General features: G+C 57.1%; 91 protein-coding genes (1 of these 91 only partly in view). 43 read left to right on the top strand and 48 right to left on the bottom strand.

Features of this window, described 5'->3' with window-relative positions; genetic code table 11:
* Positions 1-348: 348 nt before the first annotated feature.
* On the bottom strand, positions 349-1,686 hold the full coding sequence (locus QWJ34_RS21915) for an aldehyde dehydrogenase (RefSeq protein WP_302731158.1): 1,338 nt from the start codon (positions 1,684-1,686) through the stop codon (positions 349-351).
* Between the two features lie 164 nt (positions 1,687-1,850).
* Here QWJ34_RS21915 and QWJ34_RS21910 point away from each other — a divergent pair, with 164 nt between their 5' ends.
* A complete protein-coding gene (locus QWJ34_RS21910) occupies positions 1,851-2,534 on the top strand; it encodes a TetR/AcrR family transcriptional regulator (RefSeq protein WP_302731157.1) in 684 nt (227 codons plus the stop codon).
* A gap of 82 nt (positions 2,535-2,616) precedes the next feature.
* Here the strand turns inward: QWJ34_RS21910 and hcp are convergent, their stop codons facing one another.
* Positions 2,617-4,257 carry a hydroxylamine reductase gene (hcp, locus tag QWJ34_RS21905; protein ID WP_302731173.1) on the bottom strand — a complete coding sequence of 547 codons (1,641 nt, stop codon included), beginning with the start codon at positions 4,255-4,257 and terminating at the stop codon, positions 2,617-2,619.
* 315 nt (positions 4,258-4,572) lie between these two features.
* Here hcp and QWJ34_RS21900 point away from each other — a divergent pair, with 315 nt between their 5' ends.
* On the top strand, positions 4,573-4,821 hold the full coding sequence (locus tag QWJ34_RS21900; RefSeq protein ID WP_302731155.1) for a ferredoxin: 249 nt from the start codon (positions 4,573-4,575) through the stop codon (positions 4,819-4,821).
* A complete protein-coding gene (locus QWJ34_RS21895) occupies positions 4,814-5,248 on the top strand; it encodes a DUF488 domain-containing protein (RefSeq protein ID WP_302731153.1) in 435 nt (144 codons plus the stop codon). The genes QWJ34_RS21900 and QWJ34_RS21895 overlap by 8 nt, the downstream gene beginning before the upstream one ends.
* 117 nt (positions 5,249-5,365) lie before the next feature.
* Here QWJ34_RS21895 and QWJ34_RS21890 read toward each other — a convergent pair whose 3' ends face one another.
* The gene (locus QWJ34_RS21890) at positions 5,366-6,763 is read right to left on the bottom strand and encodes an MFS transporter (protein WP_302731151.1); all 1,398 of its coding nucleotides are present in this window, start codon (positions 6,761-6,763) and stop codon (positions 5,366-5,368) included.
* A 165-nt stretch (positions 6,764-6,928) separates the two neighbouring features.
* Between QWJ34_RS21890 and QWJ34_RS21885 the strand changes: the two genes are divergently transcribed.
* A complete protein-coding gene (locus QWJ34_RS21885; RefSeq protein ID WP_302731149.1) occupies positions 6,929-7,285 on the top strand; it encodes an ArsR/SmtB family transcription factor in 357 nt (118 codons plus the stop codon).
* A gap of 91 nt (positions 7,286-7,376) precedes the next feature.
* Here the strand turns inward: QWJ34_RS21885 and QWJ34_RS21880 are convergent, their stop codons facing one another.
* Positions 7,377-7,718 (bottom strand): cupin domain-containing protein, encoded by a 342-nt coding sequence (locus tag QWJ34_RS21880; protein ID WP_302731147.1) that lies wholly within the window; start codon positions 7,716-7,718, stop codon positions 7,377-7,379.
* A 231-nt stretch (positions 7,719-7,949) separates the two neighbouring features.
* Between QWJ34_RS21880 and hfq the strand changes: the two genes are divergently transcribed.
* The 19 genes from hfq to QWJ34_RS21785 all read left to right on the top strand — a co-directional run bounded on the left by hfq (position 7,950) and on the right by QWJ34_RS21785 (position 27,876).
* Positions 7,950-8,168 (top strand): RNA chaperone Hfq, encoded by a 219-nt coding sequence (gene hfq, locus QWJ34_RS21875; RefSeq protein ID WP_302731145.1) that lies wholly within the window; start codon positions 7,950-7,952, stop codon positions 8,166-8,168.
* A 276-nt stretch (positions 8,169-8,444) separates the two neighbouring features.
* Positions 8,445-10,652: a type 1 glutamine amidotransferase family protein gene (locus QWJ34_RS21870; RefSeq protein WP_302731143.1), complete on the top strand. Its 2,208-nt coding sequence runs from the start codon at positions 8,445-8,447 to the stop codon at positions 10,650-10,652.
* A gap of 47 nt (positions 10,653-10,699) precedes the next feature.
* Positions 10,700-11,659, top strand: coding sequence for an ABC transporter permease (locus QWJ34_RS21865; protein ID WP_302731141.1), 960 nt, complete (start codon positions 10,700-10,702; stop codon positions 11,657-11,659).
* A gap of 12 nt (positions 11,660-11,671) precedes the next feature.
* On the top strand, positions 11,672-12,568 hold the full coding sequence (locus QWJ34_RS21860) for a carbohydrate ABC transporter permease (RefSeq protein WP_302731139.1): 897 nt from the start codon (positions 11,672-11,674) through the stop codon (positions 12,566-12,568).
* A gap of 49 nt (positions 12,569-12,617) precedes the next feature.
* Positions 12,618-14,255: a type 2 periplasmic-binding domain-containing protein gene (locus tag QWJ34_RS21855; protein ID WP_302731138.1), complete on the top strand. Its 1,638-nt coding sequence runs from the start codon at positions 12,618-12,620 to the stop codon at positions 14,253-14,255.
* A 227-nt stretch (positions 14,256-14,482) separates the two neighbouring features.
* Positions 14,483-15,310, top strand: coding sequence for an SDR family oxidoreductase (locus QWJ34_RS21850; protein ID WP_302731136.1), 828 nt, complete (start codon positions 14,483-14,485; stop codon positions 15,308-15,310).
* Positions 15,311-15,382: 72 nt separating this feature from the next.
* Positions 15,383-15,787 carry a MerR family transcriptional regulator gene (locus QWJ34_RS21845; RefSeq protein WP_302731134.1) on the top strand — a complete coding sequence of 135 codons (405 nt, stop codon included), beginning with the start codon at positions 15,383-15,385 and terminating at the stop codon, positions 15,785-15,787.
* 317 nt (positions 15,788-16,104) lie between these two features.
* Positions 16,105-17,157, top strand: coding sequence for a M14 family metallopeptidase (locus QWJ34_RS21840; protein WP_302731133.1), 1,053 nt, complete (start codon positions 16,105-16,107; stop codon positions 17,155-17,157).
* A 27-nt stretch (positions 17,158-17,184) separates the two neighbouring features.
* Positions 17,185-18,759: an ABC transporter substrate-binding protein gene (locus QWJ34_RS21835; protein ID WP_302731132.1), complete on the top strand. Its 1,575-nt coding sequence runs from the start codon at positions 17,185-17,187 to the stop codon at positions 18,757-18,759.
* 106 nt (positions 18,760-18,865) lie between these two features.
* Positions 18,866-19,783 (top strand): ABC transporter permease, encoded by a 918-nt coding sequence (locus QWJ34_RS21830; RefSeq protein ID WP_302731130.1) that lies wholly within the window; start codon positions 18,866-18,868, stop codon positions 19,781-19,783.
* A gap of 33 nt (positions 19,784-19,816) precedes the next feature.
* On the top strand, positions 19,817-20,656 hold the full coding sequence (locus QWJ34_RS21825) for an ABC transporter permease (protein WP_302731128.1): 840 nt from the start codon (positions 19,817-19,819) through the stop codon (positions 20,654-20,656).
* 67 nt (positions 20,657-20,723) lie between these two features.
* Positions 20,724-21,758, top strand: coding sequence for a hypothetical protein (locus QWJ34_RS21820; RefSeq protein ID WP_302731127.1), 1,035 nt, complete (start codon positions 20,724-20,726; stop codon positions 21,756-21,758).
* Positions 21,759-21,812: 54 nt separating this feature from the next.
* Complete coding sequence (locus QWJ34_RS21815; protein ID WP_302731126.1) at positions 21,813-22,634, top strand: ABC transporter ATP-binding protein; 822 nt, start codon at positions 21,813-21,815, stop codon at positions 22,632-22,634.
* Entirely contained in the window at positions 22,631-23,413 is a 783-nt protein-coding gene (locus QWJ34_RS21810; protein ID WP_302731124.1) for an ABC transporter ATP-binding protein, read from the top strand. The genes QWJ34_RS21815 and QWJ34_RS21810 overlap by 4 nt, the downstream gene beginning before the upstream one ends.
* 42 nt (positions 23,414-23,455) lie before the next feature.
* The gene (locus tag QWJ34_RS21805; RefSeq protein ID WP_302731122.1) at positions 23,456-24,016 is read left to right on the top strand and encodes a carboxymuconolactone decarboxylase family protein; all 561 of its coding nucleotides are present in this window, start codon (positions 23,456-23,458) and stop codon (positions 24,014-24,016) included.
* Positions 24,017-24,528: 512 nt separating this feature from the next.
* Positions 24,529-25,110 carry a TetR/AcrR family transcriptional regulator gene (locus tag QWJ34_RS21800; RefSeq protein WP_302731120.1) on the top strand — a complete coding sequence of 194 codons (582 nt, stop codon included), beginning with the start codon at positions 24,529-24,531 and terminating at the stop codon, positions 25,108-25,110.
* Positions 25,111-25,505: 395 nt separating this feature from the next.
* Positions 25,506-26,546, top strand: coding sequence for an NADH:flavin oxidoreductase (locus QWJ34_RS21795; RefSeq protein ID WP_302731119.1), 1,041 nt, complete (start codon positions 25,506-25,508; stop codon positions 26,544-26,546).
* A 117-nt stretch (positions 26,547-26,663) separates the two neighbouring features.
* Entirely contained in the window at positions 26,664-27,242 is a 579-nt protein-coding gene (locus QWJ34_RS21790; RefSeq protein WP_302731118.1) for a hypothetical protein, read from the top strand.
* Between the two features lie 37 nt (positions 27,243-27,279).
* Complete coding sequence (locus QWJ34_RS21785) at positions 27,280-27,876, top strand: hypothetical protein (RefSeq protein WP_302731117.1); 597 nt, start codon at positions 27,280-27,282, stop codon at positions 27,874-27,876.
* Between the two features lie 180 nt (positions 27,877-28,056).
* On the opposite strand, the gene QWJ34_RS21780 is transcribed toward QWJ34_RS21785, so the two are convergent.
* Positions 28,057-29,457, bottom strand: coding sequence for an MFS transporter (locus QWJ34_RS21780; protein ID WP_302731116.1), 1,401 nt, complete (start codon positions 29,455-29,457; stop codon positions 28,057-28,059).
* Between the two features lie 135 nt (positions 29,458-29,592).
* Here QWJ34_RS21780 and QWJ34_RS21775 point away from each other — a divergent pair, with 135 nt between their 5' ends.
* From QWJ34_RS21775 to QWJ34_RS21745, 7 genes are all read left to right on the top strand, one after another.
* On the top strand, positions 29,593-30,477 hold the full coding sequence (locus tag QWJ34_RS21775) for a LysR family transcriptional regulator (protein WP_302731115.1): 885 nt from the start codon (positions 29,593-29,595) through the stop codon (positions 30,475-30,477).
* Between the two features lie 112 nt (positions 30,478-30,589).
* Complete coding sequence (locus tag QWJ34_RS21770) at positions 30,590-30,916, top strand: hypothetical protein (RefSeq protein WP_302731114.1); 327 nt, start codon at positions 30,590-30,592, stop codon at positions 30,914-30,916.
* A 48-nt stretch (positions 30,917-30,964) separates the two neighbouring features.
* On the top strand, positions 30,965-32,143 hold the full coding sequence (locus QWJ34_RS21765) for a hypothetical protein (protein ID WP_302731113.1): 1,179 nt from the start codon (positions 30,965-30,967) through the stop codon (positions 32,141-32,143).
* Between the two features lie 174 nt (positions 32,144-32,317).
* Positions 32,318-34,321 (top strand): TerD family protein, encoded by a 2,004-nt coding sequence (locus QWJ34_RS21760; protein ID WP_302731112.1) that lies wholly within the window; start codon positions 32,318-32,320, stop codon positions 34,319-34,321.
* 83 nt (positions 34,322-34,404) lie between these two features.
* Positions 34,405-34,680: a hypothetical protein gene (locus QWJ34_RS21755; protein ID WP_302731111.1), complete on the top strand. Its 276-nt coding sequence runs from the start codon at positions 34,405-34,407 to the stop codon at positions 34,678-34,680.
* A gap of 121 nt (positions 34,681-34,801) precedes the next feature.
* Positions 34,802-36,127, top strand: coding sequence for an MFS transporter (locus QWJ34_RS21750; RefSeq protein ID WP_302731110.1), 1,326 nt, complete (start codon positions 34,802-34,804; stop codon positions 36,125-36,127).
* A gap of 103 nt (positions 36,128-36,230) precedes the next feature.
* Positions 36,231-36,470 carry a DUF896 domain-containing protein gene (locus QWJ34_RS21745; protein ID WP_302731109.1) on the top strand — a complete coding sequence of 80 codons (240 nt, stop codon included), beginning with the start codon at positions 36,231-36,233 and terminating at the stop codon, positions 36,468-36,470.
* A gap of 239 nt (positions 36,471-36,709) precedes the next feature.
* On the opposite strand, the gene QWJ34_RS21740 is transcribed toward QWJ34_RS21745, so the two are convergent.
* Positions 36,710-37,264: a TetR/AcrR family transcriptional regulator gene (locus QWJ34_RS21740; RefSeq protein ID WP_302731108.1), complete on the bottom strand. Its 555-nt coding sequence runs from the start codon at positions 37,262-37,264 to the stop codon at positions 36,710-36,712.
* Between the two features lie 241 nt (positions 37,265-37,505).
* Here QWJ34_RS21740 and QWJ34_RS21735 point away from each other — a divergent pair, with 241 nt between their 5' ends.
* Positions 37,506-38,249, top strand: coding sequence for an SDR family NAD(P)-dependent oxidoreductase (locus QWJ34_RS21735; protein WP_302731107.1), 744 nt, complete (start codon positions 37,506-37,508; stop codon positions 38,247-38,249).
* A 138-nt stretch (positions 38,250-38,387) separates the two neighbouring features.
* Here QWJ34_RS21735 and QWJ34_RS21730 read toward each other — a convergent pair whose 3' ends face one another.
* Entirely contained in the window at positions 38,388-38,951 is a 564-nt protein-coding gene (locus tag QWJ34_RS21730) for a TetR/AcrR family transcriptional regulator (RefSeq protein ID WP_302731105.1), read from the bottom strand.
* 116 nt (positions 38,952-39,067) lie between these two features.
* Between QWJ34_RS21730 and QWJ34_RS21725 the strand changes: the two genes are divergently transcribed.
* Positions 39,068-39,925, top strand: coding sequence for an SDR family NAD(P)-dependent oxidoreductase (locus tag QWJ34_RS21725; RefSeq protein WP_302731103.1), 858 nt, complete (start codon positions 39,068-39,070; stop codon positions 39,923-39,925).
* Between the two features lie 41 nt (positions 39,926-39,966).
* Positions 39,967-40,692 (top strand): aldo/keto reductase, encoded by a 726-nt coding sequence (locus QWJ34_RS21720; protein WP_302731102.1) that lies wholly within the window; start codon positions 39,967-39,969, stop codon positions 40,690-40,692.
* A gap of 5 nt (positions 40,693-40,697) precedes the next feature.
* On the opposite strand, the gene QWJ34_RS21715 is transcribed toward QWJ34_RS21720, so the two are convergent.
* The 5 genes from QWJ34_RS21715 to QWJ34_RS21695 form a co-directional block, all read right to left on the bottom strand.
* Positions 40,698-41,279, bottom strand: coding sequence for a TetR/AcrR family transcriptional regulator (locus tag QWJ34_RS21715; protein WP_302731101.1), 582 nt, complete (start codon positions 41,277-41,279; stop codon positions 40,698-40,700).
* On the bottom strand, positions 41,276-41,737 hold the full coding sequence (locus QWJ34_RS21710; RefSeq protein WP_302731100.1) for a nuclear transport factor 2 family protein: 462 nt from the start codon (positions 41,735-41,737) through the stop codon (positions 41,276-41,278). Before QWJ34_RS21710 ends, QWJ34_RS21715 begins: the two co-directional genes overlap by 4 nt.
* Before the next feature lie 625 nt (positions 41,738-42,362).
* The gene (locus QWJ34_RS21705) at positions 42,363-42,710 is read right to left on the bottom strand and encodes a GNAT family N-acetyltransferase (protein ID WP_302731098.1); all 348 of its coding nucleotides are present in this window, start codon (positions 42,708-42,710) and stop codon (positions 42,363-42,365) included.
* A 98-nt stretch (positions 42,711-42,808) separates the two neighbouring features.
* Complete coding sequence (locus QWJ34_RS21700; protein ID WP_302731096.1) at positions 42,809-44,680, bottom strand: beta propeller repeat protein; 1,872 nt, start codon at positions 44,678-44,680, stop codon at positions 42,809-42,811.
* Positions 44,681-44,880: 200 nt separating this feature from the next.
* Positions 44,881-45,900 (bottom strand): Gfo/Idh/MocA family oxidoreductase, encoded by a 1,020-nt coding sequence (locus tag QWJ34_RS21695; RefSeq protein ID WP_302731094.1) that lies wholly within the window; start codon positions 45,898-45,900, stop codon positions 44,881-44,883.
* Positions 45,901-46,074: 174 nt separating this feature from the next.
* Here QWJ34_RS21695 and QWJ34_RS21690 point away from each other — a divergent pair, with 174 nt between their 5' ends.
* From QWJ34_RS21690 to QWJ34_RS21680, 3 genes are all read left to right on the top strand, one after another.
* Positions 46,075-46,932, top strand: coding sequence for a MurR/RpiR family transcriptional regulator (locus QWJ34_RS21690; RefSeq protein WP_302731092.1), 858 nt, complete (start codon positions 46,075-46,077; stop codon positions 46,930-46,932).
* A 150-nt stretch (positions 46,933-47,082) separates the two neighbouring features.
* Positions 47,083-47,709, top strand: coding sequence for a TetR family transcriptional regulator (locus QWJ34_RS21685; RefSeq protein ID WP_302731090.1), 627 nt, complete (start codon positions 47,083-47,085; stop codon positions 47,707-47,709).
* Positions 47,706-48,953, top strand: coding sequence for an MFS transporter (locus QWJ34_RS21680; RefSeq protein WP_302731088.1), 1,248 nt, complete (start codon positions 47,706-47,708; stop codon positions 48,951-48,953). Before QWJ34_RS21685 ends, QWJ34_RS21680 begins: the two co-directional genes overlap by 4 nt.
* A gap of 63 nt (positions 48,954-49,016) precedes the next feature.
* Here the strand turns inward: QWJ34_RS21680 and QWJ34_RS21675 are convergent, their stop codons facing one another.
* From QWJ34_RS21675 to QWJ34_RS21640, 8 genes are all read right to left on the bottom strand, one after another.
* Positions 49,017-49,262 carry a hypothetical protein gene (locus tag QWJ34_RS21675; RefSeq protein WP_302731086.1) on the bottom strand — a complete coding sequence of 82 codons (246 nt, stop codon included), beginning with the start codon at positions 49,260-49,262 and terminating at the stop codon, positions 49,017-49,019.
* Positions 49,263-49,281: 19 nt separating this feature from the next.
* Positions 49,282-49,536 carry a hypothetical protein gene (locus tag QWJ34_RS21670; protein WP_302731085.1) on the bottom strand — a complete coding sequence of 85 codons (255 nt, stop codon included), beginning with the start codon at positions 49,534-49,536 and terminating at the stop codon, positions 49,282-49,284.
* A gap of 33 nt (positions 49,537-49,569) precedes the next feature.
* Complete coding sequence (locus QWJ34_RS21665) at positions 49,570-50,001, bottom strand: hypothetical protein (RefSeq protein ID WP_302731084.1); 432 nt, start codon at positions 49,999-50,001, stop codon at positions 49,570-49,572.
* A 5-nt stretch (positions 50,002-50,006) separates the two neighbouring features.
* On the bottom strand, positions 50,007-50,636 hold the full coding sequence (locus QWJ34_RS21660; RefSeq protein ID WP_302731083.1) for a DUF1906 domain-containing protein: 630 nt from the start codon (positions 50,634-50,636) through the stop codon (positions 50,007-50,009).
* A gap of 234 nt (positions 50,637-50,870) precedes the next feature.
* Positions 50,871-52,223: an MATE family efflux transporter gene (locus QWJ34_RS21655; protein WP_302731082.1), complete on the bottom strand. Its 1,353-nt coding sequence runs from the start codon at positions 52,221-52,223 to the stop codon at positions 50,871-50,873.
* A gap of 130 nt (positions 52,224-52,353) precedes the next feature.
* Complete coding sequence (locus QWJ34_RS21650; RefSeq protein ID WP_302731081.1) at positions 52,354-53,013, bottom strand: MarR family winged helix-turn-helix transcriptional regulator; 660 nt, start codon at positions 53,011-53,013, stop codon at positions 52,354-52,356.
* A gap of 283 nt (positions 53,014-53,296) precedes the next feature.
* The gene (locus tag QWJ34_RS21645; RefSeq protein ID WP_483314297.1) at positions 53,297-54,406 is read right to left on the bottom strand and encodes a glycoside hydrolase family 88/105 protein; all 1,110 of its coding nucleotides are present in this window, start codon (positions 54,404-54,406) and stop codon (positions 53,297-53,299) included.
* A 56-nt stretch (positions 54,407-54,462) separates the two neighbouring features.
* Entirely contained in the window at positions 54,463-55,545 is a 1,083-nt protein-coding gene (locus tag QWJ34_RS21640; protein ID WP_302731079.1) for a dienelactone hydrolase family protein, read from the bottom strand.
* A 213-nt stretch (positions 55,546-55,758) separates the two neighbouring features.
* Between QWJ34_RS21640 and QWJ34_RS21635 the strand changes: the two genes are divergently transcribed.
* Complete coding sequence (locus QWJ34_RS21635; RefSeq protein ID WP_302731077.1) at positions 55,759-56,670, top strand: helix-turn-helix transcriptional regulator; 912 nt, start codon at positions 55,759-55,761, stop codon at positions 56,668-56,670.
* Here the strand turns inward: QWJ34_RS21635 and QWJ34_RS21630 are convergent.
* Positions 56,667-58,151 carry a glycoside hydrolase family 28 protein gene (locus tag QWJ34_RS21630; protein WP_302731075.1) on the bottom strand — a complete coding sequence of 495 codons (1,485 nt, stop codon included), beginning with the start codon at positions 58,149-58,151 and terminating at the stop codon, positions 56,667-56,669. The two genes, QWJ34_RS21635 and QWJ34_RS21630, sit on opposite strands and share 4 nt — an antisense overlap.
* A gap of 18 nt (positions 58,152-58,169) precedes the next feature.
* Positions 58,170-59,732, bottom strand: coding sequence for a glycoside hydrolase family 43 protein (locus QWJ34_RS21625; RefSeq protein WP_302731073.1), 1,563 nt, complete (start codon positions 59,730-59,732; stop codon positions 58,170-58,172).
* 463 nt (positions 59,733-60,195) lie between these two features.
* Between QWJ34_RS21625 and QWJ34_RS21620 the strand changes: the two genes are divergently transcribed.
* Together QWJ34_RS21620 and QWJ34_RS21615 are read left to right on the top strand one after the other, a co-directional pair.
* Positions 60,196-61,089 carry a dihydrodipicolinate synthase family protein gene (locus tag QWJ34_RS21620; protein WP_302731071.1) on the top strand — a complete coding sequence of 298 codons (894 nt, stop codon included), beginning with the start codon at positions 60,196-60,198 and terminating at the stop codon, positions 61,087-61,089.
* Between the two features lie 12 nt (positions 61,090-61,101).
* On the top strand, positions 61,102-62,043 hold the full coding sequence (locus QWJ34_RS21615) for an EamA family transporter (RefSeq protein WP_302731069.1): 942 nt from the start codon (positions 61,102-61,104) through the stop codon (positions 62,041-62,043).
* A 471-nt stretch (positions 62,044-62,514) separates the two neighbouring features.
* Here QWJ34_RS21615 and QWJ34_RS21610 read toward each other — a convergent pair whose 3' ends face one another.
* The 9 genes from QWJ34_RS21610 to QWJ34_RS21570 form a co-directional block, all read right to left on the bottom strand.
* The gene (locus tag QWJ34_RS21610; protein WP_302731068.1) at positions 62,515-63,414 is read right to left on the bottom strand and encodes a Vgb family protein; all 900 of its coding nucleotides are present in this window, start codon (positions 63,412-63,414) and stop codon (positions 62,515-62,517) included.
* A 338-nt stretch (positions 63,415-63,752) separates the two neighbouring features.
* Entirely contained in the window at positions 63,753-64,598 is an 846-nt protein-coding gene (locus tag QWJ34_RS21605; RefSeq protein ID WP_302731067.1) for an energy-coupling factor transporter transmembrane component T family protein, read from the bottom strand.
* Positions 64,588-65,475 carry an ATP-binding cassette domain-containing protein gene (locus QWJ34_RS21600; protein ID WP_302731171.1) on the bottom strand — a complete coding sequence of 296 codons (888 nt, stop codon included), beginning with the start codon at positions 65,473-65,475 and terminating at the stop codon, positions 64,588-64,590. The genes QWJ34_RS21605 and QWJ34_RS21600 overlap by 11 nt, the downstream gene beginning before the upstream one ends.
* Complete coding sequence (locus tag QWJ34_RS21595) at positions 65,472-66,269, bottom strand: ATP-binding cassette domain-containing protein (RefSeq protein WP_302731169.1); 798 nt, start codon at positions 66,267-66,269, stop codon at positions 65,472-65,474. Before QWJ34_RS21595 ends, QWJ34_RS21600 begins: the two co-directional genes overlap by 4 nt.
* 1 nt (position 66,270) lies before the next feature.
* Positions 66,271-66,825, bottom strand: coding sequence for a biotin transporter BioY (locus tag QWJ34_RS21590; RefSeq protein ID WP_302731066.1), 555 nt, complete (start codon positions 66,823-66,825; stop codon positions 66,271-66,273).
* Between the two features lie 235 nt (positions 66,826-67,060).
* Complete coding sequence (locus QWJ34_RS21585; RefSeq protein ID WP_302731064.1) at positions 67,061-68,164, bottom strand: ABC transporter substrate-binding protein; 1,104 nt, start codon at positions 68,162-68,164, stop codon at positions 67,061-67,063.
* 40 nt (positions 68,165-68,204) lie between these two features.
* Positions 68,205-68,966, bottom strand: coding sequence for an ABC transporter ATP-binding protein (locus QWJ34_RS21580; protein ID WP_302731062.1), 762 nt, complete (start codon positions 68,964-68,966; stop codon positions 68,205-68,207).
* A gap of 3 nt (positions 68,967-68,969) precedes the next feature.
* Complete coding sequence (locus QWJ34_RS21575; RefSeq protein ID WP_483314296.1) at positions 68,970-69,971, bottom strand: FecCD family ABC transporter permease; 1,002 nt, start codon at positions 69,969-69,971, stop codon at positions 68,970-68,972.
* A 296-nt stretch (positions 69,972-70,267) separates the two neighbouring features.
* Positions 70,268-72,748, bottom strand: a complete 2,481-nt coding sequence (locus tag QWJ34_RS21570) for an excinuclease ABC subunit UvrA (RefSeq protein WP_302731060.1) — start codon at positions 72,746-72,748, stop codon at positions 70,268-70,270.
* A 188-nt stretch (positions 72,749-72,936) separates the two neighbouring features.
* Here QWJ34_RS21570 and QWJ34_RS21565 point away from each other — a divergent pair, with 188 nt between their 5' ends.
* A complete protein-coding gene (locus QWJ34_RS21565; protein ID WP_302731058.1) occupies positions 72,937-73,662 on the top strand; it encodes a MerR family DNA-binding transcriptional regulator in 726 nt (241 codons plus the stop codon).
* Between the two features lie 78 nt (positions 73,663-73,740).
* On the opposite strand, the gene QWJ34_RS21560 is transcribed toward QWJ34_RS21565, so the two are convergent.
* Complete coding sequence (locus QWJ34_RS21560; RefSeq protein ID WP_302731056.1) at positions 73,741-74,400, bottom strand: TetR/AcrR family transcriptional regulator; 660 nt, start codon at positions 74,398-74,400, stop codon at positions 73,741-73,743.
* A 37-nt stretch (positions 74,401-74,437) separates the two neighbouring features.
* Here QWJ34_RS21560 and QWJ34_RS21555 point away from each other — a divergent pair, with 37 nt between their 5' ends.
* Together QWJ34_RS21555 and QWJ34_RS21550 are read left to right on the top strand one after the other, a co-directional pair.
* A complete protein-coding gene (locus tag QWJ34_RS21555; protein ID WP_302731054.1) occupies positions 74,438-76,000 on the top strand; it encodes an MDR family MFS transporter in 1,563 nt (520 codons plus the stop codon).
* A 128-nt stretch (positions 76,001-76,128) separates the two neighbouring features.
* Entirely contained in the window at positions 76,129-76,377 is a 249-nt protein-coding gene (locus tag QWJ34_RS21550) for a hypothetical protein (protein WP_302731052.1), read from the top strand.
* Positions 76,378-76,619: 242 nt separating this feature from the next.
* Here the strand turns inward: QWJ34_RS21550 and QWJ34_RS21545 are convergent, their stop codons facing one another.
* The 8 genes from QWJ34_RS21545 to QWJ34_RS21510 all read right to left on the bottom strand — a co-directional run bounded on the left by QWJ34_RS21545 (position 76,620) and on the right by QWJ34_RS21510 (position 84,020).
* Positions 76,620-77,624 (bottom strand): hypothetical protein, encoded by a 1,005-nt coding sequence (locus QWJ34_RS21545; protein ID WP_302731050.1) that lies wholly within the window; start codon positions 77,622-77,624, stop codon positions 76,620-76,622.
* A gap of 114 nt (positions 77,625-77,738) precedes the next feature.
* Entirely contained in the window at positions 77,739-79,031 is a 1,293-nt protein-coding gene (locus tag QWJ34_RS21540; protein WP_302731047.1) for a hypothetical protein, read from the bottom strand.
* Between the two features lie 634 nt (positions 79,032-79,665).
* Positions 79,666-80,682, bottom strand: coding sequence for a GTP 3',8-cyclase MoaA (gene moaA / locus QWJ34_RS21535; protein WP_302731045.1), 1,017 nt, complete (start codon positions 80,680-80,682; stop codon positions 79,666-79,668).
* A 41-nt stretch (positions 80,683-80,723) separates the two neighbouring features.
* Entirely contained in the window at positions 80,724-81,344 is a 621-nt protein-coding gene (locus tag QWJ34_RS21530; RefSeq protein ID WP_302731043.1) for a molybdenum cofactor guanylyltransferase, read from the bottom strand.
* Positions 81,341-81,574 (bottom strand): molybdopterin converting factor subunit 1, encoded by a 234-nt coding sequence (gene moaD / locus QWJ34_RS21525; RefSeq protein WP_302731041.1) that lies wholly within the window; start codon positions 81,572-81,574, stop codon positions 81,341-81,343. The genes QWJ34_RS21530 and moaD overlap by 4 nt, the downstream gene beginning before the upstream one ends.
* A gap of 31 nt (positions 81,575-81,605) precedes the next feature.
* On the bottom strand, positions 81,606-82,064 hold the full coding sequence (locus QWJ34_RS21520; protein ID WP_302731040.1) for a molybdenum cofactor biosynthesis protein MoaE: 459 nt from the start codon (positions 82,062-82,064) through the stop codon (positions 81,606-81,608).
* Positions 82,051-82,746, bottom strand: a complete 696-nt coding sequence (mobB, locus tag QWJ34_RS21515) for a molybdopterin-guanine dinucleotide biosynthesis protein B (protein ID WP_302731038.1) — start codon at positions 82,744-82,746, stop codon at positions 82,051-82,053. Before mobB ends, QWJ34_RS21520 begins: the two co-directional genes overlap by 14 nt.
* Positions 82,734-84,020, bottom strand: a complete 1,287-nt coding sequence (locus QWJ34_RS21510) for a molybdopterin molybdotransferase MoeA (protein WP_302731037.1) — start codon at positions 84,018-84,020, stop codon at positions 82,734-82,736. The genes mobB and QWJ34_RS21510 overlap by 13 nt, the downstream gene beginning before the upstream one ends.
* Before the next feature lie 84 nt (positions 84,021-84,104).
* On the opposite strand from QWJ34_RS21510, the gene moaC reads away from it, so the two are divergent.
* A complete protein-coding gene (gene moaC / locus QWJ34_RS21505) occupies positions 84,105-84,596 on the top strand; it encodes a cyclic pyranopterin monophosphate synthase MoaC (RefSeq protein ID WP_302731036.1) in 492 nt (163 codons plus the stop codon).
* 248 nt (positions 84,597-84,844) lie between these two features.
* Here moaC and QWJ34_RS21500 read toward each other — a convergent pair whose 3' ends face one another.
* From QWJ34_RS21500 to narI, 8 genes are all read right to left on the bottom strand, one after another.
* Positions 84,845-85,414 (bottom strand): MogA/MoaB family molybdenum cofactor biosynthesis protein, encoded by a 570-nt coding sequence (locus tag QWJ34_RS21500; RefSeq protein WP_302731034.1) that lies wholly within the window; start codon positions 85,412-85,414, stop codon positions 84,845-84,847.
* A gap of 49 nt (positions 85,415-85,463) precedes the next feature.
* Positions 85,464-86,507 (bottom strand): ThiF family adenylyltransferase, encoded by a 1,044-nt coding sequence (locus QWJ34_RS21495; RefSeq protein ID WP_302731032.1) that lies wholly within the window; start codon positions 86,505-86,507, stop codon positions 85,464-85,466.
* Between the two features lie 76 nt (positions 86,508-86,583).
* Positions 86,584-87,789: a nitrate/nitrite transporter gene (locus tag QWJ34_RS21490; protein ID WP_302731031.1), complete on the bottom strand. Its 1,206-nt coding sequence runs from the start codon at positions 87,787-87,789 to the stop codon at positions 86,584-86,586.
* Between the two features lie 322 nt (positions 87,790-88,111).
* On the bottom strand, positions 88,112-88,624 hold the full coding sequence (locus QWJ34_RS21485; protein WP_302731030.1) for a hemerythrin domain-containing protein: 513 nt from the start codon (positions 88,622-88,624) through the stop codon (positions 88,112-88,114).
* Positions 88,625-88,663: 39 nt separating this feature from the next.
* On the bottom strand, positions 88,664-89,311 hold the full coding sequence (locus tag QWJ34_RS21480; RefSeq protein ID WP_302731029.1) for a response regulator: 648 nt from the start codon (positions 89,309-89,311) through the stop codon (positions 88,664-88,666).
* Positions 89,312-89,317: 6 nt separating this feature from the next.
* Complete coding sequence (locus QWJ34_RS21475; protein WP_302731165.1) at positions 89,318-90,382, bottom strand: PAS domain-containing sensor histidine kinase; 1,065 nt, start codon at positions 90,380-90,382, stop codon at positions 89,318-89,320.
* A gap of 2 nt (positions 90,383-90,384) precedes the next feature.
* A complete protein-coding gene (locus QWJ34_RS21470; RefSeq protein WP_302731164.1) occupies positions 90,385-90,843 on the bottom strand; it encodes a GAF domain-containing protein in 459 nt (152 codons plus the stop codon).
* Between the two features lie 51 nt (positions 90,844-90,894).
* Positions 90,895-91,151 carry the 3' portion of a respiratory nitrate reductase subunit gamma gene (gene narI / locus QWJ34_RS21465; protein WP_302731028.1) on the bottom strand. It continues 430 nt past the right edge of the window, so 257 of the gene's 687 nt are visible here — the last part of the coding sequence; its start codon lies beyond the right edge, outside the window; it ends in the stop codon at positions 90,895-90,897.

Genomic DNA, 91,151 nt, shown 5'->3' with positions numbered 1-91,151 from the left:
GGCTTGGCCCCTCCCGCGACCGGACTTTCACCGGCTAGAAAAAGAGTGCTTGGCTGGGCACGCGGCTTTCGATGTGTCTTTCTTCGAAAGACTTTAGGTCGCGTGTTGAAATCAGGAAGACTGATTAGATTATAAGGGGTATCTTCCTGATTTCAAAGGCGAACGCTATCGCTCCTACACTGAATTTCTTCCTTCGCTTATCAGCTTTTTTATGAAACGAACCTTCTCAACACGTTGAGCGGCTGCTCGCTACAACGCGATCAGCCGCTCAAGAGGGCGGAAAAAGGAAGGGCGGGAGATTCAGAGATCTCCTGCCCGGTATATAAGGCCGATTTGAGATAGCAGACGTCAAACTCGGCGGTTCAGCACCGACTTATGGTGCGAGAACGTTTCGAAGCTCTGGCGGCCGTGGTAGGAGCCCATGCCGCTTGCGCCGACGCCGCCGAAAGGAAGTTCGTGCGAGCTCATATGCAGCAGCGTTTCGTTGATGCAGCCTCCGCCGAACGATACGGTGTCCAGCACGGTATTTTGCAGTTGCTCGTCGCGGGTAAACAGGTAGAAGGCCAGCGGTTTCGGACGGTCGACGATCTGTTCGAGCACTGAATTCAGTTCCGAATCGGTATAGGTCATCACCGGCAGGATGGGCCCGAAGATTTCTTCCTGCATCACCGGCGATTCCCAGTCGATATTCTCCAGCAGCGTCGGTTCGATCGCCAGACGTTCGCGCAGGGCGCGGCCGCCGAGCAGCGTTTGGCCGTCGTTCAGGAAACGGTTCAACCGGTCGAAGTTCTTCTCGTTGACGATACGCGGGAAGTCCGGGTTCTCCAGCACGTCCTCGCCGTATTTGTCCGCGATCTCCAGCTTGATCTCGCGCAGCAGCTCTTCGCGGACGTCTTCGTGCACCAGCAGATAATCCGGCGCCACGCAGGTTTGTCCGGCGTTCAGGAATTTGCCGCGGACCAGACTTTGCGCCGCGCGCCGCAGGTTCGCGTCTTTGTGCACGATCGCCGGGCTTTTGCCGCCCAGTTCCAGCGTGGTCGGCGTCAGATGCTCGGCTGCGGCTCGCATGACGACTTTGCCGACCGGCGTACTGCCCGTGAAGAAAATATAATCGAATTTCTCGCGCAGCAGTTCGGTGCTCGTCTCGACTTCGCCTTCCATGGCGGCGATATATTCGTCTTGGAAGCAGCCCCGGATCAGGTCGGCGGTCAGCTTCGATACGTTCGGCGTCAGCTCGGACGGCTTGACTACCGCACAGTTGCCGGCGGCAATCGCCCCGATCAGCGGAGAGAAAGCGAGCTGGAACGGATAGTTCCACGGCGCGATAATCAGGGTAAGCCCGTAAGCTTCCGGCCGGATCGTACTGGTCGCGTTCTCGATCTGCGACGAAGTCGGCACGACGCGGGGAGCGGCCCAGTCTTCAAGATGCTCCAGCGTGTAATCCAGTTCGCCCAGCACAAGACGGATCTCGGAGCTGAATGCTTCGGCTTCGGATTTGTTCAGGTCCGCGCGCAGCGCGTCCAGAATCTGCTGGCGGTGCTCCTCGATACCGCGGCGAAGGCGTTTGAGCGCTTCCGTGCGGTAGGCGATATCTCTCGTTTGACCGCTGCGGAAAAATGTACGCTGGCGAAGCACGAGTTCATGCGCGGTTTGCGCTCGGTTTGCCTTGGGTGATGCGTTTGTCATAAAAATCGACTCTCCCGTTTATTTATATTTTTAATCATTAAATTGCTATCAATCTATACATGCAAGTATAGACACAACTTTGCCATGTTACAATAACCAGTACAGGTACAAACGAGGCTTATGCCGCACATGAGATAAAAATGAGGCGAAAAGAAGGAGAGAATATGTCCGCAGACTCCGAAAAACCGGGATTGGAAGCGAAAAACAATCCGAACATCGACAGAACCGACGCTGCCGCGGCCAAGCGAATCGATCCGAGAGTCGCGCGCACGCGCGAGCTGCTGCGGGACGCGCTGCTGATACTGATGGAACAAAAGGACTACTACCATATTACGGTGCGGGATATCGCCGACGCCGCGAAGGTCAACCGCAAAACGTTCTATCTGCACTACGAAACGAAAGATCATCTGCTGCAAAGCGTAACGGACGATATCCTCGACGAACTGTTTGGCGAAGCCAAAGACGCGCGATCGTTCGGGGCGTCGATCGACGAGCTCCAGCGGTATATCGCGGGCCGAATATTCGAGTATGTGGAGCGATACCGCGTTTTCTTCGGCATTATGTTTCAGCGCAAAGCGATGTCGGATTTCGTGCAGTATATGAAGCGTTATTTTGCAAGGTTTTACGAAGAGAAATTTGCCGCGCTGGACGAGGAAAAACTGCCGGCGCACAAAGACGTGATCGCGAGCTACATCGGATCGGCCTATGTAGGCGTGATCTACTGGTGGCTCGACAATGACATGCCTTACACGCCCGAGGAAATGACCGAGCAGATGATCCGGCTGAACTCGAACGGCCCCATCCGGCTGGTGCGGGAATCGCGCGGCGAAGAGCGGGGAGAGCCGTAACTGCCGGAGTATCGGAATCGGCAAAAACACAAAAAGCTTCGAACAAGCGCGTATAAGCGGCACTCGTTCGAAGCTTTGTTTGTTACGCGCCCAGGAACATTTTCATATCGTCTTCCACGTTCGTAATGCCGCCGATGCCGAATTTGTCGACCAGCACGTTTACCACGTTCGGTGACAGGAAAGCCGGCAGCGTCGGGCCGAGGTGGATATTTTTGACGCCCAGATGCAGCAGCGACAGCAGGACGATCACGGCTTTCTGTTCGTACCAGGCGATATTGTAGGAGATCGGCAGATCGTTGATATCGTCCAGCCCGAACGCTTCTTTAAGCTTCAAGGCAATCACGACGAGCGAGTAAGAATCGTTGCACTGTCCGGCGTCGAGCACGCGCGGAAGGCCGCCGATCTCGCCGAGATCGAGCTTGTTGTATTTGTACTTGGCGCAGCCCGCCGTCAGGATCACCGTATCCTGCGGAAGCTGCTCCGCGAAGTCCGTGTAGTAATTGCGGGACTTCATGCGGCCATCGCAGCCTGCCATTACGAAGAAGCGGCGAATCGCGCCGGTCTTGACGGCGTCGACGACCTGGTCCGCCACGCTGAGCACGGCGTGGTGGGCGAAGCCGCCCACGATCTCGCCGGATTCGATCTCCGTCGGCGGCGCGCAGGTCTTGGCCTGCTCGATCAGGGCGGAGAAGTCTTTCGGCGCGCCGTCTGCGCCTTCATGGATATGCGCCACGCCCGGATAACCGGTATTGCCGGTCGTGTACAGGCGGCCGATATAGCTGTCCTTCGGCGGCACGATACAGTTGGTGGTCATCAGGATCGGACCGTTAAACGATTCGAATTCGCGGTTCTGTTTCCACCACGCATTGCCGTAGTTGCCGTAAAAGTGTTCGTATTTCTTGAATGCCGGGTAGTAGTGGGCCGGCAGCATCTCGCTGTGCGTGTAGATATCGATGCCCGCGCCTTCGGTCTGCTCCAGCAGCTCTTCCAGGTCTTTCAGGTCGTGGCCGCTGACCAGGATGCCCGGTCGGGAGCCCGCGCCGATCTTGACTTTGGTCACTTCCGGATTGCCGTAAGCGCCCGTGTTGGCCGCGTCCAGCATCGCCATGGCGTCCACGCCGTACTTGCCGGCTTCCATATTGAGCGCGACCAGTTCGGACGCGCCGAGCGTATCGTCGAGCGTCGCGGCCAGCGCGCGGCGCATAAAGGCGTCGATGCCGGCGTCGCCTTTGCCGAGCTGCCAGGCGTGATACGAATAGGCGGCCATGCCTTTGAGGCCGTAGATCAGCAGTTCGCGCAGCGAACGGATATCTTCGTCGGCGGTGCGCAGCACGCCGACCGTGCGCGCTTTGGCGTCGAAGCGGTCTTCGCCGCCTTCCCACATCGCCGCGTCGTGCAGTGCGCGGCGGGCGTCGGCGTTCTGCGCGTTCCACAGCGCGCGCACTTCGGCGCGAAGTTCCAGCGCTTCGCGGTTGCGGGCGAGGAAGAACTCCCGGTCGAAGTTGGCGTTCGTGATCGTGGTGAACAGCGAATCCGTAATAAACAGGGAGACGCGGCGTTCCAATTCTTCCGGCAGAGCGACGTCCAGACTCAGCAGCGAGATGCCTTTGAGCGTGTACATCAGCAGGTCCATCAAGTTGGCGACGTCGTGCGGTTTGCCGCACACGCCGGCGATGGTGCAGCCTGTTCCTTTGGAAGCTTCCTGGCATTGGAAACAGAACATGGACGGCTGGTCGGTCTCGCCCGCCGCAAAATATTTTTCAGCGTACCGCTCGGATGCGGATAGGTTGGTCATGGTATTTTTCCTCCGATTTCATTTGTAGGAACAATCGTCAATGCGTTAACAAAATCGTCGACTTATCGTTTTGGCTATCTGAAGCACATGGTTTTATTGTAAAAGTTTAAAATTTGGGGCTTGTGATTACACGCACAACAAACGCAACGACTTTGCGAACGAACTGTGCCGTGCGCGCAATCACAAGCTTTGCCTGCAAACCTGCCTATACTGGATAAGAAATCAGAACGGGGAGGAAGCACAGTGGCACATCACTATACGAGAGTAGATAAAGATACCTGTATCGCGTGCGGCGCCTGCGGAGCGGCCGCGCCGGATATTTTCGATTACGACGACGAAGGATTGGCCGAAAATATTCTGGATGGAGACGGCAACCGGGGAATCGCGCGGGTGTCGGAAGAACTTCAGGGCGATCTGGAAGATGCGGTCGACGGCTGCCCGACCGATTCGATTCAGGTATCGGAGGTTCCGTTCGGAGACGGGGATGAGTGAGCGTCCGGGCGATTCCGGCGGGATTCGGGCGGCAGAAGCCCGTCGGCAAAGCGGTCCGCCAGCGTACGGACTGCAAATCAAGCGGATCTACGACGCGCGAGCCGACGACGACGGCTTCCGCGTGCTGGTGGACCGGCTGTGGCCGCGCGGATTGTCGCGCGAACGGGCGGCGCTGGACGATTGGGTCCGCGAGCTATCGCCATCGCCTTCGCTTCGCCGCTGGTTCAGCCATGCGCCCGAGCGCTTCGATTATTTCCGCGAGCGCTATATGGCCCAGCTGGACGAAGGAGAAAACAATCCGAGCCTGGCCGAATCGCTGCTTCGCCGGGCGGAGAACGGAAGAGTGACGCTGCTGTACGCCGCCAAAGACCCGGTGCATAATCATGCGGTTGTGCTGGAGGAATGGCTGCGGCGGACGCGCGCCTGAGAATTGGCGAAGCGGATAAGGCGCATTCCGCCGCCTGTCCCCTGCCAACCTGAACCGATTAAAAAAAGCCGATCCGGCGCGTGGTTCGCGCCGGATCGGCTTTTCGGTTTGTTCCGGTTATATGACTTCGTTCCCCGTCGACAGGCGGCTGCTGTGCCGCCGGTACCCGATCGCGCTCACAATCGCGATCAGGGCCGATGCGGACAATCCCCAGTAAATATTCGAATAAGCGTTCGCCAGCGGCAGCGTATGCTGCCATTCCAGCGCGGTCGTGGCCATCGCGACGCTGAACGCCCCGCTGAAGAATTGAAGCAGCTGGAACAGTCCCATGCCCGAGCCGATAAACGATTCCGGCAGCACGCGCGACATCTCGTTCGACAAACTGCTCGACAGGGCGGTAAAGGAGATGCTCAGCACCATATACGTCAGCATGGCCGCGATCCAGGACTGGCCGATCAGCAGCGCAAACAGCAGGGTCGACACCAGCAGCAGCGGAGGACCGTAGCGCAGAATGCCGTGGTTGCCGTAGCGGTCGATCACTTTCCCGATCCGGCGCGACGCGACGATCGCCAGCAGCGAGCCGGGGAAGATGATTAGCCCGGCATGGCCCACCGTAAAGCTGAACTGCCGGGTCAGGATTTGCGGCAGCAGGAACAGCGTCGAGAAGTTGCAGATATACGCGGTCATGCCGGCCAGCGCCAGCAGCAGATAGCGCTTGTTGGCGAACAGCGAAGGCAGCACGAACGGGTCCGGCGTCAGCCGGATTCTCAAGATGAACAAGACGAGCGAGACCAGCCCCAGCGCGAGCAGTACCCAGATCTGGTTGGTCAGGAACAGCAGCAGGCTGGTGATTCCGACCGCCAGCAGCACGCCGCCGATCGCGTCGAACGAGCCGCGCCGCGGCAGTTCTTTCGGCAGCAGCCGGGCGAACAGCGGCAGAAGCAGCAGCACGGCCGCGGTGACGGCAAACAGCCAGCGCCAGCTCAGATTCTCGACAATCACTCCGCCGACCACCGGACCGAGGCCGAGGCCGAGCGCGACGGCGGACATAATCGTCGCCATGGCGGAACCGCGCCGTTCAAGCGGGATGTACCTTGTGAACAGAACCATCGCCAGCGATACCGCGCCTCCGGCTCCGGAGGCCTGTACGATCCGGCAGAGCAGCAGCACGATAAAGCTCTGGCTGAAGAAGCCGACGATGCCGGCGCCGCCCAGCGCCAGAAGGCCGATCATCAGCAGTCGGCGCAGCGGAACGAAATCGGACAAACGGCTGAACGTAATGGACGAGACCGCGAACATGATCGAGTAGCCGGTCACGATCCAGGAAGCCGTGGCCGCGGAGATCGCAAAGTCGGACGTCACGTCCGGAAGCGCCATATTGAACATCGCCGTGTTCATCACGACCAGCGTGACGGCGATACTGAATATAAGGATGGTCAGTCCTTCCCGGGCCAGAACGCCCGAAGGCGGGTTGGACGGCGCTTCGACCGTGTGAGAAGCAGCTGTGGATTTCATGAAAGTTCTCCTTTTTCTAAAGTTCTATAGTTCGTTAATCAACGAACAATTGAATTATAGCAGGACAATGCGGTAAAATATAGAGGTAAAATGCAGCACAGCCTTTTACTTCAGCAGGTTTGAAGATAAGCTCGAATCCGAACCGCATGTTAAGGAGGCCTATTCTTGAAACTTCTCCATCATCCGGACCGCAAAGATATCATGCTGACTTCGGTACTGTATGCGCTGAGCGACCCGGTTCGCCTGCAAATGGTGGCGCAAATGCACAGTACCGGCGAACAGCCGTGTAAAGATTTCGACGTGCCGATCGCCAAGTCCACGCTGTCGCAGCACGCCAGAACGCTGCGCGAAGCGGGAATTACGCATACGCGCACGCTGGGCACGCAGCGTTTGCTCTCGCTGCGAACCGACGATTTGAACGCGCGATTTCCCGGGCTGCTGGACGCGGTTCTGCGCGGCTTCGACCTGCAGCGGCGCGAAGCCGCTGCCGATGCCGAACCCGCGGAACCTGCGCAGCCTTAGAAGCCGAACGCCGCGGCAGAGCGGCGCAGACAGCAAAGAACCCGCACGCGGCTTATCAAGCCGGACGGGTTCTTTTTTGACGCAGCGTGGATTAAACTTCTTTCGCGAATTCTTCGCTCGGGGTGTTGATCAGCACAACGGACAGGCTGGAACGGGAATCGTCGGCGCTGCGGTAAGCGAATGCTTCGTGACCGGCAACCTGGACCAGATCGCCCTGCGACACTTCCGTTTCGACGCCGTCCGCGATCATGACGCCGCGGCCTTCGAGAACGGTCAGGTATACCGTCGCGCCCGGATGGTTATGCGTCGGAAGCTGGCGGCCGGGACCGAAATTCAATACGAACGCCACATGCCCGTTTTCTTTGAATACGATCTTTTTTGTAAACTTGTCGTCTTGATATTCCTGGAACGCGCTCAGCGCTTTTTTCTCCATCAAACTCACTCCCCGGTCGATTATGTCTACTTGGCGCTGCTTTCGTTCCCATTATAAACGACCGGACGCAGCAGCTCGTGATTTCAGTCACAAAGTGTAAGGATTCCAGCCGCTCTTCGTATTTTCCGCGTGTCCGCCTTATTCGCCGTAAAGTCGGGCAGGCGCTTCCAGCCGAAAATATGCTATATTAGAATGAGCTTCTTCATCCTGAAACAGAGAGAGGGATATCTTATGAACTCGTCATCCGCCGCTTCGGACTTCGGACAGGACCGCCAGTTGAACAAGCTGCTTCAGGATCGCACGGATTGCACCATTATCACGGTAAACGGCGTGCAGTTGAGAGGCGTCATCGAAATGTTCGACAAATATGTGGTGCTGCTGCGGGGGTCCAACGGACTTCCGAATATGATTTACAAGCACGCGATCTCCACGGTTCGGTCGAACAAGTAAGCGGCACGCATCCATACGTCTCGAACGAAGAACCCGGTACGGTCTAACGCAGACCATATCGGGCTTTCTTTTTTCTTAATCAAGATCCCTCGATCCCCCGCTTTCGGTCGCTTTACATAACTCCAAGGAAAACCTTTTCGGCCCCAAATAACGTCATTTTTCGCTGTTTACCTAAAAAATATATTGAATATGTCCATTATGTATATTATATTTTAGAAAATGATGGAACCTCATCAAATCGCACATTTACCGCAACTTAGCAGGGAGGTTGGGAAAGTGTCAAGAAACCGCAGGGAAGAACGAACAGGCTTTCAGGAGTCCGCTCCGTACCACGGCGATTACGATCTTCAGACCGACTTTGTGATGGTATACGGAATCGACGAATCGATGCCGGAACGAATCAGGCAGTGGCAGGAAAAAGGGTATGTCGTCCATCTGATGACAGGCGTCGCGTGGGGAACCTACAACGACTACCTGGAAGGGGAGATCGACGGCGAGAAGCATTGGGACGAAGCGCAGACGGACCAGTACGGAGAAATGATTCTGCACGGCAGCGACCCGGTCATTCCTTACATGGTGCCAACGCTGTCCTTCGGACGTTATCTCGCGGAACGAATCCGCGTCGCGGTCGATACGGGCGTGGAAGCCATTCATCTGGAGGAGCCCGAATTCTGGGTGAACGGCGGTTATTCCGAAGCGTTCAAGCGGGAATGGCAGCTGTATTACAAAGAACCGTGGATTCCGCCGCACGCTTCCGCAGACGGGCAGTACCGGGCGTCCAAACTGAAAGCTTACTTATACACGCGCGCGTTGGATCGTTTATGCGCGGAAATGAAAGATTACGCGCTGAAGCGCTATAACCGCATCCTGCGCTTTTACGTTCCGACGCACAGCCTGATCAACTACACCCAGTGGCGCATCGTCAGCCCGCAGTCCCAACTGGTCGAACTGCCTTCGATCGACGGCTATATCGCCCAGATCTGGACAGGCACGTCGCGGACGCCGAATGTGTACGAAGGACAGCGCAAAGAACGCACTTTTGAAACCGCTTACCTTGAATACGGCGTGATGCAGGAGCTTGTTCGCGGCACAGACAGACGCATGTGGTTTCTCCACGACCCCATCGAAGACAACCCCAATTACACCTGGTCCGACTACAAACAGAACTATCTGAAAACGGTGGTCGCTTCGCTGCTGCATCCCGGCGTTTCGCATTTCGAAGTCTCGCCGTGGCCGCGCCGGATATTCAAAGGAACCCATCCCGCCGAAGACGGCCGGGGCAAAGAATCGATTCCGGCCGATTACGCCACGACGCTGCTCCAGGTCATGCATACGCTCGGCAATATGGATCAGGAAGTACGGCAGTCCGGCGAAGAAGATTGGCAGATCGGCGTTCCCATCGCGGATTCGGCCATGTTCCAGCGCATGAAAGTGGGCGCGCGGCCGCCGGAGATCGACAAACACGACGGCACCGGCCCGGACCGCATCCAGGAAGGAGACCGGGAACTGCTGGACTTCTCGCCATTCTACGGACTGGCGCTGCCGCTGCTCAAGCACGGCATTCCCGTCAGGCCGCTCCAACTCGACAACATTCGGCGCTATCCGGGCTATCTGGCTCCGTACCGGGTGCTGGTCATGAGCTACGAGTTTATCAAGCCGGAATATCCCGATATCCACAACGCGCTGGCGCAGTGGGTACAGGGCGGCGGAATCCTGATCTACGTCGGCGACGACAGCGATCCGTATCACGGCATCCGCGCCTGGTGGAACTCCGATTCGGGAGACGGGCCGTCCGGCTTGACCTACGCTTCGCCGAGAGCGCATCTGTTCGAACAGCTGGGCCTGGAAGGCAGGCCCGAAGGCATCCACCGGGTCGGCCGCGGGGCGGTATGCTGGCTGAATCGGCCTCCGGCGGAACTGGCGGAATCGGCGGAAGGAGCCGAGCTGCTGCGGCGTTCCGTCCGGGAAGCGGCGCAGGCGCCGGGCGGCGAGACGCCGCAGTGGAATCCGAAGCATTATTTCAAATTGCAAAGAGGCCCTTACGTGATCGTATCGGTGCTTGAAGAATCGGTGTCCGAAGAAGACGTGACCGTGCCGGGACCGGTCGTGGATCTGTTCGATTCCGGACTGTCCGTCCTGCGGGAAGTGGCGCTGAGCACCGGCAAACAGGCGCTGCTCTATGATCTGGAAGCCGGGCGTCCGGCGGATGGCAAAGTGGCGGTAATCGCCGCTTCCTCGCGGATCGAAGAACTGGAAGAGTCGGAGACGGGCTTTCGATTCGTCGCAAAAGGACCTTCGAGCATGGAATCGAGCGCGCGCTTTTACTGCCCGGCCGAGCCGGCAGGCGCGGCGTACGTCAACGGGGAAGATTCTTCGGCGGCGGCATGGAGCTGGGACGCGGACTCGCGGACCGTGCTGCTGAGGTATCAACACGGCGCGGCGAACCGGGCGGAAGTCCGGGTGGAATGGCAAACAAACGGATAACTTGATCCGCACCGCGGGCGAAGCGGGAAAGGAGAGGCGGAAAAGTCATGAAATCGAAAGCGACAAGCACTCCGCGAATAGCGGGCGAAACGAAAACGACCGGCAGCCGTTTGCTGAAGCGAATCTGGCAGCACAAGATCTTTTACCTGTTTATGCTGCCGGGTATCGTATGGTTTTTTCTCTTCTCTTACGTGCCTTTGTACGGCGTTCAGGTTGCGTTTAGAGACTATACGTTTGTCGGCGGGTTCACCGGCAGCCCCTGGGCGGGCTTCAAATACTTCCAGCAGTTCTTCAACTACTATCAATCCGGCGATATTATCCGCAACACGGTCGTTATCAGTCTGATGAAGCTGCTGATCGGATTCCCGATGCCGATTATCCTGGCGCTGCTGCTCAACGAAGTGCGCCAGCTCCGGTTCAAGAAAACGGTCCAGACGCTGTCGTACCTGCCGTACTTCGTATCCTGGATCGTGGTCGTGACCCTGATGCAGCGCCTCCTGACGCCGTACGGCGGTCCGGTCAACGACCTGCTGGGCTCGTTTGGAACGGGCCCGATCCAATTCCTGAACAACCCGGGCTGGTTCTATCAGATCATCGTCGGTTCGGATATCTGGAAAAATATCGGCTGGAACTCCATCATCTTCATGGCCGCCATCTCGGGCATCGACCAGCAGCTGTACGAAGCGGCCAAGATCGACGGCGCGGGACGCTTCAAGCAGATGTGGCACGTGACGCTGCCGGGCATCCGCACGGTCGCCATTATCCTGTTTATCCTTGCCGTGGGCAACCTGATGAGCGCGGGCTACGAACAGCTTCTGCTGCTGAACGGTCCGGCCACCGCGAGCATGGGCAGCGTGCTGGACGTGCATGCGATCAACTCCGGCATCCGGGAAGGGCGTCTCAGTTACGCGGCGGCCGTCGGGCTGTTCCAGAGCGTGATCGGCCTGATCCTGGTGCTGACGGTCAACCGGATTGCGCGCAAAGTCGGCGATGTATCCCTGTTCTAAGGAGGCGGCGATATGAAAAGCAAATGGTCATTGTTCCCGGTATTCAATTACGCGTTTCTGACCCTGGTCGCTTTCGCGATGATTTATCCGTTTATCTACATCCTGGCTTATTCGCTGAACGACGGCAGGGATTCCATGCTGGGCGCGATCTATTTCCTGCCCCGCAAATTAACGCTCGACAACTACGCCCAGGTGTTCGACAACGCGCGGATCTGGAAAGCGTATCAGATTACGATTATGCGGACGCTGCTGGGCACGTTCCTGCATGTGACGCTGTGTACGCTGATGGCTTACGCGCTGTCCAAGAAGAGCCTGCCGGGCCGTTCTTTTTTCACCTTCTACATCTTCCTGCCGACGATCTTCAGCGCAGGGTTTATCCCGTTCTTCATCACGCTGCAAAAGCTGCACCTGATCAACACGTTCTGGGTGTACGTGCTGCCGCTGCTGTTCAACTTTATGCACATCATCATTATCCGCACGTTCCTGCAGGGAATTCCCGAAGAACTGGAAGAATCGGCGCGCATCGACGGCTACGGCGATTTCCGGATCTTCGTCCGCATCATCCTGCCGCTGTCGGGTCCGGTGCTGGCGACGATCGCCCTGTTTATCGGGGTGGCGCACTGGAACGACTGGTTCTCCGGCGCTTACTACGTGTCGAACAAAGACCTGATTCCCGTCCAGACGCTGCTCCAGGAAATGCTGACGGAAGCCGAGTCCCTGTCGAGCTCGATGCAGCGTTCGGCGCAGCAGGGCGGCCAGACGATCGGCAGCAGCGGGGCCGCGGGCGCGACGCCGGAATCGCTCCGCATGGCGCTGCTCGTGATCACGGTGTTCCCGATCCTGTGCATCTATCCGTTTCTCCAGCGTTATTTCGTCAAAGGTGTCATGATCGGTTCGGTCAAAGGCTAAGCCTGGAATCACGAAATCATTTCATTCTATTTTTCGGGAGGCGATTGGTTTGAAAAGGAATTGGTCGAAAAGCGCCGCCGCGCTGCTCGTGTCCGTGATGCTCGGAGGCGCGCTGGCCGGCTGTACGGGCTCGCCGGGAGAAAATGCGGCTTCGGACGGAAAGCTCAAAATCCTGCACAACTGGAACGGTTCCACGGGCGCGGACGCCATTACGCCGGTAGAAGAAGTCATCAAGGATAAGACCGGCGTGACGCTGGAATGGGAGTATACCAAAGGCAGCGAAACGGAGAAAGTGAACCAGATCTTTGCCACGCAGGATCTGCCGGATATCTACACCGGCCCCGCCTGGGGCGGCGAGCTGGACGGAATTATCAAAGCCGCCAAAGAAGGACAGCTCGTCGATATCTCCGACAAGCTGAAAGACTACCCGAACCTGGCCAAGTCCGTCGCGGAAGAAAACGTGCCGCCGGCGCTGTACGAGAAAGCGATCGGCGGCATCGACGGCAAGAAGTACCTGCTGCTGCAAAACCAGCCGGCCACCAACGAAGACGGCATGGACTGGCTGTACGGTTTCTACGTGCGCAAAGATATCGCCGATAAGCTCGGCGTCGATCCGCAGTCCGTCGTGACCAAAGACGATTTCTACAATTTCCTGACCAAAGTGAAAGACGCCGATTTGCAGGAGAACGGACAGCCGGTCTTCCCGCTGGGCGGATTCAGCAACGGCTGGGCGGTCGGCATCGGCAACACGATGTTCTATCCCGGCGCAAGCTATATGGATAAAGGCGACGGCACGTTCGAACATAGCTTTTTCACCAAAGGGTACGAAGAGTACACGCTGTTCTACCGCAAGCTGATCGAAGAAGGGCTGATGGACCCGGAAACGTTCACCCAGACCGACCCGATCGCCAAAGAAAAGATCAACCAGGGCCGCATCGCCGTGCTGGCCGCGCACTATCCGGCGATCCTTGACGCGTCCAAAGAATATACGACCGCGCATCCCGGCAGCGATTATATCCCGATCGGCCCGCTGGAACGGGCCGGCGTCGAAGCGAGCCGTCCGGTCGATCTCGGTATCCAGGGCAACAACGTCACCGCAATCACCAAGGAATGCCAGGGCGCCTGCGTCGACGACGCGCTGAAATTCCTGGATTACATGGCTTCCGACGAAGGCTTTATGCTGGCCCGGTACGGCGTCGAAGGCACGCACTGGAAAATGGAAGGCGGCAAACCGGTAGCCGATGCGGAGTGGTTCAAGAAATTCAACGAAGATTCCACGATGAAAGTGCGCAAGAACGAAGGCATCAGCATCGGACTGGAATCGCTGACGGGTCTCGACCGGATCAATTCCGCGGCCGGCGGCGATATCTGGGCGGAACCGGCGCGGACCGAAGCGATGGAAAGCGCGCGCAAGATTCTCCGTCCGAACGGCATCGAAGTTATTTCCGCTTACAATCCGGGCGACGTCATCACCAAAGCGCCGGAGTGGGAAATGCTGAAGCCGTCCATGGACCGGATGAACGACGCCTGGGAAGAAGCGATCTTCGCCAAGTCGGACGACGCCGCCATGAAGATTATTAACGATCTGCGCACCCAGCTCACCAACACCGGCTACGATAAAGCGATGGAGTTTACGAACAACGAGCTGAAAGGCAAAGAAGTTGTGACGGTACAGATGCCGAACTGACGCTGTTCCGACTTTGGACGCAAGCAGCGAAAGCGGCAGGAAATCAATGGACGACCAACTGCAAACCCGGACGCCCCAGGGCGATTCCGGGTTCTTTTTTTCATACGCAGGCCGTCCGAAAAATCCTTGAAATTCCCGCTTGACCTCAAGCGCGCTTGAGGTTGTAGCATGATCCCTGAGAGGCGGGGCATACCCGCCGGACATTCCATACAGGGAGGCAAACGAATATGAATACGAACGCAAAAACGATTATGATCACGGGGACGTCGTCGGGCATCGGGCGGGCGGCGGCGGAATTTTTTGCGGATAACGGCTGGAACGTGGCCGCGACCATGCGGTCGCCGGAGCGGGAAACGGAGCTGACCCGGCGCGACAATGTGCGGGTGACGGCGCTCGATGTGGAACGCGCCGATACGATCGAAACGGCGGTGCGCCGCACGGTCGAAACATTCGGCCGCATCGACGTGCTGCTGAACAACGCCGGCTACGGCACGCTCGGATTGTTCGAAGCGTCGTCGGACGAACAGATTCGCCGGCAGTTCGATGTGAACGTCTTCGGCCTGATGCGGGTGACGCAGGCGGTGCTGCCGCAGATGCGCCGGCAGGGCGAAGGGCTGATCCTGAACGTCTCGTCGATGGGCGGCCGGATCGCTTTGCCCGCCATGTCGCTGTATCATGCCGCCAAGTTTGCCGTCGAAGGGTTCAGCGAATCGCTGGCGTACGAGCTGGATTCGCAGGGGATTCGCGTGAAGTTGATCGAGCCCGGCATGGTGAATACCGAATTCGGCGGCCGGTCGATGGAGCTGCCGTCCGATCCGTCGCTGACCGCCTACCAGCCGTATCTGGACCGTACGCTGGCCGCTTTCGGAGCGATGTCGACGCCGGCCAACAGCCTGTCGCCGCAGGACGTCGCTGCCGCTATTTACGCAGCAGCGGCGGACGACAGCGCCCGGCTGCGCTATCCGGTCGGCGAAGACGCCGAAGCGATGCTGCGCCTGCGGGCGGAGCGGGGAGACGACGATTTCAGGGCGCAGATCCGGCAGACCTTCGCCTGAGGCGGGTTGCATTTGCATCTGCGCTGCGTCAAAATGCGGATAACAGCGGACAGCGAAAGGAGAGGGCGCTTCATGCGTTATTTGATCGGGGAAGTGGCGGAGAAAACCGGCTTGTCGGTCCCGACGTTGAGGTATTACGAAAAAGAAGGCATCATGCCTCCCGTCAAACGCAGCGAAAGCGGACTGCGCGAATACGACGATTCCGATGTGGACTGGCTAAAGTTCGCCTGCTGTCTGCGCGAGACCGGCATGACCATCGCGGAGATGAAAACATTCGCGTCGCTGACGCTGGAAGGCGCAGGCACGCTGGACGAACGGCTGGACCGTCTTCAAGGCCAGGCGGAGCGGGTGCAGGCGCAGATCCATCGGCTTACCGGACACCTGGGCATGATTGAGCATAAAATGTCGAGCCTGCAAGAAAACGATCCGTTCGCGGCTTTGACGGTTGTCCCGAAGAACGACGGACTTTCCGAATAAGTCGAAGAGCCGAGCTCTTGTCATCGTTCTTATCGTTTGAGCGATTCTTTTCGGCCGAAGACTTCTGTCCCGAACGCGGGCAGAAGTCTTTTTGGGTTGAAGAAAATTATGGATTCCGATCCATTATACAGGCTTAAATATGGTGTTTTTTGGAGTTTAGTTCATACTTTCTTCTATATTGAAGGCGTCTGTATAGAGATCTTCTATAGGGAGTTTATGCCATTGACTTTAACTTCGCCGCTTTGATAGCATGGCAAGTAAATTTAAATTTCATAATTCCTACAAGGATAATCGGTTATGAAGAAAGGCGGTCGCTTATGACTGGGCGGGAAGACTCATCGCTGTTTCGCTCCGCGTTTGCTTCGGATTTGCGCTTCAATACGCTGGAGGAAGCTTTCGCGCGGCAGTCCGCGGGTTCGATCGCGCGAATCGACGAAAGCTTTGAACAGCAAACGACGACGTTCTGGGTCGTCAAAGGCTTCGGGGAAGGCCGAACCGTCTGGATTCAAGCCGCGCTGCACGGGGACGAACACGACGGCGTAATCGCCTGCGGACGGCTGCTGGCGGAACTTGCGCCGGGCGAGCTTCGGGGCACCCTCGTCGTCTGCCCGGTCGCCAACCCTTCGGCGCTGCTGGCCTACGCCAACGCAAGCCCGATCGACGGCGTCAATCTGAATCGGGTATTCGGCGGCAGCGGCGGATCGAATCCGAAAAGCGGTTCGTATTCCTATCGGTACGGACGCTGGCTGGCCGACAAGATCAAATCCAGCGCGGACTTTCTGATCGATCTGCACGGCGGCGGACAGTGGCTGGAAGTGTGTCCGTTTGCGATGGCGGCGGGCGACCGCCCGGAAGCGTACGAAGAAGCGATGCAGGCGCTGGAGAATCTGCCGCTGACGGCGGTTTATACCTGCCGCGCGGACGACAAAGGCATGCTCATCAACGAAGCCGCCGCGGCCGGCATCCCGGCCGTGCTGCTGGAAAGCGGAGGCGGCGTCAGTTGGACCGAGGAGGGCGTCGACACGCATCTCGGCAGTCTGCATGCGCTGCTGGAGCACCTGGGTCTCGGCAAACTTTCTTCCGGCGTCTCCGCTCGCTTCGATGCTTCATCGCTGCGAATAAATGATGCTGCGCTGCGAATTACGGAAGTGAGCGAGCTCCGGTTTGAAACGGACGGGATCCGGACGTTCAACCGCCGGGCGGGCGAGCAGGTCCGGCAGGGTGAACCGCTGCTGAAAGTGCGCGTTTATCCGGGACTGGACGAGCAGACGCTGGTCTGCCCGATCGAACACGGTGTTATTTTATCCATCCATGCCGCATCGGCGGTCCGCAAAGGCGGCTACGCGGTCATGCTGGGGAAATTGGCATAAACAAAGATCAATAGGGGGTTGTATGAAATGAAAAAAGGCAAATTTCTGATCGGTCTTACGCTGCTGACGGCTTTGACGGCGGGCTGCTCCACGGTAAGCAAGACCGAGCCCGCGGCGCCGGCCGCGGGAAGCGACAGCGCAAGCGCCGCTCCGGCGCAGAAACTGGATATTACGATCGGCCGCGCGTTCGACGTGAACGGGCTGGACCCGGGTTTCCTGACGGAAAACGCGCAGGTCGTGGACAATATCTTCGATACCCTGGTCAAGCGCGACGAGAACGAACAGCTGGTTCCGGGACTTGCGACCGACTGGAAGCAGATCGACGACAACACCTGGGAATTCAAGCTGCGCGAAGGCGTGAAGTTCACCAACGGCGAACCGTTCAACGCCGAAGCGGTCAAGTATTCGCTGGACCGCGTGCTCGATCCGGCCAACAACGCGCCGACGGCGAGCTACGTGTCCACGATCAAAGAAGTTCAGGCGGTGGACGATTATACGGTGCACGTCGTCACCAAGAATCCCGATCCGTTGATTCCGACCCGGTTCAACCGGTATCCGACCGAGATCGTCCCGCCGAAGTATACCGAAGAAGCCGGGCAGGAAAAGTTCGCGCAGGAGCCGATCGGTACCGGCCCGTACAAGTTCGTCAGCTGGGACAAAGGCAGCAGCGTCGTGCTGGAAGCCAACCCGGATTACTGGGGCGAGCAGCCGGCGGTCGAGAAAGTCACGTTCCGCTCGATCCCGGAAGCTTCGACTCGGGTCAGCGCGCTGCTGAACGGCGAAGTCGATATCGTGACGGCCGTCTCGCCGGAAGACCGCAGCAAGATCGAATCGTCGTCCACGGCGAAGCTGTCGGCGGTCGAACGCGCGGGCAACACCGTCTATGTCGGTTTCAAGACCGACGTCAAACCGTTCGACGATCCCAAAGTCCGTCAGGCGCTCAATTACGCCATCGACGTGAAATCCATCGTCGACAAAGTGCTCCAGGGTTCCGCGGTGCAAACGAACAGCCTGATCGGGCCCAAAGACTTCGGTTACGCGGGCGAGCCGGACGGCTACGATTACGATCCGGAGAAAGCGAAGCGGCTGCTGGCGGAAGCCGGATATCCGGACGGATTCTCGGCCACGCTCGACACGGTAAGCTGGTATATCAAGAATACGGACGTCGCACAGGTCATCGCGGAACAGCTTAAAGCGGTCGGCGTTACGATCAAAGTGAACAATGTGGAAAGTTCCGTCTACCGCACGCTCGTGCCGGCCGGCAAGCAGTCGGATCTGTATGTGCTCGGCTGGAGCAGCACCAATACGCTGGATGCGGACGCCGCGATCTACGCCATTCTCCGCTCGGGCGAATCGTACTCGACGTACAGCAATCCGGACGTGGACGCCAAGCTGGACGAAGCCCGCTCGACCACCGACGAAGAGCGCCGCAAACAGCTGTACCAGGAGATCCAAGGCGAAGTGATCCAAGACGCGCCGCGCATTTTCCTGTACCAGGAAAATCAGTATTACGGCGTATCCGACCGCTTGAACTGGGAAGGCCGCATCGACGGCTCGATTCCGGTATCGACGATCACGGCGGGCGCGGCGGACGGCAAATAATGAGCAGGGTCCGGGCCGCCTGGGTGTGTCTGCAAATTCGGAAAGAAGCAGATCCGGCAGAATGGAAGACTTGCCCCGGACCGGACTTTGACGGAGGTGTTGAGCTTTGAAGCGTTACCTGCTGAAGCGTCTGGGACAAGCGCTGCTGGCGGTGCTCGGCGCGGCGACGATCGTATTCTTCATCATCCGCTTGTCGGGCGACCCGGCTCGCCTGATGCTGCCGCCCGAAGCGAGCGAAGAGCAGGTCTCGGCGCTGCGCGAAAGTCTAGGGTTCAACCAGCCGCTCTGGATGCAGTATCTCGATTATCTGCGCAATCTGCTGACCGGCGATCTCGGACATTCGCTGTATTACAAAGAATCGGCGCTCAAGCTGGTGCTGGAGCGCATGCCGGCCACGATCGATCTCGCCGTGTTCGCGATCCTGATCGCGGTGACGTTCGGCCTGCTGGCCGGCATTCTGTCCGCGTACAAGAAAAACAGCTGGATCGATTATATCGTCAACGCCTGGATCTTCCTGACGCAGTCGCTGCCGGTATTCTGGATCGGCATCGTGCTGATTATGGTCTTCGCCGTGCGGCTGCATCTGCTGCCGACCTCGGGCAACCGGGGACTGGAGTCGATCGTGCTGCCGGCAGTAACGCTGGCGGCTTACCCGATCGCGCCGATCGCCCGCACGATGCGGGCATCTCTGCTCGAAGTGATGGACAAAGGATACATGGTCACCAGCCGGGCCCAGGGCTTCTCCAAACGGCGGCGCGTCTTCAAGCGGGGGCTGAAAAATGCTTTTCTGCCGGTGATCACGGTCATCAGCCTGGAATTCGGCGTGATGATCGCGGGGGCGGTCGTGACCGAGACCATCTTCTCCTGGCCGGGCGTCGGGCAGCTGATTATCCAGGGCGTCGGCAACCGCGACTTCCCGCTGGTCCAGGCCAGCATTCTCGTGGTCAGCACGATCTATATCGCGATTACGCTGATTACGGACCTGATCTACCACCGGCTCGATCCGAGAATCAAGCTGCAATAAGACGACGAGCGGTACACGAAAAGAGGAATTCCGATGAAAAGACGTTCTACGCCGCGGATCGGCGTTAAAGGGTCGGTCAGTATCGGCGCTCTGGCGGCGATCTTTATCCTGACGGTGTTCGCTCCGCTGATTGCGCCGTTCGATCCGTACAAGCAGTCGCTCCAGGATATTCTGATTGCGCCGCTCAGCCCGTACAGCGGAAGCGGCGGAACCAGCCTGCTCGGCACCGACCAGCTCGGCCGGGACGTACTGAGCCGCCTGCTGTACGGCGGACGGCTGTCGCTGTGGATCAGCATCGCCGCGGTATCGATCTCGGGCGTGCTGGGCAGCGCGATCGGGATCGCCGCCGGATATTTCGGCGGCCGGACAGACGCCGTGCTGATGCGGCTCGCGGATATTCAGCTGTCGATCCCGAGCATGCTGCTGGCGATCGTGATGGTCGCCGTGCTGGGCTCGGGCCTGACGAATATCGTGATCGTCCTGGCCGTAACGGGCTGGGTCACGTTCGCCCGCGTGGTGCGCAGCCAGGTGCTGTCGCTCAAAGAAATGGAATACGTGGAAGCGGCCAAAGCGATGGGCGTGCCGCACCTGACCGTGATGCTGCGGCATATCCTGCCGAATACGCTGTACACCATCGCCACCCAGGCGGCGCTGCAAATCTCGCATATGATCCTGCTGGCGGCGGCGCTCAGCTTTCTGGGACTCGGCATCGAAGTCTCGACGCCGACCTGGGGCGGCATGGTCAACGACGGCAAAAGCTATATCGATTCGGCCTGGTGGCTGTCCACGATTCCCGGCCTTGCGATCGCCGCGGTGATCCTGAGCATCAATCTGTTCGGCGACTGGCTGCGGGACCGGGCGGAGGAACGCTGATTTCCGCGAGGCAAGTACTCGGCCCGGCCGAACCGAATTCCATTCCCGGAAAGGAGGCGGAGCGCATATGTATCTGATCTCGCGCAGCCGGATCGAAGCAAGCGGCATCGCCGAGCCCGAAGCGGCGCGGCGCCTGATCGAGCGGACGCTGCGCGCCAAAGCGGCCGGAACGTCCGCCGGCGCGCAGGAAGTGGCGATGGCCGCCGGCGCGCGCGAAGCCGGGGCGTTCTATTCGCTGCCCGCCTATCTGGGCGGCGAAGGCGTAGCCGGCCTCAAATGGACGTCGCACGTCCCGGGGCAGGGCGGCGAACTGCCTTATACCCAGCCGGTTATCCTGCTGAACGATCTCAAGACCGGAACGCCGATCGCGCTGCTCGAAGGGCAGCTCATCAGCGGCCTGCGCACCGGCGCGGTCTCGGCCGCGGCCGTCTCGGCGCTGACGGAAGCGAGCGCTTCGTCGCTGCTGCTGTGCGGCTCGGGCTTCCAGGCCCGGCATCAGCTGCGCGCTCTTCTGCCGGCGCTGCCCGGCCTGCAGGACGTGCATCTGTGGAGCCGCACGCCGGCTCGCGCCGAACGCCTGCAGCGCGAGTTCGCCGGCGCGTTCGCGGAGCGGGGCATCCGCTCGCGCGTTCATGCCGCGCTGCCGCCGCGGCTGGACTTTGCGCGGGTCATTGTCGGCGCGACCTCGGCCGCCCGGCCTTATCTGCGCGCGGAGCACTTCGCGCCGGGGCAGCTGTACGTGCATATCGGCATGCGCGATATCGAAGAAGACGCCGTCGAAGCTTTCGACGAGATCGTCTGCGACGACTTCGAAGCGGGCGTGCCGTCGAGCAGCCAGAGCCTGTTCGGCCTGGCGCGGCGGAATCCCGGGATTGCCCGCAAAGTAACGCTGCTGGAGAATTTGCTCGAACCCGAGCGGCAGGGGCTTCCCGGCCCGGAACCGGAAGGACCGGGTTCGACGGCCCGGCGCGCGGGCGGCGGGAAAGTCATGTTCAACGCTTTCGGGCTGTCCATCTTCGACCTGGCGCTTGCGCACGAAGCGCTGCGCCGCCTGCAAGCGCGTCCCGGCGTCGAACTCCGGCGGTTCGATCCGAACGAATAAGCGCCGAAACGAACAAGCGACAAGATTGAAAGCAAGCCAAGAAAGGAGGCCGCCATGACGCAGCCGACACTGGTGGAGATCCGGCAGCTCGGCGTCCGGTTTACGAAGCGCGATCGGCACACGACCGTGTTCGAAAGCCTGTCGCTGGACATCCGGGAAGGCGAAATTCTGTGTCTGGTCGGCGAGTCCGGCAGCGGCAAAAGCGTGGCCGCCAAATCGATCATGCAGCTGCTGCCGCAGCCGGCCGCCGAATATACGCAGGGACAGATCCGCTTCGGCGGCCGCGATCTGCTGACGCTGAGCGAGAAAGAAATGGAGGCGATTCGCGGCAAACGGATCGCGATGATCTTCCAGGACGCGCTGAGCGCGCTGAATCCGGTGTACACGATCGGCACGCAGATGATCGACCTGATCCGTCTGCACGCTCCCTCCCGCACCGGCCGCAAGCAGGCGCTGGCGCAGGCCAAAGATTTGCTCAAGCAGGTGGAAATCCGCAATGTGGACGAAGTGGTCAAGCAGTATCCGTTCCAGCTGTCGGGCGGAATGCGGCAAAGAGTGATGATCGCGATGGCGCTCTCGTCGCGGCCGGAGCTGCTGCTGGCGGACGAACCGACGACGGCGCTCGACGTCACGGTCCAGGCGCAGATTCTGCGGCTGATCCTGAAACTCAAGCGCGAATATGGCATGACGGTGCTGTTTATCACGCACGACCTTGGCGTGGTGCACGAAGTCGCCGACCGGGTGATCGTGATGCGAAGCGGCGAGCTGGTTGAAGAAAGCGACAAAGCGGAACTGTTTCGCAATCCGAAGCATCCGTATACCCGACAGCTGCTGGGCAGCATGCCGCGCATTTACTTCGAGGAGGCGAGGCCATGAGCGGCTTTTTGCTGGAGATCGCCGGGTTGAACAAAGTGTACCGCACCCGCGGCGGCGCGGATTTCGCGGCTGTCCGCGATGTGTCGTTCCAGCTTGGCGCGGGGGAAACGCTGGGCATCGTCGGCGAATCCGGCAGCGGCAAAACGACGGTCGCCAAAATGGTCGCCGGCATGCTGCCCGCAACTTCGGGCCGTATCGCCCTGGGCGGCAAAGCGTTCGGCAAAAGCGGGCGGTCGCGGGCGGACAAGAAAAAGATCCAGTATATTTTCCAGGACCCCGTCTCGTCGCTCAATCCCAGGCTGAAAGTCCGCGACCTGATCGCTGAGCCGCTGAAGCTTTATTTCAAGCTGCCGCCCGGCGAAATCGATAAACGCGTCGATGCGCTGCTGGCCGATGTGGGTCTGCCCCGGGACTATCGGTCGCGCTACCCGAAAGAGCTGTCCGGCGGCCAGTGCCAGCGGGTCGGGATCGCGCGCGCCCTGGCGGCGGAGCCGTCGATCATCGTGTGCGACGAACCGACCTCGGCGCTCGATATGACGATCCAGTCGCAGATTCTGGAACTGCTCAAGCAGCTTCAACTGCAAAAAGGCGTCTCGTATTTGTTTATCGCGCACGGTCTCGAAGTCATCTACAGTATTTCGCACCGCGTGCTGGTCATGAAAGACGGGGAGATCGTGGAACAGGGCGATACCCGCAGCATTTTCCATCGTCCGCGGCACGGGTATACGCAGTCGCTGATCGGGGCGATTCCGCGAATCCCGTTCCCCGCGTTCGAGTAAGCCGCCACAATCCAAACATCCATTTTCGAGGAGGAAGTCAAAATGACTAACCGCGTAAGCAACAGTGTCGTGCCTTTGCTGCAATACGAAGATATGAATCCGGAAGTCCGGGAATTTGTCGACGCCAGACTCCAGAGCGGCACCCGCGTCACGAATATGGTCAAAACGCTGCTGTATTCCATGCCGTCGTTCAAAGCGATGGAGTTCTATCCGGTGCGCAACGAACTGCAAAAAATCATCGGCAGCCGCGCGGTGTATTTCTACTGCTACGCCATCTCGACGGAAAACGAGTGCCTGGTCTGCTCCACGTACCACGCCAAGCTGCTGCGGGATCTGGAGATTCGTTTCGACGAATTCGAGTTCACCGAGATCGAGAAAGTGCTGATCGACTACGGCCGGGGACTGGTCAACAACGCCAACAGTATCGATGCGTCGATTTACGACCGTCTGCGCGAGCAGTTTTCTTCCGAAGAAATCGTGCTGATTACGACCGTAGGCTGCAAAATGATCGCGTCCAACCTGTTCAACGAAGCGCTCAAAGTCGACCTGGACGAGTATTTGTTCGAAGTGGAGTTCGATAAAAATATCCTGCCCGCCAAGTAAGACGGCGGGATCGGGCGAATCGGGCGGGCGGACGAAAACCTGCGATGCGAGCAACACGAATCAAGCGGGGCAAGCCGCGGAAAACCGGCCGTTTACCGGTCGGGCAGGGTGTCGAGAAAGCCGGAGTAGGGTTCCAAACAGAAAATAGCGGCATACATACACTTATTTGGGACGAAACGCTTCCGTTTCTCCAAATAGCGACGCAGGTGCAGCTATTCGGGAGCCAAAGGCCGAATCGAAGCGAAAAAATTCGAAATAGATGCATCAGCGCAGTTATTTCCTCAAAAACGTAAGATTAAGCCGGAATAAGGCGCTATACGCATCTATTTCAGATTCGCCCTGCCGCTCGCTTTATTTCTCCAGCCCTTTCCCGAACTTTTATTCCAATCGAACGTCCCTATTATATTTGCATCAAATCGTTTCTCGACAATCTGACCGGCCGTTTATCGGTCGGTTTCTTTCTTTTCGACCTTATACTTGACCACGTGGTCAAGTAATGTTAAGATGCGTTCATGAGCAGACCAAGAGAGTTCGACGCCGACCACGCGCTTCACCAGTGCATGGAGGTCTTCTGGACGAAAGGCTATCACGCCACCTCGTACGAAGACCTGACCCGCACGACCCAGGTGAAGAAGCAGAGTCTATACGGCGTGTTTAAAAGCAAACGGGAATTGTTTCTGAAGTCGCTGGCGCTGTACCGCGAGCAGAGTATCGAGCTGCTGGAGGAACGGGCTGCCGGGAAAAAGTCGCCGGTCGAGAAGCTTCAAGCAATCTGCGAAGCCGCGCTGTTCCCCGACGAGGCGGCCGTTAAGCGGGGATGCCTGATGATCAACGCTTCGCTGGAGTTCGACAGCGGGGACGAGGAGATCAACCGCGAGGTGATGCTGATGACCGGCACGGTCGAAAAGATCCTGCTGCGCGTGATCCGCAGCGGGCAGGAGCAGGGGGAGATTACGACCCGGATGACCGACCGCGAGCTTGCCGCGCACCTGAACAACGCGATCGGCGGCGCGAAAGTGCTGGAGAAATCGGGCACGCCCCGCGAGCAGGTGTCGCATATCCTGCATACGACGATCGCGCTGATGCAGGCTTAGCGATTCGGCCGCAGGCCGCGCAGCGGGCTTACGCAGAAGAAAGATGCGCCGGATCGCCGGCGGGAAATGGCGGGCGCCGGGTTTGGTTTCCGCGAACCCGCCGTCCGTCTGCGCGAACGTTCGACTGCGGTAAGCGGATCTCCTTATGTTTGCCGCTTCGCGCGTCCCGTTAACTCCGTTTATTTTTTTGCGCTTTACTTGACTATATGGTCAAGAAAAAGTGCAATAAAATACATAGGGACGCTCAGGCGGACATGCTAATCGCCAAGCCCCCCGGCGGTATATGTATCTGCCGGCGCCGGCGGCGCTTTTTCCATCGTCTTTTACTTGACTGTTCATTCAAAAACTTGTTATCCATTTTAAAACCAACCCAACTTAACTGGAGGCATATCCCTATGACTACCGCAAATTCCGTTCAAGCTTTATTCCAACCGTTTACCCTGCATAACCTGACGTTGAAAAACCGGATCGTGATGGCGCCGATGACCCGCGGTTTCTCGCCGGAAGGCGTGCCGGGTCCCGACGTCGCCGCTTATTACCGCCGCCGCGCGGAGAACGAGGTCGGCCTGATCGTGACCGAAGGCACGATTATCGATCATCCGGACGCGTCGAACCAGCAGAATATCCCGCATATGTACGGCGAAGAAGCGCTCAAGGGCTGGGCGCATGTGGTCAGCGAAGTCCATGCCGCCGGCGGGAAGATCATTCCGCAGATCTGGCATATGGGCGCGCGCGGCCACGTCAACGATTATACGGAACGCGAAGTCGAAGAGATCGTGCAGGCTTTCGCCGATGCTGCGGCCGCGGCCAAAGCAGCCGGATTCGACGGCCTGGAGCTGCACGGCGCGCACGAATACCTGATCGACCAGTTCCTGTGGTCCAAAACAAATACACGCACCGACCGCTACGGCGGCGACGCCGCGCAGCGCACAACGTTCGCGGTCGAAGTGATCGAAGCCTGCCGCCGGGCGGTCGGCCCCGACTTCCCGATCGTGCTGCGTTTCTCCCAGTGGAAAACCAACGATTACACCGCCAGACTGGCCGAGACGCCGGAGCAGTTGGAACAGCTGCTGCTGCCGCTGAGCCGGGCGGGCGTCGATATCTTCCATGCTTCGACCCGCCGCTTCTGGCAGCCGGAATTCGAAGGTTCCGATCTCAATCTCGCCGGCTGGGCGAAGAAGATCACCGGCAAACCGGCGATTACCGTCGGCTCGGTCGGACTGGACGGCGAAGTGATGGCGTTCTTCAGCGAAGGCAAAGGCTCCAAAGTCAGCAGCCTCGACGGCCTGCTCGAACGGCTTGAACGCGGCGAGTTCGACCTGGTCGCAATCGGCCGCTCCCTGCTGGCCGACCCGGAATGGGCGAGCAAAGTAAAAGACGGCCGCCTGGAAGAACTCACTGCGTTCTCGGCGGCTTCGGCGCAGACGTTGTATTGAGATAGATTGCAGATCGCTAAAGACTCTTATCCCCCGGGATAGGAGTCTTTGCTCTTTTTTCGTAACAATCGTCCTTCTTATCCCGTCTGTATCAACAAAGAGGGAGGTCGAGCAGCAATGAGAAAAAGAATAACGTGGACATCCGCCGTTGTGCTCGGATTGCTGCTGACGGGAGTCGGAGGAACGGAACCCGCGCAAAGCATCCGGGCGCAGGAAAGCGCTGGAGCGAATACGCAGGCTTCCGGAGATCCTAGCCTCGCGTTCCAGATCCGGGCAATTCCGATGCTCGAAGATTTTTTCGCAGACCATCGTTATTCCGCCCTGATTCCCGCCAAGACCGATTACTACTTCGACAACGATCATCCGGACGGACCCAAGATCGCTTTCGTCACCAAAAAAGGAAACGAACCGGATATCCGCGAACTTCGGCAGGCGCTGGAGCAGCGGTTCGGCCGCGATGTAGTCTTCCAAACGTCGGCGTATTCCGAACCGGAACTGGCCGCTTTTTGCAAGGAAGTCGCCGATTACGTGGATGAGATTCATGACGGCCCGTACAGCGCGGGCTACTCGATCGACAATCCGCGTATCGAAATCGACGGCCCGTTTACCGACGAGCAGGCGCGGATGCTGATCGACAAGTTCGGAGAGGACCGACTGGAGATCGAGATCGGCTCGGGGCCGGTGAAAACGTTCTGAAGATCAACATTCGTAGAGAAAAAGGAGGGTTAGTACTATGAGAAAAAAAGTGATTACAAGTACGATTGTTTTAACTCTGGCAGTAGGAGCAGGAATTTATTTGCCTAACATTACTCACCATGGAAAGATTATTGTAAAAGATCAAGCTACTTATCCAGCTTTTACTTTACATGAAATGACAGATCATGCAGATCGAATCGTTTACGGAACTGTTGTAAAACGCGAAAACACCAAAAAAATCAAAATTCCCGTAACTACCGAATTCGATGTCGATGATAGAAATGCTGGGAAGTTTATTGAAGAAACGGTGACTGAAGTGAAGATTCAAGTCGAAGAGCCTATTAAAGATACAAACGAAAATCAATTAAAGAGTTTGGATAAACAGGGAAATACGATTATCACTTATAATGAAGCAGGCGGCGACGCAGGAGCATACTTTATCGAACCAGAAGGAGGAGCTCTTCAAGAAGGAGAAAAAGTTATCGTTTTTTTGAATGAAGCGGGATTTACTTGGGGCTCTCAAGGCGTATTGCGTGTGGAAGCTAAAAAAGTAACAACAAACAACTATAATGATAAAACTCAATATGAGGTAAACGATTTTATTGAAAAAGTAGAAATTTTAGATGCTAATTGATAAGTTTTCATCTAGATCTCCTCTTTGTGGTTTGACAGATACTTGAGTGCAACAACCTCCTATTAAGAAAAGTGGGCTACCCAGATACCATACTAACGAATGAGCAAGCCAAAAAAAGGCAAGCCTGCGGCCGGATTCCTTCTGCGCCGTAGGCTTTTTCGCATTGTCAACCACCGGTTTTCACCTGTTCGTTTCTTCCTCCGCCGACCGCCTTTTCCCCAAACTCAATACAACCAGTATCAGCGCCGCGGCTATCAGCCAGATGCCCAGTGCCCGAAACCCCGCTTCGTTGAAGTTTCCGCCCATCGCCAGCCCGGTCAGCAAAGACGACAGGATCGTGCCCAGATAGCGAAAGGTGATAAACATCCCCGACACGACGCCGGCCGCCTCGGCCGGAGAAGCCGCAAACAGCGCCGACTGCATCGCCACGCCGTTCAGCCCGTTCGCGATCCCGAACGCCGCCAGGATCAGGACGATTACAAGCAGCGGCGTATGGGGGTTCAGCAGCGCCATGCCCGCCGCGCCCAACGTAATGACCGGCGCGGACATCCGAAGCACGGACGCAGGTCCCAACCGCTCCGTCCATCTCCCGGCCAGCGGCGAGACGACGAGCGAACACAACCCCAGGCTCAGCATCAGCAGTCCCGTATGGAATTCGCTCAAGCCGCGGACCTGCTGCAAATACGAAGGCAGTCCGAAGAACACGGCGTAAAACAGCAGATTGGCCAGCATAAATTCGATGTTGATACGAATCAGCCCCGGATTGCCCGCGAACAAGCGCAGCGGGATAAACGGCGCGGCCACCTTCAGCTCGTAGACGGCAAACAGAATCAGCATCAGCAGTCCCGCGGTGGCGATTTCGATTCCCGCCAAGCTTGACCCGCCGATCTGCCCGCGAGGGCCGGTCGCCAGCAGTCCGGTGAACAGCAGAATCAGCCCAGCCGCAAACAAACCCGCGCCCGGCGCGTCGATCCGGCTCAGCCATGCCCGCAGCGAGAAACGACCGGATTCGCCCGCCTCCCGGCCGGGATCGTCCGGAATCGTGCGGCGGGCCAGCACAAACGCGGCCAGCGCAAACGGCAGATTGACGAAAAAGATCGCCCGCCAGCCCCAGCCCGAAGTCAGCAGCCCGCCGATAAACGGACCGACCGCCGCGGCTCCCGACAAGAACACGGACAGCACCGCCAGCGCCGAAGCCCGTTTCTCCGTGACATGAATGCGCACCAGCGCCATACCGACGGCCATCATCATGCTGGTGCCGATCGACTGCAGGACGCGCAGTGCGATCAGCCAGCCGAAGCTCGGCGACCAGGGGGCGGCCAGCGAAGCAAGAAACGCGACCAGCAGTCCGCCGAGAAAGATCTTTTTGCGACCGAACAGATCGCCGGCTTTGCCCATCACCGGCTGCGCGACGGCGCTGGAGATATAGAACGAGAACACGATCCAGGACACGGTCGTAAAGTCCAGCCGGAACGCTTCCTGAAGCGCGGGTATAGCGACGGACACCATCGAAGAGTTGAGCGGGTTCAGCATCACGCCGAGCCCGATCGAGATCATCAGCCACCAGGTGCGTTTATTCATAATCATTCCCCCTATGCCAGAAGCTTAGCGGAATTTGCTGATTCTCTCCAACGCCTTTTATGCTATGATTCCATTGACTGAAAGGAATGATTATACAAGTATTGGAGAAGTCACGGATAAACAGGGGGAGCCAATATGGAACTGCTGCAATTGCAGTATTTTATCGAAGTGGCGAGAACCGGGCATATGACCGAAGCGGCGCGGCGTCTGCATGTCACCCAGTCTTCGCTCAGCAAAACGATCCAGCGCCTCGAAAACGATCTGGGCGCGCCGCTGTTCGACCGGATCAACCGCAGGCTGCAGCTGAGCGAATTCGGAAAGCTGTTTCTCAAACGCGCGGAAAAAGCGTTGTTCGAACTGGAGCAGGGCCGGCGGGAAATCCGCGATCTGGCCGGGCGCGAACCGGATACGCTCAAGCTCGCCGTAACCGCCGCCAGTACGCTGCCCGCTATCCTGCGCGAATACCGCAGGCGGATGCCGGATATCCAGCTCTACGTGGAGCGGGTGGAGCGAAGCGAGTTGACGCAGCGGGTGCGGCGGGGCGAAGTGGACTTCGGGATGTCTTCGCCTTCGGCCGGCGAGGGCATCGCCTGCCGGATTCTGCATGTCGATCCGATCGTTGCCGTACTGCCTGCGGATCATCCGCTGGCGAAGCGGGAAGCCGTCAAACTTACGGAACTGCAAAACCAATGGATCGTCGGCGTGAAAAAGGGAAGCGGCACCCGCGACCTGATCGACGGCGCCGCCCGATCGCTGGGCTTCGAGCTTCGCTACGTGTACGAAGGCGACGAGCCGTCGAAGCTGATCGCGCTGGCCGAAGCGGGGATCGGGATCGCTTTTATACCGGCGACGGCTATGGAGAAACGCGCGGAAGTGCGGTATATCGCGCTGAAAGAACCCAAATTGGAGCGCGAGATCGCACTGCTGTGGAACGACGAGCGGTATATGTCGCGGGCGGCGGAGGTTTTTCGCGAGGTGGCGGTGGAGTATTTTGAGGAAGAGTTATATAACGTGAAGTAAAATCCATTCTCGATCAACATATTCATTTTGGGAATTTTTAATTTTTTTACAACTATCATGCTTTTCATGGCGTTTAGATGGAAGGGAACTAAATTTAAAAAAGGAGGAAAAGATGAAAAACCGATTTGGAAAAGGAGAAATCGTTTTTTTGCTCGTTGTATTGCTTCTAGGCATGGGAGTATATGCGATATTCTATGGACTCCCTTGGAAATCTGCATCTTACAAGAAAGAGTTTGAAACTTACCTGGAGGATAAGTATCGGATCGATTTTCAAATGCAGAAGATGAGTTTCGATGTTATGCACCTTAGATACAGTTCCCATGCTTATCCGACAGAAGATCCCACACTGGTTTTCTACGTCGGTCAGGATATGCAGACGAAAGAATTTGAAGACTTGTATGACTATGTATTAGAGAAACGAAGGTCGGGAAGAAAATGAAACAAGCATCAAACCTAAAATGTAGATGTAACTAAAGGGGATGACAAAATGGATGTTAAAAGATGTAGGAGTATCTTTTTTGCAATTATTTTGTTCGGATTTACTTTCTTGAATACACCAGCGGCCAATGCCGAAAGTGAACTCATACCCGTGGAAGCGGTTAAGCAAGTTGTTGAAAGCGATATCAAAAATATTCCTCCTGAACATGAATTCTTCGGTTTGTGGAATGATGTAGAAATTGTGCATCGTGCAGACTTATATGACATTCACGATCATATAATGGGCTACTATTTTCAGCTTATGCAAGGCAATCAAAGTATCGGCTATTATATTACTGGGGCTAGGTACGATATAACTCCTATCCTCGAATATAGCAGTTCGCCGACAAAAGATTCCTTGGAGTCGGCAGAGGCAGATGAGAAATTGTATTATTTTGGAGGGGGAAATCAGGCGGCCGCCGTAAATGCCAACGAACTTATTTCACAAATTGAAAGTGAAGTTAACAATAATAATCAGAAGATGAAGCTGCAAAAAAACAACGCTGACGCTTTTTCCCCTACTCTAGCAGAAATACTTCAAAGTTTAGATTTAAATGTTGAGCCAAATTCTCGTGAATTATGGAAACAAAGTTTGGAGTCAGACTCTTTTTCTTTAAAAGCGGCTCCCTCGGCTTATTATTTGGCTGTTCCTTCAATGAATCAGTACCAACCAGGTGTTAATCACTCAGGCAGCGCGTGTGGTCCTACTTCTCTTTCAATGGTTATTCAATATCTTCATAGCATCGGACTTCAAGTTCATGACATGAAAACATATTTTAATAATTCAGAGAGCGACATGATTAACGGTATGTATAATTTTCTTGGCACGAACATTTTCGGTACCTCGGCGGGCAATATGTCGTTTTTAACGCCTCAACTTTTGAACATGCATATGAGTGGTTGGACGGCAACCAACATCAAGGGGAGTGCCTCTGGTGCCATAGCCAGCTATCAGGATCGTGTGATTAGTTCAAGACCTCCGCTGGTCATGTGGAATAAACCCGATTTTTTTGTCTGGCTTGATCCAGACGTAACCTGGCATTGGCAAGCAGGAAACGGATATAGAATGACGAGCAGTGGAGTCTTTGAATTCGGTGCTAAAGACCCCAGTAAAAACGCGACCACTTCAAATTATTATAACTGGGCAGCTAATAAAAACTATTTTTTGTTTACTTCTTACAAACAGTAATTTTCTTTGATGAAATAGAAAGCCTGTTAACGCAATTGAGAAAACGCGTTAATCAGGCTTTTTTCCTCCCGTCCATTCACTTCCATCCAGAAAGAGAGTAAGCTTAAGGAAGCAACTGGTCATTTGGACCGCATCCTCTTTTTTAGAGAGAAACTTCCTTGAGGGGGAATCGTCATGAGCTTCAGCAGCTATCGCAACTCGTATCAATCCTACTTAACCCGCCAGGGCGTCGAGGGGGAGAAGCTCAACTTCATCCTGATCGTCAACGCCGCCGAGGGCCTGCAAAAATACATGAAGCGCGGCAATATGCAGACGGTGTTCAACAAACTGTCTCCGCTGGCGCAAAACGGTCCGGTGAAAGTGGTGGCGCAGACGAACGGTACCTTTTACCGGCTGCCCGCTTTTACCGAAGACAACGCCAGCACCTATATGAAGTCGCATATCTATGGCAAAGACGCGTCGCGCGGCGAAAAGATCGATCTGTTCTCCCGATTGTTCACCACCAGCGAGCTGACGAACATCATCTGGTTCACCGACGAAGAAGTCACCCCTTATCTGGGCCGGATCAACGCCATGAGCGCCCCGCATCTGTTCTGGAACTTTATCTCGATCAAAGGCTATCCGCTGCGCTGCACGGAGAAAACGCCGAAGAACGTCACGATCACCCACGTCCCGAAGATTTCGAGCCTGGCGACGTCCGTGCTGTACCGCAAAGTGCTCAACAAATTCACGCAGTACGTCAACAAAACGGATCTGCCGCTCAGCGGCCGGGTGCGCGCGATGCGCATCGAAGACCGTTCCGGCTCGCAAAAGATCGTCAAAGGCTCCAAAACGACGGTCGAGCAGAGCAATCTCAAGATCGGGATCGGCTGGAAAACGGGGGAAGGCGAATGCCTGACGGCGGCGATGCTGCTCAAAAACAGCCGGCTGCCGGACGCGGAAAGCATCGCCTTTTTCGGGAATAAATCGACGATCGGCACAACGCATGTGGACGGGAGAGAACTGCCGACGGAGGATATGGAGCAGTACACGGTGAATCTGGCGGCGATCGGGCAGGCGGGACATGACAAAGTGCTGTTTACGCTGGTCATGCCACACGGTGCGCCGGAGGAGCTGTATATCCGCGTGCTGACCTACGACAACCGCGAACTGCTGCGCTACGACGTAGACATGGACACCTGCGCCGGCAATACGGCTCTGGAACTCGGCGCGCTGTACGCGTACAAGGAGGAGTGGCGCTTCAACGCGATCGGCAACGGCTACAACGCCGGCATGGAGCAGGTCGCGGCCAATTACGGGATTCCCGATCTGACGGCGACATATTCGTTTACCCCGGCCGTGCTCGAAGAGATCGCGCTGGACGGGCGGACGTTCGAGTACCATATGCAGGAACTGTTTACCAAACTGGGCTACGAAGTCGAAGTCCCGACCAGCGATCCTTACGCGCCGGACTACGGAGTGGACCTGATCATTATCAAAAGCGGCGTCCGCAAAGCGGTGCAGCTCAAATGCTTCAGCAACGTGGTGCCGGTGCGCGCGGTGCAGGAAGTGTACGCGGGAGCGAATATGTACGACTGCCAGAGCTGCATGGTCGTGGCGACCAGCTATTTCAGCCGCGCGGCGCTCCAGATGGCGGAGCAGCTCGGCGTCGAGATCTGGGACAAAGCGCAGCTGGACAAAACGGAAGAACGACTGCGCTCGCGCATCGAAGTATCGCCGGAAGCCGAGCTGAAGCTCAAACTGTCCAAACTCGACGCCGAAGACGAAGTGGATATCGACGTTTCGGCGTTCCTGGTGAACGAGCACGACCGCTGCGCGGGCGAAGACGACTTTATTTTCTACAATCAGCCCGACCACCCGAGCGGCTGCGTGCGATTGATTAACGACAACGTCTGGGAAAAGCTGCTGATCCTCGATCTGGCGAAGCTGCCGGCGCACTGTACGCGGATCGTGATCGTGGGCTCGCTGGATACGTACAAGCAAAAAGTGGAGCTGACGATCGACAACGAACTGGATTTGTATCACACATTCGAGTATATGCCGAGTACCGTGTGCGACACCCTGGTGCTGGGCCAGTTCCGGAAGATCGACGGGGAATGGGCGTTTACGACGTCGGAGACGTATTTTGCGGGCGGGCTGGAAGAAGCTTGTCGGGCTTACGGGTTGGAGGTTGGGTGATAACCTGTTACACTGACAACAGCCATCGACAAGACGGCAAATCCATGACGCTGCATAAGCGGTAAGAAATGAGGACGCGGGGAGTGGCAAAAGCCTGGGGGATGTACGCCGATTTTAAAGAAGATTCCGTAACCGATGCTTTGAATGCGGACGCTAATTTGATCAATACGAAAGTGATGAAAACGTCGATCTTTGGGGAAAAGCATGAATATATCGTGTTTTCGCTTCAAGGCGGATTCGTATTATGCAGAAGCGAAAACGTCGCAGACATCGAAGGATGGATCGCCGAGAAATGTGATGAAGTATTCGGACCGAAGAAAGCGCCGGCTCTGAAGGAAGCAGAATTCGTACATAGCTAAAAGGCGTTATCCAAAACGCTTGAACGTTTATAAGAAAAGGCTGCCGGGAGTATAAGCGCAGCTTTTTCTTGTTTTCGTTATTTAAAATTGTCTGTTATGGAATCGAAGCAGGGGGAAAAGCATGTCAAAAAACCACGTAAAAGAAAAAGATCAGGTTCGGAAAAAGAAGTGGAAAAAGGAAGCCGAATTCCGCTCTTACATCGATTCGCCGGATAAGCAGCGCCGTTTGTATCGCAAAACGATGAATATCGTGATCGCGTCGCAAATGTTCGGCGGAGCGGGGCTTGCCGCGGGAATTACGGTAGGCGCGCTGCTTGCGCAGGATATGTTCGGCACGGACAGCTATGCGGGCGTGCCGACCGCGTTGTTTACACTGGGTTCGGCCGCCGCCGCGCTGATCGTCGGCCGTTTGTCTCAACGTTCGGGACGCCGCGTCGGATTGGCCGCCGGCTTTTTGGCGGGCGGAATCGGAGCGATCGGGGTGGTGTTGGCTGCGATCTGGAGCAGTATTCCGCTGCTTTTCGTCTCGCTGTTGATCTATGGAGCCGGATCGGCGACCAATTTGCAGGCCCGATATGCCGGGACCGATCTTGCGCTGCCGACGCAGCGTGCCAAATCGATCAGCATGGCGATGGTATTCACCACGTTCGGCGCGGTCGCCGGACCGAATCTGGTCAACGTGACGGGCGGCGCCGCCACTTCGCTGGGCGCTCCCGCTTTGTCCGGTCCGTTTATGCTGGCCGCCGCCGCTTATCTGCTGGCCGGATTGGTGCTGCTGATCTTCCTGAAACCCGACCCGCTGCTCGTTGCCCAAGCGATCGCTTCGGCGGAGCGTGAAAAAGCCGGTCTCGGCAGCGCTGCGTCTTCCCGCGTTTCAGACGCGGAATCGGACGTCAATAAGCGCGGGGTCATCGTCGGCGCTTCCGTCATGGTGCTGACCCAGATCGTGATGATCGCCATCATGACCATGACCCCGGTGCATATGAAGCATCACGGTCATGGACTCGGCGCGGTAGGGATGGTGATCGGAATCCATGTAGCCGCAATGTATCTGCCTTCGCTGTTGACCGGCGTTCTCGTCGATAAATACGGCCGGAAGCGGATGTCTTACGCCTCCGGCGTGACGCTGCTGCTGGCCGGACTGCTCGCCGCGTTCGCGCCGGGCGATTCGATGACGCTGCTGATTGTTGCGCTGGCGCTGCTCGGCCTGGGCTGGAACTTCGGACTGATCAGCGGCACCGCCGCGATCGTGGATGCCACGACGCCGGAGACCCGCGCCAAGACGCAGGGAACGGTAGACGTGCTGATCGCACTCGCCGGAGCTTCCGGAGGCGCGCTTTCGGGGATGGTCGTAGCTCATTCCAGCTATTCCGTGCTTTCGCTGGCCGGAGGATTTCTTGCGCTGCTGCTTATTCCGGTTGTGCTATGGTCGAGGAAGAAGGTATAGCCTAAATGCGCCGATCTACATGCTTGTGTACATGAAGAAGGAAGTTAGATAAAATATGGGATAAACATAAATGGCGAATGCGCTTAGTCAGGGAGGATATACAATGGTTATTCCAAGTTTGCAAAGAATCAACGAGCTGTCCAAAAAGCAAAAAGAAGTCGGTCTATCCGAGGCGGAAAAAGAAGAACAAACGCTGCTGCGCAAAGAATATTTACGAGCATTCCGCGGCTCGGTTAACGATATCCTGTTGAACTCCACGATCATCGATCCGCTGGGCGACGACGTTACGCCTGAAAAGCTGAAAGCGAAGCAGAATGAAATCGTGAAAAAGAAAGACGAGTAGGCAGAGAATTTTTATATGAGGGATGAATTTAGTGAGGCGGTTAAGGAACAGTTTCATTGATGTATACATTTATCCATGCTCATTTAGAAGTTTTTCGAGGCATATAAAATAATTAAGTCACATTTATTTATGTTTTTTTGGCAGAAAGCCGTCTTTAAACGACGGCTTTTTTTATGTGTAAATAAAAAAATCGGATCACCTGCAAAAAAGACGATCCGACATTTGAGTTTCCGGAAGTATCACCGCACGCCGATGCCGTCGAGGAACAAGCCTACCAGATGAGCAATACGAGATTTCGGCGAATCTTCTTGTTCAACAGCAAGGGAGATTGCGGTTACGATATAGATTACATCCTCAAAGTTGATATCAGAACGAATCACTCCGATCTTCTGCGCATGATCCAATAACCTCATTCCCTCTTCGCTTGTCGCATGGCAGCCCGGCGTGCCGACTTGCAGAACAGTTCCTAGCGAAGCAGCAAGGCCTCGATATACGCTCGTGAGCAGGGCGAGTTCTTCAAGATAAGCGCGTACCGCACTTGCTGAATCAAGTTCGGCAGATCTTTCCCGACTGGTTTGTGCGAATGATAAGAATCGGTCGCTATAGGTTTCAGCCAAAAGCGCCTCACGCGTAGGAAAGCGCCGATAAAGCGTTCCAATTCCAACACCCGCCCGCTTTGCAACGTTTTCCAGAGAAGCACCGGCACCCAGCTCCCGGAAAACATCCTCAGCCGCAGCAACAATACGTTCACGGTTTCTCTGGGCGTCCGCCCGTAGTGAATTTCCCCCAGCCAATGCGTTTCCCCCCAACTTCTGTCATGCTTCCGTTCTTAAATAATTCTGTGTCGCAAAAAACGTCTTTCCAAAGATATTTTCTCCGATTCTTTTTAGTTTAATGGGAGTTGGAGAAAGTGTCAAAAAGGGAAAAAGGCTAAAATTCCATGGTTTATTTTCGCTGATACTTGAAAAGTGGAGGACACCTCCATATAATAAACGGAGGATCACTCCACTTAAAAAAAGAAAGAAGGCAGACGATATGACAAAACGATTTGAGAACAAAGTCGTTGTAATTACAGGCGGCAGCGACGGTATCGGCTTGATGACGGCAAAGCTCTTCGCAGCTGAAGGCGCGCATGTGTACATCACAGGACGTCGACAAGAACGATTGGATGAGGCCTTGCAGGAGATCGGCCGCGGTGCCGTTGGCGTTCGGGGAGACGTCGGCAGCTTAGACGATCTCGATCGACTCTACGAACGCATACAACGCGACCATGGCAAGGTTGACGTCGTATTTGCCAACGCAGGAATTTCGGAGTCCGCACCAATCGGCGAAATCGAGGAAGATCACTTCGATCGTGTATTCGCTACGAACGTCAAGGGCTTGGTCTTCACCGTACAGAAGGCGCTGCCTTTAATGAAGGAGGGAGGCACAATAATCCTTACAGGATCGGGATCGGGCAGTAAAGGGCTTCCCGAGTTGTCAATCTATAGCGCCACGAAGGCCGCGATTCGCTCGTTCGCCCGTACGTGGACAACCGATCTTAAAAACCAGGGCATCCGCGTGAACGTCGTTTCTCCTGGAGTGATCCTTACTCCGGCGCTTCAGACGTATCTCCGAGACAACGAGGGGGCGGAGGAAGCACTGAAGCAAATGACGCCATTCGGAAGACTCGGCCAGACCGATGAAGTCGCCAAAGCGGTGCTGTTCTTGGCATCCAACGATAGCAGCTTTATCGCTGGCGACGAACTGTTTGTGGATGGAGGTTTCATGGCGGTCTGACACCTCATCATCCCAAAAGAATTGAAGCGATATCTTAATAGGGCTATCCGGAAATTCAGTGAAAACTGAATTCCGGACAGCCCTTTTTTTACCTTGATACGAATTAAGTCTGCCGCGTCGTTCAAAAGAATTCGCGAGCTATTCATTCATCGTTCGCGCCGCAACTTTTAAAATCAATCGGACTTGTTCTTGCGGCGATACGGCACAATCCGAAAGAATCCATTCTTTAAGCAACCGCAAGGTTCCGTATTGAACATACGAGGCGATCGCTTTTTTCTCCGTCAAATCCAGGTTGTCCGGCAGATACTTCATAACCATATGATCGAATTGCGGTAGCGAGATTTTGATACTGGAGATCAGGTCGTAATTGCCCGTATCCAATATAAGCTTGGCAAACTCCAGATTGTCTTTGACATATTGCAGAATTCCGACCAGACATGCATCGACCTGTTTGCCTGCCGCAAGCTCATGGATAACAGTAAACGAAGTGTTCTGGATATACGCCTCCGCTATCTCGTTTAAGACATCGTATTGACTTCCATAATGATTGTAGAAAGTCGTGCGATTAATCCCCGCAATTTGGCACAACTCGCGAATAGAAATTTTATGGATATTGCGTGTTTTAAGCATTTTCAATAAAGCTTCGTTAACCAGGTGTTTTGTTAGCATAACCCGTTGATTAACCTTGATTAGCTCCGACATGGCCCCTCCGCATATTCGACATTTACAAACAATCTGTCGGTTGCTAAATGAACAGATGTTGATATCATTTTAGAAGATACACGGAATAAGTCAACAAAGAGGGGATTTGATCCAGTATGTCGTCGATAAACGCGGGCGAAAAACGTCCTGTCGCGGTATTAACGGCTTCCTATTCTGGAATAGGCACGGAATTGAGCAAAATGCTTGCTGCTGCCGGCTACGATCTAATTCTAATTAACCGAAGCCCCGAACGAACGATTCCGCAGTTGAAACAACTTCGCTCTGCGGCTCCGTCGCGGGTTATCGAGCCGATCTATGCGGATTTGTCGGATCATGCGCAGATTAGACAGGCGGCCGAGCAGATCGCTGAGAAACGGGATCGTATCGATCTGCTGATTCATAATGCCGGAATTGCCGGCGAGCGTCTTGAGTTATCGGTTCAGGGAAACGATTTGCATTACGAGGTGAATACGTTCGCTCCCTATCTACTTACAGAGCTGCTTCGACCGCAGTTGGCGGCGGCGGATCACTCCGTTGTTGTCGCCGTCGGATCAAGCGCGATGCGCATGGCACACGGTTTGGATCTCCCGCAGCTTCGTGTACCGCGGAAGTTTAAGCGATTTCGCGCCTATGCGCATACGAAGCTGGCGACGGCAGCGGCGTTTCAAGCCATGGCCGACGATTATGCGCAGGATCGAATATCGCTGCGGATCGCGGATCCCGGACCGACCCGCACAGCTATGTCGATGAGCGGAGCCATGCCGTTCTGGTTCCCTATGATTCGCTGGTATTTCGTTTCGCCGGTCAAAGGAGCCGAACGAATCCATACTGCGGCGACAGCGACAGTCCACCCCAGAAAAGGGGCCGCTTATTTCGAATTCGGTCGGCCGGCCTTACTCCCAAAAGCGGCGAGAAATACGGAGACGGCGGATAGGCTGATGGAGATTCTTCGAAGCAGTCGACACGCTGATTAGCGGAAGCGGTCTGGCGCGTTTTTACGAAAGGAGAATAAAGAATGGACGATGCTTTTACCATTTTACATAATGGCGTAAAAATGCCCTGGATGGGACTTGGCGTTTGGACGGCAGATCGTGAAGATGCAACGAAGCCGGTAAAATATGCCTTGCAAAACGGATACCGGAGCATTGATACCGCGACTGCGTATCGTAACGAAGATCAAGTCGGACAAGCCATTATCGAATCTGGAGTGGATCGGGAAAATATTTTCGTAACAGCAAAGGTCGCTAATGAAGATCAAGGGTATGCGTCCACGTTGGCGGCGTTTGACCGAAGCCTGGAAGCGTTAAAGTTGGATTATCTGGACTTATATTTGATTCACTGGCCTGTAGCAGGGAAATCGCTCGAAACATGGAAAGCATTAGAGGAGCTGTACAATCAAAAGAAAGTTCGAGCAATCGGCGTCAGCAATTTTGAAATCGCGGACCTGGAGCAACTAAAGGCGGTAGCTATCATTCAACCCATGGTGAATCAGGTCGAATTCCATCCCTATCTGACACGTCACGAACTGAGTGTATATTGCAAGCAGCACCGGATTCAGATGGAAGCTTGGTCTCCGCTGATGAAGGGAGGGCTGAATGAACATCCGATGATGCTCGAAATCGCGGAAAATCACAATATTTTTGATTTTTCTCTTTCTGATGAAGAAGTCAAACAAATTTCCTCGCTCAATCAGAATAAAAAGCTGCCTATACCTGATATGAGTAAATTCCGAGAAGCCTAGCGATGTCAGCGGGGAGGGCCGCTTTCCGCAATGGCTGTTGAGACTCGCTGCGCAAGATTAGCCAACGTGCGTCCGAAAAAGGATTCATCATGAAGCGCTCGGCTCAGAACCAATCCCCCCTGAATGCCAACGATCGTTTCCTCCGAAATTCGGACAGCCGCCTCTTGAGAGAGACCTGTTCGAACCAATGCCGCACTCAATGTTTCAATCCATCTTATAAAGTACTGTCGAATCGCGGCAGCGAAGCGATCTCGGGTTTCGTCCAGAGCGAACGCGCCGATCAGGCATATACGCTGACCGGACTGAAAATAGACATCGATCTGCTGCCACATCTGATCGATTGCTGACAGGGCTTCGTTGTTTTCGAGCGGCTCAAAAAGGTTGAGGGTAAACCATTGATCGATATGAGCAAGAATTTCAGAAGCCATCTCGCTTTTTCCTCCAGGGAAGAAGTGATATAAGCTTCCTTTGGACAGACCTGTTCGTTCTGTAATCTTGCTCATGGACGCTCCTTCGTAACCCAACTCGCGAAACACTTCGGTGACAAGAGGAAGGACGTCGGGCTTTTCAAAAATAGTACGGGTCATAGGCCTAACTCGCTTAAGCTTGGATGTTCGGCGGGACGCGTGCCGAGCGGCCAAAGAAATTTGCGATCTTGTTCCTGGATCGGCATGTCATTAATCGAAGCGAATCTGCGCTGCATCAAGCCGTCTTCGGCGAATTCCCAATTCTCGTTTCCGTACGATCTGAACCAATTACCGCTATCGTCATGCCATTCATACGCGAACCGTACCGCAATGCGGTTATTCGTAAACGACCAAAGTTCCTTGATCAGCCGGTAGTCCAGTTCTTTTGCCCATTTTCGGGTCAGCAAAGAGACGATTTCTTCGCGGCCCGTGATAAATTCGCTCCGATTTCTCCAATAACAATCCTCAGTGTAAACAAGCGAAACGCGCTGCGGATCTCGGCTATTCCAGCTGTCTTCCGCCATACGGGTTTTTTGGATTGCCGTTTCGAGAGTGAACGGAGGAATCAAGTTTTTCATTAAAATTTCCTCGCTTTCTATACCGTTTGACTCATTATAAACCGATTAGTTTAGAAGAGCAAGTTATAAAGAAAAGTATTCTGCATGCGCGGTCTGATACGGAAAAGGATCAAGGGACGATTTTAGGCGAGATTGACGGAGTTCGGATCGGGCAGGTAAAAGGATTGCGCGACTGTGGAAGATGATCTATCGGCTTATTTATATATGTACAAAATACGGATTTTGTGAATTTATATATAAGAAAACAAATACTCTGACAAATCAAATCCTTAAATCTGTCGGTTTACATCAATCAACTTCAATTCAATCCGTTCGTAGATTTGGATCATCTGAACGCCAACTTTTACGCATCCAGCTCTTTTATTCCGATTCCAATGCTGCTTCATTCTGATTAATTCGAATGTGTTGCGCTGCAGCTTCATTCAAACGTGAACCGGCTTAGCCGCAGCCAGTTGTTCAAGCTAATCAATCGAATTAGATTTAGATCCCGATTCATTTATACGACCGAAGTTTTATTTCTTATGGTCGGCTGTATATTCGTAAGAATTTCGCTTAACAAAAAAACGGCGCTCGCGGATATCCAGATCCCGCTGCGCCGTCATTTTACGTCTTTTTTGTACAAACGCTAACCTTTACTCCAAACTCCGCCCAAACCGACCTGAAATCCGCATGCCTCGTAAAAATCAGCATTTTTCGCCTCGAACGTCAAGGTTATGATCTCCAGCCCGTAGGATTCCGCTTCGTCCAGCAGCCTTTTGACCAGCCGTTTCCCGATGCCCTGGCCCTGATAATCCGGATGCACGATAATGTCTTCCATATATCCATGTTGAAGACCCATACCGGCCACATAACCGAATCCCACCAGTTTTCCTTGCCCGTCTTGTACGCCTGCCCAAAAGTTACAGCGTTCGAACAAAGCGGGAAAGTCGCAATCTCTGCGCCCCCAACCGACGGCTTGTCTTAGCTCCGGCACCTCGTGATTCTCCAGTGAAGGATTAATCGAGACTTGAATGACAGTTCCTCCCTCTTTCTATGGTTTGCATTTCTTATTCTTTACCCAGAAAAACTTTTTTATTTACTCGGACCGCTTGTCAGATAGGTCCCTTTATCCCCGACAATCGTATAGACATTCCCGTCCCACACAATGCCGTTTAGATACTGCTTCGTCGGCGTGCTCAGCTGCGTCCACGTCTTGCCGTCTTTCGAGCGCAGCACCATGCCGCGGGCTCCGACGGCTATAAATTCGTTGTTGCCGTAGATGATCTGTCCGAACGTATCTTCTTTGTGCGTATGTTTGCTTTGCTGCGCATTGTACGTTTCGATCGCGCTCCATGTGGGGAACGACGCTTTGATCCATTTGTTGTTTTGCAAATAGTAAAGCCGGCTGCCGCCGTTGTATTTGTCGTACGTGTATTTGACCTTCTGCGAACCTTTTCCGGCAATCACTCGGGGTTCGTCGAACATCAGGCTCGTTTTCGGCGCGCCCGATTTGGCGAAGTTGCCGGCTGCGTCGGAATACTTGTACACCTGCCCGTCTTTCATCGTGGCGGCGAACGTCGATCCCGCGGCCTGCATCAGGTAAGGCTCGTAGTTTCCGCTTAAATGCGTCTCTTCTTTTGTTTCGCTTTTCACATCGTAAACGCTTAGTACATAGCTGTTGTTGAGAACGGTCCAGCTCCAATCGGACAGCATGGCCGCGACCGCGATATGCCGCCCGTCGTAATAGGCAGCCAACACGTTGTATGCGGGTAGAATCGAATAAGGACGTTCCCAGGCCTTTTCGTTTTCACGGGTATAAAAAGAACCGTTCGAGCCGTACACATAAGTCTGCCCGCCTACCCGGCCGATCCCGTACAGATCGAATCCGACCGGAAATGCCGTGCCCTGCACCGGGTGCGAATCGAACTTTTTCAAATCGGTCGATGTATAGATGCTGCCGAACGCGCCGACCGTTACATACCGGCTGCCGTCCCAGATCGTTTTGTTCAATTTCAAGCGGTCGAGAGAAATGGTATTGTCTTGCGTTCCGACCGAGCGCTTGCTCCAGGTTTTCCCGTCCGCGGACACGACCAGATTGCCTTTGTCGGCGTTTACCGCATACAGGCCGTTTATATAGTCGATGGAACGCGCCTGCGACGCTTCGCTCCATTTTGTGAGGTCCACGGACGGTTTGAAATTCAATTTGGCGGTCAGGGCGGACACGCGCAAAGCCGCGGGACGCGTACGCGCGCTTTCCAGCCGCTCCCAGAGCGCGACTTTGCCGCCCGGGCCGGAAGCGATATCGGTCAGGCCGTATTCGTACGTCGTCCATTTTTTTAGATCCCGGCTGGTAGCTGTCCGATTCTGTCCCATCGCGTAATATACGCCGTCGATCACTTTGATCTTATCCATTTCGTAAACATACGGGCCGACCAGCGAAGTCTTCCAGGAAAGCCCGTCCGCGGAAGTGGAAACGAATGCATATCCCGTCGAATTTTTGGACAGGTCATCGAATACATAAGCTTTCATTTGGGTGAGGACCACGAACCGCTTGCCGTCCCACACCACGCTTCCGTGCGTAATTTCCTTGCTGCGCGACAGCACGCCGGGCTCGGTTTCTTTCAGTCCCGGCACGGTCGAAGGCGTCAGCGTCAGCGAGCGCTTCGTCCAGGTTTGCCCGCGGTCGGCCGATACGAGCAGCGTATTGTCTTCTCCTGTCGCGACAAAGCGTCCGTTTCCGTAAACTACAGCCTTCAGATCGCTTTTGATGCCCGTGCCAACCGTTTTCCAATCGTCTCCGTCGATCGAACGCACGATCGCGCCGTCTCCGCCTACCGCTGCATAGACGCTTCCGCCGTACGCCACGTCCAGCAGGTCTTTGCCGAAGAACTGCGCGCTCTGCTTAAACGCGACCGCCTGCGCGGCCGCCGCCGTCCCGCCGCCTCCGGCGAAAGTTACACCCAATACGATACAGCCCCAACTTATTGCAATCTTTTTCAACCAACCCAAGCGACATTCTTCCTTTCTTATGTACGATCTGCTTATAAACGCTCTTTTGTTATCGGCCGGCATAAAAAAGGATGTTATAGCAACCAAGCATTTCGCATGAAAAAACGGACAGCGAGATCGCTATCCGTTCCCTCAACGGCGTCTTCGGCGAAGCATCAAGAACAAGACTGAATCCCCTGTTCGATCAGCTCCATCACTTTAACCGTTTCTTCGTCCCGCACAACTTTTTCTTTGCCGTGCCGAATCGCCTGATACACATCTTCATATACGCGCGAGTAGTCTCCTTTTTCCGAAACGACTTTCTCTTCGCGATACACGCCTTCTTCGTCGATATACGTCAGGACTCCGTAATGCTCCGGCCGGTCGATCCCGAAATCATCGTGTCCTTTGGGCAGGTAGAACAGCTTCAAATGCTCTTCCTGGCGGTCTTCGGTCTGCTTGACGAACACGCCCTTCTTCCCGTAAGCAATAAAGCTCGGCCGGGGCTTCAACCGAAAGAAGCTTGATTTGATCGAAACTTTCAATCTATCATAATACAAGTCGAGATCGAAATAGTCGTTCATCCGCCCCGGACCGAGCAGCTGGCGCACATCGTAATGAACGCGGTCGGGATTGCCGAAGTACGAGATCGCCTGATCCAGCGTATGCGAGCCGTGGCCGTACAAATAACTCCGGTGCTTGATAAATTCATCGGTGTTGTTCGGCGTCTCGGGGCGATAATAATCGTAGTGCATTTCCACTTCCAGCAGATCGCCGAGTTTGCCCGAATCGAGCACTTTTTTAAAAGTCAGGAAATCGGAATCGTATCGGCGGTTCTGGTAAACCTGGATAACGAGATTTTTTTCTTTTGCATACTGAAACAACGACTGCGCTTCTTCCTTACTGGTTGTGAACGGTTTCTCCACCAGCACATGCTTCCCGCGTTCCAGCGCTTTTCTGGCGAGTTCGTAATGCGTCTGTACCGGCGTGCATACGACAACCAGCTCGATCTGCTCGTCGTTCATGACGTCGTCGAGTTCGTTTGTATACGCCACATCCGGGATACGGTCCCATTCGGTCTTCTCCGGACTGCGCGCGTAGATCGTTTTAATTTGCACCCGATCGTGATTCAACGCAAACGGAACATGATAGCGGTTTGTGCTTTTCCCGTTGCCGATATAGCCTACTTTCAACATGCGAAGCGCCTCCTTGTGCCTTAATGGTTGTATCGTATAGAAAATCCAAAGCGCTGTATAGCGGGTTCCGCGAAGTTGGTGGAATCGATCGAATCGCAGGTAAAAAAGGGCCTCTGCGCTGAACCGAAAGTTCAATCCGCCCGGCAATCGAATACCGATAAAGGAGTCAATGCCATGAATCTGCTGGTCCGGCTGACGCAAATGAAGCACTTTACCCCCAACGAAAAAAGTATCGCCGCCTACATTCTCAAGCAAAAAGAAAATATGCTGCATTTGACTGCCAAAGAACTGGCTGCCGTCACGTTCACCTCGCACTCCGCGGTCCACCGGCTGACGCAAAAGCTCGGGTTGTCCGGGTATAAGGAATTCAGCGTCGGTCTGGCTAAAGAATTTCAAAAACACGCCCAGTCCGCCGCCGGCGTCGATCCCAATTATCCGTTCGGCACGAACGACTCCCCGCTGCAAATCGCCGCGGATATTGCGGTTCTCATGCAGGAGACGCTCCGGAAAAACCTGGCTTTCGTCGACGAAACGTCGCTTTCCCGGGCGGTCGAACTGCTGCACTCGGCGAAGCGGATCTTTCTGTATGCGGTCGGCGATTCCCAGATCCGGGCCAAGAGTTTCCAGAATAAAATGCTCAAGATCGACAAATACGTCATCCTGGCGGCCGAGCTGTCGGAGTGGTCGTACAACACGGCCAACCTGACTCCGAACGACTGCGCGATCTTCCTGACCTACCACGGCAGTTCGTCCAACTTCGCCAAAGTCGCGCGGTTTCTAAACGAGGAGCAGGTGCCGCTTATCGCGATATCCGCCGCCGGCGAGCACGAGATTTCCGAACTCAGCACAGTGTTTATCCAGATTCCGCACGACGAAGAAAAGCTGGCCAAGATCGGTACCTTTTCTTCCCAGCTCGCTTTTGAATATATGCTGAACGTGATTTATTCGTGCCTGTACAACCTGGATTACGAACGGCTGGCTTCGCTGCACGCCAAACATTCTTTTTTGCACCACACCTTAAAAAACGTCTGAATTCGCCGCCGACCGCCCAACCCGAAGCATGGTGCCCGGAGGTCGGCTTTTTTTTGGGGATTGCAAAATGAACCTTGTGTCACTATAATATAAAATGACACAAGGTTCATTTTATCCAAAACTGTGAATCGAGAAAGGAGCTGCCCTTCCATGTCTCCGCGCCTAACCGACGAACGCAAAGAACAGCGCAACCAACAGATTCTGGAGGCCGCCAAACGCGTCTTTATCCAAAAAGGCTACAGTGCCGCTTCGCTGAAAGACATTATCGAGGAAACCGGCATGAGCCGGGGCTGGATTTATTTGTACTATCCGACCAAAGAAGAAATCTTCGAAGCGCTGCTGGATCACCAGGACGAGGGATACGAACAGTACCTGGAAGCGTTGAAAAAGTCTCCTTCTTCGATCTGGGAGATCGTGCAGACGCTTTATGCGGGTCAGCGGCTGGAACTTGAGCACCGCAGCGGCGGCCTGATGCCGGCGTTCTACGAGTACTTCCTGGTCGGCTGGCGGGATACCGCGCGCGGCGAGCTGCTGAAGGAACGGTATGAGAAAGGAATCTTGTATTTTGCGGATCTGCTCCAAGTCGGGGTCGATCGAGGCGAGTTCACTCCATCCATGGACGTTCGGGACATCTCGCGGCTAATCTCGGCTTTTCAGGAAGGGATCTTCACCCACTCGATCACGATCGGTACGGAAACAGCGAATACCGCCATGCAGTTCGACGCGATGCAGCGCTACCTGCACAGTCTGCTGCACGGCAAAGAGGATACAAAGTGAGCGCGCTGTTTCGCAATCGCACTTTTCGCAAACTGTTTATCGCGACGATCGCTTCGCAGCTCGGCACGGTGGTCGGCACCATGGCGTTCGCGTATTATCTGGTAGAGCGTTTCAGCGGGCGTCCCGCTCTGGCGACGACCGCCGAGCTGATGTATTCCCTGCCTACGCTGGCCGTGTTCTGGATTGTGGGCGTGATCGCCGACCTGTTCGATCGCAAGCTGATCGCCGCCTATAGCGATTGGATTCGCGCCGGGCTGACGCTTCTGCTGCTGGTGTTTGTACACTACGATTGGATCGTGCCGTGCTTTCTGATTCTGTTTCTGCGCAGCTCGATCGCCAAGTTCTTCGGTCCGGCCGAAATGGGGCTGCTCCAGGGGAGCATCGGTCACGATCAGTATATCCAGGCGGCGGGCTTGAACCAGATCGTGTCGGGGATGTTTATGCTGTTCGGAATGAGTCTGGGAGCGGCGGCTTACCACTTTATCGGAATCGAAGGCGCGATCGTCGTGGACGGAATCAGCTTTCTGCTGTCGGGCGTGCTGCTGATGCGCGGCGACTTTCCCGAAGAGGCCCGCCTGCCGAACGGCACTAACCGCTTCCGCGATCTTCGTTTGCCGCTGCTGATCCAGGATTTCCGCAAAGGATTGCAGTATATCGCCGGCAGCAGGCTGCTGCTTGCGCTGATCAGCGGTTTTTTGTTCTTCGGCGTGATGAACGGCACCTTTGCCGTCCTGCCGATCTTCACGATGAAATACAAACTCAGTCCCGACCACTATGTGGTGCATTCTTCGATGATTACCGTATCTCTCGGGATCGGGTTCCTGCTCGGCAGTCTGATCGGTCCGCGCCTGATCGCGCGCTTTACCCGCACGCCGGTGCTGATCGCGGGATTGTTCGCGGTCAGCCTGCTGCTCGCGGGTCTGGGTATGGCCGACCGGGTGCAGGTTTACTTTGTGCTGGTGGCGCTGGCCGGCATCGTGCTTGCGCCGATCAATATCGCGCTGGGCAGCTGGATGCCCCAGCTCGTCCCGGCGCGGAATATGGGACGGGTGAACGCGCTGATCGATCCGGTGATGATGCTGGGCCATTCCGCTGCGCTGGGGATCGTGGCGCTCGCTTTTCCGGCATGGATCTCTGTGACCGGTCTGCACTACGGCCTGGCACTTTGTACGGCCGCGATCGGCGTGATCTATCTCTGCACGCTTCCTCGGCTTGTGCGCGTTTACAGCGATTGCCCGAGTTAAGATCAAGGAATCTTCGGCCAACGCGCCAAACCGCGAACCGGCTCAAAGCGCCCAGCGCCCTTCTCAATCCGCCGTCTTCGTCCGCTCCACCGTCTTGCTCGCCAGATATCCCGCGTGGCTGATGCCCAGGATCGTCAGGAAGCCCTGGCTGAGGCCGGGGAATTGATCCAGCCCCTGCGCGGGACGGCTGTTGAACATCTCCAGCAGCAGCATCGCGTAGCTGACCGCCCCGACCAGCGTGAAGAAGAACATTTGCAGCTTCGGCATATCGACGTATCCCGCGGTCTTCACTTCGTCGCCCTGGAACATATCGGTCCACGAAGCGTCTTTAATGGATCAGGGGCGCCGTGACCAGCGACGTTATACTGATCCCCATCAGCGCCCACAAATGCCAGTCCATCACGATGTCCAGCGCGCTGTACGGATTCGGCAGCCCGTACACGCGCAGCGCAGCGGCGGTATAGAAAGCCGACAGCAGAAGCAGCGTCCACAGCACCGTCTGGAAGCGCGACAGGCTCATGATATTGCGTTCGTTCACCAGCAGACCGCTGAAGCGTCCGGTAATTCTGCGGCTGATGAACATCGACAGCAGCGTCAGGAGCAGCGCGTTGCCGACCTACAGCACGCCCTGCCCGCGGCTGAGTTCTTCCCGCAGATCGGCCAGCCGGACCGTTCTCTCCATCGCCTGCGCGCTGCCGCCGGCCGCAGGCGCTTCGGCGGCCAGCAGCCGCGACGCCGCGGATTGCGCCGCGTCGATGTTTTTCAGCGCGGCGGACGTGACCGGCGAAGGCGATCCGCTGTCGAGCTGCGCCATAAGCTGCCGCGTCTGCGGCTTGGTGAGATTATAATACGCCAGCAGCGGCGCCGGTACGATCAGCAGCGCAATCATCAGCGCGATTGCGAAGCGCAGCGCCAGCGTACGCCGGGGACTCGGCGGCCGCTTGACGGGAACGGCCGGGATCGGAGCCGGTGTTGGAGCGGTCGGGATCGGAGTCGGGGCCGGTGTTGGAGCGGCCGTCGATGGGCTTTGCGGTGAAGTGTCTTCCATCGCATTTACCCTTCCGGATGCAGGCGGAAGCCTCCGCCGTCGCCGTTGGACTGGTTGGTATCGACGGACAGGCCGCAGACGGTCTCGGTCTGGAGCTGCTTGAGATTCCAGGCCGAGAATTGACGCGAGCCGCTCCAGCCGCCCGATTCGGCCAGCCAGGCATACTGGATCGCGGGGAAAGCCGCCCGGATCTGTTCGCAGGTCTGACCGGAACCGTAAACGCCGGCGGCGTATCCGGTCCGCCCGCCTTTCTCGGCGGCCAGCGATTCCAATAAGCCCGTAAAGTAAGCATGCACGGGACCTGCCAGATCGGCGGCGGACGCATCGTAATCGACCGTAAAGTAAATCGGGCTGCCGTCCGGCTGTCCGATCGTGCCCCGGGCATAAGCGGCCGCGTCGGCGCCGTCTTTTTTGCCGGTTTCGTAATTGAAGTATGCGGCGCTGGTCGGGAAACCATTCTCCCACACGGCCACGATACTGAGCCCGACGGCGGACAACGCCTGCGCTTCGGCTTTCACCAGATTTTTCTGCGGACGGTTGCGGTTGTAGTAACGGCAGACGAAATGGTACCCCGCGTCTTTGATCTCCTGCGCCAATGCTTGACAGTTTGCCGTCGTGTCGATGCCTCGACCCATACGGATTCCTCCTCGGATAATGAGTTCTTTTCAATCGCAAACATTCAAATTTATTCCATTTATTTCATTCCTTAGTCAGATTTTAGCATAAGTCTGTTTACCGGAGCATCAATTTCCATAAATTTTCCATAAAACACTAAAAAGATCGCTTCGCAAACGCGAAACGGTTCTTTTCAGCCTCTTTAAACCCGCTCTTTTACCCGATTCCCAGTTGCGGTCAGCGTTTTTTTTCGGTTAAGCGGTTAGACTCTCCAAATCCGGTTGAAGCTTGTGGCGCAGCAGATACAGCATTCCCGCACCGACCAGGAACGCGACCGCATCCGAGATGACGAGCGACCAGACTACCCCGTGAAAGCCGTTCAGATGATTGGCGATAAACAGCACGGGAATCAGCGTAACGCCCTGAATGATCGACATTACGAACGCGGCGGTTCCTTGAGCGGTTGCTTGAAAGATCCCGGTGAACAGCGAAGTCATGCCCGTAATAAACAAAGACAAGAACGTGACATGCAGGATATAGCTGCCCATTTCGATCAGCTTAGGGTCGCTTGTGAACAGGCCGATCAGGTGATCGGAGATCAGGTAAACGATCACGCCGAACGCGGCGGCCAGCGCGACAACCACTTTGATCGTAAACGCAATCGTCTGCTTCATGCGCTGTTTGTTGGCGGCAAACGAGAACGCAATCAGCGGCACCACGCCTTCGCACAGTCCCATCAGAATACATTCGGGAAATTGCAGCAGCCTCGACGAAATCCCGAAGCCCGCGATCGCCTGCTCGCCGTACTCCACCAGGAAGCGGTTGAAGATCAGCGACATCGCGCCCAAGAACAAACTCATCACGAATACCGGCACACCGATTTTGAACACATTGCTCAGAATTTCTTTATCGGCTTTAAACCATTTGAGCGAGATCGTGAGCGCATCGCTGCGATAGCGGATATGATAAGCAAAAAATATACTCGCCGCCAGATTGGCGATCACCGTAGCGGACGCTACCCCGATCACGCCCCAGTGCAGCACGAAGATCGTCAGCGCGTCGAGCGCGATATTAACGACTACGCTGAGAATCATGCCGATCATCGACGTCTTGGCCGCTCCTTCCGAGCGCACCATATTTTCCAGTGTAAAAAACAGCACGATAAACGGCGAACCGGCCAGCATAATCAGCACGTAATCCCGGGTGAACCCGAACGAATCGGCGGTGGCTCCGAGTCCCCGGACGATGGAGTCGATCAGCGGAAGCCCGACGGCCATCAGGATTATGCCGAGCGCAAGACTGCTGGTAAAAGCGAAAGACGAAACGTGTTTGACGTCGTCGTATCGCTTCTCGCCCAGCAGCCGGGAAATAAACGCTCCGCTGCCGACCCCGATCAGATTGCCGAGCGCCATAATGGCGGCAAACAGCGGGAGAGTAAGCGCGAGCGCCGTCAGCATGGCCGTATTGTTCAGCATCCCGAGGAAATACACATTCAAGATCGAATAGATCACGCTCATCGACATGCCCAGCATCGTCGGTACGGCAAAATGGGCAACGGCTTTGGAGATAGGCGCTTTTTCAAAGTAGTGGAGGTTGTCTGCATCCATAAAGAACACCGCTTTCTTCAATAGTTATAGTCGGAATATCCGGAAATTTGGGCATAACGAAAGAAGGGTACCGCCGACAGACATCGGCAAAGCGGCAGTACCCCTGCAAACGGTATGAATCTAAAATCGCTTATTCTTGTTCGGGATCTTGTTCGGGTTTCCGCGGTTCGTCGGCAAACGGATTCGGCCAGCCTCCCCGGTTCCCCTGTGGAAAACCGCCGAAGCGTTGACGCGGATCGAAGCCTTCGCCGCTTCCGAACGCGCCGCGCTGCATGGAAGCCATGCGTTCGAACATCTCCTCGCCCATGCGCTCGCGCACTTCGCGCATCCAGGCGGCACGGTCGTCTTCGCCGTTATCGTCGCCCAGCTGCGATTGGATCGTCGCGATAATGCGGTCGAGGTATTCCGAGAATGTTCTTTTCTCTTCGTCGGACAGCGCGGAGAAAATGATGCCGGGATCGCGTTCTTCCTGCTGTTCGCTCTGCCCTTTGTCCGTCAGCTTGACAAGCATGACTCTTTTGTCGGCTTCGGACGGTTCACGGGTGATGTAGCCGCCCTTCTCCATCTTCGCCAGCAGTTCGTTCAACGAGGAAACGCGAATGCCCAGCAGATAAGACAGGTCTTTGGTCGAAACGCCGTCCTGCATTTTGAGCAGCGCCAGGATTCGGCCCTGTCCGCGCGTCGCATCCGCCATCGGTCCGGTTTCGGCGTATCTGCGCAGATGATGCTTTTGCAGATGCCACTGGAAATGAGCCAGTTTCTCGTACAATTCCATATTCAATTCATCCATGATAAATACCTCCCGTATAATGAATGGGCACCTGTAGTAACGGTACCTGTTGAAGTTATTATAACGGTACCGTCAGAACATTGCAATCTATTTTCAACAGGTACCGTAAATATATTTTCGATTCATGTTTTGAAGCGGGTAGACTGACAAAGAGATCGAAGCCGGACGCGAAAAAAGCAAAAAAAGGACGCCGTTTGCGGCCTCCTTCGGCAGTTCTTGATATACAGAGAAAAGAGTCTGCACAAATAGAGAGCATTCATCATTCATATGGAACGGCCGCGATTTACCGCGATCGGCCGTTCCGCTCTTTCTCTACTTCGAGCAAAGCCAACATCAGCGGCGCGACGCCCATCGGAGCATCGCTCACCACGGCTTCGGAGATATAGTAATCGTACGAACCGTTCCGGTCGATACTCAGTCCCGCGCCGTGGCAGATCCGGTGCAGATGCACGCCTTCTTCGTCCTCCGTGACGAGATGACGCAGAATCCCTTCGTATCCTCTGCGCATAGCTTCCGTAAAAAACGGTTCCAGATAACCCAGCCGCAGTCCTTTGGCGAGCGCGTACACGAACATGCAGGACCCGGAAGCTTCGAGGTAATTACCCGGGCGTTCGCCCTGGTCCAACACCTGGCGCCACAGCCCGCTGCCTGCGTCCTGCACCTTGAGCAGCGCGCCCATCATGCGCTGGAAGATTCCGATTACCGTCCCCCTCTGCCGATGCGTCTGCGGAAAATGCTCCAGGCTGTCTACCGCGGCCATCGCGTACCAGCCCATCGCGCGGCTCCAGAAGTACGCAGACAATCCGGTCGACGAATCGGCCCATTCCTGCTGCCCGGATTCGTCCCAGCCGTGATAAAGCAGACCCGTGCGGGGATCGCGGGTTCTGCGCTCGATCAGCAGCAGCTGATGAGCCGCTTCGTCGATCAGTTCCGGCCGGTTGAATACCCGGCCGTATTCCGCCAGAAACGGCGAAGCCATGTACAGGCCGTCCAGCCACATCTGGAACGGATACACTTTCTTATGCCAGAAACCGCCTTCGCTCGTCCGCGGCTGGGAGATCAGTTGGGCCGCGAGCAGATCAGCCGCCCGGGCATAACGAGCTGCTCCGCTTTCCCGGTGCAGCGCAAACAGATTTTTACCCTGATTGATCTGGTCGAGGTTGTATTCTTCCAGCCGGTACGTCCGGATCGAGCCGTCTTCCCGGACGAAACTGTCCATCTGCCGCCGGACAAACGCTGTATATTCGGGAACGCCGAGCTGTTCGCCCGCGCGGTTCAGCGCCGTCAGCAGCATCCCGGGCACATAAGCCCAGCGCTCTGTTATCCACGGATGCTCGCCGTTTGCCCCGCATTGGGCAAGAAAACCGTCCGCTAGCCGGCGGACTATTTCCATATCCGCGATTTCCGAGACTTCGCCTGCCGCCGCTTCGTCTGCCGCTTTGCTTGTCGTCATGATCGGGTCTCCTTTTTGCCGACTTCTTCACCGTGCGGATCGCGGTCCGGAAGTTCCAACTGCCGGCGCAGCCAGGCGAAAGCCGGCTCGCCGTGAATTTCGTGACCGCCGTCGAACACGTCGGCTTCGACTCCGCCGGGCCTGCCCGCGGCCCGGTAGATCTCCCGCAGCCGCTCCAGCGCTTCGCGCGCCGCGGCGGGACCGAATAGATGATCCCGCACGCCGCATTCCAGGAACAATCCGCGCGGAGCGATCAGACCGAGCAGATCCGGCATTTCGGCTTCCAGCAGGATACCTGGAATATAATTGTCCAGGCAGTGCTGCCGCGCCAGGATACTGGCCACGAACGTATTGGCGTACCCGCTGACGACGGCGCAGCGAATCCGTTCGTCGAGCGCGGCCGTAAATCCCGCGACCAGCCCGCCGCCGGAAATGCCCATGATGCCAATCCGCCCGCCGTCGGCTTCCTCCCGGCTTTGTACGTAATCGACGGCGCGCATGGTTTCGTAGATCCGATAGCCGGCCATCGTTTGCCCGATCGTCAGCAGCGCCGAAGACAGCCGGAAGCATGAATTCCGCCCCGGTTCTTCTTCCGCCAGCGCCAGGTCTTCGGCCAGACGCCGGTCGCCGAATCCGAGCAATTCGGGCGCGGCGACCACAAAGCCCCGCCGCGCGAGCGAAACGGCGAAATCCCGGTGCAGTCCGGGATCGCCCCGCCGCTCCGAGCCGTCGGGATGAAGACCCACGATCTCCCGGCTGCCGTAACCGTGGCCGTGAATCGCCAGCACGGCCGGCGCGGGGCCGGGCGGAAGCCGGCGGGGAAACAGCATATACACCGGCATGCGCAGCCCGTCGTATGTGGTAATCTCAATACGCTGGCGGCGGTATTCGCCGCAGTCCGTATCTTCCAGCAGCGCCGGCCGAAGATCCGCGGGCGTGTCCGGGAAACCGCCGAGCCGCTCCCGCAGCCGCCGGACCAGCGTTTCCCGCCATTCGCCAAACGGCCTGTCCGCGCGAAACGCCGAGCGGCGGGCGGCCGAGCCGGTCAAGCGGCTCATATACGTTTCCAGAGAATCCAAATTCGTTCCCTCCTTAAAGGCTCCACGCTCCGGCAGCACGCCTGTCCGGCCTCTTCGCATTCCTGTTTTGAAACGGTAATCAGCATCAAGAGACAGACTCCTTTCCCGAACGGCCGTCTTTATTTTATAATGAAACCGACGCCGTTCATGTAAGCGATATCAACAATCGTAACGACGGCAGCGACGATTCGCAAGGAAGGAGGAACCGGCGGTATGTCCGGCATAAGCGCCCCCAATCCCAAGTACAGTCTGGCAAACGGACGCTTCAGCATCCAGCATATGAAACGCAAAGGCGTAACGGCCATGCCGCGCCCGCACAGCCACGAATACGTCGAGCTGTATTTCCTGCGCGAAGGCGAACGCGTTTACTTCGTGGACGACCGCGTCGTCACGGTGCGCAAAGGCGAGCTGATCCTGATTCCCGCCGGCCGGCTGCACGCCACGGCCAGCTCGGACATCGCCGAATTCGAACGGATTCTGGTCAACTTCGATCCGCTGCTGCTGCCGCAGGCGCTGCGGGGCGAAGACCTGTGGTTCCACCGCGGCGGCTGCCGCTTGTTCCGGTTGACGCTGCGGGAGCAGGAACATATCCAGGGTCTGCTGAGCCGGATTCTGGATGAGTGCTTCGAGCGGCGGCCGCATTACGAATCCTGCGCCGTCGCGCTTTTTACCGAGCTGCTGATTGTGCTCCAGCGCTCGGAAGGCGTCCGGCAGACGGAAGCGCCGAAGCATCCGCTGCATCATCTGGTGACCGATGCGGCCGCGTATATTCGGACGCATTATCGCGAAACGCTGACGCTCGAAGCGACGGCGGCGCACTTTTTTATCAGCCCGTCTTATCTGAGCCGCGTGTTCCACCGGTTGACCGGCTTTCATTTCCGCGAATATATCGTCCATATCCGCATGAGCGAAGCGCAGCGGCTGCTGTCCGCTTCGGATGCGCGGATTCAGGACATCGCGTCCGCCGTCGGTTTCGAGTATCTCTCGCATTTCAACAAGACGTTCAAGAAATCGACCGGGCTGACCCCGCTGCAGTACCGCAAGCAAATCCAAAACCGCCCCGGGGCCGCCGCTTCATTCGAAGCCGATTCCGATCAATCCAGGCAGGCGGATCGGTCGGATTAATCGGGCGAGGCGGCGGCCGCAGTCCGTTCGGTTCGCTCCAGCCCGTCGATCTCGACGCCGCGGCACCGATGCTTGAGCACCGCCGGAAGCTCGTCCGTCCGAAGCGCGATGTCCCGCAGAATTACGCCGTCGGCATGGCGCAGCACGATCCCCCGCCGGCTGGACGCCCGCAGTCCTTCGACAGTCAGATCCGCAAGCGGCAGCTCCGGCAGGCCGTTGACAAGCAGCGCCGTCGCCGCTCCGCTGCACCTTATATTTCTCAGCGTAATCCGGCGGAACACCGGCGTCGCCTCGGTTACCGGCCGCTTCTCATCGCCGCCGCCTTCCGAGCCTTCCACCCCCGCATAGAACAGATGGAACGATACCGCTTCGTGCACGATGTCTTTCATCACGATATTTTCCGCCGCAATATTCTCTACGACGCCGCCGCGTCCCCGCGCGCTTTTGAACCGCAGCCCGATCTCGGTCCCGCTGAACACGCAGTCGCTGATCCGCACCGCGTGGACGCCGCCGGACATCTCGCTGCCGATCACCACGCCGCCGTGACCGTGGTGCACCGTGCAGCGGCGGATCGTCACGAAGCTGCACGGAAGTGCGCGTCTGCGCCCTTCCTCGTCTTTGCCCGACTTCAAACAGATCGCGTCGTCGCCCACATCGAACGTGCTGTGCTCGATCAGGGCGTTGGTGCAGGACTCCAGATCCAGCCCGTCGCCGTTTTGTGAGTACCAGGGATTGCGCACCCGGATGTGCCGGACCGCGATCTCTTCGCAGCCCAGTGGATGCAGACACCAGGCCGGCGAATTTTGAAAAGTAGGGCCTTCCAGCAGCACCCGGCGGCAATTTCGCAGACTCAGCAGCGCGGGGCGCAGATAATGCCGGCCCGGCAGATAAGCTTCCGCCTCCGTTTCTCCGCGTTCTTGCAGCACTCGGCAGACCGCTTCGCCTTCCATCGCTTCGCGGCTCGGCCACCAGACTTCGCCGGATTCGTCCGCCGCGCCGCCCGATTCCTGGAGCCGGTTCCACTGCTGCTCCGTCATCTTGAACCGTTTGACCGGACGCCAGCCTTCGCCGCCGCCGTCGAAGATCCCGCTGCCCGTAATCGCTACATCGGTCAGATCGGCGCCGTCCAGCGGGGCCTGGCAGCGCCAGCCGGCCCGGCCTTCGAAGTGCGAATCGACAAGCGGATACAGCTCGTGATTCGGTTCGAAATTGACCAGCGCTCCGTCCTCCAGATGCAGATCGATCCGGCTGCGCAGCGTCAGCGGTCCGGTACGCCAGATGCCGGCGGGAACGACCACCCGTCCTCCGCCTTCCGCGGCGCAGGCGTCGATCGCCGCTTGGATCGCGTCCGTGCACAGCTCCAGGCCGTCGCCCGAAGCGCCGTAATCCGCGACGATTACAGATCGGCCGGGAATCCGCGGCGGCTGCGGCGCCGGATAAGGTTTTTCCTGTCCGTTAGCCTCTATATCCATACGTTCCATGCGAGAAGCGCCTCCTTTCTACTCCCGTCCTTCATAATCGAACCAGGCAAAGTCCGCATGATTGCCGCAGGCCGCGCCGTTCGAACTGGCGTACAGCCCGATATAGGCGCCGGTAAATCCGCCGGCCAGATCGGTGCTGAGCACGCGTCCGTCCGCCCCTTCGTGCAGCGCTTCCCATTTATCCCGCTCATCCGCGCGGAAGTAAAAGCTGTAGGATTGCCCGCGCGCTTCGACTTTGAGCTGAATCCGTTCTCCGGCCCGCGGCGCGGAAGCCAGCTCCCGCTCTTCGCCGCCGCGGCGCACCGTCAGCGCAAGACGCGGACCGCCGCCGGTCCGGCCGTACTCCAGGCGGAAATGATGATCCGCATTCTGGAACAAGACGAGGCCCGCCGTTTCTCCGTCCGCGGGCTTGAAAGACAGTTGCGCCGCGGCGCGGAAGTCCAGATGCTGCTGGCGCCGGGCGATCAGGGACGGATTGGCGATATCCGTCAGCTTCTCCGGCTTCAAATTCAGCCGCAGCCCGCCGGATTCCCCGCCCGTCGACCAGAAATCGCCGCGCGGCGTGCGCAGGAAGTTCCAGACCGGGGATAACGCCGGTCCGCCGAAGTCTTCGCGCAGCGAAAGACTCGGCCGGGCCGTCTCCGGCAGATCGGGAGCCGGCGCTTCGAATTCCAGCATGCCTTTGCCGGGACTTACGACCGGCCATTCGTTCTCCCACTGCACCGGCGCAAGGAACGTTTCGCGCCCGAGATTGCGGTAATATCCCCCGCTTGTCCGGGAAGCGAGGCAGAACAGCCACCATTCCCCGTGCTGCGTCTCCACCAGTTCGCCGTGCCCGACGTTCACGATCGGGAATTCCCGCCCCAGGTGGCGATGCGTCAGGATCGGGTTCGCCTTATGACCTTCGTACGGGCCGGTTACGTTCCGGCTCCGGGCGATTGTGATCGCGTGGGTATGCCCGGTGCCGCCTTCGGCGATCAGTAGATAATACCAGCCGCCGATCTTGTACACATGCGGCCCTTCCTGCGCATGCGCCGCCTTGAGCGCGCCCTGCCAGATGCCGGTCTTCTCCCCGACCAGCCGCCCTTTGTTCAGGTCGATCTCCTGGAGCCAGATATCCATGTGTTTGGGATACTGCTGGCCTTCCGGAGGAACGCGGTTGCCCGTATAGTACACTTTGCCGTCGTCGTCGAAAAAAAGAGACGGATCGATCCCCGGCGCGTCTTCCAGCCAGATCGGATCGGACCAGTCTCCCGCCGGATCGGGCGCCGTCACATAGAAGTTGTGCGGATTCTTGTCGTTGTCGACGAAGGTCGTAATCATATAGAACATGCCGTTATGAAAACGAATCGTCGGCGCCCAGATCCCCCTGGACGGCAGAATTCCGTCCAGATTAAGCTGCGACGGACGATCCAGCGCATGGCCGAGCTGACGCCAGTTCACCAGGTCTTTGCTGTGGAAGATGGGGACGCCGGGGAAAAATTCGAAGCTCGACGTGACCAGATAATAATCTTCGCCGACACGGATCACCGACGGATCGGGATAGAAGCCCGACATGACCGGATTGCGGAAGGTTCTCAACAGAATGCCTCCTTGAACGCGAATAACGCGGATAATATGTAAGCATTATCAATTATAGTTCGCTTAAATTCAATTTTCTTGCTCATTTCGTGCTTAATTTATTCATTTTTATACTTTCATGCTATTCCTGCTTGATATTGAGTCTTGCCGGTAAAAGGCGTTCGTTCTAGAATACCTCTAAGATATCGCCGAGTACCAGAAGCAGTTCTCCGAGTGGTACGCCGCGCGGGAGCGTTAAATGACGGAAACAATCGAACGAAGCGGGATCGACAGGGTTTGCAGCCTGTCGGTCCCTCTTCTTTGCCCTGTCCGAATAGCGGCGCGTTATGCGTTTGGCAGATTTTTTTCGATGCCGCACGGCTATGAAATCCGGCCATTTTGCTCTATACTACGGGATGCATATCGATTCTAAAAAAAGATCAGGGGCGCCTGCCACGAAGCGTCCCCAAAGGAGTGCCGTCGAATGTTTACCGGTTTATCCGCTTTTCCGCTGACCCCGCTGAACGAAGAAGGCATCGTCGAGGATGCGTTCGTTGGTTTGATCGACCGGCTGTCCGCGGCACGGGTCGATTCCATCGGCGTGCTCGGCTCCACCGGGAGCTATATGTATCTGGACCGCGGGGAACGCCGCCGCGCGATCGAACTGGCTGTCGGTCATGCCGACGGTCTGCCCGTCATGGCCGGCATCGGCGCGCTGCGCACGCGCGACGTGCTCAGCCTGGCCGAAGACGCCCAGCGCGCCGGAGCGTCGGCCGTGCTTCTGGCGCCTGTATCGTATCAGCCGCTGACCGACGACGAAGTGTTCTCGCTGTACGAGCAGGTATCGCGCGCGCTGTCCGTGCCGCTCTGCGTATACGACAATCCCCGCACGACGAAATTTACGTTCAGCGACGAACTGCACGGCAGAATCGCCCGTCTGCCGCGGGTAAGTTCGATCAAGATTCCGGGCGTCCCCGCCGACCCGCAGGCAGCGGCCGCAAGAGTCGAAGCGCTGCGCGCGCTCCTGCCGGAGTCTGTCACGATCGGCGTCAGCGGCGACGCCCTCGGCGCAGCCGGACTGAACGCGGGCTGCGAAGCTTTCTATTCCGTATTGGGCGGTTTGTTTCCCGAGTGGGGGATGAAGCTGGTCCGCCTGGCTCGGTCGGGTCAAGCGGACGAAGCGCTGCGGTTCTCCGCGCAGCTTGAACCGATCTGGACGCAGTTCGCGGAATACGGCAGCCAGCGGGTAGCCGCGGCTGTCGCGGTTCACTGCGGCTGGATGCCGGCGCCCGGTCTTCGGCTGCCGATCAAGCCGCTGCCGCGGGACGCAGAGCGGGAGCTGGCCGCTTTTTTGGATCGACGGAATTTGTTGGCTTGAGGAGGCTGCCGCATGTGGTTCGGTTACGCCATTCTGGCAGCGGCCTGCTTCGGCGTGCGGGGCATTCTGTATCAGTGGACGTCCCAGCGCCCGGCCGACCGCAATTTGCTCTTCGTGGGCGTGTATCTCTCGGGAGCGCTGATCTCGCTGCTGCTGAATCTTCACGCCCGGCAGCCCTGGAACGACGGCGTCGGATTCGGCGTCTTGATGGGATTGTTCTCGTTCGCCGCCAACGCTTCGCTGTACAAAGGCTATGAAGTGGGCCGCGCGTCGGTCGTGGCGTTCTTCTCGGCGCTTACGCCGCTGGTCGTCGTACTCGCGGCTTTCTTCCTCTGGGGCGAAGCGCTCGGCGCAATGCAGGGAGCCGGCTTCGCCGTCGTGATTCTCGCCCTGGTCGTCGTGCGTTACGGCCAGGATCTGCGCAGCGGACAGCTTCGCGGCTGGACATGGGGCATGCTGGCGATGGGTCTGTACAGCTTTACCGACCTCAGCTCCAAGCAGTCCGTGCTCGCCGGCGCTTCGATGCTGCCGGTACTGACCGCGATGTTCGTTACGGGAACGCTGCTGTTTCTGGGCATGGTTGTTGTTAGCCGGTATAGGAAAAGAAGCGAAAGCCGCCGTTCGGCGGGAGGATCAGGTTCTTCCGTGCACCACGTCTTGGACGACGTCGAAAGACCCGCACAGCCGAGCGCCCCCGCCAAGCCTGCCTGGACGAGCCGCCGTACTCTGCTCTGGGGCATGACGGTGGGCCTGACGAATATCGTCGGCATGATCATGATGCTGAGCGCGCTGGCCGGAGGCATTACCGGGATCGTATCGGCGATTGTGGCGCTGAATATCGTGATTGTGCTGCTGTACGCCCGCTTCTATCTCAAAGAAACGATGAGCCGGCGCGAAGGCTTCGGGATTGCGCTCGCTTTCGCCGGTATCCTGGTGCTGCGGCTGGCATCTTGAAGCGGGCGGATCGGCGGATCGGTGCGGACGAAAGGGAACGTTTAAAAAAAGAAGGCACCCGGATGATCGGGTGCCAGGGTATCGGGTGCCAGGGTGTCGAGAAAGCGAAGTAGGGTTCCAAACGAAAAATAGCGGCACAGATACACTTATTTTGGGCGAAATGCTTCGGTTTCTTCAAATAGCGACATGGGTGCAATTATTCGGGAGCTAGAAGCCGAATCGACGCGAAAAAACTCGAAATAGATGTATCTGCGCAGTTATTTCCTCAAAAGCGCAAGATTAAGCCTGAATAAGAGTCTATACGCATCTATTTTAGATTCGTCTTTAGGTTCGCCCTGCCGCTCGCTTTATTTCTCTAGCTCTTCCCAGACCTTTCCTGCCAATCGAATCTCCCGATTAGACTGATATCCAATCGTTTCTCGACAATCCGGCGCCCGAGTATCCGGGCGCCTTCTTTGCCGTACCGCTGCGTTATCGGACAATCAAACGTCCGATACGCCCGATCTCTTCGGCGAACCAGACGTCGCCCGAAGCGGATACGGCGATGCCGTGGGGCTCGGCTTCGGGGGAAGGGATATCGAATTCGTCGATCTCGCCGTCCAACGCGATCCGGCCGATCCGGTTGGCGCCCCATTCCGTAAACCACAATTCGTTTTGGCCCGAACAGATGGCATGCGGCTTTGCGCCGGGCCGCGGCAGCTCGTATTCGCGGATTTCGCCGGATACGGTAATTCGTCCGATCCGATTCCCTCCGATCTCGACGAACCACAGATTCCCGTCCGGTCCGGCGGTAATTCCAACCGGGCCGGAATCGGGCTGCGGCAGCGGATATTCCCGAATGTCTCCTTCGGTAGAAATCCGGCCGATCTTGCTGCCCTGGTTCTCGCAGAACCATAACGCTCCATCGGAACCGGATGCGATAAAAGACGGGAAAGCGCCCGGCTCGGGCAGCGGATACCCGGTGATCCAGCCGTCGTGCGACGGATCGAACCTGCCGATCCGGTTGGCGTTGATCTGGGTAAACCAGATCGCGCCGTCCTTTCCGGCGGCGATGCCGAACGGCCCGGAATCGGGTGTCGGCAGCTCGTACTCTTCGAAAGAGCCGTCCGTCGACAGCTTCCCGATCCGGTTCGCTTTGTTCTCCGTGAACCAGACGTTTCCGTTTCGGTCGGACGCGATGCCCATAGCGCCGGCTTCCGGGGTCGGGATGTCGAAGAATTTCATTTCTCCCGTTTTCCCGATTCGTCCGATCCGGTTGCCCTTTTGCTCGGTAAACCATACATTTCCGTCCGTTCCGGCGGTAACTCCGTACGGGCCGGAATCTGCGCCTTCGGGAATTGCATATTCTTTGATTTTTGCGTTTCGGGTCATAAAACGGCCTCCTTTTTTCTTGTTTTTTTAGTTTTTTTATTGTGAATTTTTCATTACCTAAGATTTGTTTTTATAAGTTTATTTTAGCAGCTGCCGTCCCGTCTCCTGTTTTCCGCACGCAAAAAAGCCTCCTTTCCGGGTCGCGGACAGGAAGCGGAAATGCGCCGAAACGGGCTCGGCCTCGTCTTCGATTCAGACGATCCAAGCCCCGCGCAAACAGAAAAAAGCCGCACAAATCCTATCCCCAATCGCCGAAAATCGTTTTTTCGCGCTGTTGTCCGGATAGAATTAGTACACCATCGGCTTGGCTTCACCCTTTCTGTTTGGATACGAATACCTTACTGCAATCGGAGAAAAACCGCAAGAGCGTGTACGGTTCCGCTTCGGTCCGCCAGCAGGATCAGCGCCGCGATTCCCGCAATCCAAATCGCGGCCGCCGCATCCTTTTTCCCAAAGCGCAGCGGCCGATACACCGTTCTCCCCCGCCCGTCTCCGTAAGCCCTGGCTTCGATCGCCAGGGTCAGGTTGTCCGCCCGCTGCACCGTCGTAGCCAGCAGCGGCACCAGCACCGGGATGAATCCCGTCAGCCGCTTGACCGGATTCCGTCCGGCGTAATCGAAGCCGCGTGCCCGGCGCGCCACCAGGATACGATCCAGTTCGCCGAGGATGGTCGGGATAAAGCGGATCGCGATCACGATCATCAGCGAAAACTGCGGAATCGGCACGCGCAGCTTCGACAGCGGACTCAGCAGACGTTCCAGACCCCGCGCCAGCGTCAGCGGACGGGTCGAAGCGGTCAGGGCCGACGCCGGCAGGATCATCAGCAGGATGCGCCAGACGATCGCCGTTCCTTCCCATGCGCCTTCGCGCGTGATCCGGACGAAGCCGTACTCCGCGACGACCTGCTCCCCGCGCCCCAGCGCAAGATGGTACAGCAGCGTAAAGATCAGAATCGGCAGAACCGGCAGCAGGCCGCGCAGATAAGAACGCAGAGGAATACGGGACAGGAGCAGAATCCCCGCAACCGCAGCGCTCGACGCCGCGTATCCCGTCCAGCTTCGCAGCAGCAGGAATACGATCATCAGCGCCAGCAGGCCGAGCAGCTTGATTCGAGGGTCCAACCCGTGCAGCGCCGAATCCCGGTCGATGTATTTGCCGATCGTCAGTCTGCTTCTACCGTTCATCTTTGTTGCCCCTTGCCCGCCATACCGCCTGCACGGCCGGCCAGATCTCCTCTTCCCGGCAGCTTTCCACGGGAATCGGCGCGCCCGACAGCTCTTCGACCAGCCGGAGCAGACGAATCGGCTCGGGCAGAGCCAGTCCGGCCCGCTCCAGCAGGTCGGCGCGACGCAGAAACAGCTCGTCCGCGCCGAAATGCCCCAGCAGCCGTCCCTGTTCCAGCACCAACACCCGGTCGGAATACTCGGCGGCATCGTCCATATTGTGCGAAATAAACAAAATAGAGCCGCCTTCGCGTTTCTGCCAGCCTTTCAGCAGATCGAGCAGCGCCCGCCGGCTGAGCGGATCGAGCGCGGCTGTCGGCTCGTCGAGGATCAGCAGCCGGGGCTGCGCGATCAGCACGGAAGCGATCGCCAGCCGCCGCTTCTGCCCGCCGCTCAATCGCAGCGGCGACTGCGGCAGCATCTCTTCGTCCAGGCCGAACTGCGGCAGAATCCGGGAAATCGCTTCGTCGATCGCCCGGGCGGAGTCGCCTCTGGCCCGCAGCGCGAAGCTCAATTCCCGCTGCACCGTCGTCTCGAAGATCTGGTGCTCGGGATATTGAAAAACGAAACCGATCTCCGGAACGACGCGCATCCGCCCTTTCCGGTCCCGGGCCGCCGGCCGGCCGCCGATCCGATACTGACCTTCGAACTGCGAAATCAATCCTTTGAGCAGCTTCGCCAGCGTCGATTTGCCCGCGCCGGTATGCCCGATCAGCGACGTCCATGCGCCGGCTTCCAGCGTAAAGCCGATCTCGCGCAGCACCGGCCGGCCTTCCAGCGTCGCATGGATTCCATGGAGTTCATAACGTTCCGCGGCTTTGCCGCCTGTATTTGTCATATCGGCCACTGCGCTTTCACGCTCTTTTTCCAGTCGGCCGCCGGGGCGCCCCGCAGTCCGAGTTTGTCGTGGACGCGCGCGCCGAACGGCTTGTCCAGCGCATACCGCTCCAGATCGGCTTTTTGGAAAAAAAGGCCCGGGTCGCCGTCGAACGCTATTCGTCCTTGGTCCAGCAGCAGCACGCGCCCGCTCTCCATGACTTCTTCCATATGGTGCGTAATCTGCACGATGGTCATTCCCCTCCGGGACAGCTCGCGCATCAGCTCCATCATGTCCGCTCTGCCCCGCGGGTCCAGCATCGAAGTCGCTTCGTCAAACACCACCAGCTTCGGACGCATCGCCAGCACGGCGGCGATCGCGGCGCGCTGCTTCTGTCCGCCGGACAGCTCGTGCGGCGCGGAGTCCGCATACCCTTCCAGCCGGACGAGACGCAGCGCCTCGTCGATCCGGCCGCCCATCTCCGAGCGCGGCACGCGGATATTTTCCAGCCCGAACACAATCTCATCCGTCACCGTCGTCGTAATAAACTGATCGTCGGGATTCTGGAATACCAGTCCGGCCGTTTCGCGCACTTGCCGGACCTGCGCCGGATCGGCCGGATCCAACCCGTTCATGCAAACGCTTCCGCCTCGCGGCTGCAGCAGACCGTCGATCAGCCTGGCGAGCGTCGATTTGCCGCTGCCGTTGCCGCCGACGATCGAGACGAACTCGCCTCGCCCGATCGTAAAGCTCAGATCCCGCAGAACCGGCCGGTCTTTGCGGTAATGGAAAAAAACGCGTTCGAACCTCAGCATCTCAGGCACCGTGAATCTTCTCTTCGATCGGGCTGATCGTTCTGACCTGCATGGTCACGATCGCCGCCAGCACCGCCTTGATCAAGTCGCCCGGCAGAAAAGCGGCCGAACCCGCGATACCGGCCCAAATCGAGGTATGTGTAATCAGCGACATGGTCGGGGCGCCGATCAGGTTGATCAGCAGCACGCCGAACCCGATCTGGATCAGGATCAACTTCCAGGTCGTCAGCTTCGGCCAGACTTTCTCCGCAGCCCAGCCGATCAGCAGCGCCGCAATCGGCCAGCTGAAAATATACCCGGCCGTCGGTCCGAGCAGCGGAGACAGTCCGCCGTAGCCGCCCGACAGAATCGGCAGCCCGAGCGCGACCAGCACGATAAACAAAATCAAACTAATCGCGCCCGTTTTACGGCCCAGGAAACTTCCGGCCAGCATCACGCCCAGCGTTTGCAGCGTAATCGGCACGGGAATAAAGCCGAGCGGGATCGGCGGTACCATGCCCAGCACCGCGATCAGCGCGGCAAACAGCGCGGCGTAAACCATTTCTTTCGTTTTCAAAAGTTCCAACCTCCTGCTTTGAACGCGACTTGTATCGCTTCGATCCGGTTCTTCCCGGCACGTTAGCATTATAGCCTGCTGTTTAAGTATTGTAAACCCATCAATAAATCATAGGTTAACAAAGAAAGCGAAGAAATCAATACTTTAAACGGCATAAGAAAGACGGCCCTTTTCATATGAAAAGAGCCATCGTCTATTGCATTGAAAAGCCGGGAACCCCGCGGATTCGCCGGTGTTACTTAAACAGATCGGGGTACAGTTCTTTGGCCAGGATCTCTACGCCGTTCAGCGAATCGTAACCGTAACCGAACATGTAATTGTAATTCATGGCGTAAATTTGTTTATTCTTGATCGCTTGCATGCTCGACAGCTTCGGATTGTTCAGCAGTCCTTTTTTCACTTCGTCCACATTGCCGAAATCCGGGATAATCAGCACGTCCGGATCGGCTTCGATCAGCATCTCGATACTGCCGTCGCCGTCGCGGTCTTTGAGCGGATTGTCGAGCTTGATCTTGTTCATGACGTCGTTGAAGAACGTTTCGCCTTTCAGCGTCAGGACCGCGACTTCGTTCGGATCGCTCATATGCAGGTAAACGTATGTTTTATTTTCCGTGATCGTACTCAGCTTGGATGTAACGGCTTCTTCGCGCTGCTTCAGCTCGTCGACGAACGCCCGGGCTTTATCCTGCACATTGAAGATCTGGCCCAGATTCCCGATATCGGTATAGACCGAATCGTAGGTGCCGCCGGCGATCGACGATTCCAGCACATACGTTTTGACGCCCATTTCGTTCAGCGAATCGACCGTCCCCACGCCCCAGTCGGCGTTATCGAACAATCCGCCGCGGCCGATGACCGCATCCGGGTTGACGCCGAGCGTGACTTCCTTGCTTACATAGCTGTCGCCCAGGATGTTCAGCTTGGCGTATTCCTCTGCCACGTCCGGGTCCGCTTCGCCGGAACTTGCGCCTACGCCGGCGATCTTATCCCGGAGGCCCAGATGCAGCAGCAGCTCCGCCGTGGGACGCGTATTGGCCATAACGCGCTCCGGCGCCCGGTCGAACTTCTGTTCTTTGTCCGTCCAGTCCGTGCCGCCTTCCGCTTTGGCGTGATTGGAGATGGTCAGCGGATACGTCGTCGTTCCCGCCGCATCGGCCGATTCCGCCGTCTCCGCGGTGTTCGCAGCCGCTTCCGCCGACGCGCTGTCGGTTTTGGTTTCGACTCCCGCCGTATCGGTGCTTTTCGCTTCCGTCGCTCCATTGCCGCATGCGCTCAGCGCAAGCGCGAGCGTCAGCGCAATCGCCGCCAGAGCGTTTTTGCTCAATCTATTCTTTTTCATGAAAAAATCCCCCTGTTTGTGGTCTGTGTACCGTCCGGTCTTACAGATTGTAGGCAAATGCCAAATGATTCGTGATCGGATTGATGTACGTCTGGCATTTCACTTCGTAAATCTCTTCGATATTCTCCGGCGTCAGCACGTCTTCCGGCCGGCCGTGCGCGTAGACCTCCCCGTCTTTGACGGCGTACAGGTAATCGCAGTAATGCGCCGCCATCTCCAGATCGTGCAGAGCCGCAAGCACGCCGATGCCCAGATTCTTGACGCAGGATAGAATTTCGATCTGGTAGCGGACGTCGAGATGGTTGGTCGGCTCGTCCAGGATCATAAACTCCGGCTGCTGCGCGATCGTGCGCGCCAGCACCACCCGCTGCTTCTCGCCGCCGGACAGCGACAGGAAGCTGCGGTCTTTGTACCCGAGCAGATTGGTGCGCCGCAGCGCTTCGTCCACGATCTCGCGGTCGCTTCCGTTGTCGGGCTCCAGCATTTTCTTGTGCGGCGTCCGGCCGAGCAGCACCATCTGGTGCACGGTCAGGTCGAAGTGCATTTCGTTGAACTGGCCGACTACGCCGAGCTTTTGCGATACTTTTTTCTCCGGCGTTCTCAGCACGTTCATCCCGTCCAGAAACACTTCGCCTCCGTGCGGGGTCAAACTTTTGTATATGCCTTTGAGCAGGGTCGATTTGCCGCAGCCGTTGGGGCCGATCAGGCCGACGAACTGCTTTTCCTGCACCTGGACGGAAACGCGCTTGACGATGTCTTTGCGTCCGATCCGGATCTCCATGTTCGTGGCGGTCAGTTTCATTTCTCACCCTCCGAAGTTGTAGCCTTTCTTGATAATCATGTAGATGAATACCGGCGAACCGATCACCGACGTGATAATGCCGATCGGCAGCTCCACATTGTGGACCAGCGTCCGCGACAGAATATCCGCCCAGATCAGGAACAGCGAGCCGAGCAGCAGCGAAGCCGGCATGAGCCGTTTGTGATCCGCGCCGAACATGCCCCGCACGATATGGGGAATAATCAGCCCGACGAACCCGATCATGCCGGCGTAAGCGACCATCGTGCCCGTAACGAGTGCGGCGCCGGCCATATACAGCTTGCGGTACAGACTGAGGTTGATGCCAAGCGTCACCGCCGATTCGTCGCCCAGCAGCATCGTGTTGAGTATGCGGTGCTGGAGCAGGAACAGCAGACTGCCCGCGAGCACGACGCCCGCCATGACCGGCACTTTGCCCCAGCTCGCCGAGCCCAGGCTGCCCATCATCCAGAACGTCACGCTTTTGATGCCTTCGGCGTCGTTGGCGAAATACGTAATCAGGCTGGAAAAAGAACCGCACATCGAACCGACCACGACGCCCGACAGCACCAGCTTGACCGAAGTCGCCCTGCCGCCGATGCTCGACAGCAGCAGTACGCCAAGCGCCGTGACCGTCGCGCCGATAAACGCGGCCGACGCGACGCCGAACTGCGACAGAATCGTGCCGCTGCCGAAGCCGACCAGAATCGCGAAAGTAGCTCCCAGCGAAGCGCCGGACGAGATACCGAGTATGTATGGATCGGCGAGCGGATTCTGCACCACGGCCTGCATGACGGCGCCGCACAGCGACAGCCCTATGCCGATCAGCAGCGCGAACACGACTCTGGGCATCCGTACCTGCATGACGATATTGACAAAGGACGCGTTATCGACCTGCTCCAGCGATCCCAGTCTTCCGCCCGTCAGCGCATGCAGCAGAATCTTCATCGCCTGACCGAACGGAACGTGCACCTGTCCAATCGACACGGAAAAAACGGCCGAAAGCAGAATGAGCACGATCAGCCCGGCAATAAACACGGTGTAGAAGCCGGCTGCCCGCGCTTTTCGCGTCTGTGCGCCTTGTAAAACGGCTTCTTGAGCACTCACTTTCTTCCCTCCCACTCTCTGAATATATCCAGCAATATGATAATGATTATCATTCGCATGATTGAAATGGTAACGCAGTTTTGTGCAAAAAACAATCGAAAACAAGAAAAAACCTCCGATAAATTATTGTAAACAGATAAACAAACGTTCAAAAAAGGAGAAGCGGCCGCCTGCGCCGTTCTCCCGAATATGAATAGTTATCGTCCTCCGCGCAGATGTTCGGCCGTAGCGGTCCGTCCCTGCGCCCGCATCTGCTCCGGCGTGCCTTCGAACACAATTTCGCCGCCGCGCACGCCGCCTTCCGGTCCCAGATCGACGATCCAGTCCGCCGCTTCGATCACCTGCAGATTGTGCTCGACCACGATCACGGTATGACCGGCGTCCACCATCCGGTTCAGCAGGATCAGAAAATGTTCCGTATCGAGCGGATGCAGACCGGCTGTCGGCTCGTCCATCAGGTACAGCATCTTTTTGCCGCTCGAGCCGAGCAGTTCCGCCGCCAGCTTCAGCCGCTGTCCTTCGCCGCCCGACAGCGTCGTCAGCATCCGGCCCAGCTCCAGATAGCCGAGACCGACTTCGCCGAGCAGTCCGAGCACCCGGCCGATTCCGGCGTGTCCGGCAAACGTTTCCGCCGCTTCGGCGACCGAGGAGCCCAGCACATCGTGAATCGACTGTCCGTTGTAGGTCACGGCCAGCACTTCGTCTTGAAACCGGCGGCCGCCGCAGACCGGACACGTCACTTCGATATCGAGGAAAAAAAGCATATTGCTCGTGACCGTCCCCAGCCCTTCGCAGTTCTCGCAGCGGCCGCCCGGCGTATTGAACGAGAAGCTGCGCGCGGACAGTCCGCGCGCTTTCGCCGCGCTCTGCGCGCCGAACAGCTTGCGGATATCCGCGTACACGCCGGAATAGGTCGCCACGTTCGAGCGTTTCATCCGCGAGATCTGCGCCTGCCGGATCGTCACTATTTTCTCAAAGTCGTCCAGTCCGGTAATGCGCTTCGCCGCTCGGCTGTTTCCTCCTTCGGCGAGCACGCCGAAGATCAGCGACGACTTGCCGGAGCCCGACACGCCGGTGACGACGATCAGGCAGCCGGACGGGAAGCGGACGACGACTTCGTCCAGATTGTGCAGCGTCGCCGCCTCGATGCCGATATACGCGCCGCTGCCCGGACGCCGCCGCGCGATCGGAGCGCCGGGTGAACGATCCGCTTCGTTATTCAGCGCGTTCAAATACTGTCCGGTCACAGAAGAAGGCTGCGTCCGCAGCTGATCCAGCGTGCCGGTCCCGACCACTTCGCCGCCGAGCCGTCCCGCGCCGGGTCCCATATCGATCAGGTAATCGGCGGCTTGCATCATATCCGTGTCGTGCTCGATCACCAGCATCGTGTTGCCCAGATCCCGCAGCCGGCGCAGCATGGCGATCACGCCTTCCGTATCGCGCGGATGCAGGCCGGCAGTCGGCTCGTCGAGGAAATAAATAATGCCGGTGATATCCGAATCGAGCGCCGCGGACAAGCGGACCCGCTGACCTTCGCCGCCCGACAAAGTCATCGTCTGCCGGTCGATCGACAAATAGCCGAGGCCCATACGGTTCAGCCGATCGAGCTTGGTGTCCAGATCGGACAGGTAGATCTCGGCGGGCACGCGCTGCGCTTCCCGCAGCGAGCCTCGCAGCTTCCCGATCCAGAGCGACAGCTCTTCGAGCGACAGAACGGACAGCTGCGGCAGCCGTACGCCGCCTACGGTTACGCCGCGGCTCAGTGCATTCAAACGTTCGCCGCCGCAGTCCGGACACCGCACCGCGTCGAAGTAGGCTTTCAGCCCTTTGGCGTCGCCGCCTTTCTCGGACATGCGCCTCCACAGCGTTGTCAAGACGCCTTCGAAGCGGCCCGCGGCGGTCGTTTTCGGCGGCGGGGTCTGCGGGAACAGCATACCGACTTCGTCCGAATCGGTGCCGTGGTACAGAATCGTTTTGGCGGCCGGCGGATACTTCCCGACCGGCGTGCCCGGCTCGACGGAAACGCCGTAATAACGCAGCGCTTTGTACAGCAGATCGATCTGATACGCTTTGTAGCCCTGCGTCCAGTAATCGACCGCGCCGTCTTCGGGCGACAGCGATTCGTCGACGCAGCGCTCCGGCAGCAGGCTGAGCACGCTGCCGAGTCCTTCGCAGCGCGGGCACGCGCCCTCCTTCGTGTTATAGGAAAAATGAGTGCGCGTCAGCTTGTCCATTCGCCGGCCGCAGCGGCAGCAGTCCATATAAACGCGGAATTCCCCGTTTTCTTTGATTGTCACTTCCCGGCAGTCGGCGGACGAGACCGTCTCGCCGCAGTGCGGACAGATCCGCTCGCCGAGCTTTTCGTAAATCATGCGCAGGTCGGTATAGAGATTCGTTCTGGTGCCGACCGTCGAACGCGGATTGCGGTTGCTGTCCGTCTGCGCGATCAGCACGGCCGGCGATAGGCTGCGGACCGATTCGACTCTGGGTTTGCGGATGCCTTCCATCCCGATCGTCTCCAGATACTGGCGCTGGCACTCCTGGTAGATCAGATCCACCAGCGTCGATTTGCCCGAGCCGGACAAACCGGTAAACACCGTCAATTGGCCGCGCGGAATATCCAGATCGATTTTTTTCAAATTGCCTTCTTCCGCGCCTCTGATTCGGATGCTGTTCATCCTTTATTCGCCTCCTTCGCTTTCCATGCTTCGATCATATAACATTCATGCAACCTTTCGGCCGCGGCATGGGGAAACGGCGGTACAGAAGGCTTTTGCCCGTGTTAAACTTGTTGTAGCACTTGAAGGTTATACTTGAAGGATGACCGGGCGGAAAATAAAAAAATTCGGAAGGTGGCGAATGCGGCATGAACGCGGATAGACCGGAAACAACCTGGACGCCGGCGCAGGCCGCCGCGAAACTCGGGGTCAGCACGACGACGCTGCGACGCTACGAGCAGCAGGGGCTGATTCCCGACGTGTCCCGGGTAGGCGCCAATCGCAGAGTGTACGCGGAACCGCATATGCGGGCGTTCGAAGCGCTGCGCGCGCTGCTCAAAGCTTACGAGATTCCGGTCGCTTACGAAGCGATGCGCAGGATCAAAAGTGGCGAGGTCGAAGAAGCGCTGTGGCTGCTCAACCGCCAGCAGGCGGATATCCAGGAGGAGAAGCGGAGACTGACGGAAACGCTGAACAGGCTGTCGCATGCCGACTTTCCCGAATCGGAACCGCGCGGACGCCGGACGGCGAGCGGCATAACGATCGGGGAAGCGGCGAAGATCGCGGGCGTAAACGCCTCGGCGGTGCGGCACTGGGAGCAGGAAGGATTGATCGCGTCCACACGCAGCCCCGGCAGCGGCTACCGGCTGTTCGACCCGCGCGAAGTGCGCCGGATCATCGTGATCGCCAGCCTGCGCCGGACGGTTTTTTTTATCGCCCATATGAAGAAGCTGCTGGACGACCTGGACACGCAGAATCTGGCCTCCGTGCGCAAATCGTTCAATATCGCGCTGGAAAAGCTGAATCAGCGGCTGCTGCTTCAGTATCGCGCGATTGCGAAGCTGGCGCTGTATATGGAGGAGGCGGAGCGGTAGCGAGGCGATCGCGGCGCGTAAATCCGTACCGAAAAACGACGCCGGCTCGGCAGCGGCGTCGTTTGGCGTGTCTTTCTTTCAAGAGCGGCGCACCAGGGGCAAAAAAATCTCGTCGATCATGCCGGTAATCGTTTCTTCTGCAATCGGTTCGCGGGTCGTCAGCAGCTCGTACTGAAGCAGCTTGCCCGGCAGGGCCAGCACTCGGGGACCGATCTTCCCCACTTCGACTTCTCCCCGCCGCTCCGCTTCTTTCAAAACGTCACGGACAGCCGTCTCCAGCTTGTTGCCCGCTTTGGGCTGCGCGAGCTTCGTGATAAGCCCGTCTTCGTGGTAATCGGCCAGCAGTCCATGAATCGTTTCCGAACCGATCTGCTCGATCGGCCGGGCGAGACTTTGCAGCAGACTCAGCAGATCCTGCCGCAGATCGCCCGTTCCCGGCGCTTCCAGCTTCGGACGTTCGATATATTTACCGATGGCGGCAACCGTAATCCTGGCTTTGCTTGGCCAGCGCCGATATACGGCGGTCTTGTTCGTTCCCGCTTTGACGGCGATTCTCTCCATCGTCATCAATCCGTAGCCGCTCTCCTGCAGCTCGTCCCAGGCCGCCGCCAGAATCGCGTTCTCCAGCTCTTCTCCCCGCCTGCGCGTGCCGGATGACGTTTCGCCGTCTTTTTTCCGCGCCGAATCATGCGCTTTTTCACCCGAACCCGTCTGCCGCTTCGCTTTCGATTCGCTCATTTTTCCGGACCTTCCCCTCAACGTTTAATCTGTATGCTTGTATTTTACCTCAAAGGGGTGTATCTTATCCATACAAGGTACGGTACGTACCGTACTTTATATAAAGAAGGGAGTTTATATGATGTCTTCTTCCGCAGTTCGCAACAACCGGGCCGTCAAACCGGGCAAAGAAAAGCTCGATCCCAAAATGCTGCAAACGGCTCTGATTCTCGTATTCGGCGCGCTCGCTTCCCAGCTCGACTCGACGATGGTCAATGTCGGTCTCCAAACGCTGGGCGCGGAGCTGCACAGTACCGTATCCGCCATCCAATGGGTCGTCACCGGATATATTCTTGCCATGGGGCTTGCGGTGCCGGTATCGGGCTGGGCCGTGCGCCGCTTCGGCGGCAAGAATGTGTATCTATTCTCGCTCGTCGTTTTTCTCGCCGGCTCGGCGCTCTGCTCCGTCGCCTGGAATACCGGAAGCCTGATCGCTTTCCGGCTGCTCCAGGGCATCGGCGGCGGCCTGCTGATCCCGACGATGCAGACCGTCCTTGTGCATACCGCCGGCGGCCGCAATCTGGGACGGATCATGTCGATCATCGGGATTCCCGCCCTGCTCGGCCCGATTCTCGGTCCGGTGCTGGGCGGCGCGATGATCCACAGCCTGAGCTGGCGCTGGATCTTCTACGTCAATATCCCGGTTACGCTGGCTGCGCTGATTCTGGCCTGGCGGATTATTCCGCGGGACGAGGCTTCGCCAAACAAAGAGCGGCTCGACCTCACCGGTCTGCTGCTGCTGTCGCCGGCGTTCGCCGCTTTGATCTACGGTATTTCGCGCATCAGCGAAGCTGGCGATTCCCCGGCTTCCACTTTTGCGCCGCTGCTGCTGGGCGTCCTCCTGATGGCCGCGTTCATTTTCTATGCGCTGCGCACGAAGAAATCGCCGGTGCTCGATCTGCGGCTGTTCCGGATTCCTTCGTTTCTGGCGTCGAACGCTACGCTGTTCCTCGGCGGCATGGTCATGACCGGCACGCTGCTTCTGCTGCCGCTTTACTACCAGCAGGTGCGGGGAGAAAGCGTGCTGATTACCGGTCTGCTGCTGATCCCGCAGGGACTCGGCATGCTGGCGACGAGATCGTGGATCGGCGGCCTGACCGACCGGATCGGCTCGCGCCCGATTGTGCTCGTCAGCCTGCTGATTACCGCTCTGTCCACCGTGCCGTTCGCCTTTGCCGGCGCGGCGACGAGCCATATCGTGCTGGGAGCGGCGCAGTTCGTGCGCGGCGCGGCGCTGAACGGCCTGCTTATCCCGATCATGACGTCCGCTTACAACGGCCTTTCCAAAGAACAGGTGCCGCACGCCAGCACCTCGACGCGGATTCTGCAAACGGTCGGCGGCGCATTCGGTTCGGCGATCCTGGCCACCGTGCTCGATCATCAGATGAAGACGGGGACGCCCTCGATCCAAACGGCGGTCCATGCATTCGATACCGCGTTCTGGTGGTCGATCGGTTTCGCGCTCGTCGCGATGGTTCCGGCACTGTGGCTGCCCGGCGGTTCGCGAACCGGAAGCCGCGCCAAAGCAAAGTCCGAAGCGGAAGTCAAAACCCGGGCGTAATCCCGCGCACTTCCCGATTTTTTCAATCTGCTGCGCTTGGTTCAAACCGGGTTCAAAGGTGAAGCCGTTCGGGTAATTTAAAGAGAGTGACTGTAGAGATCAAACGTTTATCCAGGGAGGAATGCGGCATGGCGAACGAAGGCAGACCGGAAGATACGGAAACGATGACGAGGGAAGAACGCGAAGCGGTCGGGCGCCGGGCGAACGCGGGCTTTGCCCGCCACGAACGGACGGAGTCCGTAGACGCGGGCAGCGGCGATATTCCGACCCGCCCGATTATCAAGCAGCTGTCGGAAGAAGAAATCCGCCGCCGGGTAGGCGACGGCAATTTCGAATCGGCTCAGAATGACGGACAGACCGGCTCGATCAACAGCTAGTACTTTGTCCCGGATGAATGTAAGGTTACGCTTGGCTGAAACGCATCATTCGAAGCATGACAGCGTATCGGCTCAAAAAAAGACTCAACATTCGACATTAAAAAGCAGCTTAACCGGCACAGTGCCGGTTAAGCTGCTTTTTGTATTTTGGCGGATTTTTCGTTATCGAACAGAGCCTCCTCTATTATGAAGTCGAAGTTTTAAGCAACCGGTAATAAATTAAGCATTTCCTTATTTTTCGATTACAAAATCTTTGAAAAGTAATTAAGGAACCATTCTGTTTTTTTCGCTTTATTTTCGCTCGCTGATAATGGTGTTCCGTTCAATGTATATACCGTCCATTCTTGCGTACCTGCGTCTTTGACGTAAATATGTTCTCTCCAAAAGTATGCCGCCCAGCCGAATGTGTCGCCTGCTTGAAAAATTGAGGCCTGTTCATTTTTTAAATTTCCATTTGCCGCAGAGTATTGATAGAAATAAGTTTGCGGTTTGTCGCTCTTCAAACCGGCTCCGCCTATCCCGTCGGAAAATTGAGTCGCTATATTCAACACGCCTGCGTCAAGATCAAATGTGCTGCGAATGTTAGCCGGTAAGCTTATGATTTTCGAAGTCTTTTTAACGAGATTTATCAGCAAATAAGATTCTTGTTCGCTGAATATCGCCGATCCTTCGTACTTAATTACCGCATAATCGCCGTTCACTTCAAAATTCACGATAGAGCCCAACTCATCAGTATTTTTTATTGAATAGGCCCATTGAGACTTTGGCTGCCCGGCGTCGAAAATTTTAAGAACATCGTTTTCTAACAGGGCTATCTTCTCATGCAGATTCGACTCTCCGGAAATCCGGTCGACTCTCACATCCTCTGCTTGCTTTCCTAATTGTTGATATACGCGTTTTGTCAGCTCTTTGCCCTGCATATTTAAAGTAGTGCGGGACAATTGGCCTTTTTCATAATCGATAACGACAACTTTTGCCGGCCAATACAGCGGATCCACATCCTTAATCGAGTTAAAACTTCGAGTCCATAATACTCGTTCGGTTTTCGGTTCTATACAGCTGATTTCCGTACGACTTGGATTTATCAACAATACGGTTCGGTTCTGAAGAACTCTGGCACTTTGAAAGTCGGTGTACGATGCACTTGGGCTGCTCGGCGATCGTTCCAGACCCGCTCCGTAAACTTGAGAGCCCGAAAATAAAAATATCAGCCCGGCTAAAATTACGATGCTTTTGCTTTTTTTCATCTCCGATCTTCCTTTCTTCAAAAAACGATTCGATTCTTTTTAAGCACAAAAGGCTCTTCGCCTTTGATGGCGAATAGAGCCTTTCGAAAAAAACTGATTGTCAGAATGATAAAATTAATAAATACGAATCTTTTCTTCCCGGCTTGCTGTAGTCCCGCCCGTTTTTACATAGTCGATCTGACCGCCATGCGCCCAGACTTCCTCTTTCAAATTCGCGACTTGTTCAGAATATACAGCAGTGGCGCCGTTATTTTTCAAAAACTTCATATTTCCCCAGATTGCATAGCTGGTATAAGGAATTCTGAATTTTTTAGTTCGATCGGTCGATCCGTTCATCCCGATTGCGGTAAGACGTTTAACAGCCAATCCGTTCGCCGGCGACTTTCCGGGAAACTCCACGACATAAACTTGTTTCCAGTTGATAACCATTCGAATCGTTACATTTGTTTCGTCGGACTTGAAGTAAACTTTATAGCCGTTTATCGTCGAACCGCCGGCAAATCGATTCGAAACGTCATAATAATGTCTATCCGTCGCGGGAGTCTGACCGTTGGTATCTCCTTCGTTAACGTTATGCGCGACGTTCGCATGAAAACCCGGATACCAGCCCAGCGCTGTGGATTTTGTTTCGAGAGCCGATAGACCTACTTCCGCCAGGCCGGAACCCGATGCCGGATCGAAACCGGTATACAGATAGGCCGCTTCCGACTTCAAACTTGAATCCGTTGGATTGACAGCGTTATGAATATCGTAATTCGGTAGAGTAAGTGTATCTGCAACTACTCCCGTATATCCGCCAGTAGCAGGTGTCGTGATTCGATGAAAAGCTCCGGTAAGCGATCCCGCCGGCGCGGGATTTGTATTCGGCAGGATCGAATTCACCGATATTGCGTTCAATGTTTGAAGATTGGAATTGCCTTCTTCAAACGAAGCCGATGCTGATGTTTCGCTTTCCGTTTCCTGCCCTGTATCCGGCGCAGCAGCGCTTTGTTTACTAATTTCTTCTTCGAAACGTTCCTCCTTGATATCTTTAGACGGCTCTTCGGAACTCACTGCTTCTTTCAGTACTCCTTCTTCGTCGAATCGTAATACCACGATTTCGGCGCTTTGCAGATCCTCGACGCGTTCTTGTATATCTTCGGATACTCCCTGGCTTTCCAACGCGCTTTCCAAAGATTGCGGGCTTAAAAGGGAAGCACGGCTTGAAGGAATCTTTGCGCCGCTCGCCTGCAACTCGTCGGCTACAATATCGCTGCGGTACTGATCGAACAAAGCGGCGTTCACGGAAGAAGTCTGTTCCTCCGGTATTTGCGCGGAAGCAATTCCCGCTGCGGGAATCATCGATAGAGCGGCGGACAAAACTACAAAAGTAACTTTACTGCGCAAAGGTTTCTTCTTCAAATGCATACAATCTTCCTCCTTGAATTAAGAAAATTTTGTTTTTTAAATCTCCAAACCCAATATAAATAAATATACTAAATAATTACACTTATAATATTTAAGAAAAAATAGTTGGATTGAAACACTAATTTTAGTTTTCTCTTCTTTTTCCATATATTTAAATAAAGATTCATCGCACTTTTTTTCTTGAAATGCCGCATGGTTGAAGGGATTTTCTGTATTTTTAACGGTTACGAAATTTTTTATTGAAAACGCAAAAAATCTTCGTTTTAAAAACGAAGATTTTCAGGCTGTCGAAAAAGCGGGGCAGGGTTCCCAACGGAAAATAGCGGCACAGGTACACTTATTTTGGGCGAAACCCTTCGATTTCTTCAAATAGCGACGCAGGTGCAGCTATTCGGCAGCCCAATGCCTAATCGAAGCGGAAAAGCTCGAAATAGATGTATCAGTGCAGTTATTTGCCCGAAAACGTAAGATTAAGCCTGAATAAGGGCATATATGCAGCTATTTAGATTCTTCCTGCCGCTCGCTTCGGTTCTTCAGCCCTTTCCCCGACTTTTCATTCCAATCGAATCTACCTTTCAGGTTTACATCAAACCGTTTCTCGACAATCTAATTTTCAGGCTGTATCTATTCTCAATCATCCGCCGATATACGACATATTGATCTTTTTCCGATTTTTGGCCGTCTGTTCGGTGCGCTCGTCGGAATAACGGTCCGCGCGGCGCTCCCACACGTCGATGATGGCGTCGAGAATTTCTGCGTCCGAAGCTCCGCCGCGCAGCAGCGCCCGGAGATCGAAGCCTTTCGATGCGAACAAACAGGTATAGAAAATGCCGTTGGAAGACAGTCTCGCTCTTGTGCAGGAGGAGCAGAACGATTCCGATACCGACGTGATAAAGCCGACTTCGGACTGTGTGTTTTTGTACCGGTAGCGCGAAGCGACTTCGCCGAAATAATCCGGTTCTACGGGTTCCAGCTCGTAAACGGCCCGCAGACGTTCGTAGATTTCTTTTTTGGTGACGACTTTCTTGAAACTCCAGCCGTTGTCGTTGCCCACATCCATAAATTCGATAAAACGCAGGGTGATACCCCGTTCTTTGAAATAAGCGGCCATCGGCAGAATTTCCGCATCGTTGACGCCTTTTTGCACCACCATGTTTACTTTGACCTCGAAGCCCGTTTCAAGAGCCGTATCGATCTGCTTCAGGATTTGGCCCGATTCGATGCCCCGGCCGTTCAACCGCCCGAACAATTCGGGGTCCAGCGCGTCCAGACTGACGTTCAGGCGCCGGAGTCCCGCGTCATGCAGCGGCTGCGCCTGGGCGCCGAGCAGCAGGCCGTTGGTCGTCAGGCCCACGTCTTCCACGCCTTCCACCCGCAGGATGCGCGATACGAGATCGGGCATGCCGCGTCGCAGCAAAGGTTCCCCACCGGTCAGCCGGATTTTCTTCACCCCGATCGAAGCGAACAGTGTGGTCAGCCGCTCGATTTCCTCGAAAGTCAGCAGCTCCCCCTTCGGCATAAATTCATAGTCGTCGCCGAAGATTTCTTTGGGCATGCAGTACGAACAGCGAAAATTGCAGCGGTCCGTGACGGATATGCGCAGATCGCGAATCGGCCGATTGAGCCGGTCGTGCGGCGTTTGGATCGTCATGCTCTTGTCTCCTTTCCGCAAAAATCGTTTATTTCCATCGTTTATTCCCGCGGTGTATTGAAATTGCGAAAAACGCGCTCGTCCGTATGGATCAGTCCGGCATCGAGCCACTGCGTGTTCAGCTCCGACAGCAGCTTCATGACGCCGAGCCGGTCGCCGAGAATTCGGTCTTCCAACAGATCGGACAGATCGCGCCGCCAGACGCTGAGCAGCGGAATATCCGCTTCCGCGCCGCGTACGGCTGCAACGTCCGCGTGCTCGAAGTCTTCGGCCAGTTCGTCCAGCCGCCGGATCTGCTCCGGCCCGACCAGCGGCATATCGCACGGCATCACCAGGTAGCGGCCGCCGGGGCGGCGGCGCATCGCCGTGCAGATGCCGGCCAGCGGCCCTTTGCCGGCGATATGCGGCAGATCGGGAAGCACCTCCAGCTCCGGCGGAAAGCGGTCCGCCAGATCAGCGCTCGCCGCGACGACGATGCCGCCGCAGACCGCTCCGAGCGCATCCAGCGCGCGCTCGTAGAACATGCGGCCGTCCGGCCCGTCCAGCCGGGCGAACGCCTTGGGCGAGCCGAAACGGCGCGACAGGCCGCCCGCGAGCAGGATGGCGGTCGTGGTGCGTCCGCGCGGCGCGTCACCCGCGCTGTCGAAACGGCGCTGCGTCATCCGCCGCTGACCGGCGGAATCAGCGCCGCCGTATCGCCTTGCCGCAGCACGTCTTCGGGCAGCGCGTATTCTTCATTAACCGCAACGCGCACCGCATCCAGCGGCAGATGCGGATATTTGCCGCCGATCCATTCCAGCAGCTCGCCCACGGTGCGGCCGTCAAGCTCGGCCTGTTCCTGCGGGACTCCCGCCGCCTCGCGCAGTCCGGCGAAATAAAAGATCGTAATCATAAGCGTTCCCCTCCGCCATGCGTTTTCTTTTTTATTCGTTTGCGCCGGAATCGGCCGCCGGGACATCCGGCTTTTTGCGCTGGTCCCCGATCCATTCCGTCCCGTCTTCCCAGATTTCTTTTTTCCAGATCGGCACGAGTTCCTTGATCCGTTCGATCGCGTATTCGTTCGCTTCGTAAGCGTCTTTGCGGTGAGGCGACGAAACGGCGATCACGACCGCGATCTCGCCGATCGCAAGTTCCCCGATCCGGTGGGCGATCGACGCGCGCGTGCCCGGCCACTTTGCTTCCATTTCTTCGCCGATCTGCCTCAGCGTCTTCTCGGCCATCGGCACATAAGCTTCGTAAGCCAGATACAGCGTCCGGACTCCCTTCGTCCATTCGCGCACATGGCCGGTAAACAGCGTAACCGCGCCCGCCTCCGGACGCAGCACGTAATCCGCGTATTTCTGCGGATCGATCGGCTCCGTTACGATCTCATAAGCTTTCATCGCTTTCTCCTTCCAGCCAGTTCGCAAACCAGTCCGCGACGGCTTCGTCTTCTTCGCGGGCCAGCACCGGAGCACCGCCGCGCGGCAGCCGCGCCGCCAGTTCCCGGCCGGCTGCCGCAACCAGCCGGATATTCGCCAGGCCGCGCAGCCCGGGCCAGTCTTCTTCGGAGCGGACCAGCACGATCTTGTCGTGCCGCTCTTCCTTGAAGCCCTCGATCAGAATCAGATCGGGACGCGCGTAAGCCGCGCTCAGCGAGATCAGCGCGGCGAGCTCGCCGCCCGCTTCGCCGGCCTGGCGGCCCTGCAGCAGCACGATGCCGCCGCCGCTCACAAGCGAGCTCGCGGCGCCCGCTTCGAAGAAGCGGGACGCATCGGTGCCTGCCGGCGGAAGATCGGGCGCTCCGCCGTGCCCGTGGTGCTTGATCGCGGACGCCCGAAGTCCGCGCGCCGCGGCCAGCCGCAGCAGCTTTTCGGTCAGCGTCGTTTTGCCGCTGTTCTTAAAGCCTACAACCTGGAGCAGGCGCGGCACGGAGGCTCCTTCGACGCCTTGTTTCGCCTGCGGGGCGACGTCTACGCGCGGCGACAATGCTTGTTCGTTCTGCGCCGCGGACAGCGGCTTCCCGGAACGATCCGGATCGCGCGGAGACAAGTCGTTCGCCGCCGCCCCGTTCACAGCGTCCACTCCGCCGAGCCTTCCTCCATGCCGGGCAGCAGCACGTCGACGATGTCGCCCGTTTGGAATCCGCGCGTGCCGCCCGGCAGTACAAGCAGCGCGTTGGCCCGCCCGATCGACGAGACGGCGTTGGATTTATTGAAGCCGGCGGGACGAACGGATTCTCCGTCGTACACCGCCCGGATAAATCTTGCAAACGGATTGGCTTTGGCAAAGTCTTCGGCCAGCTTCGCGCGCGTATGAAGCGGATACACCCGCTGCGCGCCCATCATACGCAGCAGCGCCGGGCGGGCAAACAGCTCGAAGCCGGTATAGCAGGCCGACGGATTGCCGGACAGGCCGAACAAATACCGGCCGTCCAAGGCGGCAACCGTTGTTACGCTGCCGGGACGCATCGCGACTTTGTTGAACAATACGGTCGCGCCGAGCCGCTCGTATACGGCGGGCAGCAGATCGAAATCGCCCACCGACACGCCGCCGGTCGTAATCAGGCAGTCGCATTCGTTCAGCGCCCGCCGGACCGTGTCCAGCATATCGTCCAGCCGGTCGGCCGCCGCCGCGTACATCCGGGCGGATATGCCCATTCGCCGCAGCTGGGCGGCGATCATCGGGCCGTTGCTGTTGCGGATCTTGCCAGGCTCAAGCGGGACTCCGGCTTCCAGCAGTTCCGTGCCGGTAGCCAGCACGCCGACTACCGGCAGCTTCGCAACTTCGACCCGGTTGCAGCCGAACGTCGCCAGCAGCGCGACCGTTCCGGGATGGACCAGACTTCCGGCAGGCAGCACTTCTTCGCCCTGCCGCATGTCTTCGCCCCGGAACGAGACGTTCTCCCCGGGAGTAAACGCTTTGCGGATCGTGAAGGAAACGCCTATCGTTTTGCCGTTCACTCCGCCGGTTTGTTCCGGCGCGCCGGCCGCCTGCGTCTGCTCCAGCATCGCGACGGCGTCCGCGCCTTCGGGCAGCTGGGCGCCGGTCATGATCCGGACCGCTTCGTTCGGTCCGATGATTTTGCCCGAGACGGCGCCGGCGCCGATATGATCGACGACGGTAAAAGCGACCCGGTTGTCGCCCGACGCGCCGGCCGAATCTTCGGCCCGGATCGCGAAGCCGTCGTACGGCGAACGGTCGAACGACGGAACGTCGTGGACCGCGAGCAGCGGCTGCGCAAGGATGCGGCCGTAAGCTTCTTCCAGCGGAACAATCTCGCTGCCGAGGCGGCGCGCTTCCGCCTGCACCCGTTCAATCGCTTCGCTTACGGGAATGGGATTTCTGATTTCGACCATTTTGAGAGGAACTCCTTTTCTGGTGATCTGCTTGGTATACATGGTATACTTTCTTTATCTTGAACCCACGAAGGGATGATCGCTGTGTCCGAATTGACCCATTTTAACGAACAGGGACGCGCCCGTATGGTCGACGTTTCGGAGAAAAACGAAACGGTGCGCACCGCCCGCGCGGCGACTTCCGTGCGTGTGAACGAAGTCATCTACCGCCAGATCCGCGAGGGAGGCAACAAAAAAGGCGATGTGCTTGCCGTCGCCCAGGTCGCGGGGATCATGGCCGCCAAGAATACGGCGCAGATTATTCCGATGTGCCACCCGCTGATGCTCAGCGGCGTCGATATCGAATTCGAATGGAAGGTCGACGAAGAGTCTTCCTCTTACGAAGTGTTCCTGTACGCCACGGTGCGGACCAAAGGACCGACCGGCGTAGAGATGGAAGCTTTGACCGCCGCCAGCGCCGCGGCGCTGACGATCTACGATATGTGCAAAGCCGCCGGCAAGGATATGGTGATCGGGCCGACGATGCTGCTGGAGAAAACCGGCGGCAAATCCGGCGATTATTCGCGGGAGGGTTGAGCGGAATATTGCAAAAATGCATCATTTTTATCGAAAAAGAGACGATACAGCCGATAATGTTGCGAACCTGCATCATTTTCGGCTTTTTTTCACTCTAAAAGTCGAAATACACAAAAAATGATGCGGATATGCAATATTTGTTGCTCTTCAAAGTGTTTTCTTTGAAAATGATGCCGATATGCAACATTTGTTGCATTTCTTCGCACGCTCACTCTCGCGCCGCTCTTTTTTTGCATGAATATTCAGGTTTAAAGATGCTTCGTCAGCTCGTGCACGATATGCCGGATTTCCGGCAGGATGATGCGTTTCATCGCCAGCGTCACGGCGCCGGTGGAACCCGGCAGGACGAACAGCGCTTTGTCCTTGGCGGAACCGGCGGCGGCGCGGCTGAGCACGGCCTTGGTGCCGACATCCTCGGCAAAGCTCAGATAACGGAACAATTCGCCGAAGCCGGCGATCTCTTTCTCGAACAAGGGCCGGACGGCTTCGAGCGTGACGTCGCGCTTGGCGATCCCGGTGCCGCCGGTCGTGACGACGGCGTCGATCTCGGGACGCAGCAGCCAGCCCGCGACGATGGAGTAGATCGCTTCCGAATCGTCCACGCAGATCGCATATTCCGCGATCTCAAGCCCGTCTTCTTCCGCCAGCTCCAGGATCGCGCGGCCGCTGCGGTCCGTTTCTTTGGTGCGCGTATCGCTGATCGTCAGCACGGCCAGCCGGATATTGGCGCCGACCCCGATTGGCGCCTGGTCTTCTTCCGCTCGCAGCGCGGCTTCCGATACGTGAATCTCCGGCGCGCCCGCAGCATTTTCTTTCATCCTTTCCGCCTCCTCGTCTCATCCGTCGCTGTTCTCTTTCTCTTTATCTTTACCCAAACAGCTTCCGGTGCAGCCTGCGTCCTTCGTCCACGCTTCCCGTGCCGTGGATCAGCAGCCGACCGTTGCCGAACAGGATAAACCGCGCGCCGAGCGCGTGGAATTGTACGAAATGCGGCGTGCGTTTGATGTCTTCGCCCATCCGGCGGCCGATCCGCTCGGCATCGTCCAGCGTTACCGGGCGCGCGGGATCGGGCAGCACCTGCACCGTATCGCGTCCGCACAGCGCGGCGTAAGCCGGGCGCGCGGTGCGCACCAGCGCGGGATAGACCGGGACCGGACCGCAGGACGGACAATCCGCCCGGCGGATGCGCGAAACCCCGATATCCATCTGGGTTCCGCTCCACAGATCGAAATGATGCACTTTGCTTCGCAGCGCTTCGCGGTTTCCGCTCAGCCATTTCAGCGCTTCCGCGCATTGGATAGCCGCGGTCATCTGCACCGCCGGGCCGATAATACCGGCCGTGTCGCAGGTGTCGCTGGCCGACGGCAGCGCCGGCAGCAGACAGCGGAAGCAGGCCGAGCGGCCCGGCACGAACGGAAACACGGTGCCCGAAGCGCCGACGCACGCGCCGTAGATCCAGGGAATTCCCGCTTCCAGCGCGGCGTCGTTGATCAGCAGCCGCGTTTCGAAATTGTCGGTCGCGTCCATCACAAGCGAGCAGCGCGACGCAAGGTCGCGCATCAGAGGCGCATCCAGATCGTCCAGAACCGTATGCAGCTTCAAGTCGGAACGAATCTCCAGCAGACGCCGCTCGGCCGCTTTGACTTTCGGCGTCATGCTTTTTGCGTCGCTTTCCGTAAACAGCTGCTGGCGCTGCAAATTGGACCATTCCACATAGTCGCGGTCCACCAGATGCAGCTCGCCCACGCCCGCGCGCGTCAGCGTCTCGGCGATCGCCGAACCGAGCGCGCCGCAGCCGATCACGGCCACGGACGCCGATCCCAGCTCGATCTGCCCGCTTTTTCCGATCGGACGGAACAGAACCTGGCGCGAATAACGGTCGCTTTGCGGTGTATCCGGCGATGGTTGCACGGTTCGATTCCTCCTTTTGCATACGAAGCCGTCCGGTTGCCCGGACGGCCGTTTGCTTGATTATTGCTTGCTTGATTTATTTCTTCATCATTTTCGATTGAGCCGGGGAACCCGTCTGCCGTCCGAGCGAATCGGCCAGCATCTTATCCTGGTAATACAGCCAGAATACCAGCACCATGCTCGCTAGCGCCACCTGCGACAGCAGCATGAAGCCGATCGAATATTGTCCGGTCGCTCCGTGGATCGCGGCCAGCATGATCGGCGGGAAGAAACCGCCCAGGCCGCCCATCATGGATACGATGCCATTGGCGATGCCCGCCTGCTGCTGGAAGTAGAACGGCACCAGTTTGAAAATAATGCCGTTGCCGAGGCCCGCGCTGAATGCGATGGCCAGGCAGCCGATCGTGTAAGGCGTAAGCGACGGCGAGAAGGCCAGCAGAATCGCGGCGATCGTATAGATGGCGAACGTGCCGCCCAGCAGGATCAGCGGCTTGAAGCGGTCGGCGAGCCATCCGCCCACCGGACGGAAGAAAGTCGCCACGGCGATAAATCCGGCCGTTCTCATGCCGGCGTCCACTTTTTCCAATCCGAAGTTCGTTACCAGGAAGTTCGGCAGGTACACGGTAAACGCGACGAACGAACCGAAGGTAATGAAGTAAAACAGCGAAACCATCCACAGCTTCGGATTCTTGTAGATGCCTTTGATTTGTTCGACGATCGGCGTTTTCACTTTGACTTCGCGGCGGTCGCCGAGCAGGAAGTTCAACACGATAAAGACGGCCAGCAGAATCAGATACGACTTAACCGCGGTCTGCCAGCCGAATTGGGTCGCGATCAGCGGAGCGCCGAACGTACTGAGCGCCGTACCGATATTGCCCATGCCGTACATCCCGTTGACAAAGCCGTGCTTTTGCGCCGGATAGTACTTCGGCAGCGACGTCACGCCGACCGAGAATACCGCTCCGCCGACCCCCAGGAACAGTCCGCCGATAATCAGCGCCGTCATGGATTGGGCTACGCTGATATAATACACGGGAAACAGCAGAAGCACAAAGCTGAACAGGAAAATGAGCCGCGCGCCGATAATGTTGGCATAGTAGCCGAGCGGAATGCGCAGGACCGAACCGAGCACGACCGGAATCGCCGTTACGATCGCCAGGCGGTCGGCCGGAATGGCAATGTCTTCTTTGATAAAGGGCATCAGGGAAGAAATGATGACCCAGACCATAAACCCGACGGTCAGATTCAGGGTTTGGAGCGGGAGCTGGAATTTTTTGATCATTGGCACGCACCTTTTCGACAGTTATTCGTCCGGCCCGCGGCGCATATTCAAGCGCGGCTCGTCCGCTTTCCCTTAAGGATGAACGAACTTTTTGCGCCTGCGCCCGCCAGACCGGCCTACTGTCCTCATTTTAGCGGTCTTCCCTACCGCCGGCATATAGGGGAGTCCCCTCTCCCGAAGAGGGTAAACCCTGAAAAGCAGGGTCTTCCCCCGCCAAAAGCGCACACAATCGTCACAAATGAAAAACGACTCCGTTTCTGCCGCCAAAGGCGGAGATCGCAGTCGTTTTACGTTTGCGTTTCCGGTGATGCCAAATCTTTTATTACACGATCATCGTATTCATGTTCTCGTACAATTTACGCATCTGCTTGGGCAGAATCCGCTCTTCGGCCATCGGGAACAGCACCGTTTCTTCCTTGAAGCGGTTGACGGTCAGCACCTCGAACGCTTCGCCGGCATCCCGGGCCGCTTTGCGGATCGCTTCAAGCGAGAATTCTTCGGGATCTCCCTCCGTATGGTGCAGGAAGTGTCCGATATACGCCTCGATTTCCCTGTGTTCTTCCTCGATACCGACGAGCGGCCCCTGTTCGAAGCCGATATAACCGCCGAGTACGGGGAAAAAGTGTGCTTCTTCCTTATCCGTATGCTTCTTCAGCGGCAGGCTGAACCGTTCCAGCTTCTCGCGCAGCGTCGACATCACGATACGCGCGGTGCGCAGATCGGTTTCTTCTTCGAGCATAAGCACCAGCTCGTGCCATTCTTCGGCCAGGTAAGCCAGATACCGGTGCTCGTTCTCCAGCAAGCGCGTCGCCGGTTTGTCGAATGTCAGTTCCATCGCGATCTTCCTTTCTCCGCCTCTTTGCGCGCCGGACGTCTAGAATTCCAGCAGCTTTTTGCGCAGCGCGTATTCCACCAGCTCCGGCCGGCTTTTAAGCTGCAGCTTTTCCATGATCTTGGCTTTGTGCGCTTCGACGGTCTTGACGGAGATAAACAGCTTTTCCGCCACTTCCTTGTTGCCGTAGCCTTTGGCGATCAGCGGCAGAATCTCCAGCTCGCGCTTCGAGAGCAGCTCGAACGGATCTTCGGAGCCGGCCGATTTGTCGTTCTTGATGAACTCGCGTACGAGCGAAGTCGCCATTTTGGGATGAATATACGTGCCGCCCGCATGCACGGTCCGAATCGCCAGCAGCAGTTCTTCGTCCGGGGCGTTTTTGAGCACATAGCCGGAAGCGCCGCTTTTTAAAATGTGAAACAGATATTCCTCGTCGTCGTGCATGGTGAGGATCAGAATCTTCGTATCGGGATAATCTTCTTTGATCTTGCCCGTTGCGATCAGTCCGCTCTCGCCCGGCGGCATGCTCAGATCCATGACCAGAATATCCGGCCGGTTCTTGGCGACCGCCGCATAAGCTTCGATCCCGTCGGCCGCGGTGGCGATCACTTCCATATCCGGCTGAAAATTCAGGATCATGGAGAAGCCGCTGCGGACAATCGCATGGTCGTCCGCGATGACAATTTTCATCCGTTCTTACTCTCCTTCCTGCAAGCAGGGCACCGGGATTTGAACCAGTACCCGCGTTCCCTGGCCCGGCTCGGAATGGACGCTCAGCGTTCCGCCGGCCAGTTCCGCCCGCTCGCGCATCCCGTACAGGCCAAGCCCGGTTCCGATCGGATCGGAGCCCTGTTCGAATCCTTCTCCGCCATCTTCGACATCGAGCCGGATCGCGCCTTTCTCCTCGTACAGCCGCACGTTTACAACATCCACCTGCGCGTATTTCAACGCATTGAGGACAGCTTCCTGGCAGATCCGGTAGAGCACGGTTTCGATATCGCTGTCGTAGCGTTTGCGGTCCAGGTTCGACTGGAACTCGACCACCAGCCCGTAGCTCTGCTCGATGCGTTTAAAATGCGAACGAAAAGCCGCTTCCAGTCCGAAGTCGTCGAGCGAAGCCGGGCGCAGCTCCACCGACAAATTGCGGATATCGTCCATCAGCCGGGTCATCGACGCTTCGGTCTGCTTGACTTTCTTGAGCAGCGTTTCGTCGTCCGTCATATATTTGAGCACGCGAAGGTCGACCACCGCGCTCATCAGTTCCTGAGCCACGCTGTCGTGCAGCTCGCGCGACAAACGTTTGCGTTCGTTTTCCTGCGCTTCGATCACATGCTTCATCATATTGTTCCGGTGCAGCCGCTCCTGAACGCGCAGCTGCGGCGTCAGGTCGCGGAGCATGAACACACGCGTTCCGTTCTCGGGATCGACGGTGTGGAAAGAACCGGCATAAGGCACGACGCCTTTGCCTTTGGTCTCCAGATAGACTTGAAAAGACGTCTGCTCTTCGGATTCGGGAAGCTGGAGATAGCAGTCCAGGCAGGTCCGCTGCTCCGTATCGCTGGTATAACCGCGGCAGGTGCCGCACAGCGCGTCTTCCCGCCCCTGGTACATCTTGAGCAGCACGTCTTCCGTCACAATCTCTTCGGCCGCGGGATTCATGGCCAGCGCTCTTCCTTCCTTATCGAAAAAAAAGATCGCTTCCTTGCTGTTCTCGAACAGCTTGACCATCAGCGGATTAAGCTGCTTGATTTCCGAAGGCATCTTCACCGCTGCATCACTTCCCTGCCGTCCAGCTCGCCCATTCCCTGCCGCGCCGCCCGGTTCAAGCTGTACATCAGCTCGGGAGTCATTCTGCCTTCCTGCCGGAATCCGCCCAGCAGCACGCCCGCCACCCGCGCTTCGTTCCAGATCGGCACCGCGCCCAGACTTTCCAGCTTCTCGGACTGTACGATCGGATAATTGAACAGGCTGTCAGCGCCTACGTAATCCCGGACAGAAGGGATAAAGACCGGCTTGCCGGTCTTGAATACGATGCCCGCAATGCCTTTGCCGGACTTGAGGACGATGCGGCGAAAACGTTCATTACGGTTGCCCGCGGCATATTTCCACTTGATTACGTACTGATGCTCGGCCGGCTCGACAAGAGCCAGCGCGATGAAGTCGTAACCGAACGTTTCGCGTATCCCGTCGAGTTCCCGTTGATAATTGGCGCTGTTGTTCATCATCGTTCGCATCTCCTTGCGAAAGCGGAAAAGCGGGCACCGCCCGCTCCCTTAATTGGATTTGTGTCTTCTATAAAGGATATAACTTCTGCCCACATAATTCAACGGAACGCTCCATACGTGAACCAGACGGGTAAACGGCCAGAATGCGAAGATCGCAAAACCGGTCAGCGCGTGGATCTTGAACGAAAGCGGCACATTGTGCATCAAAGACGCGTCCGGACGAAGCATGAACAATCCGCGGAACCAGATGGAAATCGATTCGCGGTAGTCGAAGTCGGGACGCACGGCGTTCGTAAACAGCGTGG

The organism is Saccharibacillus sp. CPCC 101409, assembly GCF_030518235.1.
Lineage (GTDB): Bacteria > Bacillota > Bacilli > Paenibacillales > Paenibacillaceae > Saccharibacillus.
Note: the sequence above shows the minus strand (reverse complement) of the source record. Positions and strands in the feature narration are given on the sequence as shown.

Coding starts and splice junctions, on each gene's coding strand:
- QWJ34_RS21675 (WP_302731086.1), bottom strand. CDS start 49,262: ATGTTCCAGGGCGACGAAGTGAAGACCGCGGGATACGTCGATATGCCG.
- QWJ34_RS21595 (WP_302731169.1), bottom strand. CDS start 66,269: ATGCTGAGGTTCGAACGCGTTTTTTTCCATTACCGCAAAGACCGGCCG.
- QWJ34_RS21820 (WP_302731127.1), top strand. CDS start 20,724: ATGTATCTGATCTCGCGCAGCCGGATCGAAGCAAGCGGCATCGCCGAG.
- moaA (WP_302731045.1), bottom strand. CDS start 80,682: ATGACGATCCAAACGCCGCACGACCGGCTCAATCGGCCGATTCGCGAT.
- QWJ34_RS21895 (WP_302731153.1), top strand. CDS start 4,814: ATGAGTGAGCGTCCGGGCGATTCCGGCGGGATTCGGGCGGCAGAAGCC.
- QWJ34_RS21570 (WP_302731060.1), bottom strand. CDS start 72,748: ATGAACAGCATCCGAATCAGAGGCGCGGAAGAAGGCAATTTGAAAAAA.
- QWJ34_RS21520 (WP_302731040.1), bottom strand. CDS start 82,064: ATGAAAGCTTATGAGATCGTAACGGAGCCGATCGATCCGCAGAAATAC.
- QWJ34_RS21500 (WP_302731034.1), bottom strand. CDS start 85,414: ATGAAAGAAAATGCTGCGGGCGCGCCGGAGATTCACGTATCGGAAGCC.
- QWJ34_RS21695 (WP_302731094.1), bottom strand. CDS start 45,900: ATGTTGAAAGTAGGCTATATCGGCAACGGGAAAAGCACAAACCGCTAT.
- hfq (WP_302731145.1), top strand. CDS start 7,950: ATGAACTCGTCATCCGCCGCTTCGGACTTCGGACAGGACCGCCAGTTG.
- QWJ34_RS21550 (WP_302731052.1), top strand. CDS start 76,129: ATGGCGAACGAAGGCAGACCGGAAGATACGGAAACGATGACGAGGGAA.
- QWJ34_RS21610 (WP_302731068.1), bottom strand. CDS start 63,414: ATGACCCGAAACGCAAAAATCAAAGAATATGCAATTCCCGAAGGCGCA.
- QWJ34_RS21805 (WP_302731122.1), top strand. CDS start 23,456: ATGACTAACCGCGTAAGCAACAGTGTCGTGCCTTTGCTGCAATACGAA.
- QWJ34_RS21565 (WP_302731058.1), top strand. CDS start 72,937: ATGAACGCGGATAGACCGGAAACAACCTGGACGCCGGCGCAGGCCGCC.
- QWJ34_RS21635 (WP_302731077.1), top strand. CDS start 55,759: ATGTCCGGCATAAGCGCCCCCAATCCCAAGTACAGTCTGGCAAACGGA.
- QWJ34_RS21650 (WP_302731081.1), bottom strand. CDS start 53,013: ATGGATGAATTGAATATGGAATTGTACGAGAAACTGGCTCATTTCCAG.
- QWJ34_RS21585 (WP_302731064.1), bottom strand. CDS start 68,164: ATGAAAAAGAATAGATTGAGCAAAAACGCTCTGGCGGCGATTGCGCTG.
- QWJ34_RS21480 (WP_302731029.1), bottom strand. CDS start 89,311: ATGAAAATTGTCATCGCGGACGACCATGCGATTGTCCGCAGCGGCTTC.
- QWJ34_RS21655 (WP_302731082.1), bottom strand. CDS start 52,223: ATGGATGCAGACAACCTCCACTACTTTGAAAAAGCGCCTATCTCCAAA.
- QWJ34_RS21780 (WP_302731116.1), bottom strand. CDS start 29,457: ATGAATAAACGCACCTGGTGGCTGATGATCTCGATCGGGCTCGGCGTG.
- QWJ34_RS21730 (WP_302731105.1), bottom strand. CDS start 38,951: ATGTCGGAGCTAATCAAGGTTAATCAACGGGTTATGCTAACAAAACAC.
- QWJ34_RS21750 (WP_302731110.1), top strand. CDS start 34,802: ATGTCAAAAAACCACGTAAAAGAAAAAGATCAGGTTCGGAAAAAGAAG.
- QWJ34_RS21815 (WP_302731126.1), top strand. CDS start 21,813: ATGACGCAGCCGACACTGGTGGAGATCCGGCAGCTCGGCGTCCGGTTT.
- QWJ34_RS21850 (WP_302731136.1), top strand. CDS start 14,483: ATGAATACGAACGCAAAAACGATTATGATCACGGGGACGTCGTCGGGC.
- QWJ34_RS21645 (WP_483314297.1), bottom strand. CDS start 54,406: ATGGAAATAGTCCGCCGGCTAGCGGACGGTTTTCTTGCCCAATGCGGG.
- QWJ34_RS21910 (WP_302731157.1), top strand. CDS start 1,851: ATGTCCGCAGACTCCGAAAAACCGGGATTGGAAGCGAAAAACAATCCG.
- QWJ34_RS21475 (WP_302731165.1), bottom strand. CDS start 90,382: ATGCCTTCGGAAATCAAGCAGCTTAATCCGCTGATGGTCAAGCTGTTC.
- QWJ34_RS21710 (WP_302731100.1), bottom strand. CDS start 41,737: ATGAAAAACTTGATTCCTCCGTTCACTCTCGAAACGGCAATCCAAAAA.
- QWJ34_RS21540 (WP_302731047.1), bottom strand. CDS start 79,031: ATGCATTTGAAGAAGAAACCTTTGCGCAGTAAAGTTACTTTTGTAGTT.
- QWJ34_RS21735 (WP_302731107.1), top strand. CDS start 37,506: ATGACAAAACGATTTGAGAACAAAGTCGTTGTAATTACAGGCGGCAGC.
- QWJ34_RS21835 (WP_302731132.1), top strand. CDS start 17,185: ATGAAAAAAGGCAAATTTCTGATCGGTCTTACGCTGCTGACGGCTTTG.
- QWJ34_RS21845 (WP_302731134.1), top strand. CDS start 15,383: ATGCGTTATTTGATCGGGGAAGTGGCGGAGAAAACCGGCTTGTCGGTC.
- QWJ34_RS21580 (WP_302731062.1), bottom strand. CDS start 68,966: ATGAAACTGACCGCCACGAACATGGAGATCCGGATCGGACGCAAAGAC.
- QWJ34_RS21665 (WP_302731084.1), bottom strand. CDS start 50,001: ATGGAAGACACTTCACCGCAAAGCCCATCGACGGCCGCTCCAACACCG.
- QWJ34_RS21545 (WP_302731050.1), bottom strand. CDS start 77,624: ATGAAAAAAAGCAAAAGCATCGTAATTTTAGCCGGGCTGATATTTTTA.
- QWJ34_RS21630 (WP_302731075.1), bottom strand. CDS start 58,151: ATGGAACGTATGGATATAGAGGCTAACGGACAGGAAAAACCTTATCCG.
- QWJ34_RS21785 (WP_302731117.1), top strand. CDS start 27,280: ATGAGAAAAAAAGTGATTACAAGTACGATTGTTTTAACTCTGGCAGTA.
- QWJ34_RS21790 (WP_302731118.1), top strand. CDS start 26,664: ATGAGAAAAAGAATAACGTGGACATCCGCCGTTGTGCTCGGATTGCTG.
- QWJ34_RS21670 (WP_302731085.1), bottom strand. CDS start 49,536: ATGTTCATCAGCCGCAGAATTACCGGACGCTTCAGCGGTCTGCTGGTG.
- QWJ34_RS21720 (WP_302731102.1), top strand. CDS start 39,967: ATGGACGATGCTTTTACCATTTTACATAATGGCGTAAAAATGCCCTGG.
- QWJ34_RS21620 (WP_302731071.1), top strand. CDS start 60,196: ATGTTTACCGGTTTATCCGCTTTTCCGCTGACCCCGCTGAACGAAGAA.
- QWJ34_RS21775 (WP_302731115.1), top strand. CDS start 29,593: ATGGAACTGCTGCAATTGCAGTATTTTATCGAAGTGGCGAGAACCGGG.
- QWJ34_RS21745 (WP_302731109.1), top strand. CDS start 36,231: ATGGTTATTCCAAGTTTGCAAAGAATCAACGAGCTGTCCAAAAAGCAA.
- QWJ34_RS21915 (WP_302731158.1), bottom strand. CDS start 1,686: ATGACAAACGCATCACCCAAGGCAAACCGAGCGCAAACCGCGCATGAA.
- QWJ34_RS21825 (WP_302731128.1), top strand. CDS start 19,817: ATGAAAAGACGTTCTACGCCGCGGATCGGCGTTAAAGGGTCGGTCAGT.
- QWJ34_RS21685 (WP_302731090.1), top strand. CDS start 47,083: ATGTCTCCGCGCCTAACCGACGAACGCAAAGAACAGCGCAACCAACAG.
- QWJ34_RS21690 (WP_302731092.1), top strand. CDS start 46,075: ATGAATCTGCTGGTCCGGCTGACGCAAATGAAGCACTTTACCCCCAAC.
- QWJ34_RS21760 (WP_302731112.1), top strand. CDS start 32,318: ATGAGCTTCAGCAGCTATCGCAACTCGTATCAATCCTACTTAACCCGC.
- QWJ34_RS21840 (WP_302731133.1), top strand. CDS start 16,105: ATGACTGGGCGGGAAGACTCATCGCTGTTTCGCTCCGCGTTTGCTTCG.
- QWJ34_RS21510 (WP_302731037.1), bottom strand. CDS start 84,020: ATGGTCGAAATCAGAAATCCCATTCCCGTAAGCGAAGCGATTGAACGG.
- QWJ34_RS21770 (WP_302731114.1), top strand. CDS start 30,590: ATGAAAAACCGATTTGGAAAAGGAGAAATCGTTTTTTTGCTCGTTGTA.
- hcp (WP_302731173.1), bottom strand. CDS start 4,257: ATGTTCTGTTTCCAATGCCAGGAAGCTTCCAAAGGAACAGGCTGCACC.
- QWJ34_RS21560 (WP_302731056.1), bottom strand. CDS start 74,400: ATGAGCGAATCGAAAGCGAAGCGGCAGACGGGTTCGGGTGAAAAAGCG.
- QWJ34_RS21470 (WP_302731164.1), bottom strand. CDS start 90,843: ATGAACAACAGCGCCAATTATCAACGGGAACTCGACGGGATACGCGAA.
- QWJ34_RS21660 (WP_302731083.1), bottom strand. CDS start 50,636: ATGGGTCGAGGCATCGACACGACGGCAAACTGTCAAGCATTGGCGCAG.
- QWJ34_RS21725 (WP_302731103.1), top strand. CDS start 39,068: ATGTCGTCGATAAACGCGGGCGAAAAACGTCCTGTCGCGGTATTAACG.
- QWJ34_RS21715 (WP_302731101.1), bottom strand. CDS start 41,279: ATGACCCGTACTATTTTTGAAAAGCCCGACGTCCTTCCTCTTGTCACC.
- QWJ34_RS21615 (WP_302731069.1), top strand. CDS start 61,102: ATGTGGTTCGGTTACGCCATTCTGGCAGCGGCCTGCTTCGGCGTGCGG.
- QWJ34_RS21530 (WP_302731043.1), bottom strand. CDS start 81,344: ATGACGCAGCGCCGTTTCGACAGCGCGGGTGACGCGCCGCGCGGACGC.
- QWJ34_RS21800 (WP_302731120.1), top strand. CDS start 24,529: ATGAGCAGACCAAGAGAGTTCGACGCCGACCACGCGCTTCACCAGTGC.
- QWJ34_RS21765 (WP_302731113.1), top strand. CDS start 30,965: ATGGATGTTAAAAGATGTAGGAGTATCTTTTTTGCAATTATTTTGTTC.
- QWJ34_RS21810 (WP_302731124.1), top strand. CDS start 22,631: ATGAGCGGCTTTTTGCTGGAGATCGCCGGGTTGAACAAAGTGTACCGC.
- QWJ34_RS21490 (WP_302731031.1), bottom strand. CDS start 87,789: ATGATCAAAAAATTCCAGCTCCCGCTCCAAACCCTGAATCTGACCGTC.
- QWJ34_RS21605 (WP_302731067.1), bottom strand. CDS start 64,598: ATGAACGGTAGAAGCAGACTGACGATCGGCAAATACATCGACCGGGAT.
- QWJ34_RS21890 (WP_302731151.1), bottom strand. CDS start 6,763: ATGAAATCCACAGCTGCTTCTCACACGGTCGAAGCGCCGTCCAACCCG.
- QWJ34_RS21865 (WP_302731141.1), top strand. CDS start 10,700: ATGAAATCGAAAGCGACAAGCACTCCGCGAATAGCGGGCGAAACGAAA.
- moaD (WP_302731041.1), bottom strand. CDS start 81,574: ATGATTACGATCTTTTATTTCGCCGGACTGCGCGAGGCGGCGGGAGTC.
- QWJ34_RS21795 (WP_302731119.1), top strand. CDS start 25,506: ATGACTACCGCAAATTCCGTTCAAGCTTTATTCCAACCGTTTACCCTG.
- QWJ34_RS21600 (WP_302731171.1), bottom strand. CDS start 65,475: ATGACAAATACAGGCGGCAAAGCCGCGGAACGTTATGAACTCCATGGA.
- QWJ34_RS21485 (WP_302731030.1), bottom strand. CDS start 88,624: ATGGAACTGACATTCGACAAACCGGCGACGCGCTTGCTGGAGAACGAG.
- QWJ34_RS21860 (WP_302731139.1), top strand. CDS start 11,672: ATGAAAAGCAAATGGTCATTGTTCCCGGTATTCAATTACGCGTTTCTG.
- QWJ34_RS21880 (WP_302731147.1), bottom strand. CDS start 7,718: ATGGAGAAAAAAGCGCTGAGCGCGTTCCAGGAATATCAAGACGACAAG.